Origin of the sequence: Pseudomonas gingeri (assembly GCF_013386115.1) — a bacterium.
GTDB lineage: Bacteria > Pseudomonadota > Gammaproteobacteria > Pseudomonadales > Pseudomonadaceae > Aquipseudomonas > Aquipseudomonas gingeri.
Window position 1 is genome coordinate 340037 of record NZ_JACAOR010000011.1, and the last position, 115343, is coordinate 455379.

The following is a 115343-nucleotide window of genomic DNA, read 5'->3' on the forward strand; positions in this document are numbered from 1 at the left end:
CGGCTGACCCGTTCGGCCTCGTCGCCCAACCCCATGCCATCGAAACCTTCATCGATGACCACCCGCTCGAAAAAACGCATGGAATTCTGCTCGATGGGCGGCAGGCGCGAGTCCGCCAGGCAGGCCAGGGTCGTTGCGTATTTCGAGTGGACATGCAGGATGCAGCGGGCCTGGGGCTGGTTGCGATGCAGCGCGCCGTGCAGGGCCGAAGCGGTGATATCCGGGGCATCCGGGCGGTCGAGGGTGCTGGGGTCATCGGCCTTGACCAGCAGCAGGTCACTGGCACGGATTCGTGAAAAATGCCGGCCATAGGGATTGATCAGGAAGTCCCGGCCATCGTCGGAGACGGCCACGCTGAAGTGATTGGCGATGGATTCGTGCAGGCCCAGGCGTGCGGCCCAGCGAAAGGCGCAGGCCAGTTGGCTGCGCAGCGACGGGTGATCGAGGGGCGAAGGCATGGCGGGCTCCTGGGCAATCGGCGGATGCTGCAGAGTCTAGGGCGGCTGGGGATCAGGGCTTGATGGGAAGCGACTTTTGTTGACGTGATTGTTTCCGATGGGGGGTAAAGGCTGCCGGCCCCTTCGCGGGCAAGCCCGCTCCCACAAGTTTCGGGTCGTGCACAAACCCTCGCCTCGACTCGAACACTGTGGGAGCGGGCTCGCCCGCGAAGAGGACCTCCAGAACGCCACAAGCCCATGGTAGTCATACTGACTCCCATGGTCGATATGACCGCATTTTTCATCGAGTCATAACGACTCCAGGCCTCTCACAGGCCTTGATTTTAAAGGCCCCGGCAACTGGCACGGATCATGAGTGGCAAGATGGCATCAGCCTCAGCTACGGACCTCCCCATGATATTTGTACGTGCCAGCCACCATCGCGCCCTGCTGCAGGACAATGCCCGCCTCAATGGCGAACTGGACCAGGCCCGGCAACGCATCGCCGAGCTGGAGTCCGGTCGCGATTGTCGGGAACAGCAGGCCGCGCCGACGGCCGAACTGGCGTTCTACCAGGGATTGGCGGGTAACCTGCTGCAATTCGGCCGCTCCATTTCCCATGTCGGCGAGTCCTTCGATTACCTCAACCTGCGCCTGGTGGATAACAACCACAGGGCCAAGAGCGTGGCCGTGGCGGCGATCCAGAACAAGCAGAAGTTCGGTGTCCTGCAAGAGCAGACCCATGTCATGCAGGACGGACTGGCGGACCTCGACGAGCAGATCTCGCGACTGGTGATCCGCGCCAGCGAGATCGACCGGATCGTCGGTCTGATCAGCGCCATTGCCAACATGACCAACCTGCTGGCGCTCAATGCGGCTATCGAGGCGGCACGGGCCGGTGAGTCGGGTCGTGGTTTCGCGGTGGTCGCCAGCGAGATCCGCGACCTGGCGGAAAAGACCGCCAGCGCCACCCAGGACATCATTCGCGAAACCGCCGATATCAAGGCGATGATCGGTGTCGCCCAGAGCAGCATCCAGCAACAGGCCAGCACCGCCAGCGTGTTTCATGGCCTGACCAACGAGGCCGGCGGGGCGATGTTCGAGGTCTATACCCTGGCCCAGCGCATGCAGCAGGAGATGAGCCAGTCATGCTTCCGGGCGGGTATCGAGCAGGCCAACCTGGCCGAGCTGTCGCTGAAGGTCTCGGTCTACGAAGGCATACTCGGGGAGGCTGTGGAGGCGCCGTTGATCAGCGACCATGACTGCCCGTTCGGTCGCTGGTACTACGGCGAAGGCAACCAGCAGCTGAAAAGCTACAAGGCCTTCAACCGCATCGAGCGTCCCCATGGTCTGGTGCATTCGGCCGGTGCCGAGGCCCTGGCCGCCCACCGCCAGGGCCGGCTCGACGAGACCCTGGTGCAACTGGCGGTGATGGAGCGCTCGAACGTGGAAGTGATGGACATCATCCAGAGTGTGCTCGCCGAGCATGAACGGCGGGCGCAAACCAGCCCGGTCTGAGACTCAGATCATCGGGTCCCAGCGCTGGGACCAGTCGCTGTCGGCCTTGACGATCTCGCGCAGCAGCTCGAAGGCCCTCTGCAGGGTGGCCGAGTCCCGCTCGCGGGCATACACCAGATAGGTCGGGTAACTGAACTCCGGCGCCTTGGGCACCCGCTCCAGGACGCCGCTGTCCAGATAGCTCTGCACCACCCGGGTACGGAAATACCCGGCGCCGCCGTTGCCGAGGATGAATTGCAGGGCCACCGGCCCCAGGTTGAAGCTGGCGGCGGCCCGCGCCTTGTCTGGCAGGGCGGCGTCGTGCTGGCGGCGGAAGTCTTCGCCCCAGTCGATGTACACATAGGGCTCGGGCTTTTCCGCCAGGCGCACCAGGATCAGCTTTTCCTCCAGCAACTGCTCCACCTGCAACCCCGGCCAGTACGCCGGCTGATAGACCAGGGCGGCATCCAGCACACCCAGTTCGAGCTGGCGCAGCAACTGCTCGCCGTCGCGGATTTCGGTGCGCAGGGCATGGGTCGGGATCTGCTCGCGCAAGGCCTTGGCCCAGCTGAGGATCAACGGATTGCACAGGCTGACCTCGCCGCCGATATGCAGCACGTTGTTGAACCCGTCCGGCAGCGGCAGGTCGCGGCGGGCGGCTTCCCAGGTCTGCACCAGCTGGTTGGCATAGACCACGAAGGCCTCGCCATCTGCCGTCAGCCTGGCGCCGGCACGATTGCGCACAAAGAGCGTGGCATCGAGCTGGCTTTCGAGTTTCTGCACCCGGGCGGTGATCGCGGTCTGGGTCACATGCAGTTTCTCGGCGGCGGCCACCAGGCTGCCGTAGCGGGCGATTTCGAGAAAGGTGCGGGCGAGGTCGATATCCATGGGGCGTCCGTGGCGCGAAGGAAAGACAGTGTAATCGCTAACGAGCCGATCTGGTCTACGCTGCCAGTGTCCCGCAGCCAACAGGAAAAGGAGAGCGCCATGGGCAGTCCCCAGGTGTGCAGCGGCGCCACCCTGCAATGCAGCTTCGGCGCCGCGCCGGGCATGCTCAACGTCTTGCCGATCAACCGGGCCCTGACCAGCAGCATGCCCGCCGCGAATATCATGGACTACATTCCGCTGGTGAACATCGGCACCTTCGCCATGTGCCAGAGCATCGCCAATCCGATGGTGGCCGCCGCGACCGCCGCCGCCCTCGGCGTGCTGACCCCCATGCCGTGCATCCCGGCCACCGCCGCTCCCTGGATTCCCGGTGGCCCGCCGACCCTGCTGCTGGGCAGCATGCCGGCGCTGGATGCCAACAGTTGCGTGATGTGCACATGGGGCGGGGTGATCAAGATCGTCGTGCCGGGGCAGGTGCAGATGCTGATTCCCTGAAACTCAGGCTTCTTCCGGACCTTCACGGCGCAACCACCACCAGCGCCAGCGCGAGATCGGCTTGCCCTCTGCGTCCAGCGGACGACCGTCCTCGGCATAGGGCTGTCCGGCATCGAGCAACTGGCCGTTGCGATAACGGCTGCTCAGGGCGAGCTGGCCGTTCTGATGGAAGCGCTGGTACAGGCCGTCGCGCACGCCATCGCGATTGTGCTCGACTTCCGCGACGCTGCCATCGGCGAAGTAGTTGGTCGCCTCGCCATGCAGCAGGCCGTGACGATAACCGGCCTTGCGCTGCAGGACGCCTTCCGGGCTGAAGAAACTGGCGATGCCGTGGGTTTTCCCGGCCTGGTAGGGCACCTGGGCCGAGACCTTGCCGTTGGGGTGATAGAGCGTCGACAGCCCCTGCAACTCGCCCTGGCTGTAACTCAGGCTGGCCTGGGGACGCCCGGCTTCCTCGATCTTCAGCGGTCCTTCCAGCTGGTCGTCCAGCAGGCGGCCGGTGAGATGGCTGTCGCCGCGTATCAGGTCGAGCTTGGTCGACTCACTCATGTGCGTTCCTCAATTGACCTTCACCAGGCCACCCTTGATGGTCAGCATGCCGCCGCCGTCGACGGTCTGCTCGGCACCGCCCTTGTTCATCAGGCTGACGCCCGCATCGTTGGTCATGGTGGTGCCGGCCTTGTTCTCCAGCGAGGTGCCGGCCTGGTTGCTCAGCGAGGTTCCGGCCTTCTGGCTGATGGAAGTCGCGGCCTGGGCCGCCAGGTCGGCATCGCTCTTGATGGCGAAACTGCCGCCGCTTTGCAGGGTCAGGGTGCCGGTCACCTTGATCGTCAGGTTGCCGTCGACGGTGAGGTTGTAGTTGCCGGTGACCTTGTGCTCGTAATTGCCGCCGGTGCTGTGGGTCTGGTCGGCACCGACCTTCACCGTACGGCTGTCCTTCACATCGAGGGTATCGCTGCCGGTCTGGATGGTGACGCTGCGCTTGCCCTTTTCCAGGGTCACGGTTTCGTCGCCTTCTTTCACCGTGCGGGTGCGGGCGTTCTGCACCGTGAGGGTTTCATCGTGGCCGACGGTGGCGGAGGTGTCGTTGAGCACATTGATCTTGAAGTCCTTCTGGGCCTGGAGAAACACTTCCTCGGCATCCTTCTTGTCCTCGAAGCGCAGCTCGTTGAACCCGCCGCCGCCCTTGGACGAGTTGGTCTTGATCCCGGACTGGGTCTGGTTCGCCGGCAGCGCATAGGGCAGGGCGTTGTCGCCGTTGTAGACGCAGCCGGTGACCAGCGGCCGGTCCGGGTCGCCGTCGATGAAGGTGACAATCACCTCCTGGCCGATCCGCGGCACGAACTGCATGCCGAAGCCCTTGCCGCTCCAGGGCAGGACCACGCGGACCCAGCAGGAGCTGGTTTCATCGTTCTTGCCGTCGCGGTCCCAGGGAAACTGCAGCTTGATCCGGCCATATTCATCGGTCCAGATTTCTTCGCCGGACTTGCCCACCACCAGGGCGGTCTGCGTGTGCATGCGTGGTTTGGGCGTACTGCGTGTCGGGCGAAAGGCGGTCGCCTTGGGAATCGCCTCGAAGCGATTGCGGTAGTTTTCGTGATCGACTTCGTGGGTCACCGACGTCACGACCCAGTCGATATTCAGGCTGGCGTCATCATGACCGGTGAGGGTGAACCAGTGCCCCGGCACCAGCCAGCGGCAATCGCTTTCGCCGACAAAGCGTTTTTCCTGGCTGCGCAGGGCATCCACCCGCTGTTTGGTCAATGTATCGCCGCGGGCCTTGGCGGTGTAGCCGCCGGGATGCTCGTAGATCGAGCGCGGTCCGGCAACCGCTTCGGCCTGGCCGTAGAGCGAAGTAGTGGGGGTGGTGAATTCGTAGTCGGTGGTCTTGTAGGTCCCGGCGACGGCCTGCAGGCACTGTTGGCCCGAGCGGATGCCGTGCAGTTCGCGCACGCCGATTTCCTGGCCCAGGTACGGCACTTTCGGTCCGTTGGGGATCGGCGGGAACGCGTCATTGCTGTCCGCCAGCACCAGGGTGTGCTTGCCGTCCTCATGGGTGAAGAACCAGAAGATGCCTTCTTCCTCCAGCAGCCGCGAGACAAAGGCGAAATCCGTCTCGCCGTACTGGATGCAGTATTCGCGCGGGGTGTAGCTGCCGGTGAGCGAGAGTTTGAAATCGGTGAAGGCATGGGCCTTGAAGATCGTGGTGACGATATCCGAGGTACTGAGGTTCTGGAACACGCGGTTGTTGCTGGCCAGGGTCAGCCACCAGAGCCATGGCCTCAGCACCAACTGATAGCGCTCGGCCGTGGCATCGGCGGGTAACTGGCGGATTTCGGCGACCAGGGCGTCCAGCGGACGAAGCAGGGCGTCGTTGTGCAAGGTGGCGGTGACATGGGTGGCGATGGCGGTGGACAGGGTGAGAGTGGTGCCGTCGTTGAGGCCGTTGAGAATGTACTGGCCAAGGTGGTTCAAGGACTCGTCACCGGAGACGGATTCAGGATACAGCGCCGCGAGTGATGAGGCGGTCAAGGATAAGCTGGTGTTGGCATCGGTGGTGCGTGACATCGAGTGATCTCAATTGAATGACTAAACGGTGTTCCGGACCATCATCATCTTTAAGAGTAGGGTAGAGAATTGGGGGGCAATAACCCGGGGCTGTGACCGGCCCGTTGTTGTAGCCCGAGTTCTCGTCGAAGGTTGTTTTCGTTGAGATGTGCATCTTGTGGGCTGGTCCGTGGGCGTTTCCCTTCAGGAACCCCTTCGAGACCAATAGTGAAAATTTCCTCTGTCGGCAGAATGAAACCTCCCGTGTTTATACTTCCTTTGATGATACGCAGGCTGTGTCGGAGTTCGTGAAACAATTCCACGTAGCTTGGACGCGAGAGCCGGTATGTTTCTAACTCGGCGGCATAATCGGGAGCGTACAGAGGCTCTGAAGGGGTCGAGTGAATAGCAATTTGCAATGCCAGGTTCGTATCATCTGGATCCCAGATGCACCAAGCCCAGCAAGGTATGTTGCCTGGTCCATGCCCTTCAACTCCTGCCTCTGCATGATTGCTCATTAGCGCGGGCCGTCCAACGGCATCGTTTTCTTCTTCAGGCAATATAACAATGACCGTATGGGTGTTCAGTATCGGAACCCCGGTCTGTGGCGTCGCCTGAATTGTGAACTTATCAATCAGCCTTTGTCCGATGACAGTGTTCGTGTGCAAGTGCGTCAATGCAGCATTGACCTTTTGTGCATAAACTGGGAGCAGCGCCGCCTCAGGCCCGGTAACACCTATGCAGATTCCTGGATACAGAGAGGGGCTGGCAACGTAATTCTCGATGGATGGCATGATGTTTCTCCAACCCATTAATGGGGCTACGACGGTCGGCTGTTTTTTTTATCCGTTTTTTGTTTTGAACAGACGGATATTTTCCCAAGGCCAAGGTTCGCTTGCCTTGGTCCAGATACGTGCGGTAAACCAGTTTCCAAGGATTCGCTGGGACTTCAGGTAGACATAGGTGGGGGAGTTTTCCTTGAGTTTTCCTCTATAGTATTCGCAGTTATTCAGCAAAGCCTGCTCGATATTCATGCTTTCCACGTCTTCTGCGTGAAAGATGGCGGCGTTGGGGAAGTGCTCGTGTAATGTCTTCCCTGCCTCGGAGAACTTCTCCTCCATGAAATGTGTCATGTATTCTTTTTTGTATTGATCTGTGTCCCACAGGATGTTTGTCTGGCGGGTGGTTTCGTCCGATATCTTTTTTCCTGTGACCAGAGTGGGGCAGGGTTTTCTGAAAATTATCACGAACAGTTCGGTGTTACTTGAGACCAGGCGAACACTGCAGTTTTTGTTATTTGGGAAAAATTTTACCCACTGATCCCAATCACCGCTGGATGGGCCTACAGCCGCCAGTGATGCATATTTTTCTCGATAGGGGTGATTGTGAAAATTTCCAATGTAGTGGTCTGTTGTATATAGTTTCTCGCTATTTAGTTTAACGCTGTCGTGCTGTCCGGTGTACACAGTGACTTGAGTTGGAGATGTGTGTTCAAGCGTTATTTGGTCGTTCTGCCAAAGCAGGTTGGTGCCCTTTTCTTTAACTTCATTTTCTGAGGCGCTTATGATTTTCATGAGCTCTGCGGTCAGGGTGATCGGTATTTCCAGCCATGAAGGTGTGTATGTGTTGGGCTCGTCACTAAGCAAGTTGCCTACGTGGGTGTTTATGTTCATTTTTTTGCAAACTCTCAATATGCCCGAGTAAAGGTTTCCAGTCTTGGAAATCCCCCTCCTTGCTTTACTCCAACACCCACTCCGCCAGTTTCCCCGTCACCTGGGTCATCAACACATTCTCGACATCCCTGGCACCCGCGGCGCTGCACTTGGCGAGTACGGCTTTCACAATCCCGGCATCAAACTCGAACTGCTTGCCGGTCGCGGCCTTGTAGCGCTCGCGCAGTTTCTCCAGTTTCGCCAGCACAATGCCTTCAAGGGTCGTCTCGTCCAGTGGCCGATAAGGCACGATCGTCATGCGCGCCAGGAACGCCGGGCGGAAGGCTTGCAGCAATACCTGGCGCAGATGCTCGTTGAAGGCATCGGTGCCCAGTTGCGCAATGGGGGTATCCAGGATCAACTCCGCGCCGACATTGCTGGTGGCCAGCATCACGGTGTTCTTGAAGTCCACCACCAGCCCGGTACCGTCTTCCATCACGCCCTTGTCGAAGACGTTGTAGAAGGCTTCCAGTACATCCGGATGGGCTTTTTCGATTTCGTCCAGCAGCACCACCGAATAGGGTTTGCGCCGCACGGCTTCGGTCAGTACGCCCCCGCTCCCATAGCCGACATAACCGGGCGGGGCGCCTTTCAACTGGCTGACGGTGTGGGCTTCCTGGTATTCGGAGAGGTTGATGCTGATCAGGTTGCGTTCGCCGCCATACAGGGCATCCGCCAGGGCGTAGGCGGTTTCGGTCTTGCCCACGCCGGTGGGGCCGAGCAGCAGGAATACCCCTACCGGCTTCTGTGGGTCGGTCAGCCCGGCGCGATAAGCCTGCAGGCGCTGGGCGATGGTTCCCAGCGCGGTGGTCTGGCCCATCACCCGCTGGCCCATGCGCTGGCCGAGGGTGCGTACGGCGTGGGCTTCGTCGGCGAGCATCTTGCCCACGGGAATTCCGGTCCAGCCGGCAATCACCGCCGCCACGGTTTTCGAGTCGACCTGTTCCGGCACCAGCGGATCGTCCTGGCGGATGGCATCGAGCCCGGCTTCCAGGCGCACCAGTTCGGCAGCCAGGGTATCGATGCGGCCATCGGTTTCCTGGTCGGATTTACCGTTGTCCAGGCTGTCGCTCAGGGCCAGCAATTCACGGCGTTTTTCCAACAGCTCGCGTACTGCCTCGCGCTCTTCACCCCAACGGGTTTCCAGCTCGCGGATGGCTTGCAGATTGCCCGTGGACTCGCTTTCCAGCACGGTGATACGTTCGCGGTGGTCCAGTCCCGTCGCCTGTTCGCGGCGCAGACGGTCGACTTCCTCCTTCAGGCTCTGCTGGCGATGGCGCAGGCTTTCCAGCGGAGGCGGCACGTCATGTTGACCGAGGGCGACCCGGGCGCAGGCCGTGTCGAGAATGCTGATGGCCTTGTCCGGCAACTGGCGCCCGGAGATGTAGCGATGGGACAACTTCACCGCGTCGTGAATCGCGGCATCCAGCACTTGCACACCGTGGTGCTGTTCCAGCTTGGCCGCCACCCCGCGCAGCATCTCCACGGCGGTGGTTTCGTCCGGTTCTTCCACTTGCACCAGCTGGAAACGCCGGGCCAGGGCGGGGTCTTTCTCGAAGTATTTCTTGTATTCCATCCAGGTGGTGGCGGCCAGGGTGCGCAACTCGCCCCGGGCCAGCGCCGGCTTGAGCAGGTTGGCCGCGTCGCTGCCGCCTTCGGCGCCGCCCGCGCCGATCAGGGTATGGGCTTCATCGATAAACAGGATGATCGGCTTGTCGGCACTGCGCACCGCATCGATCACCCCCTTGAGGCGTTGCTCGAACTCGCCCTTGACCCCGGCCCCGGCCTGCAACAGGCCCAGGTCCAGGACCCGCAGGCTGACTTCCTGCAACGAGGGGGGGACATCGCCGGCGGCAATGCGCAGGGCCAGGCCCTCGACCACCGCGGTCTTGCCGACCCCCGGGGCGCCCACCAGGATCGGGTTGTTCTGCCGGCGGCGCAGGAGGATATCGATGCACTGGCGGATCTCGCCGTCGCGGCCGACGATGGGGTCGATTCGCCCGGCGTGGGCATCGGCGGTCAGGTCCTGGGTGTACTGGTCCAGCACCGAGTCCTGCGCCGAGTTGCGGTGGGCGGGCTTTTCCGTGGCCGCGGCAGCCGAACGTTTCGGCCCGGTATGTTCGCGGGAGTTCTCGGTCCATTCCAGCAGGTTGCTGCGCAGGGCATCCCGGGGGATTTTCAGCAATGACGAGGCGCTGTTGAGCAGCAGGCTGCGCCGCTCGTCGCGGTCGAGCAGGGCCAGCAGCAACAGCCCCGAGCGAATGCTGTCGAGGCCGAGCACGCTGGCCTGGACTACCGCGTCTTCGAGCAGGCCGATGGTCTGTGCCGACAGCGCCGGGGTCCGGGTGCTGCCGGACTTGAACAGTTCCAGGGCCTTGTTGATCTCCGCCGACAAGGCATCGCGCTCCAGGCCGAAGCGCGGCAGCAGCCAGGCAAAGTCGCCGCCTTCGATCTCCAGCAGTTCCAGCAGCAGGTGCTCGATTTCCACATAGTGATGACCCCGTTGCAGGCAGCGCTGGGCGGCCTTTTCCAGGGCGCGACGGTTGTCGGCGTTGAGGCGTCCGATCAGGCTGCCCAGTTCCATGCTCAAGCGATCTCCAGTTGGCGCAAGCGGGTTTCGATCCGTTGCACATGCTCAGTGGGTTGCGCTTGCAGGCCGCCATTCCAGCTCAGTTGCGGCGGTGCGACGCTGTCGAGGGTCATCGGTCCGGCGCCGCGGATCAGCAGGGTCAGGCTGCAATCCAGGTCGGGGCCGAAGTACAGGCCGGCGAGGGCGGCCAGGGCCGGATGCGCTTCGCCGTCGGGGAGAAAGCGCACGGCCTGGTGATTGGGCAGCGGGCCGAGGGTCAGGCGGATTCCGGCATGTTCATCCCAGACCCGCGTGCCGGCGACGGCATCGCGGCCCAGGGTCAGGTTGCGGCCGCCGGGCTGCATGCGACTGCGGCTGGCCGGGGGGATTTCCCGCCAGGCGCCGATATAGGCCTCGGCTGCCACCGCGACGTTGAAATGCTGGCGTACCACCGCCGCGAACCCCGCCAATGAGCGTCGCCCACCGGCAAACAGCGCACTGCGCGCCAGTACCGCCGCGTCGGGCAGGGCACCGCGGTCATGCAGGGCCTTGGGCAGCAGGCCACTGAGGGCGCGCAACTGGCGGTGTACCGGTGTCGCGGCGGGCAAGGCAAAGCCCACGGCGACCCGATGCTTGCGCATCACCCGATACAGCAGGCTGATCAGTCGATGCTGGAACAGATCGAGGAATTCGGCGGGGGCGTGGTCCTTCTGCCGGGCCCGTTGTTGCAGCCATTCCTGGTCGGCATAGGGCAGTGGCCCATCAGGGCCGCCGAGACCGAATACCGGCGTGGTCAGCACCGGCTGCCGACCCTCGGTTTCCTTCAGACTTTCCACTTCACTGCTGGGAAACAACGGCGTCAGCGGGCCACGTAGACGCACGGCTTCGGCATCGGGAGCGGTGCCGGTGCCCAGCGGCACGGCCTGCGGACGTTCGCATTCGAGCAACAACAGAGCCTGCAGCAGCTCGAAGGCCTGCGGGTCGTCACGCAGTTGCTGACTCAGAGGGACAGTGGCTGGCCGGGTTGGGGTTGCCATGTCTTGACCTCCTTGTCGGACTGGACCAGCACCGTGCGCACAAAGCGGTTGGCGGTGGCATAGAGTGAGAAGAACTGCGCCAGGACCGCGGAAAACAGCACCGCGCTATGGCCGACGAAAAGTTGCGGATCCAGTTGTACCCGCACTTCCAGGCCATTGCGCCAGCCACGCCAGGCATCCTCGCCGACATGGGCGACCACCCGTTCGCAGGCCAGGCCCAGCAGGCCTTCGATCTGCCGGCGGGCACTGGCCTCGTCGCGCAGGTTGTGCAATTCGAGGATTTCCTTGAGGGCATCGAGGGCCTGCGGGCCTTCCACCAGTGACAGGTGATTGAGGGTCAGTTGCGACACCAGCTTCCAGCGCGATTCACCGCCCAGGTGCGGCAGACTCTGCGGGCTGGGCGGATTGCGCAGGCGTGCCCAGGCCACCGGTCCCGGGCGCTCGAAACCCAGTGGCGTCCCGGCACCGAGGCTTTGTGCCAGGTGCCGGTTGGTGCACAGCAATTCGGCGGTGACGCTGTATTGCGGCGCGTCCTCGCGGGGTTTGAAGCGGGTGTCCACCAGGCTCAGCATCAGGTCGCTGCCCAACCGATTGGGCGTCAGCCCGGTGATGCGGCGGGCATGCCAGTACAGATGGCTTTCGCCCAGCGCATGCTGGCTGCCGTAATAGGCCGGGACCTTCTGCACGCCCTGCGGGGTCATGGCGCGCAGGCCGCGAATGCTGTGGATCTCGACGCTGTTTTCCCGATGGCTGTCGGCGATCAGCCGGTACTCGCTGCGGGTGCCGTCCGGGCGCAACGGTTCCGACGTACGCGGGAACAGGTTGAGTGCCGGGCTGCAGCCCAGCACGATATCGCTGGCCTGCAGGTGCAGGCGACTGCCGGGGGTGTGATCGAACACGAAGTACAGGTAGAGGCTTTCACTGTCGTCCCGGCCACCACCGAAGGGCACGTCGAAGAAGCTGAACTTGTCCGGAAAGGCGAAGTACTCGGCCAGCAGGCGCAGGCCCGGATGGACGCCGTCTTCTTCCGGCAACAAGGCCTCGTCGCCGGCGAAACCGACAATCCGTGGCAGGCCGCCGAGGGGCCGCGGCGGGCTGCCGGGCGGACCGGCGAGCACCTGGGTGGTATGGGCGCCGAGCAGGTCATAGAGCCTGGCGTTGACCACCGGCGAGGCGGCCAGGTGCAGGCGCAACTGTTGGGCTTCCAGCTCCGACCAGAGGGTCTTGCCCTGGCAACGAAAGCTCAGGCGCAGGGCCGAGCGGGCCTGGTTGGCCCCGGTCAGTGCCTGGGCCTCATCACTGTCGAGCAACAGCGCCTCGGTGATCTCCAGCGGCCACAGGTTGACCTCGGCGCTGGTGCGGAAATGGATGCTTTCGCCCTTGCGGGTGGTGACGAACAGCGGTGTGTCCCGGGGCATGCGATAACCGGCGGCCAGGTTGCCTTTGCTCGGGTCCGGCTGGAACTGGACGATGGCGCAGGAGGGCAGGGGGCGCACGGCCAGGGGATAGAGCTGTTCCAGCAGGGCGTCGCTGAACTCCGCGTAGTCATCGTCCAGCCGGCGTTGCAGGCGTGCGGCCAGCAGGGCGAAACCTTCCAGCAGGCGTTCGACATGGGGGTCGGGGCATTCGCCCGGCGACAGTTCCAGGCGGCGGGCGACCTTGGGGTATTGCTGGGCGAAAATGCCGCCGGCATGCCGCAGCCAGGTCAGTTCCCGTTGGTAATAGTCGAGCAGTTCGGCATCAATCGAGTCGCTCATGGCTGACCTCGAGACCCTGGTGGGTCTTCTCGATGACAAAGGCCACCGGCCAATGTCGATGACCGCTGCGCAGGGCGCCATGCAGGACGATGCTCAATTGCTGGGGCTGGCCTTCCACCGGTTGCACATCGACCTCGTCGAGGGCCAGGCGGGGTTCGAAGTGTTCCACGGCCTGGCGGATTTCCCGGGCCAGCTTGCGTCGGTCGTCGCTGCGCTGGCCTTGCAGTGCTGTCCAGTCGGCGACGCCATAATCGAGAATGCTGGGCGGCGAGGTCAGGGCCTCGCGCGCCCGGCGCGTGTTGAACAGGCGCAGCAGTTCGCCGCGCACCGAGTCGGCCAGTGCCTGGTGATCGAAGGCTTCCAGCGCCTGCGCTTGATCCTCGCCACCGGCGAGGCGCTCGAACAGCGGGGGAAGAATACCGGTCGCTGACATGGCCGCCCGGTTCCCTTACTTGACCAGCTTGTTGGCAGCCATGTCCCAGGTCGAAGCGGCCGTGCCTTCCTTGGTACCGTCGTCTTTCTGCGCGGTGAGTTCCCATTTGATCTTGGTGAAGTTCAGCGAGATGGTTTCCACCGGCTTGCCGCCGGCACCGCCGCTGACGCTGACGTTGGACAGCACCACGTTGGTCAGGGTGTAGATGATGAACGGCAGCAACTGCCCGCTGCCTTCGGCGGCGTTACGGCCGATGGTGATCTTCGCCTCCGGGATCGGTTTGCCGGCGCAGCAGTATTCATTGAGCGACGGGGTCGAGGTGTCGACGAACTTGGTCAGGGTGAATTCGCCGATATGCGGCTTGCCCGACGTCCGTTCCGAGTTGCTGACGTCGTTGGTCACTTGCATCGCCACGTTGTGGCTGTAGGACATGATCTCGATCTTGTCCTTGTAGCCCTCGAGCAGGCTGTCGCCTTTGATGTCGCCGCCGAGGTCGAGAATGATTGCATCCATCGCCTGAAACTCCTGAAAGGGTGGTCACTGCAAAGAAGGGGGAAACCCGCCGACCAGGTGGTCGGCGGGCACAGGCTCAGGCTGCGACCGGTGGTGGCAGGCTGGCGACCAGGCGGATCGAAGCGGTCAGCTCTTCCAGCTGGAAGTGCGGCCGCAGGAACACCGTGGCGCGGTAGGCACCGGGCTTGCCGGCGATTTCCGTGACATCGACGCGGGCTTCGCGCAACGGGTATTGCGCCTTGATTTCCTGGGGCGCGTTGTCGTTGATCAGCACGTAGTCGGCGATCCAGTTGTTGAGGTAGGTCTGCACGTTGTCGCGGGTCATGAAGCTGCCGACCTTGTCGCGCATGATCACTTTCAGATAGTGAGCGAAGCGCGACGCCGCCAGCACATAGGGCAGCATCGCCGAGATCCGCGCGTTGGCGTTGGCCTCGTTGGTGTTGTAGAGCTTGGACTTGTTGGTGGTCTGGCCGCCGAAGAAGACCGCGACGTCGCTGTTCTTCTTGTGGCACAGGGCGATGAAGCCGAGGTCGTTGAGCTCCTTCTCGCGGCGGTCGGTGATCGCCACTTCGGTCGGGCACTTGAGCGACAGGTCGCCGGAGCTGGTGCGGAAGGTATGGGCCGGCAGGCCTTCCACCGCGCCACCGCCTTCGGCACCCCGGATCGCCGCGCACCAGCCGTATTTGGCAAAGGCCTCGGTGATGCGCTGGGACAGGGCCCAGGCGGCATTGCCCCAGAGGTATTTGCTGTGGTCCGAGCCGTTCACGTCTTCGACGTAGTTGATGCCTTCCACCGGCTTCGTGTCGGGGCCGTAGGGCAGGCGCAGCAGGGTATGCGGCAGGACCAGGGAAACATAACGCGAGTCTTCGCTTTCACGGAAGGAACGCCACTTGATCAGTTCCTGGCTCTCGAAGATCTTCGACAGGTCGCGGGGCACGGCCAGTTCGGTGAAGCTGGTCATGTCGAACAGTTTCGGGCTGGCGGCGGCGATGAACGGGGCGTGGGCCGCGGCCGCGACATTCGACAGTTTCTCCAGCAGGCCGATGTCCTGGGGGTGGCGACCGAAGGTGTAGTCGCCCACCAGCAGGCTGTAGGGATGGCCGCCGAGGGTGCCGTATTCGTCTTCGTAGATCTTCTTGAACAGCGAGCTCTGGTCGAATTCGACGGCTTTTTCCAGGTCGTTCTGCAGCTCTTTCTGGCTGACATTGAGCAACCGCAGTTTCAGCCGCGAGCTGGTCTCGGTGTTCTGCACCAGCATGTGCAGGCCGCGCCAGGAGGCTTCAAGCTTCTGCATGTCCGGGTGGTGATAGATTTCGTTGAGCTGGGCGCTGATCAGCTTGTCGATCTGGCTGATGCGGTCGTTGATCATCGCCACGGTGTCTTTGTCGATCGCCATGCCTTCATCGAGGACCTGGGTGGCGAACTCCGCGAGCATGTCGCGGGCATATTCCTGCTGGCTGTCGTCGTGGGCCATGCGCCCGTCGGCAATGATCTGGTCCAACAGGGATAACGTCTGGGTACTGCCTTCGCTGCTGGTATTTTCGGCACTGGCTGAACTGGGCATGACAAATCCTCCGTGAGTGGGTGGGCGATCAGGCTTGTGGCTCTTCGGCAGGGGCGACGCCGTCTTCGTTGGCGGCCGGGGTGTCCTGCACGCGGGCGGACGACTTGATCTCCTGCAGGCCTTCGGTGTTGGCGATCACGTCGCGCAGCAGCTTGTCCAGGTCGTCGTTGCCGTCGAGCTTGGTCAGCAGGTCGCGCAGGCGCTGGCGGGCCTCGAACAGGCGGCGCAGCGGGGTGACCTGTTCCACCACCTTGACCGGGTCGAAGTCGTCGATATGGCCGAACTTCAGTTCGATATTGAGCTTGCTGTCGTCATTGGCCAGGGTGTTCCTGACCTGCAGCACCGAGCGCGGGGCGATGGACGTGAGGACTTCGTTGAAGTTGTCGCGGTCGATCTCGACGAAGCGTCGTTCGCTGAGTTTCGCCGGTGGATTGACGGGCTTGCCCGACAGGTCGGCGAGGATGCCGACCACCAGGGGCAGTTCCTTTTTCTCGATGGCGCCGCCGGTCTCCACGTCGTAGGTGATCTGGACGCGCGGCGGACGAATCCGGTCGAGCTTGTGCTGGGTACTTTCGGCCATTTGGGCTGACTCCGATGCGTTGAGCGGGCGCAATGCATCGGTTGCCCGTGATCGCATCCCTTGCCGAACCGCGAAAGCCAGACAGGGGGTGGAGAATGCGATCCTGCCAATCCTTCGACGGTCCCTCCGATTCGTCGCGATGACGAACTACCCAAGAAGCTAGAACAGGTCTATAAAAAAGCAAGGCAAAACGCCATATGACCTACACAAGAAAGGGAAAATTCAACTTTGTGTCAGAAAATTCTTATATTTGTAGCCGCGCTGATACTTTCCGGCTGCTCGTTTTTCGGACCCAAGGTCGGTGTGGCGAGCCTCACGCTGGACGTGGCGCCCCTGGCCAACGACAACACGCCGATTGCCGTGGACTTCGTTGCGGTGAAGGACCCCGACCTGCTCAAGCAACTGGCAGGGATGAGCGCCAAGCAGTGGTTCGGCGAGCGTGAGCAGTTCCAGCGTGATTATCGCCAGCAGTTGAGCGTGTGGGGACTGGAGCTGGTTCCCGGGCAGTTTGTCGCCGAGCAGGACTTCCCGTTGAAGGGCGAGAAGGCGGCTGGACTTTTGGTGTTCGCCAGCTATAACACTCCCGGTGCGCACCGGCTCAGGCTAGACGACCAGCGGGAGGCCTGGCTGAAGTTCAACAGCCGGGAAATGAGTCTGTTGAATCCGGCCGATCGCTGATCCGCGCCGCTCAGGAGCACTATCGGATGTCGAAGGGAGACGTATGAGTCTGTTACCTGATGCGGTCTGCTGGTACGAGGGGATGCAGTTGCTGCCCCAGCACTTCCAGTTGCAGGGCCTGCGGGCCGAAGTCCTGGCCGCGCACCTGGCCAAGGCGGGCAACCCGTGGTTCTGGGGGGTCGAGCAACTGGAGATCGATCCTTCCGCGCTGTGCGCCGGGCAGGTGCGGATCCTGTCCCTGGAGGCCACCTTTCCCGACGGCTTGCCGGTGACCCTCGACGCCGCCGATGGCGCGCGCCTCGAGCTGGACGTCGGCGATGCCATCGATAACTCGATTCACTCGATGGTCACGGTGTACCTGGCGGTCACTCCGCTCTGGCGGGCGGGGCAGTTGCGCGAGCTCAAGGGCCGCCTGCAATCGTTGACCAGCGAGTCGCTGCAGGACCTCACCAGCGGCCAGAATCCGCAGCCGGTCACGGTCTGGCGACCCAATCCGCACCTGTGCACCGACACCAACAAGGCCGATTCGGTGTGCCTGCCTCTGCTGCGTATCCGCAAGGAGGGCGGCGGCTTTGTCCAGGTGCCCTATGTGCCGCCGACTGCGCGGTTGCTGCCGGAGTCGCCATTGGGACGGCGAGTCGCGGCTCTGTGCGCGCGGAGCCGGGAAAAATGCCTGTTTCTCGCCGGTCGCCTGCGCCAGGCGCAACAGGCGGGCAGCCAGGAAGATGCCGCTGAAATCCGCCGCCAGCTCGGCGCGCTCTGGGCCCGCCTGCCGGAGGTCGAAGGCCTGTTGAACAGTCGCGTCGCCAGTCCCCGGGACCTGCATGGGCTGCTGCTGGGAATGGCCGGGGGCTGGTCGGTCCTCGACCCGCTGGCCGGTGTGCCGGCGTTCATGCCGCTGGATTATCTGGAACTGCAGCGCGGCTACGAAGAAGTGCTGAACTGGCTCGAGCTCGGCCTGGAACTGATCCGTGTCGGTTATCGCTGCCTGCCGTTCGAGCAGTCCGGCGAGCTGTTCTCCCTGCAATTGCCCGAGCGCCAGCCCGAGCAGCGCCTGGTGATCGGCCTGCGGATGCCCGCCGGGGCCGGCGAAAGCGCGGCGATCGAATGGCTGGAGCGCACCATCATCGCCTCCGACAGCAACCTGACCGTGCTGGCCCGGCAACGCATGCCCGGGCTGCGGCACCAGGTCATGAGTCGCCAGGAGCAGGTGGCCTACAGCGTCGGCAGCGACACCCGGCTGTTTGTCGTCGAGGCCCGCGGCGAGTGGTTCGACCCCGAGCAACCGCTGCACATCATCGCCCCGGCCTCGAAGCTGGCGGTCAACCCATGGCAGATCGTCCTGTTCGTCGAGCAGGCCAGCGAAGCACCGTAGTCAAGGAAGGGGAAGGCAATGCCAGATGGGAGCGTCGGAACGGGGTTGCAGCAGTCACCCTTGAGCAGCGCCTTTCGCCAGGCCTGGTTGGAGTGGCTGGAGGCCTGGAACGGCTTGAACAAGGACGACGAGGACGTGCCACGGCAGGTCGGCACGGTGGCGGAGTTTTCCACGAAGATCAGTCGCAAGCTCTGGCGCAGCGCGTTTGCCAGCGTCGGTGACTCGGCCGAGCATCAGGTCAAGGCCACGGTGTATGCCTTTGTCGCGCTGGTTGATGAAACCCTGTTGTACGCTACCTGGCCGGGACAGCCGACCTGGCAGAGCGACCCCCTGGAGTCGCTGCTGTATGCCTCGCGTCATGCCGGCGAGCAGATCCCCCTGGCCATCGAGAAACTCCTGGCCGACGAGATTCCCGCCAGTCGTGACCTTGCCAATGTCTACCTGCAATGCCTGATCCTCGGCTTCCATGGGCGCCTGCGCGGGGAAAGCGGGCTGGCCCTGCATGAGAAATGGCGCCATGCGCTGTTTGCCTTCGCCTGGCAGCGCGAGGCGGATTATGTCGATGTCAGCGATTGCCTCGAACGACCGAGCAACGTGCCGGCGCGGCGTCTGCCGATTCGCCAGTCGCTGCCGGACGGCCTGCGCCTGGGCCTGGTGATTCTCGCGGGGACGCTGCTGCTGATCGGTCTCAGCCACTACTTCTGGTACGACATCAACGCGCAGGTGCAATCGGCGATCCAGCAGGACGGCCCTGATGCTTCGGTGGAGCAGAATCCATGAGCCCGCTGGCGATTGTCGCGTGGGTGGTCGGCGTGCTGCTGGTACTGGCCTTGCTGGCCGTGGCGATCTGGTGGTTGCGCACCCAGAGCGGCGCGGCGATTCGCAGTTTCTACGGTGCCGTGCGGCACATGGAGCAGGAACAGGGAGTACAGGACCGCTACCAGTCGCCCTGGCTGTTGATGCTCGGCAACGATGCCCAGGGTGCGCAGCTGTGTTCCAGCTGGCACCTGCTGCCCACGGACAAGCCGGCCTGGTTCGGGCGCTGGTGGTCCGATCCCGACGGCGCGGTGCTGGTGGTGCCGGAGTCGTTGTTCCTGCCGGATGAAGGACTCAAGCTCAAGCGTGGCAGCTGGTGGCGCCTGCTCGGCCTGATCCTGCGCCTGCGTGCCCGGCGACCGCTGGACGGGGTGATCTGGACCGTCTCGGCCAGTCGCCTGTGGGATGACGAACAGGCGGCGGCCCTGGGCATCGCTGCCCGCCGGCGTTTCATCGACCTGTTGCAGCGCCTGGGCCTGAGCCTGCCGGTGTATGTGGTGGTCACCGAGATGGAGCAGATTCCCGGCTTCCAGGAACTGATCGCCGCGTTGCCCAAGGAGTCCCGCGAACGGACCCTCGGTTGGACCTCGCCGTTCGCCCCGGAAACCCTCTGGCAATCGGAGTGGAGCGACCAGGCGCTGGACCAGGTGACACGAGTGCTGGTGGAGGCGATCACCGAAGTCGGCGCGTTGTCCGGGCACCTGGGCGAAGACCTGTACGGCCTGCCGGAGCGTTTCGAGGCCCTGCGCCGCAACCTGCAGACCCTGCTCGATCCGGTTTTCCAGGGCAATGCACAGAACGAGGCACCGCGCTTTCGCGGGATATATTTCACCGCCAGTGAGGCGCCGGGCTCGGCTCCGGTGTTTTCCGCCAGCGATATCCCGCTGCTGCAAAGCACCTTCTCGCGGCAGCTCTGGCAACGGCGGATCGTCGCCGAGCAGGGGTTGGCCCAGGTGGTGCCACGGCTGTTGCGGTTGCGGCAGCGCTGGCAGCGGGTGGTCGGTGTGACGGCGGCGCTTGTCGGGCTGGTCTGGGCGGTGGCGATGGTGTGGGTCTGGCAGGACTCGCTCAAGGATGCCCGGGAACTGGCGCGCCTGCTGGAGGGGGCACAGAAGGGCTATGTCACGGTCGTTGATGATAATCACCGGCTGGGGCCGACCCGGCGCAATGTGCAGGCGTTCTGGCAACTGATGGAGCAGTCGCCGCGCTGGCACTTCACCTCGCTGGTATTGCCGACCTCGTGGTTTTCCTATCTCGACCAGGAGCGTGACCAGATACTGCGGGAAGTGGCCATGAAGCATATGGTGCTGCCGCTGCGTGATCTGTTGCAGATGAACCTGACGCAACTCAGGGCGATCCAGAACACCGACCGGCGTCCCAATCTGGAAAGCGAGGATCCGGCGCAATGGCAGACCTACGTCAAGTCCAGGGACCTGGTGGAGCGGGCCACGGCGCTGGAACAGCAATACCTGTTGTTCACCAAGGCCGGGAACAACCGCAAGACGCCGCTGGATGACCTGGCGTCCCTGGGCAACCTGGCCCTGGGCCTCAACCTCAACGCCGCGACGCTGCACCGGGCGGCGTTCTACAACCAGCACCTGGCGAAGATGGAGCTGTCGAACCTGATCCACCTGGACTTGCCCACCGAACGCCTGACCATCGGCGGCAACTTCAAGGAACTGATGGGACGCTGGCTGGACCAGTATTACCTGGCCGAGAACTTCGTCCGCCAGGCCGGCTACCTCAAGCTGCACCTGGACCAGCTGGAGTCCGGTGCCGTGAATTCCCTGACGGAGCTGGAAGACCTCAAGGCGATGATCGACGACCTGCAGGCGGTCGTCAGCCTGACCAACTCGGCATGGAGCCGGGGCAAGGGCCAGGATCTGGTCCCCGGCTACAGTGCGCTGATGGACAAGGTGCGCCAGAGCGCGCTGCTCGGCGCACCACTGGAGCAGAGCCTGGAGGACCAGGCGTCCAGGCTGCAGCAGAGTTTCCGCGACCAGTGGATCGCCAAGGCCGGTTCCCGGGGCAACCTGCTGATCCAGCAGGGCAGCGGACAACTGGTGTTGCAGGAGCATGTCCTGCAGTTGAACAACGCCATCGCGGCGCTGTTTCGTCGCGACTTCGTCGCCATGGCCATGCGCGCCGACGACAGCACCGGGGGCAGTTATCAGAGCCTCGACAGCGACGGCCTGAACAATGCCCTGACGTATTTTGCCAGCTACAAGAATTACGCCAGCGAGGAAATGCCGCGTATCCCGCCGGCCTATCGCGGGCCGATGCTGCGTGCCGCCGAGAATGCCGCGGCCAAGGCCATGTGGCTGAGCCTGGAAAGCAGTCGTGGCCAGGTTCCGGGGACGGCGTCGTTCAATATCAAGACCGATCAGGCCCTGGCGGTGCAAAGCGCGTTCATCGAACTCAAGCGGGCGGACCTGGCGAGCAACCTGCAGAACTCCCTCAATCGCCGGGCACTGGCCGAGGTCGGCAGCGGCCTGGAGCAGATCAATGCGCAGGCGGTGTTCCATGAACGGGTCGATATCGACAGTTGGGACGGGTCGAAGAACCTCGGCCTGCAGTTGTTCCGGGCCAACGACGTACCGGACCTGAAGCTCGATCTCAAGCAGCAGTTCAGCAGCATGCAGAGCATTGCCGAGGCGCGGGCACCGGCGCTGGAGTGGCTCCGGGCCCAGCAGCAGAACCTGGGGGCGGGGGATTATGAGCGGTTCACGCGCCTGAACTCCCTGCACGATGAGTTGCTCAAGTACAAGGAACAGAACCCGGCCAGCTCGCCGGCGTTGATCGAGCAACTGGTCAGTCGCGACTTTATCGACATGGATGCCAGCAGTTGTGGACAGATCCTCTCGTCGGCCAACCTGCCGGCCGGCCAGGGTGAATTGGCGTTGCGGGCAGTGGCCTTGCAGCAGGGCGCGATGCGCCGTTGCCAGGCGTTGCAGCAGGCACAGGCGGTCAGTGCCTGGAACGAGCTGGCGGGCTACTTCAACCAGTACCTGTCCGAGCGTTTTCCGTTTTCCCACGGTATCCAGGCGACTGACGCCGAGCCGGCGCGGGTCCAGCACCTGCTGGAGCTGATCGATACACGCCTGCCCAAGGCCCAGGCCGGACTGGTGTTGAGCCAGTCACCCGAGCGGTTGGCGGCGGCGGATTTCCTCGAACGCCTGAAACAGGCGCGGGTCTGGCTCGGGCCCTTGTTCCAGCGTGACCCGAGCGGGATGATCGGCTTCGACATGGACGTGCGCTGGCGTACCGACCGCGAGGAAGAACGGGGTGCCGACCAGGTGATCGCCTGGGGCCTGAATGCCGGCAGCCAGCAGATCAACTACCCGGGAGACGCCCAGCAGCGCTTGCGCTGGATGGTCGGGCAACCGATCCGCCTGACCCTGCGCTGGGCCCGCAACGGACCCGAGCGGCCGGTCAGCGATCCGTTGCAGCCGAGCCTGGCGGTGGCCGACCTGGAAGCCGGCTGGGAGTATGGCGGGCCCTGGTCGTTGTTGCGGATGATGCGTTCACACCTGTCGGTGATACGCCAGCCGAGCATGGACTACACCGATTTTCCGCTGACCCTGCGCCTGCCGGTGCGCGGTTCTGTCAATGGTGACAGCCAGACCACCATGTTTATCCGCCTGTCGTTGATGACCCAGGGCGGCAAGCTGCCGTTGTCGCTGGCCCCGCTGCCGGTGCGGGCACCGTCGTCGCCTTTTTCGAGTTTTGGCACGGCCAGCACCGTGACCGGTAATCAGGGGGCGTTATGAGTCAGCCAGACGGAGGATTGTCGCTGTTGGTGGAGCCGCTGCTCGAAGCGATTTCCGTGGACGCGCCCTGCGGGCAGAACCTGCGCTACGAGGCCGATTACGATCGCCTGCGCGAGCTGCGGCGCGAGGATGACACCAGCCTGCCCAAAGGGGTCTGGGAAAAGGAGATCAAGCGGGCCGAGTGGGCCGGCGTCGAACAGTTGGCCAGCGACATCCTGGTGGGGCGCAGCAAGGACCTGATGGTCGCCGCCTGGCTCGGCGAGGCCTGGCTTCATCGTCACGGGCTCGAAGGCCTGCAGGCGGGCCTGGCGTTGTTGCTGGGGTTGTGCGAGCGCTATCCCGAGCAGGTGCATCCGCAGGCCGAGGACGGCGACCAGTCCTGGCGGGTGACGCCGGTGGACTGGCTGGTGCGGCGCTATGCCGAGGTGCTGCATACGCGGGTGCCGTTGTTCGCCCCCGGTGGCAGCAACGGATTGGCCGGATTGAGCCTGTATGGCTGGCAGCAGTTGCAGGGCCGGCAAGTGCTCACCGGCGACAACAAGAACGCCAAGGCCATCGTCGAGACGGCGCGGCTGGAACAGCAGAAGGTCAATGAACTGATCCGCGCCACGCCGCTGTCCTGGTGGCTGCACAGCCAGAACCTGTTGCTGGCGTCGTTGCGCCAGTTGGAGGCGCTGGAGCAGTGGACCGACCGTTACCTGGGGGAACTGGCCCCGACCTGCAGGCCCTTGCGTGAGATCATGCAGGCCTTGAGCACACTGACCCGGGAGTTCATCGCCATGCACCCGCAGCAGCCGGAGCCGCCCGTGGCGCCGATCGAGAACACTGTCGAGGAGGACCGGGCGGTTGCGCCGGCACCCGCTGCCGAGGCCACGGAGCAGGCAAGCCGCCCGGCCGCGCCGCGCAATCGCGAGGAGGCTTACCGGCAACTGCTGCTGATCGCCGACTACCTGGCGAAGACCGAGCCCCACAGCCCGGTGCCCTATGTGGTGAAGAAGGCCGTGGAGTGGGGCAACAAACCGTTGAACGAGCTGCTGTCGGAGCTGATCTCCTCCGATGCCGAGGCGCGGCGGGTGTGGACCTTGCTGGGCGTGTTGTGACAATTCTCGGGCAAGGTCGCTGGCCTGGCGATTTTACGTCTAGACTGTCGTGAGTATTGCAGCCAGAGCAGTGCAACAGGCCTTACTGTCCAGGGTACTGGTCGGGGCCGGATGTCTGTTTCACCTGGGAAAGGCAGTAGGCGCAGTGATCAAGTCAGTTCCCCGTCGTGTTGAAACGGCTTTCGAATGCCGGCGAGCAGGCGTTTGAGTCGTAGGGTGCGTGCCCACGTACCCATCAGTTGTAGCGCGTAGTCGATCGTCACCAGCACCCCCACGAAAACACCAATGTGCGAACTGCCAAGGCAGCGCTTTGTCCGTTCGAATGGGAGGGTGTCATGACTTGTCACTTGTCGGGTGTGCGATCCGGCTCATGGAAACGCGACGGCTTGTTCGCGTGGATTCTCTTCATGCTGACCGTTGCCCCGGCCTCATGGGCGGCAGACAGCCTCTTTACGATCGAACCCGCGCAATCGCCCCAGCAGATGCGGCAAACCACTGACCCGGCGTTGGTGTCGATCTTGGACGTGCAGGCGTTTACTTCGGTGCATCGGGTGCAGGCGCATGCGGATCTGCTGTCCGATCAACTCGATGTGCTGCAGATACCGCTGGGGGATGGTCGGATTGTCAGTGCGCACAAGCTGTTCTATCGCACCACTGCCACCGGGGCTGTCTGGCGCGGCGAGATCGCCGTGCCGGGAGCGGCCAGCCAGGCTAGTGCCGGGGATGAGAGGCTGATCGATCAACTGAATTCGGTGGTGCTGGTGCGCAACGCCGACCAGATCACCGGGATCGTCCGGGTGGGCGGCGAGGTCTACCGGATCCTGCCGCTCAATCAGGGCGGGCAGGTCCTGGTAAAGGTCGACCAGAGCAAGAAGCGCCACTTCGACGAGGAACACGATCAGGATCGGCATGTCATTCGCAAGGATTCGTCCGCGGCAACGCTGGAATCGGCAAGCGGGTCGCCCCCGCGTGACGGCATCAGCACGATCCGGGTGATGATCGTCGCCACGCCACTGGCGGTGGAAAAGCTCGGCGGCAGTGCGGGCTTTCAGGCCCAGTCCGCCCTGGTGATTGAGGAGTCGAACCAGTCCTTCGTCAACAGTGATATTCCCGCACGGTTCGAGAGTGCCGGCACCTATATCGCGAACTATGCCCAGCAGGCCCAGGCGGATGGCGATCGGTTGCTGGACAAGATCGAGAGCCGCACCGACCGCGATCTCGGTGCGCCGACCTGGGCACTGCGCGATGAGCAGCGCGCCGACCTGGTGGTGCTGGTGGCCGATATCCGTTCCTACTGTGGCTTGGCCAATCTGAACTCGACCAAGGCAACGGCCTATGGGGCGATCGACTGGACGTGTTTCTCCGACGGCACCACGGTGCAGCACGAAATCGGCCACAATATCGGTGCCGACCATACGCCGGAAGAAGCCCAGGGCAATGTGTTTCCCTACGGTTCCGGCCATCAGAAAACCTCGGGCGACATTCGTTGGTCCACGATCATGGCGCCTTACTGTTCCCGTTGCAGCGTGATCAATTACTGGTCGAACCCCTATCGCACCTACAAGGAGGCGCCCCTGGGGGTTGTGAACGTCAGCGATAACGCCAGGGTCTGGGTATTGCGCGCGCCGGTGGTGGCGAATTTCTACCCTGACCCGGTGGAGGCCAATCCGCCCTATGCGGTTGCCCGGGCGGAGCCTTCCGCCGTTACCGGGCCAACGGTGGTCCGGCTCGACGGTTCGCAGTCTTCCGACCCGGCGGGCGGGGCGTTGCGCTATCGCTGGGAGCAGACGGACGGGACTCCGGACGTGAGCATCACCGGCAGTTCATCCAGGGAGGCGCGGGCGAATATTCCTCCGGTGAATCGCAGCGGCCATTTCATCTTCCGCCTGACGGTAACCAATAGCGACGACCTGAGCGACAGCCAGGCCGTGACGGTCAGCGCCGAGCCGTCCAGCCCCGAGCCCATGGCCGTGATCACGGCCGACGGACAGGTCGAAACCGGCAAGTCCCTGGAGTTTTCGGCGGCGTCCTCCACGGGCAACCAGCTGGCTTATGCCTGGAGCCTACCCGGCTTCACCCCCGCCAGCTCCAGCCTCCAGCGCGTGAGCGCGACCGCTCCGGCCACCGCGGGCAACCGTACCGTGCAACTCACCGTGCGCGACGCGCAGGGGCGCGAGAGCAGGAAAACCCAGGTTGTCCGGGTGGTCGCCGGATCCGGCGGCGGGGATGGCTGCATGCCGACTGACCCGAACGCCGGGCAATACCCGCAATGGGATACGCTCAAGACTTATGTCGGCGGCGATACCGTGCAGTACAACGGGGTGGTCTGGCGCGCCGGCTGGTCGAACCGTGGTGTCTCGCCGGACAAGACCGACGCCTTCAGCCTGGTCAGCCCGCTGCCGGTGCCCTGGCAGGCCGGGCGGCCCTATGTCGCCGGCAACCAGGTGATTCACCAGGGCAAGTTGTATTCGGCCAAGTACTGGATAAACACCGCACCGCCGGGGGCTGCCTGGACATTGCTCGGTGACCATGCCTGTCCGTGAGCCATTGATGAAGCAGCACCCCGAGCCGGCTCGGGGCGCTGCTGGATCACTCGCTGAACACCTGCGCGATCAGCCAGAGATTCGCCCCGCTGATCACCACGAACAGCCCCCAGGCGAGGCCCTTGGTGTACCAGCGGTTGACGAACTCGCCCATCAGGCGTTCATCGCTGGTCATGCGGATCAGCGGGTACAGGGCGAACGGCAGCTGCAGGCTGAGCACCACCTGGCTCAGGACCAGCAGCTTGCCCACGGCCCCTTCGCCCATCAGCCAGACGCCGATAAAGGCCGGGATCAGGGCCAGTCCACGGGTGATCAGGCGGCGCTGCCAGCAGGGGATCTTCAGGTTCAGATAACCTTCCATGATGACCTGTCCGGCGATGGTTCCGGTGAAGGTCGAACTCTGTCCCGAAGCCAGTAGCGCGATGCCGAACAGGGTGCTGGCGAAGGCTCCGCCCACCAGTGGATCGAGCAGGTGGTAGGCGTCCTGGATCTCCACCACGTCGGTGTGCCCGGACTGGTGAAAGGCCGCCGCCGCGAGGATCAGGATCGCCGCGTTGACCAGCAGCGCCAGGGCCAGCGAACCGATGGTATCGACCCGCGCCAGGCGTACCGCGTCCTGGCGGCTGGCGCGGTCCCTGGCGACCAGCCGGGTCTGGACGATCGAGGTATGCAGGTAGAGGTTGTGGGGCATCACCGTCGCCCCGAGGATGCCGATCGCCAGGTACAGCGGTGCGGCTTCGCTCAGCGCCGACATCGATGGCTTGAAGCCGTTGAACACGTCCGGCCAGTAGGGCTTGATCAGCACCAGCTCGATGAAGAAACACACGCCGATGGTTGCCACCAGCACCAGCATGATCGCTTCCAGGCGACGGAACCCGCGGTTCTGCAAAGCCAGGATCAGCAGGGTATCGAAGGCGGTCAAGACAATCCCGAAGGTCAGCGAGCAGCCCAGCAGCAGGTGGAAGGCGAGGGCGCAACCGAGCACCTCGGCCAGGTCCGTGGCGATGATCGAGACCTCCGCCAGCAGCCACTGGGTGCGCGCCGAACGAGGGCTGTAGCGCTCGCGGCAGAGCTGCGCCAGGTCGCGACCGGTGGCGATCCCCAGGCGCGAGCACAGGCATTGCACGGCCATGCCCGCGAGGCTGGCCAGCAGCACCACGAACAGCAGGTTGTAGCCATAGCGCGAGCCGGCCTCGATTGCCGTGGCCCAGTTGCCCGGGTCCATGTAGCCGATGGACACCAGCAGGCCGGGCCCGGCGAAGCGCAAGGCACGCTTGAAGAACGGCGCCCCGCTGTCGACTGCTATCGAGCCGTTCACCTCAGAGGGACAGAAGGGGGCGGTGGCAACTTTCGGCAGGCTGAATTTCACACGGCGATCCAAGGCTGAAGAGATGGGCATCCCAGCTTAGACGCTTGCAGGCTCCGGCCCAAGCCCTGTTGGTTGACCTTGGCATTGCGCGGGGACTCCCGGTTGGCGGCGAAACATGTATTTGCGAATCTATATGATAAGTATTCGCATAATCAAATAAATGTTTGAGCTGCAACTGCACAAGGGCATGGAAGGGCGGAAAGAAGATTATTTTCGCGTCGTGTGTGACGGGTGTGGGCTTGTCGGGGCGGCATTGCGATGAAGGCGCCCTCGAGGGCGCCAGGAGCTTCGCGGGCAAGCCCGCTCCCACACCTGCCCGCTGCCGGGGGATCAGGCCTTGGTGTCGATGGACATGCTCGCGCCGGAATTGGCGAACTGTTGCAGGTTCTGCAATACGTTGATCGCCCGCTTGTACTCGGGAATCATGTAGTTGGCGAACTGCTCGTTCTTGGTCGGGCTGTTCTGCAGGCCGCTGATCTGGTTGGCGAAATAGTCCAGCGCGTTGAACTTCTCATTCGGTTTTTTCTGCGAGCCGGCGGTGGACAGCAGGTTGGCCGTGGTGGAACTGATCAGGCCCTGTTCCTTGAGGATATCGCTGTACTTGGCCAACTGTTCCGGGGTGACCGATTTCGGATCGAATCCCTGGAACTTCGACTGCAGGTGGTCCTTGGCCATCTTGTCCGTGTCGAGGGCCTTGGGATCGGGCTTGATGTCCTTGAGGACCTTGTCGGCGTTGGCCTTCTCGGTGTTGTTCTTCTTGGCCGCCGCGACATCCTGTTGCACCACCCGCGAACGCACGGCCGTGGCCCAGGCAGAGATCGAACCCAGGCTCATACCCGACCCCCAACGACTGCGTGGCCGTGGGTTTCAGCTTCGTGCCGGGGTCTTTGCGAGAAAACCATTGGGAATGTCCTGTCGAAAATAGGCGTGATAAACGAGTCTGAACAAGTGTATCGGCAGGACAGAGAATATATTCAGAAGTGTTACAAACTTTATACAAAACCCCGGATAGGTATCGGCGCGGTGTTTTTCAGGGCTGCCATGGCGTGACATCGCCGCTCAGCTTGCGGTCGAGGAAACACGCGGCGCTGATCAGCGCCAGGTGGGTCAGGGCCTGCGGGGTGTTGCCCAGGTGCCGGGCCTGGGGATCGAACTCTTCGGCATACAACCCCAATGGATTGGCATAGCGCAGCAGCTGTTCGAATTCCAGGTGTGCCTGTTCCACGCGGCCGGCGCGGGCCAGGCATTCGACGTACCAGAACGAGCAGGCGGCAAAGGCGCCTTCGGTGCCCGGCAGGCCGTCGATGGGATGGTCGTCGTTGCGATAGCGGTAGACCATGCCGTCGCGCACCAGGCTTTTCTCGATCGCCTCCAGAGTGGCCAGCCAGCGCGGGTCGGTTGCTCCGACAAAACGCACCAGCGGCATCAGCAGCATCGAGCCGTCGAGGCCGGTGCCGCCGATATGCTGGACGAAATGCCCGCGTTCCGCGTTCCAGAAGTTGTTCCAGATATCGCTGTGGATCGCCTGGCGGGTCTGGTCCCAACGGGCGAACGGCGCCGGCAGCGAGCGCTTGGAGGCCAGGCGGATGGCGCGGTCGAGGGCAACCCAGCACATCAGCCGCGAGTGCAGGAAATGGTGTTTCTCGCCGCGCATCTCCCAGATCCCGACATCGGCCTGGTCCCAGGTTTCGCAGACCTGGTCGACGATCTGGCCGACATGCAGCCAGCCCTGATGGGAGATCGCTTCGCCGTATTTGTTGGTCAGGTACACCGCGTCCAGCAACTCGCCGAAGATGTCCAGCTGGATCTGGTCGTAGGCCTGGTTGCCGATGCGCACGGGGCGGGCATTGCCGTGGCCGGACAGGTGTTGCAGTTCGGTCTCGGGGAGTTCCTGGGTGCCGTCGATGGCATAGAGGATATTCAGCTTCAAGGGCTGGTCGCTGCAATCGCCGACGCGCCCGCGCAGCCAGCGCATGAAACCGTTGGCTTCCTCGACATAGCCCAGGCGCATGAAGGCGTAGATGGTGAACGAGGCGTCCCGGATCCAGGTGTAGCGATAGTCCCAGTTGCGTTGGCCGCCGGGGCTTTCCGGCAGGCCGAAGGTGGCCGCGGCGAGGATCGCGCCATGCTTGCGCGAGGTCAGCAGCTTGAGGGTCAGGGCCGAGCGATTGACCGCTTCGCGCCAGCGGCCGCGATAGTTGGAGCGGCCGATCCAGTGTCGCCAGAAGGTCAGGGTGCGTTGCAGGGCGAGGTCGCTGCTGCCGACCTTGAGCCGCGGATCGTCGGCGGCGCCCAGGAGGAACTCGGCGCACTGGCCCTGTTCCAGCGCGAAGGTGGCGACGGCGGCATCGCGCTGCAGTTGCAGCGGTTGATCGGCACACAGGCGCAGGCTTGGCTGGCCGGGTGCGTCGAAGCGCACATCCTGCTCCTCGAGGCGGGCGCGGGTCGCGGCGCGTGCGTAGTCATGGCGCACGGCGCAACGCAGGTGGAACGTGGCGCGGCCGCTGACCACTCGTACCCGGCGGATCAGCATGGGCAGGTCGTCTTCGTTGTCGCTGACCGGGAGCAGGTCGGTGATTTCCACCACGGCCCCCGCGCTCAGCCAGCGGGTCTGCAGGACATTGGTATCCGGCAGGTAGATCTGTTCGCGGCGAGCGTCGGGCAGGTCCGGAGCCAGCTGGAAAATCCCCGCTTCCGGGGTGTCGAGCAGGGCGCAGAAGATCGACGGGCTGTCGAATGCCGGCCAGCAGAAGAAATCGACGCTGCCACGGTCGTTGATCAGTGCGGCGCTGCTCATGTCGCCGATGACGCCGTGGGCCTCGATCGCGCTCTGGAGCTCTTTGGAAAGAGGTTCGTTGGAAAGATCGACCATGGACGCGAAACTCCGAATAGAGGGGATGCCGCTGTCAGTGCGTGCGTTCGAAGGCACTCACAAAGCTGACTAACATTCCCCGGCGGAGTTCAGGCGGGTTGCCGTTCACTGCTCCGGCGTGTCGGCAGGCTCAGGGTCGCCGCCGTAGTGCTGGCCCAGTTCGACGCGGTTTTCCTCGACCCAGCCGCTGAAGTCCTCGCCGCCGTTGGCGATGTACATGACCTGGGCCCAGCCGTCTTCGGTGCTGGCGTACACCGTCAGAATGTCGCCGGGAACGACAAACACCTTTTTGCTGATACAGGCGCTGCTGGGGGCACTGTGAAAGTACGCCCGGCCCTTGCCGATCACTTTGCCTTCGACGGGCGGGCGATAGCTGCCGGCTTCGGCATTGGCCTTTTCATTCAGGGCGTCGCAATCGACCGGGGCTTCGGCCGCCCCGGCCAGGGGCGAGAGGCCCAGCAGCAGGCAGGCAAGGGGCAGCAGGCGGGTGGGGCGTTCCATGCAGGCGATGTCCATCGGCGGGTGGGTGAAGGGGGGATCATAGCGCAAGGCGGATTGCCGATCAGCCGGGAAGGGCAACGGGCGTGAGTACCGGCTTGCCGGAAAAATACGCCAGCAGATTCTCCGCCACCAGGCTGACCGTGGCTTCCGAGGCCTCCGGCGAAAGGCCGGCGACATGGGGGGTGAGTACCACGTTGGGCAAGTCCTTGAGCACTTGCGGCACATTCGGCTCGTCATCGAAGACGTCCAGCGCGGCTCCGGCAATCCGGCCCTGTTCCAGCGCGGCCACGAGGTCGTCGGTCAGCACTACGCTGGCCCGGGCGATATTGACGATAAAACCGTCCGGACCGAGGGCTTCAAGGGCTTGCCGGCCGATCAGGCCGTTGGTGCCGGCACCGCCCGGTGTGGCGACGATCAGGAAGTCCGAGGCCTGGGCCAGTTCGACCGGGGTTGCGCAATAGTCATAGCCGATGTCCTCGCGCCGGCGGCGATTGTGGTAGCTCACGGACATGCCAAAACCGAGGGCCGCACGCTGGGCAATCGCCATGCCGACCGCGCCCATGCCGAGGATGCCCAGGCGCTTGCCGCCCAGTGACGGGCGCATCAGCTTGCGCCATTCGCCACGGCGTACCGACGCATCGGCCCGGGGAATATCGCGCACCAGCGACAGCAGCAGGGCCATGGCATGATCGGCTACCGACGAGGCGTTGGCACCGGCACCGTTGGTCACGACGATGCCGCGTCGTGCGGCGGCATGCAGGTCGACCTTTTCGTAGCCGGCGCCGATCACGCAGATGATTTCCAGCAGGGGCAGGGCGGCGATTTCCTCGGCGAACAGGCCCAGCGGGCCACGGGTCAGGACTGCATTGATACGCTTGCCGTGGGCGGCGATGGCTTCGGCTCGCAGCGCGGTCGTCGGGGCGAGGATCAGCTCGAAACCCTGGCGTTCGATGATCGGCAGGTATTCGTTGACGGTTTCCGTCAACACCAGAACTACGTGGGACATGCGGCGCTCCGCCAATCGGTCAGTGGATGCCGGCAAACTACTCCTGAGTGACCTCGGCGGGCAAGCGTGGGAACAGGCTTGTGCGGAAGCGAGCCCCTGTGGAAGCGGGCTTGTATGGGAGTGGACCTGTGTGGGAGCAAGCTTGTGTGGGAGCGGGCTTGCCCGCGAAGAGGCCAGAGCTGTCGCCAGAAGCTTCGCGGGCAAGCCCGCTCCCACAGGAGACACCCTCCTGCTACCCGGTGTGTCGCCGAGACGCCGCTTTTCAGAGGCCAGCCGTCGACCCCAGACCCAGCAACGATTTCGGTTCGAGAAAGGCTTCGAGTCCGTAGGTGCCGTACTCGCGACCGATCCCCGATTGCTTGAAACCACCGAACGGTGCCTGCGGCTCATGGGCCAGGGTATTGATCAGCACACGCCCGGCCTCGATGTGCGCGGCGACGCGGCGGGCCCGTTCGATATCGCGGGACATCACATAGGCCTGCAGGCCGTAGGGCGTGTCATTGGCGATACGCAGGGCCTCTTCCTGGTCACGGTAGGTGATGATCGACAACACCGGGCCGAAGATTTCCTCGCGGGCGATGGTCATGTCGTTGGTCACGCCGCTGAATACCGTCGGGCGTACGAACCAGCCGGCCTGCAGACCTTCGGGCAGGCCTTCGCCACCGGTCAGCAGGCGGGCGCCGCTGTCGATACCCACACGGATGTAACGCTGGACGCGTTGCCATTGTTTCTCGCTGACCATCGGTCCGATGCTGGTGTCCTGTGCCCTCGGGTCGCCGGAGCGGATGGCGCCGATGGCCTTGAGGACGGCGGCCTCGACCTCGGCCAGGCGCTGTTCCGGCACCAGGATCCGGGTGCCGGCGACACAGGCCTGGCCGTTGTTCATGAAACCGGCCTGCAGTGCCATGGGAATGGCCTGGTCGAGGTCGGCGTCGTCGAGAATGACCACCGGGGATTTTCCGCCCAGTTCGAGGGTGACCCGTTTCAGCGTCTCGGCGGCGGCGCGCAGGATGGTCTTGCCGACCAGGGTCGAGCCGGTGAAGGAAATCTTCGCCACGTCCGGGTGGCTGCTGATCCGGGCGCCCACCGTTTCGCCGCGGCCGGTGACGATATTGAACACACCGGGCGGCAGGTCGGCCTCGTGCAGGGCCTCGGTGACGATGCGGGTCTGGATCGCGCTCATTTCACTGGGCTTGATCACCGCGGTGCAACCGGCGGCGAGGGCCGAGGCGAGCTTGCCGCAGATAAAGCCGGCATTGCTGTTCCACGGGGTGATCAGGCCGGCCACGCCCAGTGGCTGCATGCTCACTTCGGCGGTCCCGGCCTGGCGGATGAAGTCATAGTTTTCCAGGACCCGGGCCGCCTCCAGCAGTACATTCGCCGCGTGCTGGGCCATCCAGCGCGAGCGCGAAGCCGGTGCGCCATATTCCTCGATCAAGGCATCGTTGAGCTGGTCCTCGCGGGCGGCAATGGCGGCGTGCATGCGTTGCAGCATCGCCAGGCGCTCGGCCTTGGCGGTGCGCGAAAAGGCCGGGAAGGCCGCCTTGGCGGCGGCAATGGCGGCATCGGCGTCCTGCTCGTCGCCCAGGCGGACCTGGCCGATGACCTGGCCGGTGGCCGGGTTGTACAGATCGAACAGTTCCTGGCCGTGGGGGGTGACAAAAGTACCGTTGATATAGATGTGATCGATGCGTTGCATGGCAGCTCCAGAGCGTGCACGGGTGGTGTCGAACACGGTATGGGACTAGGATTGATCTGATAAGCCGGACAGACCGGCATGACTTGATGAGTGATTTGGGATAATGCGCACTTCAGGCCTGACAGAGCTGGAAGCGGTGCTGGCGGTGGCCCGGCATCGGAGTTTTCGCGCGGCGGCGGCCGAGCTGGAGGTCTCGACCTCGGCCTTGAGCCATGCGGTATCGGCGCTGGAGAGTCGGATCGGTGCCCGCCTGTTCAACCGCACGACCCGCAGCGTGGCCTTGTCCGAGGCGGGCGCGCAGTTTGTCGAGAGTATTTCGCCGGCCATGTCGACCATTCGCGAGGCGATGGAGCAGGCCGGCAGTCATGCCGGCATACCCACCGGGACCTTGCGGATCAACACCGCCGCGGGCGCGGCGAAGCAGGCGATGCCGTTGTTCATCGAATACATGCGGCGCTATCCGCAGATGAACGTGGATATCGTCACCGAGGGCAAGCTGATCGATATCGTGGTCGAGGGCTTCGATGCCGGGATTCGCCTGCACGACAGCGTGCCCCAGGACATGATCGCCATTCCCCTGGGCTTGCCGTTGCGTCTGCTGGTGCTGGGCAGCCCGGAGTACTTCTCGCGAAATCCGGTGCCGCAGACGCCGACCGACCTGCTCAAGCACCGTTGCATTCGCCTGCGCCTGCCGAGTGGGCGGATCTACCACTGGGAGTTCGAGCGCCATGGCGAAACCCAGGCGGTGGATGTCCAGGGCGTGCTGACCCTGGATGAGTCGACCCTGGTGCTGGAGGCAGCGCGGGCGGGACTGGGGCTGGTGTATGCGACGCAGTGGAATGCCGCCGCCGACCTGGCGGCGGGGACACTGGTGTCGGTCCTGGAAGACTGGACGCCACCGTTTGACGGGCTGTCGCTGTACTACCCCGGTCGCCGCCATGTACCGGCGGGGCTGCGGGCGTTGATCGAATTGATCAGGGAGCGCAGCGGCCAGCCTCTGTAGTCATGGAGTGCCTGGTCTGGCCTCTTCGTGGGCAAGCCGGTGAGGTCAATGCGCCTCTCCAGCCTTGATCCCCGCCGGTAGCGCCTTGGTCAGCAGCACCGCCAGCATGCTGATGCCCAGGGCAATCCCGACAAAATGGAAGGCGTCGTTGTAGGCCATGATCAGCGCCTGCTGGTGGGTGATTTCACTGAGCTTGCCGAGGGCCGCGCTATCGCTGCCGAGCTTGTCCGCCAGCAGCGCCAGGCGCTCGGCCACTTGCGGGTTGCTCGGGACGATGGACTCGCGCAGGTAGTCGAAATAGACCTTGGTCCGCGCATCCAGCAGGGTCGCGAGCAGGGCAATGCCGATGGCGCCGCCGAGGTTGCGCAGGATGTTGAACAGGCTCGAGGCCGAGCCGGCGTCCTGCGGCAGGATGTAGGCGGTGGCGATCAGCGAGATGGTGACCATGATCAGCGGTTGCCCGAGGGCGCGGATGATCTGGATCTGGTTGAACTGCGGGCCGGCGAAGTCGGGATTGAGCACGCCCGAGGAAAAGCTCGCCAGCCCGAAAAGGCCGAAGCCCAGGGCGCAGAGCATTTTCGGCGAGACGAACTTCATCAGCTTGGGCACCAGCGGAATCAGGAACAGCTGCGGCACGCCCATCCACATGATCACCTCGCCGATCTGCAGGGCGTTGTAGTTCTGGATCTGCGCCAGGTACAGCGGCAGCAGGTAGATCGATCCGTACAGGCCGACCCCCATGCCCAGGCTGGAAATGCTCGACAGACCGAAGTTGCGGTTGCGCAGGATGCGCAGGTTGATCAGCGGGTTGGGCTTGGACAACTGCAGGATCACGAAGGTGATCAGGCCCAGCAGGGCGATGCTGCCCAGGGTCACGATCAGTTGCGATTCCAGCCAGTCCTTGCGGTGGCCTTCCTCGAGGAACACCTGCAGGCAACCGAGGCCGATGCCGAGGCTGATGATCCCGGCGTAGTCGGTGCTCTTGAGCAGTTCCCAGTGCGAGTCCTTTTTCTCCAGGCCGTAGAGCAGGCCGCCGATCATGATCAGGCCCGGCGGGATATTGATATAGAAGATGTACTCCCACCCCCAGTTTTCCGTGAGCCAGCCGCCCAGTGTCGGGCCGATGGACGGCGCGAAGGTGGCGGTCATGGCGAACATCGCCATGCCCTTGGCTCGGTGGTGTTCCGGCAGCTTGATCAGGGTCAGGGTAAAGGCCAGCGGAATCAGCGCGCCACCGGTAAAGCCCTGCATGGCACGGAACACGATCATGCTTTCCAGGCTCCAGGCCATCGAGCACAGCAGCGACGAGACGAGAAACCCGAGGGATACCCAGACCGCCAGCCGCCGCGCCGAGAGCAACTGCACCAGCCAGGCCGTCAGCGGGATCATGATGATTTCCGCCACCAGGTAGGACGTGGAGATCCATGAACCTTCCTCCAGGGTGGCCGACAGGGCGCCCTGGATATCCTTGAGCGAGGAGTTCGTGATCTGGATGTCGAGCACCGCCATGAAGGCGCCGAGCATGACGCTCATGACCGCGATCCAGTCCCGCCGGGTCGGCTCGCCGACCGGGCGGATCAGTTCATCACCGGCCATGGTCAGGGTCGCGGATATCGACCTTGACGGTGACCGACATGCCCGGACGGATGCGGCCCCGCAGCGGGTTGTCGGCGGCAAAGGTCAGCTTGACCGGAATCCGCTGCACCACCTTGGTGAAGTTGCCCGTGGCATTGTCCGGCGGCAACAGGCTGAACTGCGCGCCGGAGGCTGCGAACAGGCTCTCGACGCGGCCCTGGATCGGCGTGTCTTCATAGGCGTCGAAGGTCAGCTTCGCGCTCTGGCCGGGCTGCATATGGCCGATCTGGGTTTCCTTGAAGTTGGCCTGGATCCAGATGTCCTGGTCCGGCACGATCGACAGCAGATAGGCGCCGGCCTGCACGTACTGGCCGTTGCGTGCCGCCCGCTGGCCGACCATGCCGCTGATCGGTGCATGGATTTCGCTGCGGGTCAGGTTCAGCTCGGCCTGGGCCAGGTCGACACGGGCGTTGGCGATCTGGCCGTCGAGGCGCTTGAGTTCGGCGGCGAGGGCGTTGACCTGCTGGCGCTGGCTTTGCAGGTCGGCCTGGGCCTTGGCCACCTGGGAACGGGCGATATGGTTGTCGGCGGACAGGGTGGTGACCCGCTCTTCCGAGACATAACCGGGCTTGCGCAGGGTCTGCGCCCGCGACAGGTCCAACTGCGAGCGGCCGAGGCTGGCCTGGCTGGATGCCACCTGGGCATCGGCGGCGGCGATCAGGCTGGCCTGCTGGGTCAGCTTGCTCTGGGCCTGCAGGCGTTCGGCCTCGCGGGTGGCCAGGGTGGCATTGGCGCGGTCGACCGCCAGATGAAAATCGTCGCCTTCGAGCCTGACCAGCAACTGGCCTTTTTCGACATGCTGGTTGTCGGCCACCAGCACCTGATCGATACGTGCGCCGAGCTGGCTGGAAACCCGGGTGATTTCTCCCTGGACATAGGCGTTATCGGTGCTTTCATAAAACCGCCCGCGCCAGAACCACTCGGCAAAGAAACCGAGGGCGATCAACAGGACGATCAACAGGAAAACCGACAGGCGACGCTTGAGTTGGGCAGGCATGGGCAGGCAACAATCAGGATAATTAGTGAACTTGGCAGTAGATGAATCTGGCACAGGCCGATTGATGGGTAAATGCCATCCGCGGAGAAAGCCCGGTTTTAGCGGTCTGGCGCCATTTTTAGACCGAAGCTTGGCTTATATGCCCTCTGTCGGACGCCCCATGCTGGAGACGAGGCCTGTCCGCCTGTTACCATTCGCCCTTTGTTTTATCTCTATTTCGAGACCGCCCATGACCACCGTTCGCACTCGCATCGCGCCATCGCCTACTGGGGATCCCCACGTTGGTACCGCCTACATCGCCTTGTTCAACTACTGCTTCGCCAAGCAGCATGGCGGTGAGTTCATCCTGCGGATCGAAGACACCGATCAGTTGCGCTCGACCCGTGAGTCCGAACAGCAGATTTTCGATGCGCTGAACTGGCTGGGCATCACCTGGGCCGAAGGCCCGGACGTCGGCGGTCCGCACGGTCCGTACCGGCAGAGCGAACGTAGCGAGATCTACAAGAAGTACACCCAGCAACTGGTCGACATGGGCCATGCCTTCCCGTGCTTCTGCACCGCCGAAGAGCTGGACCAGATGCGTGCCGAGCAAATGGCCCGTGGCGAGACCCCGCGCTACGACGGCCGCGCGTTGCTGCTGTCGAAGGAAGAAGTGGCCCGTCGCCTGGCCGCTGGCGAGCCCCATGTGATCCGCATGAAGGTGCCGACCGAAGGCGTCTGCGTGGTGCCGGACATGTTGCGCGGCGAAGTCGAGATCCCGTGGGATCGCATGGACATGCAAGTGTTGATGAAGACCGACGGCCTGCCGACCTACTTCCTGGCCAACGTGGTCGACGACCACCTGATGGGCATCACCCACGTGTTGCGCGGCGAGGAATGGCTGCCGTCGGCGCCGAAACTGATCCTGCTCTACGAATACTTCGGCTGGGAACAGCCACAGCTGTGCTACATGCCGCTGCTGCGCAATCCGGACAAGAGCAAGCTGTCCAAGCGCAAGAACCCCACCTCGGTGACGTTCTACGAGCGCATGGGCTTCATGCCCGAAGCGATGCTCAACTACCTGGGGCGCATGGGCTGGTCGATGCCGGACGAGCGCGAGAAGTTCTCGCTGCAGGAAATGGTCGACAACTTCGACCTGTCCCGCGTTTCCCTCGGCGGACCGATCTTCGATATCGAGAAGCTGTCCTGGCTCAACGGCCAGTGGCTGCGCGACCTGCCGGTGGAAGAGTTCGCCAGCCGCGTGCAGAACTGGGCATTGAATCCTGAATATCTGATGAAGATCGCGCCGCTGGTCCAGGGCCGGGTCGAGACCTTCAGCCAGGTCGCGCCACTGGCGAATTTCTTCTTCGCCGGCAGCCTGCCACTGGACGCCAAGCTGTTCGAGCACAAGAAACTCGCGCCGGACGATGTGCGCAAGCTCATGCAACTGATCCTGTGGAAGCTGGAAAGCCTGCGCCAGTGGGAGAAGGACAGCATCACCGCGACGATCCAGGCGGTGGTCGATGCCCTGGAACTGAAGCTGCGCGACGCCATGCCGCTGATGTTCGCCTCGATTACCGGGCAGGCGAGTTCGGTGTCGGTGCTCGACGCGATGGAAATCCTCGGCCCGGACCTGACGCGCTTCCGCCTGCGCCAGGCGCTGGACCTGCTGGGTGGCGTATCGAAGAAAGAAAACAAGGAATGGGAAAAGCTGTTGGGCACGATTGCCTGAGTCAGTGTCGGCCGCGCCGCCTCCGTTTCAGGGGCCGGAGGCGTGGCCGACAAGCCCCGGTTTTTCGGGGGGAGGGCGGTAAGTGATTGTTATCCCGGAAAATTCTTTTGAAAAATGTTTAAAAAAAATTTGACAGGGAAGTGGGTCGCACTTAATATGCGCCCCGTCCACAAGACAACACGGAAACACGGCGGCAACGACGGTGTGAAGTGAAGTCGAATGTGGGGCTATAGCTCAGCTGGGAGAGCGCTTGCATGGCATGCAAGAGGTCGACGGTTCGATCCCGTCTAGCTCCACCAATTTAGAAGCTGCAGGGTAGGCTACACTGCCCTGGAGTTTGTACCGGAAGGTCGGAACCAGCACCGATCAGGTACGCAAGGGTTATGTCCCCTTCGTCTAGTGGCCTAGGACACCGCCCTTTCACGGCGGTAACAGGGGTTCGAGTCCCCTAGGGGACGCCAGTTTCACAGAAGTGACGTTGCAGGTTGATGTCACTCCGCCGCGAGGCGAAAAACCTGGGGCTATAGCTCAGCTGGGAGAGCGCTTGCATGGCATGCAAGAGGTCGACGGTTCGATCCCGTCTAGCTCCACCAATTTACACCTCAAGGTCTGGCCACACCGATCTGGAGGTTTGCAGGAGCCGGCTTGCCGGCGATGGTATCGACGCAGTGTTCTGTTGACATGCGTTGCTTGAATCGCCGGGCAGTTGATCCTGCAGTTGTATAGAAGGGTTTGTGTCCCCTTCGTCTAGTGGCCTAGGACACCGCCCTTTCACGGCGGTAACAGGGGTTCGAGTCCCCTAGGGGACGCCACGATTGCCCGCTCTGCGGGATTTTATAAGGGTCATTCAATCATTGAATGGCCCTTTTGTTTGTCTGGCGTTTGGCCTTTTCGCCCTGAATCCCGTTTTCGCAATCTTTTGTCGGACCAGCGGTCATACTTAAGCCTTGCGAAAAAATATTATGCGAATAATATTTCCATTGTAATATTTGGAGGTGGCAATGAACGACAAGAAAGCTCAGACCCGCGAGCGAATCCTGCAGGCCGCCAGCGCCGCCCTGATCCAGCGTGGCCCGGCCGAGCCGAGCGTCAGCGAAGTGATGGCCGCCGCCGGGTTGACCGTGGGTGGCTTCTACGCGCATTTCGACAGCAAGGATGCGCTGATGCTCGAGGCCTTCAAGCAACTGCTGTCGCAGCGTCGGGCGAAAATGGACGATGTCGACAGCGAGCTGGCAGGTGAAGAGCGCCGTGCCTTGTTTGCCGCCTTCTATCTGTCGCGCAAGCACCGCGATGCCGTCGATCATGCTTGCCCGATTCCCGCCGTGGTCGGCGAGATCGGCAGCCTGCCGGCATGCTTTCGCGAAGCGCTCAACGAACATGTGGAACTGATGGTCGCGCAACTCGCGTCCAGCCCCGAGGACACCGACAAGGCCCTGGCCGACATCGCCCTGATGATCGGCGGCCTGGCCGTCGCACGGGCGCTGGGGCCTGGCGAGTTGTCCGACAGATTGCTGCGCGCCGCCAAGTCGGCGGTGCTCTGACAGGTTTCATCCCTGGCCTGAGGTAACACGCGATGAGCACTTTGAGTTGGATTCGTGGCATCAATGGAACCTTGGGTCGAGTGGCACCACGGGTGGTCGCCAGCCGCATGCGCCAGATGTTCATGACCCCTCGCGCGCGTTTGCCACGGGACTGGGAGTTGCCGCTGCTGGCAACCGCGGAGCGCATCACCCTGCGCTTCGGTCTTTCCGCCCTGCGCTGGGGGAAAGGTCCGACAGTGCTACTGATGCATGGCTGGGAAGGGCGGCCGACACAGTTCGCCAACCTGATCAATGCGCTGGTAGCGGCCGGATACACCGCCGTGGCGCTCGACGGTCCGGCCCATGGCCGCTCGCCGGGACGCGAGGCGAATGTGGTGGTGTTTGCCCGGGCCCTGCTCGAAGCCGCCGCCGAACTGCCGCCGCTCAAGGCGGTGGTCGGTCACTCCATGGGCGGCGCCAGCGCGATGCTCGCCACCCAGCTCGGGCTGCGCACCGAAGCCCTGGTCAGTATCGCCGCTCCGGCCCGGGTGCTGGGGGTGCTGCGTGGCTTCGCGCGTTATGTCGGCTTGCCGCCGCGGGCGCGTTCGGCGTTTATCCGTGAAGTCGAGCGGGATGTCGGGATGCGTGCGGCGCACCTGGATATCGAGCACTACCAGATGGACATGCCGGGGTTGATCGTCCATGCCGAGGATGACCGAATGGTCCGCGTGGATGAATCACGACGTATTCACGAAGCCTGGTTCGACAGCCGCCTGCTGCGCCTGGAAAGCGGCGGCCACCTGCAGGTGCTGGCCGATCAGCGGCTGATCGACGGGGTGCTCGCACTGCTGGCGGGCCGCAGCCTCGCGCAGCGTCAATCGGCCTGATCCGTTACACTGCCCCGGTCTTTGAATTGACCGGGAGCGGTACATGAGCTGGGATCTGGCGACACCCTTCACCCTCGACCTGCAGGTGGCCGCCGAGGACATCGACGGCCTCGGGCACGCCAATAACGCGGCGTATGTCACCTGGCTGGAGCGTTGCGCCTGGCGTCATTCCCAGCGCCTGGGCCTGGATCTTGTCGAGTACCGCCGGCTGGACCGGGCGATGGCCGTGGTACGCCACGAAATCGATTACCTGGCGGCCGCCTATGAAGGCGACGAACTGCAACTGGCGACCTGGATCGTCGACTGGGACCAGCGCCTGAAGATGACCCGGCGGTTCCAGCTGGTCCGTCCCAGCGATAACCTGACGCTGCTGCGCGCGCAAACCACCTTTGTCTGCATCGAGCTGTCCAGCGGCCGGCCCAAGCGCATGCCGGCGGAGTTTCTCGACGGTTATGGCCCGGCGGTGCAGTCGGTCTGAGGAAGTACCGGTTTACGGAAGAAACCCGTAAACTGCCGCACTTTTTCGCGGGCCGCTTTTTTCCATGGCCACTTTTCGCTGACTGCTTTTTTCTATGAGAGTCCCCATGCAAATTGCCCTGGCGCCCATGGAGGGGTTGGTCGACAACATCCTGCGGGATGTCCTGACCCGTGTTGGCGGCATCGACTGGTGCGTCACCGAGTTTATCCGGATCAATGACTCGTTGTTGACGCCGGCCTACTTCTACAAGTTCGCCCCCGAACTGCTGACCGGGGCCCGCACCGCTGCCGGCGTGCCGCTGCGCGTGCAACTGCTGGGTTCTGATCCGGTGTGCCTGGCGGAAAACGCGGCACTGGCCTGTGAACTGGGTTCGCAGGTCATCGACCTGAACTTCGGTTGCCCGGCCAAGACCGTGAACAAATCCCGCGGCGGGGCGGTGCTGCTCAAGGAGCCGGAACTGCTCAACAGCATCGTCGAGCAGGTGCGCCGCGCGGTGCCGGCGCATATCCCGGTGACGGCGAAGATGCGCCTGGGCTTCGACAGCCCGGATGGCGCGCTGGTCTGCGGCACGGCCCTGGCCGAAGGCGGCGCGTCGCAGATTGTCGTGCACGCGCGGACCAAGGTCGACGGCTACAAGCCGCCGGCTCACTGGGAGTGGGTGGCGCGGGTCCAGGAAGTGGTCAAGGTGCCGGTGTTCGCCAATGGCGATATCTGGTCGGTGGAAGACTGGCGGCGTTGCCGTGAAGTCAGCGGTGCCGAGGATTTCATGCTCGGTCGCGGCCTGGTATCGCGTCCGGACCTGGCCCGACAGATCGCCGCTGCACGGGCTGGCGAAGAAGTGGTCGAGATGAGCTGGGCCGACCTGCAACCGCTGATCCGCGACTTCTGGGCGCAGGTGGTCACGCAACTGACGCCACGCCAGGCGCCGGGTCGCCTCAAGCAATGGCTGGCGATGCTGACACGTAATTATCCCGAGGCCGTCGAGCTGTTCAATACCGTGCGCCGGGAGACCGATTGCGACGCGGTCGGGCGCCTGGTGAATGCACCGCTGCCCGAGATGGCGTGAAAATTTTTCAGATGATTCTCTTGAAATGTGTTTGGGCGTTCCTATCTAAGGGGTACGCGATGCCGAATTCGGGTCGCGGATAAAACCACTCGCTGAATTTCAGGAGATTGACATGACTACTGCATTTTCCCTGGCTCCACTGTTCCGTTCTTCCGTCGGCTTCGACCGTTTCAACGACCTGTTCGAAACCGCGTTGCGCAATGAGCCCGGCAGCAGCTACCCCCCTTACAACGTCGAAAAACACGGTGAAGACCAGTACCGTATCGTCGTCGCGGCAGCCGGTTTCCAGGAAGAAGACCTGGAACTGCAAGTCGAGAAGGGCGTGCTGACCGTCAGTGGCGGCAAGCGTGAAGCCAAGGCCGAAAGCGTCAGCTACCTGCACCAGGGCATTGCCCAGCGTGCCTTCAAGTTGTCCTTCCGTCTGGCCGACCACATCGAGGTCAAGGCCGCCGGCCTGAGTAACGGCCTGCTGAACATCGACCTGCTGCGGGTCGTGCCGGAAGAGGCGAAAGCCAAGCGCATCCCGATCAACGGCGCGCAGCAACCGGCCTTGCAGCACTAAGCGCAAGCCCGCAAGACAGAACCCCGCCTCGGCGGGGTTCTTTGTTTCAGGGCAGGCCGGTCAGCAATTTCTTGAATTCCTCCATGGGCAATGGCCGGCTGTGCAGGTAGCCCTGGTACAGGTGGCAGCCCAGGCCCTCGAGGAACACCAGTTGCTCCGGCAGTTCCACACCTTCGGCGATCACCGTCAGGCCGAGGCTGCGGGCCATGGCGACAATCGCGCGGATGATCTCGGCGTCGTTGGGATCGTGGGTCGCGTCGCGGACAAACGACTGGTCGATCTTCAGCGCGTCCACCGGCAGGCGCTTGAGGTAGGTCAGCGACGAATAGCCGGTGCCGAAATCGTCCATGGCAAAACTGACGCCGAGCTTGTTCAGGCGGCGCATCTTGCTGATGGTGTCCTCCATGTTCTGGATCACGATGCCTTCGGTGATTTCCAGCTTGAGCATCGATGAAGGCACGTTGTGCTGCAGCAGCGTGCGTTCCACCCGTTCGACGAAGTCGGCCTGGCGGAACTGGCGCGGGCTGATGTTCACGCACAGGCTGAAGGAGTGCAGGATCAGCCCGTCGCGCAGCAGTATGCCGAACGCCTCGCAGGCATGATCGAGGATCCAGGTGCCCACCTCGAGGATCAACCCGCTGTCTTCCAGCACCTTGATGAATTCGGTGGGCGATTGCGCACCGAGTTCCGGGTGATGCCAGCGCACCAGCGCTTCGGCACCGACGATGCTGTTGTCGCGGGCGTCGACCTGGGGCTGGAAATGCACGCTGAACTCGCCACGGGAAAGTGCCTGGCGCAGATCGTTTTCCATGCGCAGGCGTTCGCTGGCGGCCTTCTGCATGGTGCTGTGGAACATCTGGGTGATATTGCGCCCCGAGTCCTTGGCCCGATACAACGCGATATCGGCCCGCTTGAGCAGGTCGGCGGGGGTCGAGCCGTGGTCCGGGATAAGGGCCACGCCGATGCTCGGGGTCACCTGCAGGCGCTGGCCGTCGAGGAACATCGGCTCGGCCAGCAGCTCACGGATCGTGTCGGCCAGGTCGCGGACCTTTTGCGTGACTTCGCTGCGCGAGCCGTCGAGGCCGCTGAGCAGCACCACGAACTCGTCACCGCCGAGACGCGCCACGGTGTCTTCGGTGCGCACACTGGCTTCCAGGCGCGCGGTGACCACCTTGAGCACGGTGTCGCCCACCGGGTGGCCGAGGGAGTCGTTGATGTGCTTGAAGTGGTCGAGGTCGAGGAACAGCAAGGCACCGCGCAGGTTGTGGCGCTTGAGCAGGGCGATCTGCTGGCTCAGACGGTCCATCAGCAGGGCGCGGTTGGGCAGGTTGGTCAACGGGTCGTGGTAGGCCAGGTGGCGGATCTGCGCCTGGGCATTCTTCAGCAGGCTGATGTCCCGGGCGGTCAACAGCAGGCAGGCGGTTTCGTTGAGCGTGATGGGTTCGACCGATACCTCTACCGTCAGCACGTCGCCGCGCTTGTTGCGCCCGAGCATGTCGCGATGGGGCACATGGCCCTTTTCCTTGAGCTCGTTGAGCAGGGCAGTGCGCTGCTTGTGGTCGGCCCAGATGCCCAGCTCATACACCGTGCGACCGATCACCTCGCTGCTGGTGTAGCCGGTCAGCCGGCAGAAGCCGTCATTGACCTCCAGGTAGCGCCCGCTTTCACGTTCGGTGATGGTGATGGCGTCGGGGCTGGAGTGGAACGCCTTGGCGAATTTTTCCTCGCTGGCCTTGAGCGCGGCCTCGGCCCGTTGCTGCTGGGTGATATCGCGCAGGGTGGTGACGATGCAGGGCTGTTCCTCGACCACGATCTGCCGGCTGGTGATCACGCAGGTCAGGGCCTGGCCGCTCTTGTGGTGGACGATCACCGCGACATTGTTCAGCGCCTGGTCGCGAATCACCTGCTGGATGCGTTGCAGGCGCTTGGCCGAGTCGTCCCAGAGGCCGATCTGTTCGGCGCTGCGGTGGCGGATTTCGTCGATGGTCCAGCCAAAGGTCTGGGTGAAGGCCGAGTTGATCTCGATAAACTGCCCGCTGTCCTGCAAGGTCACGCAGATCGGATCGGGGCTGGCCTGGAACAGGCTGGCGAACTTCTCTTCCGAGGCTTGCAGGCGCTGTTCGCGTTCGACCTGTTCGGTGATATCGAGCAGGGTGCCGGCCATGCGCAGGGGATTGCCCTCGCTGTCGCGGTAGAGCCGGGCGCGGCTTTCCAGGTAGCGCGAGGTGCCGTTTTCCAGCTGCACCCGATAGGTCAGCTGGTAGTTGCCCGCGGGGCCTTCGCGCAGGCTGCGATAGGCCTGGCGCATATTCTCGCGTTCCTCGGTGGGCACGCCGTCGAAGAACGCGTCGAAGGATTCATGGAACGGCTGGGGCTCCAGGCCGTGCAATTGCGCCGCCCGCGCCGAGCCGTAGAGCATGCCGCTGGGGATATGCCAGTCCCAGGTGCCCAGTTGGGCCGAATCCAGGGCCAAGTCGAGGCGTTCCTGGCTGTCCTTGAGGGCCTGCTCGGCGTTTTTCTGCTCCGTGGTGTCGAGAAAGGTGCTGAGCAGGTAGGCCTGGCCTTCCAGTTCGACCCGCTGGGCGCTGAGGATGCCATCGTGAATGCGCCCGTTGCTGCCCCGGAACTGCACTTCCTGGCTGACCGATTCGCCCTTGGCCCGCAGCGACTTGACCAGCCGCTCGCGCTCCTCGGGATGCACCCACAGGCCCAGTTCCACGGTGGTCAGGCCAATCACCTGGAGCGCCGGCCAGCCGAACAGGCTTTCGAAATACTGGTTGGCTTCGCTGATCAGGCCATCTTCCTCACGGGTCAGCAACACCATGTTCGGGGACAGGTGGAACAGCGTGGCAAAGCGCTTTTCCGAACTGCTGAGGGCATGTTCGCGCTGGCGCTGGTGAGTGATTTCGCGGATCACCCCGATCATCCGGGGCTTGCCGCTCTTGTCCGGGATCAGGCTGCCGTTGATCTCCAGCCAGTGCAGGCTGCCGTCCGGCCAGCGGATGCGGTGATGCATCGCCTGTTCCAGCGGCTCTCCGGCCAGCACGGCATGGAAGGCCCGCACCGTGCGGGCGCGGTCTTCGGCGGGCAGCAGCTCCAGGTAGTCGAGGTCCTTGGGCAGTGGCTGGTGCGGGTCGAAGCCGAACAGCGCCTGGGTGCCGCGGGACCAGCTGACCAGGCCGCTTTCGATGTCCCAATACCAGGCCCCGAGGCGCGCACCGTTGAGTGCGGCCAATAACTGCGGCGCGTTTTGCCAGCTTTTTTCCGACTCGTGAGGGTCGAGGGCATGGATGCGTGGCAACGGCGGAATACGGTTAGCATGCTTGGGCATCAACAGCAGTCCTTGGGGTGAAAGGAACGTTTTTGCTGCAAAAGACCTGATGGGTTGGGCCAGCCCCGGCTTATGCCGACAAGGCCGGCAAATCCGTCTGCCCATCCAGTAAAGCCATAAAGGCCCGCGCGGCGTTCGACAGCGTCCGTTCGGTATGCAGGATATAGCCTAGCTGGCGACTCAGTTGTATGCCCGGTAAAGGTATGCGTGCCACCTGATCGTCGAGCATGGTGCGCGGCAGCACGCTCCAGGCCAGGCCGATGGACACCATCATCTTGATGGTTTCCAGGTAGTTGGTGCTCATGGCGATGTTCGGTGTCAGGCCCTGGGCCTCGAACAGGCGCTGGACGATATGGTGGGTAAAGGTGTTGCCGCCGGGGAAAACCGCCGGACGGTGGGCGATATCGCCGAGGCTGACCGTGCCGCTGCTGGCCAGGGGATGCTCGGGGGCGACGACAAAATCCAGCGGATCGTCCCACACCGGCACGGCGCGGACCAGGTGATGCGGTTCCGGCGCCAGGGTGATGACCGCCAGCTCGGCGCGGCCGTGGAGGATTTCCTCGTAGGCGACCTCCGAATCGAGGAACTGGATATCCAGCGCCACCTGCGGATACTGCCGGGTGAAGGCCCGTAGCAGGGGCGGCAGGCGGTGCAGGCCGATATGATGGCTGGTAGCCAGGGTCAGGCGCCCGCTGACTTCGCCGGTGAGGTTGGTCAGGGCCCGGCGCGTGTCATCCAGCACATTGAGGATCTGGTAGGCCCGGGGCAGAAGGGCCCGGCCGGCCTCGGTCAGGCCGACCTCGCGCCCCAGGCGGTCGAACAGGCGCACGTTGAGTTGCTGCTCCAGCCCGGCGATCCGTTTGCTGATGGCGGGCTGGGTCAGGTGCAGGCGTTCGCCCGCGCCGGAGAAGCTGCCCGTCTCGGCAATGGCGATAAAGGCATTGAGATTGGCCAGGTCCATTATTTGTATTCCATCTGGTTATCCAAAGCATAAAAATTATGAATTTGAGTTATTCACTCTAACCCCCTAGGATCGACCTCACAAGCCAAAGGGTTATTGAGAATAGTCATCAATAAGCCGGGGCATAGAAACAAGCTGATGAGGAAACGTCTGATGGCCGGCAAAACGCTTTACGACAAGCTTTGGGATTCCCATGAAGTGAAACGGCGCGACGATGGGTCGTCGCTGATCTATATCGACCGTCACATCATCCACGAAGTGACCTCGCCGCAAGCGTTCGAAGGCCTCAAGCTGGCCGGGCGCAAGCCTTGGCGGGTCGACTCGATCATCGCCACGCCCGACCACAACGTGCCGACCACCCCGGAGCGCAAGGGCGGGATCACGGCGATTGCCGACCAGGTGTCGCGCCTGCAGGTGCAGACCCTCGACGACTACTGCGATGAATATGGCATCACCGAATTCAAGATGAATGACGTGCGTCAAGGCATCGTGCATGTGATCGGCCCGGAGCAGGGTGCGACCTTGCCGGGCATGACCGTGGTCTGCGGTGACTCCCATACCTCGACCCACGGCGCCTTCGGGGCCCTGGCCCACGGTATCGGCACGTCCGAGGTCGAGCACGTGTTCGCCACCCAGTGCCTGGTGGCGAAGAAAATGAAGAACATGCTGGTGCGCGTCGAAGGCCAGTTGCCGTTCGGCGTGACCGCCAAGGACATCGTCCTCGCCGTGATCGGCAAGATCGGTACCGCGGGCGGCAACGGCCATGCCATCGAGTTCGCCGGCAGCGCGATCCGCGACCTGTCCATCGAAGGCCGCATGACCATCTGCAACATGTCCATCGAAGCCGGTGCCCGCGTGGGCCTGGTGGCCGCCGATGAAAAGACCGTGGCCTACGTCAAGGACCGTCCGTTCGCCCCGAAAGGCGCCGAGTGGGACCTGGCTGTCGAAGCCTGGAAAGACCTGGTGTCCGACGCCGACGCGGTGTTCGACACCGTGGTCGAGCTGGACGCGACGCAGATCAAGCCGCAGGTCAGCTGGGGCACCTCGCCGGAAATGGTTCTGGCGGTTGACCAGAACGTGCCGGATCCGGCCAAGGAGACCGACCTGGTCAAGCGCGGTTCCATCGAGCGCGCGCTCAAGTACATGGGCCTGCGGGCCAACCAGGCGATCACCGATATCCAGCTCGATCGCGTGTTCATCGGCTCCTGCACCAACTCGCGGATCGAAGACCTGCGTGCGGCGGCGGTGATTGCCAAGGGTCGCAAGGTGGCTTCGACCATCAAGCAGGCCATCGTGGTGCCGGGTTCGGGCCTGGTGAAGGCCCAGGCGGAAGCGGAAGGCCTGGACAAGATTTTCCTCGAGGCCGGTTTCGAATGGCGCGAGCCGGGTTGCTCCATGTGCCTGGCGATGAACCCGGACCGCCTGGAAAGCGGCGAGCACTGCGCGTCGACGTCCAACCGCAACTTCGAAGGGCGCCAGGGCGCCGGCGGGCGTACCCACCTCGTCAGCCCGGCCATGGCCGCCGCGGCTGCCGTCAACGGTCGTTTCATCGACGTTCGCGAATTGATCTGAGGACCACTACATGAAAGCCTTTACCCAGCACACCGGTCTTGTCGCGCCGTTGGATCGTGCCAACGTCGATACCGATCAGATCATTCCCAAGCAGTTCCTCAAGTCGATCAAGCGCACCGGCTTCGGCCCGAACCTGTTCGACGAGTGGCGCTACCTGGATGTCGGCTACGCCTACCAGGACAACTCCAAGCGCCCGTTGAACAAGGATTTTGTACTCAACGCCGAGCGTTACCAGGGCGCCAGTGTCCTGTTGGCGCGGGAAAACTTCGGTTGCGGCTCCAGTCGCGAGCATGCGCCGTGGGCCCTGGACGAGTACGGTTTCCGCAGCATCATCGCGCCGAGCTACGCCGATATCTTCTTCAACAACAGCTTCAAGAACGGCCTGTTGCCGATCATTCTCGACGAGAGTGAAGTCGACGAGCTGTTCCAGCAGGTCGAGGCGACCCCTGGCTACCAGTTGACGGTCGATCTCGCGGCCCAGACCGTGACCCGTCCGGATGGCAAGGTCTACCACTTCGAAGTCGATGCGTTCCGCAAGCATTGCCTGCTCAACGGCCTGGACGATATCGGCCTGACCTTGACCGACGGTGATGCGATCGCGGCCTTTGAAGCCAGGCACCGGGCGAGCCAGCCCTGGTTGTTTCGCGACGCCTGATTCGAGGCTGACGCGTCCTGTGTAGGAGCCGGCTTGCTGGCGATGAGGCCCTTGAGCCCTGCATTGATCTCAGGGGCGCCATCGCCGGCAAGCCGGCTCCTACAGGGTTGTGGTGTTTTTGATTTTCCCGCTCCGCGTTGATATCCAGAGGATGGTTCCATGACCAGCAACGCCCATACCGCAGTGGTGCAAAAGCAATTCGGCGAACAGGCCGCCGCCTACCTGAGCAGCGCCGTGCATGCCCAGGGCAGCGAGTTCGCGCTGCTTCAGGCGGAGCTGGCCGGGCGTGCCGATGCGCGGGTCCTGGACCTGGGCTGTGGTGCCGGCCATGTGAGTTTTCATGTGGCGCCGCTGGTCGGCAAGGTGGCCGCCTACGACCTGTCGCAGCAGATGCTCGATGTGGTTGCCGCCGCCGCCGCCGAGCGCGGCCTGGGCAATATCGCCACCGTGTGTGGCGCGGCGGAGAGCCTGCCGTTCGCCGATGGCGAGTTCGATTTCGTCTTCAGCCGCTACTCGGCGCACCACTGGAGCGATCTCGGCCTGGCCCTGCGGGAAGTGCGGCGGGTGCTGAAACCGGGTGGCGTCGCGGCCTTTATCGACGTAATGTCCCCCGGCAGTCCGTTGTTCGACACCTATCTGCAGAGTGTCGAGGTACTGCGCGACACCAGTCATGTCCGCGATTACTCGGCGGGCGAGTGGTTGCGCCAGGTCAGCGAAGCCGGCCTGCACGTGCGCAGTACCAGCCGCCAGCGCCTGCGCCTGGAGTACAGCTCCTGGGTCGAACGCATGCGTACGCCGCCGGCGTTGCGCGTGGCGATTCGCGACCTGCAGCAGGCGATGGGCGCCGAAGTGCGGGAATATTTTGAGATTGAGGCCGATGGTTCGTTCAGTACAGATGTACTGGTGCTGTGGGCCGAGCGATAGACTTTTTTCCGGCTGCCCCGTGACCACGGGTGCACCGACAGATGACACGAGGAAAGCATGAGCAAGCAGATTCTGATTCTCCCAGGCGACGGTATCGGTCCGGAAATCATGGCCGAAGCGGTCAAGGTGCTGGAACTGGCCAACGAGAAGTACAGCCTGGGTTTCGAGTTGAGCCACGACGTGATCGGCGGCGCCGCCATCGACAAGCATGGCGTGCCCCTAGCCGATGAAACCCTGGACCGTGCCCGTGCCGCCGACGCGGTGCTGCTTGGCGCCGTCGGCGGTCCGAAGTGGGACAAGATCGAACGGGATATCCGTCCCGAGCGCGGCCTGCTGAAGATCCGTGCACAACTGGGCCTGTTCGGCAACCTGCGTCCGGCGATCCTCTATCCGCAACTGGCCGATGCCTCGAGCCTGAAGCCGGAAATCGTCTCGGGCCTGGATATCCTGATCGTCCGCGAACTGACCGGCGGTATCTACTTCGGTGCCCCACGCGGCACCCGCGAACTGGAAAACGGCGAACGCCAGTCCTACGACACCCTGCCGTACAGCGAGAGCGAAATCCGCCGTATCGCCCGTGTCGGTTTCGACATGGCCCGCGTGCGCGGCAAGAAACTCTGCTCGGTGGACAAGGCCAACGTCCTGGCGTCCAGCCAGCTGTGGCGTGAAGTGGTCGAGGAAGTCGCCAAGGACTATCCGGACATCGAGCTGAGCCACATGTACGTCGACAACGCCGCGATGCAACTGGTGCGCGCGCCCAAGCAGTTCGACGTGATCGTCACCGACAACATGTTCGGCGATATTCTTTCCGACGAAGCGTCGATGCTCACCGGTTCCATCGGCATGCTGCCGTCGGCGTCGCTGGATGCCAACAACAAGGGCATGTACGAGCCTTGTCACGGTTCGGCGCCGGACATCGCCGGGCAGGGCATTGCCAACCCGCTGGCGACCATCCTTTCGGTATCGATGATGCTGCGCTACAGCTTCAATCTGCACGACGCCGCGACCGCCATCGAGAAGGCCGTGAGCCTGGTGCTGGACCAGGGCCTGCGGACCGGTGACATCTGGTCGGCCGGTTGCAGCAAAGTCGGAACGCAGGAAATGGGCGACGCAGTAGTCGCCGCGCTGCGGAATCTGTAATCTCTCGGGCCCACCGTTTCTTTCATCCCTGGAAACGGTGACCCACTTTTGTAAAAGGTGTAGTTGCGATGAAACGTGTAGGTCTGATCGGTTGGCGCGGTATGGTCGGTTCCGTGCTCATGCAGCGGATGCTGGAAGAGCAGGACTTCGATCTTATTGAGCCGGTGTTTTTCACCACTTCCAATGTCGGTGGCCAAGGTCCATCCGTGGGCAAGGATATTGCCCCGCTGAAGGATGCCTACAGCATTGAAGAGCTGAAAACCCTCGACGTGATTCTGACCTGCCAGGGTGGCGACTACACCAGCGAGGTTTTCCCCAAGCTGCGCGAAGCCGGCTGGCAGGGTTACTGGATCGATGCCGCCTCCAGCCTGCGCATGCAGGATGACGCGGTGATCATCCTCGATCCGGTGAACCGCAAGGTCATCGACCAGCAGCTGGATGCCGGGACCAAGAACTACATCGGTGGCAATTGCACCGTCAGCCTGATGCTGATGGGTCTGGGCGGCCTGTTCGAGGCCGGCCTGGTGGAGTGGATGAGCGCCATGACCTATCAGGCGGCCTCCGGTGCCGGTGCGCAGAACATGCGCGAGCTGATCAAGCAGATGGGCGCGACCCATGCGGCCGTCGCCGATCAACTGGCCGACCCCGCCAGCGCGATCCTCGACATCGATCGCCGTGTCGCCGAAGCCATGCGCAGCGATGCCTACCCGACCGAAAACTTCGGCGTGCCATTGGCCGGCAGCCTGATCCCTTGGATCGACAAGGAACTGCCGAACGGCCAGAGCCGCGAAGAGTGGAAGGCCCAGGCCGAAACCAACAAGATCCTCGGTCGCTTCAAGAGCCCGATCCCTGTGGACGGTATCTGCGTGCGCATCGGTGCCATGCGTTGCCACAGCCAGGCACTGACCATCAAGCTGAACAAGGATGTGCCGATCGCCGATATCGAAGGGCTGATCAGCCAGCACAACCCCTGGGTCAAGCTGGTGCCGAACCAGCGTGAGATCAGCATGCAGGAGTTGAGTCCGACCAAGGTCACCGGCACCCTGAACATCCCGGTAGGGCGTCTGCGCAAGCTGAACATGGGCTCGCAGTTCCTCGGCGCGTTCACCGTGGGTGACCAGCTGTTGTGGGGCGCGGCCGAGCCGCTGCGGCGCATGTTGCGGATCCTGCTGGAGCGTTGATTCGCTGCCGCATCGAGCCGATGTATTGAAAAGCCCGCGTCTCGCCAGAGTCGCGGGTTTTTTATTGTCGGGCGTCAACCTGGCGGCACAAGGTGTTGATCGCTCCCACGCGCTGCGTGGGAATGCAGTCCCCGACGCTCCGCGTCGAAAGGTGGACGCCGGGTATCCAGAGAGACATTCCCACGCAGGGCGTGGGAACGATCATGTCATATAGGGTAAAGTGCCCCCCCGTTTTGCCTGAGGTCAAACCCATGAGCCAGTCCTTTGATATTGCCGTGATCGGCGCCACCGGCACTGTCGGCGAGACCCTGGTGCAGGTTCTCGAAGAGCGTGACTTTCCGGTGGCCGACCTGCATTTGCTGGCCAGCAGCGAGTCCGCCGGTCACTCGGTGCCATTTCGGGGCAAGAACGTCCGTGTGCGTGAAGTCGACGAGTTCGATTTCGCCAAGGTCCAATTGGTGTTTTTCGCTGCCGGCCCGGCGGTCACCCTGAGTTTTGCCCCGCGTGCCGCGGCGGCCGGCTGCACGGTCATCGATCTGTCTGGCGCCTTGCCCGTGCCCCAGGTGGTGCCGGAAGCCAATGCCCAGGTGCTGGCGACCCTGGACAAGCCGGTCCAGGTGGGCAGCCCGAGCGCCGCGGCCACCGCGCTGGCCGTGGTGCTGGCGCCGCTCAAGGGGCTGCTGGAACTGCGGCGCGTGACCGTGACCGCCTGCCTGGCCGTGTCCAGCCAGGGTCGTGAGGCCGTCAGTGAGCTGGCCCGGCAGACCGCCGAACTGTTGAATGTCCGCCCGCTGGAGCCGCGTTTCTTCGATCGGCAGATCGCCTTCAACCTGCTGGCCCAGGTCGGCAAGCCGGATGCCGAGGGGCATGTTTCCCTGGAAAAGCGCCTGGTCAGCGAGTTGCGTGAACTGCTTGCAGCACCTTTACTAAAAATTTCAGTCACTTGCGTTCAAGCCCCGGTGTTTTTTGGCGATAGCTATAGTGTGTCCCTGGAGGCGGCTGCCGAGGTCGATCTGCCCGCGGTGAACGCGGCGCTGGAAGCGGCGGACGGCATCGAGCTGGTGGACGCCGGTGATTATCCGACCGCCGTCGGTGACGCCGTGGGCCAGGATGTGGTCTATGTCGGACGGGTTCGTCACGGTGTTGATGATCTGTCGGAACTGAATCTGTGGCTGACGTCGGACAATGTCCGCAAGGGTGCCGCGCTAAACGCTGTGCAACTGGCTGAATTGTTGATAAAAGACCCGCTGTAAAAGATACTTGGCGACAATTTGCAGAATGATTCTAGCCTGACGCTATGCTCAGGCTGGTTGCTGAAGGTGAGCTGCCCCTCGGGCACTTGCAGGGGCATCGGCTAAAACAGGGTGTTGCGGTGGTTTTCCCGGGCCGCGCGCCATGCCGCAAGGCAGCTACACCACCTTCTCGCTGGCCGAGGAACGCACTAACAAAGGAAGAGGCTATGGTTCAAGTTCGCAAACTGGTGTTAGCAATAGCGGCCGCTTCGGCGCTGTCTTCCGGTATGGCGCATGCGCTTGGGCTGGGGGAAATGACCCTCAAGTCGACCCTGAACCAGCCATTGCTGGTGGAAATCGAATTGCAGGATGTCGGTGGCCTCAGCGCTTCCGATATCGTTCCGAGCCTGGCTTCTCCCCAGGCGTTCAGCGATGCCGGCGTCAGCCGCCAGGACTTCCTGAACGACCTGACCTTCACGCCGGTGCTCAATCCCAACGGGCGCAGCGTGGTGCGCGTCACCTCGAGCAAGCCGTTATCCGAAGCCTATGTGCGCTTCCTGGTCCAGGTGCAGTGGCCCAATGGGCGGCTGATGCGTGACTACAGCGTGCTGCTCGATCCGTCGAAGTATGCGCCTGCGGGCGATGCCGCCAAGCCGGCTCCGGTTGTCGCACCGAGTGCGCCGGTAACCGCGCCGACCAAGGCCAAGCAGTACACCACCGGTCCCAAGGATACCCTCTGGGAAATCGCCGCCCGGGAGCGCAATAGCGGCTCCGTGCAGCAGACCATGCTGGCCATCCAGGCGTTGAACCCGGATGCGTTTATCGATGGCAACATCAACCGCATGAAGACCGGCCAGGTGTTGCGCCTGCCGGATCCGGTGCAAAGCACCAGCCTGCCGCAGTCCAAGGCGATCGCCGAGGTGGCCGCGCAGAATGCCGCGTGGCGCCAGGGGCGTCGTTCGGCCCATGCCGGCAAGCAGCAGGTGGATGCCACCCGGCACAAGGGGGGCGAAGCCGCGCCATCCCGTGGCGCCGGCAAGGACAACCTGAGCCTGGTCTCCGCCGAAAGCGGCAAGAAGGGCGGCAAGGGTGCGGCTGGCGACAGCAAGGCCCTGAGCAACAAGCTGGCTGTCACCCAGGAGAGCCTCGACTCTACCCGTCGCGACAATGCCGAGCTGAAAAGCCGCATGGAGGACCTGCAGAGCCAGTTGGATAAACTGCAGCGCCTGATCCAGCTGAAGAACGATCAACTGGCCAAGTTGCAGGCGGAAGGGGCGGGCACTGCGCCTGCTACCAGCCAGCCGGCCATGCCGGCCGAACTGGTGGCCAAGCCGGAAGTGGCCCCGACTCCGGCGCCGATCGTCGCGACGCCTGCCCCCGCTGAAGCGGCCAAGCCGGTCGAGCCGCCGATCCAGGCCGAAGTGGCGCCAGGCGAAGAGCGCAAGCTCGACGACCTGCTGTCCAGCCCGATTCTCCTGGGCCTGATCGCCGGTTCCGTGGTGCTGGTGCTGTTGTTGCTCATGCTGCTCCTGGTGCGTCGCCGCAAGGCCCAGCAGGAAGCCGAGAAGCACCAGCGCATGGCGCGGGCGCTGTCTGAAGAAACCGACTTCGCAGCAGACCTGGATATGCCGGAAAGCAGCTTCGAAGGCCTGGAGGTGCCTCCTCCGAGCGTAAAGCTGGCGCCGGCCCAGGCGCCGGCTCCCGTCGCTGAACGTCCAACCGATGTGTTGGGCCAGGCTGAACTGCATATTGAACGTGGTCATCTGAACCAGGCTGCCGATGTGCTGGAAGAGGCGATCAAGTTCGAGCCGCAGCGCAGCGATCTGCGCCTGAAGCTGATGGAAGTCTACGGTCGCCAGGGCGATCGCGACGGCTTTGTCGTCCAGGAGCGCCAGCTGGTCGCCAACGGCGAGAACCATGCCCAGGTCGAGCAGCTCAAGAGTCGCTTTCCCGGCATGATCGCCGTGGCGGCGGTGGCGGGCCTTGGTGCGGCAGCAGTCGCCGCCGAGCTCGACGAGCAGTTTGTCCAGGAGTTGTTGCAGGAGGAGCCGCCGGCCCCGGTTGCCGCGCCTGAGCCCGTGGTTGCCGCGGCGCCGGCGCCGGTGGTGGATGAGTTCGACAACGATTTCGACCTCAGCCTCGATGACCTGGAGGCGGTTTCGCCTTCGGTCGTTCCAGCTCCGGTGGCGGACCTGGATCTGGATGACCTGCAGCTCGACGACGACCTGAGCTTCGAGTCGGTGCTGGCACAGCAGACTGAAGCCAAGGCGAGCGCGGACGACCTGTCGGATTTCGATCTGGACCTGGGCGCTGACGAGCCGGCCGCGATCCAGGCGGACGACGACTTCCTGCTGGGCCTGACCGACGATCCGGCGGTGCCCCAGGGCGAAGTGCCGACCCTCGATGCGCTGGATGACCTGGGGCTGTCGGAAGACTTCGACCTGTCGCTGGCCGACGAACTGGCGGTCGACACCGGGCCGAATGCCTTTACCGATGAGCTCGATGACGTCAACGCCGAGCTGGACCGTCTGTCCCAGAGCCTGGAGCAGCCCCCGCTGGCGGCCCCGACTTTCACCGCTGACGACGCGGCCCTGGGTGATGACGAGCCGGAGTTCGACTTCCTCTCGGGAACCGACGAGGCGGCGACCAAGCTCGACCTGGCCCAGGCCTATATCGACATGGACGACAAGGATGGCGCGCGGGATATTCTCGCCGAAGTCCTGAGCGAAGGCAGCGAAGTGCAAAAGAACGAAGCCAAGGAAATGCTCAAGCGTCTGGCATGAGTCGATCCGCTGGCACTAACGACAACGGCAGCCCTCGGGCTGCCGTTGTCGTTTTACCGATTCCACGTTCTGCATCAGGCCAGCAGGTCCTCGTAGAACGCGCCGAACGGCCGGGTCGGGTGGGCGATCTGGATTTCCAGGATCCACAAGCCGACATCCGGGCAGGCCTCGAAGTCCCCCAGGTCCCCGGCACGGTAGATGGCATGGGGGAAATCACTGACCCGGTGACCCTTGATTTCCAGGTTCAGCACCCAGCCCATGGCATTGGCCTGTTCCTCGGCATAACGATACAGCTCCGGGCCGCTGACCTGCTGTTGCTTCCAGTAGTCGTGGACCTGGTCGAACAGGGTCTTGGCCGCTGCCGCGCAGGCAATCATCTCGGGGTCGTTGCCGGTGGTGAAAGTGCCGCCCGAGTCGCCTTCATGGCGATCCCAGACCACCCCCAGGTCGATAAAGAAGATGTCGTTCTCGCCCAGTGCCGGATCACCTTCGGAACGCTGCTTGAAGGTCTTCAGGGTATTGGCGCCGAAGCGGATCAGCAGCGGGTGCCAGATGCGATCCATGCCCAGTTCCTTGAGAATCTCCAGGCCCAGGGCGCGTGCTTCGGATTCCAGCATGCCGGGCTTGAAGCGCCGGGCCATTTCCTCGATGGCCTGCCAGGTCATGCGCTTGGCGTGGAGCATGCCGTCCAAACTGTAGGCCTGGCCGACGGCTTGTTTATTCAGTGCGTTCATTCATCGGGTCTCGGTCGAGGGGCTTTATCGTTATGTATTTTGATATATAGCGAGATTGCCCCGGACAAGGCAATCCTCATGCACAGGCGTCGGCCGGCTTTCTGGCGCAAACTAAAAGCGCCCCGCGCATGGCGTCCGCGGCCGGTCGCCTTATAATGCACGCCTTTGCGCAAATCATCAGGCTGTAAGTTCTTGGCAAATATAGATAACCCGGCGGCCGAAATGGCCGCCGAAGGCTTTTCCCGGATCGCCCTGGGCGTCGAATACAAGGGCTCGCGTTATCGCGGCTGGCAGCGCCAGGCCTCCGGTGTGCTCACGGTGCAGGAAACCCTGGAAGACGCCTTGTCGAAAGTGGCGGATTCGCCGGTTTCACTGATGTGTGCCGGGCGCACCGATGCCGGGGTGCACGCCTGCGGGCAGGTGGTGCATTTCGACACCCAGGCCGAGCGCTCGCTGAAGGCCTGGGTCATGGGTGCCAATATCAACCTGCCCCATGACATCAGCGTCAGCTGGGCCAAGGTCATGCCGGCGCATTTTCATGCGCGTTTCAAGGCCATCGCCCGGCGTTATCGCTATGTGATCTACAACGACCAGATCCGTCCGGCGCACCTCAATGAGGAAATCACCTGGAATCACCGGCCGCTGGATGAGCAGCGCATGGCCGAGGCGGCCCGCCATCTGGTGGGTACCCATGATTTCAGCGCCTTCCGTGCCGGGCAGTGCCAGGCCAAGTCGCCGATCAAGGAAGTCCACCACCTGCGGGTGACCCGGCACGGCAAGATGATTGTCATCGATATCCGCGCCGGTGCCTTCCTGCATCATATGGTGCGCAATATCGCCGGGGTGCTGATGACCATTGGTGCCGGCGAGCGGCCGGTGGAGTGGGCGCGTGAAGTGCTGGAGAGCCGTATCCGCCGCACCGGCGGGGTAACGGCCCATCCGTTCGGCCTGTATCTGGTGCAGGTGGAGTACCGCGACGAGTTCGAGCTGCCGGAACGTTATGTCGGGCCACATTTCTTGACGGGTTTCTCGGAACTTGCCGGCTGACGCCTGGAAAAGCATTTGCTACCATCCGGGACTTTACTCGGAAAAACCCTGGGGTTCTGACGATATGTCCGCCGTTCGCAGCAAAATCTGCGGGATCACCCGTATTGAAGATGCGTTGGCCGCGGTCGAGGCCGGGGCCGATGCCATCGGTTTTGTGTTCTATGCCAAAAGCCCGCGGGCGGTGACCTTCCAGCAGGCGCGGGCGATCATCGCCGCCTTGCCGCCGTTCGTGACCACCGTGGGCCTGTTCGTCAATGCCAGCCGTTGCGAGCTGGGCGAGATCCTCGACGCGGTGCCGCTGGACCTGCTGCAGTTCCATGGCGACGAAACCAGCGAACAGTGCGAGGGCTTTCACCGGCCGTACATCAAGGCCCTGCGGGTCAAGGCCGGCGACGATATCGCCGCGGCGTGCCGGGCCTATCCCGGTGCCAGTGGCATCCTGCTCGATACCTATGTCGAAGGTGTGCACGGTGGGACCGGCGAGGCTTTCGACTGGTCCCTCGTGCCGCAGGGCCTGAGCAAGCCGATCATCCTGGCCGGCGGCCTGACCGTGGAAAACGTCGGGGACGCCATTGCCCGGGTCAGGCCATATGCCGTGGATACCAGTGGCGGGGTGGAACGGAGCAAGGGCATCAAGGACCCCGCGAAGATCAAGGCGTTCATCCAGGCGGTTCGCGCCAGCTGATCGCCGATGTGACGGACGGCAGCCTGCCACCGTCCATGCTTACCGCCGCTAGAAAACAGGCGGGCCCGGTTGTCCGACGGGCCGAAAACGAATTGGAGAAAGAAAGCATGAGCAACTGGTTAGTAGACAAACTGATCCCTTCGATCATGCGTTCCGAGGTGAAGAAAAGCTCGGTGCCTGAAGGTCTGTGGCACAAGTGCCCATCGTGCGACGCGGTGCTCTATCGTCCGGAGCTGGAAAAGACCCTGGACGTCTGCCCCAAGTGCAACCACCACATGCGCATTGGTGCCCGTGCCCGCATCGACATCTTCCTGGACGCCGAAGGTCGCGCCGAACTGGGTGCCGACCTGGAGCCGGTGGACCGTCTGAAATTCCGTGACGGCAAGAAGTACAAGGATCGCCTGACCGCAGCCCAGAAGCAGACCGGCGAAAAAGACGCGCTGATCTCCATGAGCGGTACGCTGCTGGGGATGCCGATCGTCGTCTCGGCATTCGAGTTCTCGTTCATGGGCGGCTCCATGGGCGCCATCGTCGGCGAGCGCTTCGTTCGTGCCGCCAACTACGCCCTGGAAAACCGTTGCCCGATGGTCTGTTTCTCGGCCTCCGGTGGTGCGCGGATGCAGGAAGCGCTGATCTCGCTGATGCAGATGGCGAAGACCTCGGCCGTGCTGGCGCGCCTGCGTGAAGAGGGCCTGCCGTTCATCTCCGTCCTGACCGACCCGGTCTACGGCGGCGTTTCCGCCAGCCTGGCGATGCTCGGCGACGTGATCGTCGGCGAACCCAAGGCACTGATCGGCTTCGCCGGTCCGCGCGTGATCGAGCAGACCGTTCGCGAAAAACTGCCGGAAGGCTTCCAGCGCAGCGAATTCCTGCTGGAGCACGGCGCCATCGACATGATCATCCCGCGCCAGGAACTGCGTCCACGCCTGGGCAGCCTGCTGGCCCAGATGATGGGGCTGCCGACGCCTGTGTACGTCGCCGCACCTGTCGAATCCATCGTTATCCCACCGGTGCCGGCAAACGTATGATCCAACGTACCCTGGGCGACTGGCTCGCCTACCTGGAGCAACTGCATCCATCGGCCATCGACATGGGGCTGGAGCGCTCGCAAGAGGTAGCGAACCGCATGGGGCTGGGCAGGCCGGCGCCTCGGGTAGTGACCGTGACCGGTACCAACGGCAAGGGCTCGACCTGCGCCTTTGTCGCCGCCTTGCTGCAAGCTCAGGGCCTCAAGGTCGGGGTCTACAGTTCGCCCCACCTGCTGCGCTACAACGAGCGCGTGCAGATCAATGGCGTGGAAGCGACCGATGCCCAGTTGTGCGAAGCATTCGCCGCGCTGGATGCCGGTCGTGGCGAGACTTCCCTGACCTACTTCGAAATGGGCACCCTGGCGGCCTTCTGGCTGTTCGAGCGTGAGCAACTGGATGCCGTGGTCCTGGAAGTCGGCCTGGGCGGGCGCCTGGACACGGTCAATGTGGTGGATGCCGACCTGGCGCTGGTGACCAGTATCGGTGTCGACCATGCCGAGTACCTGGGCAATACCCGCGAATCGGTGGCCTATGAAAAGGCCGGGATCTTCCGTCAGGGCCGGCCGGCGCTGTGTGGCGACCTGAACCCGCCGCAACCCTTGCTGGACAAGGCGCACGAGCTGGCTTGCCCGTTTTTCCTGCGCGGCCGCGATTTCGATCTCGGCATCACCGACCAGCACTGGCAGTGGCGTGGCCTCGACGGCCAGGGCCAGGTGCTGGAGCTGCATGACCTGCCGCTGCTCGACCTGCCGATGGAAAACGCCGCGCTGGCGCTCCAGGCTTATGCCCTGATGGACCTGCCATGGCAGCCGGAGCGGATCGTTGCCGCCCTGCAGGCAACCCGTATCGTCGGTCGCCTGGATCGCCGTACCGTCAACTGGCAGGGCAAGTCGCTGCAACTGATGCTGGATGTCGGGCATAACCCCCATGCGGCGCAATACCTGGCCCAGCGCCTGGCGCGGCGTGTCCCGGCAGGACGGCGCCTGGCGGTGTTCGGCCTGCTGTCGGACAAGGACCTTGACGGCGTGGTGTCGCAGCTCGATGCTCATGTGCAACAGTGGGCGGTGACGCCACTGCAATCGCCGCGCAGCCGGCCGGCGACCGATCTGCAGGCAGCCCTGCAGGCTCGCGGAGCTTCGGTGACGGCCTACGAGAGTGTCGCGGCGGCGCTGGAAGGGCAGTGTGCCCAGGCGACGGCGGACGATGAAATCCTGTTGTTCGGATCGTTTTTTTGTGTAGCCGAGGCGCTGGAATGGCTCGCCCGGCGCGCCACGGAGGAAGCTGCAAATGGCATTGCTGGATAAAGCGTACAAGCAGCGGATGGTCGGTGCCCTGGTTCTGGTGGCGCTGGCCGTGATCTTTCTGCCGATGCTGTTTTCCCGTCAGGACGAACAGCGTCAGGTGCGTGTCGATCCGCCGGCGGCGCCACAGGCTCCGGCCGTGCCCCAGGTACAGGTCGAGCCGGTAGCGGTGCCCGAGCCGCAAAGCCTGCCCCAGGAGCCTGTGCCGGAAGAGGAGGACGAGGTGGCGGCCAAGCCGGTACCGGCGCCTTCGATGCCGATTGCTCCGGCTCCGGCCGCCAAGCCGGCGGCCCCGGTTGTCGCGACCAGGCCTGTCGCTCCAGCACCCGCACCCAAGCCCGCTGCTGCGCCTGCGCAGACGCCGGCACAAGCGGTGGCGGTAGCGCCGGCGAAGCTCGATACCACCCAGAACCGGGTGGACCCCAACGGCTTGCCGATCAGTTGGTCGGTGCAACTGGCCAGTCTGTCGAGCCGTGAAAGTGCCGAAAGCCTGCAGAAAAACCTGCGTAGCCAGGGCTACAACGCCTATATCCGTTCCTCCGACGGGAAGAACCGGGTGTTTGTCGGGCCGCTGATCGAGCGCGCGGAGGCCGATCGCCTGCGTGATCTGCTCGGCCGCCAGCAAAAGCTGAATGGGTTTGTTGTCCGATTCCAACCCGAGCGCGGCTGAAAACTACTGCGCTTGGCAATACTGCGTTAAAAACAGGCTCGGAATGCTCATTTACAGCCAGTAAACTCCGCTTCCTCGCCTGTTTTTGCCTTGTCTTGCCTTCGCTCGCTACGTTTTCAGAAGGCTTCGGCGGGTTGTATCGAAATGCACTGACAATCGCCTTACCAGCAAGGCGGCGCTCTGCTAAAATGCGCCGCCTTATCCGTCTGTAGGCTGCACTGTGCCATTTACCTGGGTTGACTGGGCGATTATCGCGGTAATCGTCGTTTCTGCTTTGATCAGCTTGAGCCGCGGCTTTGTCAAAGAAGCCTTGTCCCTGCTCACCTGGATCATCGCCGGCGTCATCGCCTGGATGTTCGGTGGCTCGTTGTCCGTGTACCTCGCCGACTATATTCAGACACCTTCGGCTCGCGTGATCGCGGGCTGTGCAATCATGTTCGTCGCGACCCTGTTGGTCGGGGCCATGGTCAATTACCTTATCGGCGAGTTGATTCGCGTCACCGGCCTGTCCGGGACCGATCGATTTCTCGGCATGGCCTTCGGTGCCGCGCGTGGCGCGTTGCTGGTGGTCGTGGCGGTCGGGCTGCTCAGCCTGGGGCCGGTACAGCAGGATACGTGGTGGCAGGAGTCCCGGCTCGTGCCACAATTTCTATTGGTTGCAGACTGGTCCAAGAACCTCATCCTGGGGTGGAGCAGTCAGTGGCTGGCCAGCGGGATCAGCGTACCCGCTGACCTTCCGTTCAAGGAACATCTCTTACCGGCCAAAACGCCTCAGTAAGTGCTGTTCAGTTCAGATTCATTAAGTAGGGGTTGCGTCGCATGTGTGGCATCGTCGGTATCGTCGGTAAGTCGAACGTCAATCAGGCGCTGTATGACGCGCTAACCGTGCTCCAGCACCGCGGCCAGGACGCTGCCGGTATCGTGACCAGCCATGACGGCCGGTTATTCCTGCGCAAGGACAACGGCCTGGTCCGTGATGTGTTTCATCAGCGCCATATGCAACGCCTGGTCGGCCACATGGGTATCGGCCACGTGCGTTACCCGACCGCCGGCAGCTCGACCTCGGCCGAAGCCCAGCCGTTCTATGTCAACTCGCCGTACGGCATCACCCTGGCGCACAACGGCAACCTGACCAACGTCGAACAGCTGGCCAAGGAGATCTACGAGTCCGACCTGCGCCACGTCAACACCAGCTCCGACTCGGAAGTGCTGCTCAACGTGTTCGCCCACGAGCTGGCCCAGCGCGGCAAGCTGCAACCGACCGAGGAAGACGTGTTTGCCGCGGTGACCGACGTGCACAACCGTTGCGTCGGCGGCTACGCGGTGGTGGCGATGATCACCGGCTACGGCATCGTCGGCTTCCGCGACCCCCATGGCATTCGCCCGATCGTTTTCGGCCAGCGCCACACCGACGAGGGCGTCGAGTACATGATCGCCTCCGAAAGCGTGTCCCTGGACGTGCTCGGCTTCACCCTGATCCGCGATCTGGCGCCGGGCGAAGCGGTCTACATCACTGAAGACGGCAAGCTGCACACCCGCCAGTGCGCGACCAACCCGACCCTGACCCCGTGCATCTTCGAACACGTCTACCTGGCGCGTCCGGACTCGATCATCGACGGTGTGTCGGTGTACAAGGCGCGTCTGCGCATGGGCGAGAAGTTGGCGGAGAAGATCCTGCGCGAGCGTCCGGAGCATGACATCGACGTGGTCATCCCGATTCCGGATACCAGCCGTACCGCGGCCCTGGAACTGGCAAACCACCTGGGCGTGAAGTTCCGCGAAGGCTTCGTGAAGAACCGCTACATCGGCCGGACCTTCATCATGCCGGGCCAGGCGGCGCGCAAGAAGTCCGTACGGCAGAAACTCAACGCCATCGAGCTGGAGTTCCGCGGCAAGAACGTGATGCTGGTGGACGACTCGATCGTGCGCGGCACCACCTGCAAGCAGATCATCCAGATGGCCCGTGAAGCCGGCGCGAAGAACGTCTACTTCTGCTCGGCGGCTCCGGCCGTGCGCTACCCCAACGTCTACGGCATCGATATGCCGAGTGCCCACGAACTGATCGCCCACAACCGTTCCACCCAGGACGTTGCGGACCTGATCGGTGCCGACTGGTTGATCTATCAGGACCTGCCGGACCTGATCGAAGCCGTCGGCGGTGGCAAGATCAAGATCGAACAGTTCGACTGCGCGGTGTTCGACGGCAAGTACGTCACCGGCGATATCGACGAGCACTACCTGAACAAGATCGAGCAGGCGCGCAACGATGCGTCCAAGGTCAAGACCCAGGCGGTCAGTGCGATCATCGATCTGTACAACAATTGACGAGAAACCGGCCCCGAAGCGCGGTGTTGAATACACCGCGATCCCTGTAGGAGTCGGGCTTGCCCGCGAAGAGGCCCTTGAGGCCGCCAAAGGCTTCGCGGGCAAGCCCGGCTCCTGCAGGTTGTGCTTTCCAGGGGCCGGTTTTGTATCTTCCAAAGATCAGAGCAAGGAGTGGCAGCATGAGTCAGGAATGGGATGCCGGTCGGTTGGACAGCGATCTCGACGGCGTAGCCTTCGACACCCTGGCTGTCCGTGCCGGTCAGCACCGTACGCCGGAAGGCGAGCACAGCGACCCGATGTTCTTCACTTCCAGCTACGTTTTCCGTACCGCCGCCGATGCGGCTGCACGGTTTGCCGGGGAAGTGCCGGGCAACGTCTATTCGCGCTACACCAACCCGACCGTGCGTTCGTTCGAGGAGCGCATCGCCGCCCTGGAAGGCGCCGAGCAGGCCGTTGCGACCTCGACCGGCATGGCCGCGATCATGGCCGTGGTGATGAGCCTGTGCAGCGCCGGCGACCATGTGCTGGTGTCGCGCAGCGTATTCGGTTCGACCATCAGCCTGTTCGAGAAGTACTTCAAGCGCTTCGGCGTCGAGGTCGACTACGTGCCCCTGGCGGAACTGTCCGGCTGGGACGCGGCGATCAAGGCCAATACCAAGCTGCTGTTCGTCGAATCGCCGTCGAACCCCTTGGCCGAGCTGGTGGATATCGCCGCGCTGGCGGAAATCGCCCATGCCAAGGGCGCGCTGCTGGTGGTCGACAACTGCTTCTGCACGCCTGCCGTCCAGCAGCCGCTGACGCTCGGTGCGGACATCGTGGTGCATTCGGCGACCAAGTACATCGACGGCCAGGGTCGTTGCATGGGCGGCGTGGTCTGCGGTCGCGGCGAGCAGATGAAGGAAGTCGTCGGCTTCCTGCGTACTGCCGGGCCGAGCCTCAGCCCGTTCAACGCGTGGATCTTCCTCAAGAGCCTGGAAACCCTGAACCTGCGCATGCGTGCGCACTGCGCCAATGCCCTGGCCCTGGCCGAGTGGCTGGAGCAGCAGGACGGCATCGAGAAGGTGCACTACGCCGGCCTCAAGAGCCATCCGCAACACGAACTGGCCCAGCGCCAGCAGCGTGGCTTCGGTGGCGTGGTGAGCTTCGAGGTCAAGGGCGGCAAAGAGGGCGCCTGGCGCTTTATCGACGCAACCCGGTTGATCTCGATCACCGCCAACCTGGGCGACAGCAAGACCACCATCACTCACCCGAGCACCACTTCCCACGGCCGCCTGTCGCCGCAGGAACGTGAAGCGGCGGGGATTCGCGACAGCCTGATCCGCGTTGCGGTCGGCCTGGAAGACGTGGCGGACCTGCAAGCCGACCTGGCGCGCGGTCTGGCTGCGCTGTGATCGAGTTGTCCCTTGGTGCGGCCGTTGGCAACAACGGTCGCGTAGCGCTGGTTACCGGCGCGGCACGGGGCATCGGGCTGGGCATCGCCGCCTGGTTGATCAGCGAAGGCTGGCAGGTGGTGCTGACCGACCTCGACAAGGTGCGTGGGGGCAAGGTTGCCGATGTCCTTGGCGAGAATGCCTGTTTTATCGCCATGGATGTCTCCGACGAGGCGCAGGTGGCCCAGGGCGTGGCCGATGTGCTGGGGCAGTTCGGTCGGCTCGATGCGCTGGTGTGCAATGCGGCGATTGCCGATCCGCACAACATCACCCTCGAAAGCCTCGATCTGTCGCACTGGAACCGTGTGCTGGCAGTCAATCTCAGCGGGCCGATGCTGCTGGCCAAGCACTGCGCACCGTACCTGCGCGCCCATTGCGGGGCCATCGTCAACCTGGCCTCGACCCGGGCGGCGCAGTCGGAGCCCGACACCGAGGCCTATGCGGCGAGCAAGGGCGGGCTGCTGGCCTTGACCCACGCCCTGGCGATCAGCCTCGGTCCGGAGATCCGCGTCAATGCGGTCAGTCCGGGCTGGATCGATACCCGTGATCCTTCGGTACGCCGTGCCGAGCCGCTGAGCGAGCTCGATCATGCCCAGCATCCGGCGGGCCGGGTCGGGACGGTCGAGGATGTGGCGGCGATCGTGGCGTGGTTGCTGTCGAAAAGCGCGGGCTTTGTCACCGGCCAGGAGTTCGTGGTCGATGGTGGCATGAGCAAGAAAATGATTTATTGCGACTAGAGACCGGCAGCGGGGCCGTGGACCGCGTGGCAAGAGGTTTTCCGTCCCGGTAGGGTGGTGATGGCGCTGACACGGATTTGTCTTTTTCAGAAAAACTTCAAGCAGGCTATTGACTTAGATCCGCTACCTGCGTAAATTTCGCGGCCTCGACGAAGCAAAGGGTGATTAGCTCAGCCGGGAGAGCATCTGCCTTACAAGCAGAGGGTCGGCGGTTCGATCCCGTCATCACCCACCACTTCCAGAGTCTTTCGCAAGAAAGAATCTCGCAAGAGAAAAGCTTCAAATCGGAAATTCCGCAAGGAATCTCCAACCGACGCGCAGCGGTAGTTCAGTCGGTTAGAATACCGGCCTGTCACGCCGGGGGTCGCGGGTTCGAGTCCCGTCCGCTGCGCCATATTTGTACAGATCGATTGCTTGGTAAACGAGTGAGCGGTCTGCGATTGAAAGCCACCGAAGGCTCTCGATCACGGGTTCAAAGGTTTCAAACGGACGCAAGTCCGAGCGATACGCAGCGGTAGTTCAGTCGGTTAGAATACCGGCCTGTCACGCCGGGGGTCGCGGGTTCGAGTCCCGTCCGCTGCGCCATACAAGGCTTCGAGGCCCTTGAACTCCTCGAAGCAACGAAAAATGCCCCGGCTTGCCGGGGCTTTTTTTTGCCGATGAAAAAGTGCTGTCGCCGGTCGACGATCCGCTGGGCAGTGGAACTTCTGCCAGTCATGGCCGTCCAGTCCTCATGCCCCTGCAAAACTGCGGGTACTGATCGAACCTCCGGGCGAAGGTCTTTTTCCTGAAAAATCGCTGTCGTAGAGTAGTTAAGACACTAAAGCGTGCGCTCTGGCGTGGCGATCTGATGCACAATACGCCCCGGACCGTTTTACTCAGGATTATCAATGTCGACATCATTCCACTTGCGTGCCGTGGTATTGGCCCTGGTGCTGGCGGGCGCCGCAGGCTGCTCCTCGCCCAAGACCGCCGTTTATGAACACGAAAATTTCGACGACTCCGGAACCTTCTCGCGCAATTACGCGGTGAGCGACACGGCGTCCTGTGAAGCGGCCCGCCGTGCCTTGCTCAGCCAGGGCTACATCATCACCAGTAGCGATCCGAAGCTGGTGGCCGGCAACAAGAGCTTCCAGCAGACCGGCGATACCCACCTGCAGATCAGCTTCAGTGTCGTCTGTGCGGCCGATGGCAGCGCCGATCATCGCTCGACGATGTTCGCCAACGCCCTGCAGGACCGTTACGCACTGAAGAAGGTCAACAACTCCGCCAGCCTGGGGGTGGGGGTGTTGGGTTCGGTGTCGATGCCGATCGGCTCGACCGATGATTCGATGGTCAAGGTAGCCAGTGAAACGGTGTCCTCGGCCAAGTTCTACGACCGTTTCTTTACCCTGGTGGAGTTGTTCCTGCCGCCTGAAGTGAAGAAGGAAAAGCACACCGACGAGAAGCCCAAGGCCGATCTCGGCGTGCCTGAAACCGCTCCGGCGGCGATCAAGCCGGAAGCCGCCGCGGAGCCGGCAAAAGCCGCCGAGCCAAGCCATGTCGAGCCTGCGCATGTCGCTCCGGCCCTGACGGCTCCGGCTATTCCCGAGCCGGTAAAACCATTGCCGGAAGTCGCTCCGGCGACCCCGGCCGAAACGGCACCGGCGACGCCGGCCGCCAGTGACAAACCGGCCGAGCCGACACCGGCGCCGACCCCTGCCGAGCCGGCCACGCCGGCTCAGTAAACGCTCCCTTCAGATCGCCGCGGGATCGGGTTTGTCGACCTCGATACCGTAGCGGCTGATAGCCTGGACCACGCTGCTGCGCGGGACCTGTCCATCATCGGCCAAGGCCTTGAGCGCGGCCAGGACGATAAAGTAGCGATCCACTTCGAAGAACTGCCGCAGGGTTTCACGGGTATCGGATTGGCCGAAACCGTCGGTGCCCAGGGCCACGAAACGCCTGCCGCTGACGAAAGGGCGAATCTGGTCGGCGAAGATCTTCATGTAGTCCGTGGCGACCACCAGCGGCCCAGCCCGGTCCTTCAGACAGCTTTCCACATAGCTGATCCGCGGTTCCTCCTGGGGATGCAGCAGGTTCCAGCGCTCCACCGTGTGCCCCTCGCGACGCAACTCGGTGAGGCTGGTGGCACTCCAGACATCACTGGCCACGGCGAAGTCATCCCGCAGCAGTTGGGCCGCCGCCATCACCTCGCGCAGGATCGAACCGCAACCCATCAATTGCACGCGAGGTCGCTCCCCGGCCTGCGTGTCGTCGTTCCCGAGCAGGTAGAGCCCCTTGAGAATGCCTTCCTCTACACCGTCGGGCATGGCCGGGTGCGGGTAGTTCTCGTTGAGCAGGGTGATGTAGTAATAGATATCCTCCTGTTCGACATACATGCGGCGCATGCCTTCGCGGATGATCACCGCCAGTTCGTAGGCGAAGGTCGGGTCATACGACACGCAGCAGGGGATTACCGACGACAGCACATGGCTGTGGCCGTCGTCATGCTGCAGGCCTTCGCCCATCAGCGTGGTGCGGCCCGAGGTGGCGCCCAGCAGGAAGCCCCGGGCCCGTGCGTCGCCGGCCGCCCAGGCGAGGTCGCCGACCCGCTGGAAACCGAACATCGAGTAGTAGATATAGAACGGCACGGTCATCAGGCCGTGATTGCTGTAGGAGGTGCTGGCGGCGATCCAGGAAGAAATGCCGCCCGATTCGTTCAGGCCTTCCTGGAGAATCTGGCCGTCGCGGCTTTCCTTGTAGTAGCTCAGTTGCCCGGCGTCCTGCGGGGTGTAGAGCTGGCCCACCGCCGAGTGGATGCCGATCTGGCGAAACAGGCTTTCCATGCCGAAGGTCCGTGATTCGTCGGGCACGATGGGAACCACCCGCTTGCCGATATGCGGATCCTTCAACAGTGTGCCGAGGATGCGCACGAAGGCCATGGTGGTGGAAATCGAGCGTTCACCGGTGTCCTTGAGCTGTGCGGCGAAGGTTTCCAGCGGTGGGATCCGCAAGCTCTCGCAGGCCGTGTTGCGCGCCGGCACATGGCCGCCGAGCTGTTGTCGGCGCGCGGCGAAGTAGTGCGCTTCGGGGCTGTCGGCGGTGGGCTTGAGGTAGGGGATTTCCTTGGCCAACTGCTCGTCCGAGACCTCCAGGCCGAAACGATCGCGGAAGGCCTTGACCGCGTCCAGATCCATTTTCTTCAACTGGTGGTTGATATTCTGGCCTTCGCCGGCCTCGCCCATGCCGAAGCCCTTGACGGTCTTGGCGAGAATCACCGTCGGCTGCCCGCTGTGGCGCATGGCGGCGGCGTAGGCGTTGTAGACCTTGTCCGGGTCGTGGCCACCGCGGGACAGCTTCCAGATATCGTCGTCCGTCATGTCGGCCACCAGCTCCAGCAGGGCCGGGTACTTGCCGAAGAAATGCTCGCGCACATAGGCGCCGTTCTGCGACTTGTAGTTCTGATACTCGCCATCCACGCATTCCATCATGCGTTGGCGCAGCAGGCCGCTGCGATCCTTCTCCAGCAAGGCATCCCAGCCGCCCCCCCAGATCACCTTGATCACGTTCCAGCCGGCGGCTCGGTACAGGCTTTCGAACTCCTGGATCACCTTGGCGTTGCCGCGTACCGGGCCGTCCAGGCGCTGCAGGTTGCAGTTGACGACGAAGATCAGGTTATCGAGCTTTTCCCGTCCGGCCAGGGAGATCGCCGCCAGGGACTCGGGTTGGTCCATCTCGCCGTCGCCGAGAAAGGCCCAGACCTTGCGGCCCTGGTGCGGCTTGAGGTCGCGATATTCCAGGTAGCGCATGAAGCGCGCCTGGTAGGCGGCGGTGATCGGCCCCAGGCCCATGGACACCGTGGGGAACTGCCAGAAGTCCGGCATCAGCCGCGGATGCGGGTAGCTCGACAGGCCGTCGCCGCCGGCTTCGCGGCGGAAATTGTCGAGCTGGGCTTCGCTGACGCGTCCTTCGAGATAGGCGCGACCATAGATACCCGGCGAGGAATGGCCCTGGATATACACCATGTCGCCCTCGAAGTTGTCGGTGCGACCGCGGAAAAAGTGATCGAAGCCAACGTCATACAGCACCGCCGCCGAAGCATAGGTGGCGATATGACCGCCGACTCCCGAATGCTTGCCGGCCCGCAGCACCATGGCCATGGCGTTCCAGCGGATATAGGCGTTCAGCCGGCGTTCGATGGCCAGGTTGCCGGGGTAGGGCTGCTGGCGGTCGACGGCAATGGTGTTGACGTAGGGCGTGGTGACCCGACCGTGGAAATCGCCATGGCGGGCGACATCGAAGTCCAGTAGCTGGTCGATCAGATAGTGCGCGCGCGGGCGTCCTTCGGTGGACAGAACGGATTCGATCGATTCGAGCCACTCGCGGGTTTCCTGCGGATCATCGTCGAGAATCAGGGCGTTGGGGTGAGTCATGCCGGGCTCCTGGGGCTGCCGATGGGCAGCGTGATGGCGGGACGGATGCGACGCGCAAACCTTGTGGGTGGGCGTCGGCAGCACGTTGAAAATATAGTTGCAATTGCAACTACAAGATCGAATCTATCCCGCCATGGGTTACCATTGCAACCCTCTTGATTTTTCTGCGGATGGTTTTCATGGCTGCCAACGAGCCCGATGTATGGTTCCGCTTCGTCAGGGCTCACCGTAGCGTTATCCGCGAGATAGAGCGGCGCCTGGCAACCGCGGGGCTACCACCCTATGCCTGGTACGATGCCCTGTGGGGATTGGAAAGCGGGCCGGACGGTACTCGGCGGATGCATGAGCTGGCGGATGTGCTGGCGATCGAGCGCTACAACCTCACCCGGCTGGTCGACCGGCTGGAGAAGGACGGCCTGGTGGTGCGCTCGCGTGCCGAGGGCGATGGGCGCGGGGCATTTGCCTCGATCACCGAGGCCGGCCGGGGCTTGCGCAAGAGGATGTGGGCAATCTACGAAGAGGCGGTCGCCGAGCTGTTTCTGTCGCAACTCGACGACAGCCAGCGGCGCAGTTTCGCCGACGCCCTGGAGCGTACCGCCGATCTGGCGCGCAATGCCGGTAGCGAGTCGCGGGGGCGTGGCAAGGCCTGACAGGGCGATAGCCGCGCGACGATCAACATAGCCCATAACGCGCAAGCGCCTGCCTGGCGAGCCCTGATGCGATCTGTTGTTCATCCGCCAGGGCACCAAGGGCCAGCGCGGCGATCCAGTGGCGATCAGGCGCCCCCGGCCCCATCGAGCCGGCTCCCAGCCCGACAAATCGTGCCGCGACATACCCGCCCAGGGGATCGACCACGGCCTGCGGGTAGCCGGTCACCGCGACGATCGGGGCGTTGCTGTCGCCCAGGCACTTCTCCAGATGCGAGCGGCGTTTCGTTGCGCCCGGGTGCAGGCGGTTCCAGCGTGCTGTACTCGCGGCGTTCCGCGCCAGTCGGGTATAGCTGGGACAACTCCAGACCTGTGCAGTGATTCCCCAGTCCTGCTCCAGCAAACCGGCAGCCGCCTGCACTTCCTCGAGTGCCTGGCCGGCCCCCAGCAGACGGATGATCGCCGAGCGTTCCGGCGAGAGGCGGTACATGCCGTCGAGGGCGTCCTGCGTCTGCTCGGCAGTCAACGCCGGACCTTGCTCCCGATCGTGCAGGGCCAGGTAGTAGAACCCCGGATCGCCTTCGACATACAGCCGCTGCAAGGCGGCCAGGACAATCGCCCGGGCTTCGGCGCCCGAGGCGGGGTCGAACGGCTGGCAGCGCGGATTGCTCGCCAGCCACAAGGGCAATGAAGGCTGCGCCCCCTTGGGCCAGCGCGAGGGCAGGGTCTCGATATCGTTGCACAGGATACCGCGTTGCAGGGTTTCGTCGGCCACTGCACAGAGTCCGGCGGAATGGGCGGCGCTGAGCAGGTACAGCAAGGGTCTTTGCGCACGATGACGGGAGAAACGCATCGACCAGGCACTGATCCGGGTCGAACGCGGCGCATCGGGATGCCGATGATTGCGGATGACCCAGGCCCCATGGTTCGCGGCCATGCCGTGCTCCAGCCGCTCGGCGATCTCCAGCACACTGGACAGCGGTGATCCCGCTGTCGCGGGGGCGGCCTGCAGGGCCTTGATGCAGGCAAGGGCGGTGGCCCGGCTTGAGGGGCGGGGGGAGAGTGCGGTCATGGTCGGGTTCGCCTGGACGGGGTTTTCAACCCTAGATCAGTCGGGCATATGATTGCAAATGCAATTACATTTCAAGTGAATAAAAAATGACTGGAAAAAAACCTGACCCATCTGCTAGTTTTTCTACTCAGGAGAACGTCTGGTAAGAGGGCGCTTCATTTTTCCTTAACACGGGCAACTTAAGCTGGCCCTGCAGGTCAGTTGCACAAGCGCTTTTACCCACGAGCAAAAGGAGTTTCACAATGGACGATTATCAAGAAGAGCTGCTGGAGTTCCACGCTTTCGAGCTGGATCCGGTCGAACCGGCTGATGACGCTACCGAGCTGTAAACGGTGGCGTTTTTTTTGCTCAGGCGGAATGTCGCTGACTGCGGCGGAACTCGCCCGGGGTCTGGCCGTTCCAGCGCTTGAAGGCCCGTTGAAAGGCCTCGGCTGAAGCAAAGCCGAGCAGGTAGGCGATTTCGCCAAACGCCAGCTCAGTATCCCGAATGTAGGTCATCGCCAGGTCGCGGCGGGTGTCGTTGAGAATCGCGCGAAATTGCGTGCCTTCCTCGGCGAGTTTGCGACGCAAGGTCCAGGTCGGCAGTTTCAGGCGTGCCGCCACTTCTTCCAGGTCGGGTTCCCGGCCACCATTGAGCAAAGGCCCCAGCAACTGAGTGATGCGCTCACGCAGGCTGCGGGTGCGGGTCAATTGTTCCAGTTCCCGTTCACAGAGTTGCAGCAGGTGCCGCCAGGTACTCGGACAGTGTTCCGGGTTGCGCAGGCCGAGGCTGGCCTGGTCCAGGCGCAATTGATTGATCTCGGCACCGAAGTGCACCGGGCCGTCGCCGAGCAGCCGGTAGTCGGCGGCATAATCCGGCTCGCTGAACTCGATATCGATTCGTTCGGCCCGCAGGGCTTGGCCGGCGACGCTCGATAACTGCCTGAGCCAGCCGGCAATGATCGAGTCGACCACAAAACGGTTGTAGGCGTTGTACGGGCTGATGGAATAGAAGCGCAGCCAGGCTCCGCCGGCATCTTCGTGGAAGCTCGATTGACCACGGTAGTTGGAACCGTAGAGGGCTTCGAAGCGGGTCAGGGTCCGTGCCGCCTCGCGCACGGTCGGCGCCTGGGCCGCGGTGATGCCGGCCAGTCCGGCCTGGCTCAGGCGGCTGAGGCGACCCATGTGCAGGCCCAGCGCCGGGTTTCCGGTAAGCTGGATCGCGGCGTGGCCCAGGCGCATGTAGCGCGGAATCGACAACCGCGCCCCGGGCTCGGCCAGGCGCGCCGGGTCCAACCCGTACTGTTCCAGCAGTGCCTGGGGATCGGCGCCCGATTCACGCACCGCGTCGGCCAGGCTGTGGACGAAGCCGACGGACAAGTCGCCGAGGCGCATCGGCAGCGGCTTCATGGCAACCACAGGTTCAGCAGGCGGGCGCCACGCCCACCGGCGTCGTCCTGGGTGAGGGTCTGCCCGTTGTAGCTGATGAAACTCTGCCCCGAGCTGCGCTGGTCCCAGAGTTGACCACGCAGGAACACGCTGATCCCGGCGATGGACTGGCTGCCCGGAGCGCGACTGATCAGGGTCAGGCGGTGCCAGGCCTCGCCTTCGCTGAGTTCGCCGGGGCGCAGGCTGACATCAGGCGGGGTGACCGCGTTTTTGAAGCCGCGCCAGGGTTTGTCCCAACTGCCCTTGCCGGCGACAAAGGCCGGCACGGCAACCAGCTTCACCCCCAGGGCGTCGAGTTGGCCGTAGGCGCTCGGATACCAGCTGTCGCTGCCGATCAGGATGCCCAGGCGACCGGCCGGCGTGTCGACGACATTCAGTGGCTGGTCTGAGGCGCCTAGGACATAGCCGCGTTGTTCGAAGGTCGGGTACAGCTGGCGTTGCGGCTGGCCCATGGGGCGACCGTCGGCACCGAAGGCCAGGCTGGCGTTGTACAGCGAGCCACGGCCGACTTTCAGCGTGCCCTGTTCGACGATCGGCGTCGGCAGCAGGATCGAGCCCGCCACCAGGGTGATGCCGAACTCTTTCGCCAGGCCGCCGAAGAGCGCCTGGTAATCGCTGGCCATGGTCCGCGCCTTCATGCGCAGCCGGGCGTCGTCCAGACGGCTGCGGCCCTTGGCCTTGAACACCGCGCCGGTGAATTTCAGCGGGTTGCTGACCATCAGCCAGTTCATCGCTTCCTGCTGGTTGATGGCCTGGTAGAGGTCGTCCTTTTCACCGCGCAGCACCAGCCAGGTGCCGACATGCTCGGGCAGGACCGCCACTGTCCTGGCGTTGAGCAGCCCCAGGTTGCGTGCCTGTTGCAGGTAGGCCGCGAGCTTGCGGTGCAGGCGCGGCAGGCTCTGGTAGTCGCTGGGGAACAGCTCCGGCTGGATGCCGAGCAGGTTGCCATGCTCGCCGGGAACCCCCTGGTTCACCGCGAGTTTGATGCGCAGGTCCGACAGGTAGTGGCCGGTCGTGCGCTGCTGGGTCCAGACGCCGTAGCTGGTGAGCGCGGCGATCAGGGCGATGAGAAAGGTGCCGACAAGAAGTTTGCGCATGGAAGGTAAAACGAACGGCCATTGGCGGGATTCGCCGACTAGGGTAGGGCGCACGGCGGCGCTTGCCAAGGGGCGCTGCACATTTGGATCAATAAGTTGTCAGTTTCAGTCATTGAGCAGGGGTCGGCGGCTCTTTAATGTGCCAGTCATACAACTGACGGGAGCCGCAGAGCTTCCCGCATTCCGTGATCTAGCCTGTCCTGGAGTTACCATGACCGCCACTTCTTATCCGCACCTGCTGGCCCCGCTCGACCTGGGTTTCACCACGCTGCGCAACCGCACCCTGATGGGCTCGATGCACACTGGCCTGGAGGAAAAGCCCGGCGGTTTCGAGCGCATGGCGGCCTATTTCGCCGAGCGTGCCCGGGGCGGTGTCGGCCTGATGGTCACCGGTGGCATCGGCCCGAACGACGAAGGCGGGGTGTACTCCGGCGCCGCCAAGCTGACCACCCGCGAGGAAGCGGACCAGCACCGTATCGTGACCCACGCGGTGCATGAGGCGGGCGGCAAGATCTGCATGCAGATCCTCCATGCCGGGCGTTATGCCTACAGCCCGAAACAGGTGGCCCCGAGCGCGATCCAGGCACCGATCAATCCGTTCAAGCCCCGGGAGCTGGACGAGGAAGGGATCGAGAAACAGATCGCCGATTTCGTCACCTGTTCGACCCTGGCCCAGTACGCCGAGTACGACGGCGTCGAGATCATGGGTTCGGAAGGCTACTTCATCAACCAGTTCCTCGTGGCCCACACCAATCAGCGTACCGACCGCTGGGGCGGCAGCTACGAAAACCGCATGCGCCTGCCGGTGGAAATCGTCCGCCGGGTGCGTGAAGCGGTCGGGCCGCATTTCATCATCATCTTCCGCCTGTCGATGCTCGACCTGGTGGAAGGCGGCAGCACCTGGGAAGAAGTGGTGCAACTGGCCAAGGCCATCGAGCAGGCCGGCGCGACCATCATCAATACCGGCATCGGCTGGCATGAGGCGCGGATCCCGACCATCGCCACCAAGGTCCCGCGGGCGGCCTTCAGCAAGGTCACGGCCAAGCTGCGCGGCGCGGTCTCGATCCCGCTGATCACCACCAACCGCATCAACACCCCGGAAGTCGCCGAGCAGATCCTGGCCGAGGGTGATGCCGACATGGTGTCCATGGCGCGCCCGTTCCTGGCCGATCCGGACTTCGTCAACAAGGCTGCCGAAGGTCGTGCCGACGAGATCAATACCTGCATCGGCTGCAACCAGGCCTGCCTCGACCACACGTTCGGCGGCAAGCTGACCTCCTGCCTGGTCAACCCGCGGGCCTGCCACGAGACCGAGCTCAACTACCTGCCGGTCAAGCAGATCAAGAAGATTGCCGTGGTCGGCGCGGGGCCGGCGGGTCTGGCCGCAGCGACCGTGGCGGCCGAGCGCGGGCACCAGGTGACGCTGTTCGATTCGGCCAGCGAGATCGGCGGCCAGTTCAACGTGGCCAAGCGGGTCCCGGGCAAGGAAGAGTTCTTTGAAACCCTGCGCTACTTCAAGCGCAAGCTGCAGACCAGCCATGTCGAGTTGTGCCTGGATACCCGCGTGGATGTCGCGCAACTGGTGGCCGGCGGTTACGACGAGATCATTCTCGCCACCGGTATCGCGCCACGCCTGCCGGCGATTCCCGGAATCGACAATGCCAAGGTACTGAGCTACCTGGACGTGCTCCTGGAGCGCAAGCCGGTCGGGACCCGGGTCGCGGTGATCGGTGCCGGCGGGATCGGTTTCGACGTCTCCGAGTTCCTCGTGCACCAGGGCGTTGCCACCAGTCAGGATCGCGAAGCGTTCTGGCGCGAGTGGGGCATCGACACCCGGCTCGAGGCGCGTGGCGGCGTGGCGGGGATCAAGCCCGAGCCCCATGCACCGGCACGCCAGGTGTTCCTGTTGCAGCGCAAGGCCTCCAAGGTCGGCGATGGCCTGGGCAAGACCACCGGCTGGATTCACCGTACCGGCTTGAAGAACAAGCGTGTGCAGATGCTCAACAGCGTCGAATACCTGAAGATCGACGACGAGGGGCTGCATATCCGCATCGGCGAGGGCGAGCCGCAGGTGCTGCCGGTGGACAACGTGATCATCTGTGCCGGCCAGGACCCGCTGCGAGAGCTGCAGGACGGCCTGGTGGCCGCCGGGCAGAACGTGCACCTGATCGGTGGGGCCGATGTCGCGGCCGAGCTGGATGCCAAGCGTGCGATCAATCAGGGTTCGCGGTTGGCCGCCGAGCTTTGATGGCTGCCGATCGCCCCGGCGCGGAGCGTGGGGGCGATCGATGGCTGGTAGACTGGCGAATTCTCTCGATGGATTCCTGCGCCGATGCTGGCCCCGCTCGACTGGCGTCCCCACGCGCCCCTTGAACCCCTCCATTTCGACTGGCTGGCCCGGGCCGGCATCGAAGTGGCGATCCTGCGCCTCGACCGGATCGACCCGCTGATCTGCGGCAACAAGTGGTTCAAGCTCACCGAGCACCTCAGTGCCGCCCGGCAAGCCGGGGCGCAGGGCCTGATCAGCCTGGGCGGTGCCTACTCCAACCATCTTCACGCCCTGGCCGCCGCCGGCAAGCGTTTCGGCTTCGCCACCGTCGGCCTACTGCGCGGTCATTGCATCGAAACCCCGACCGTCGACGATCTCCGGGCTTTCGGCATGGAATTGCACTGGCTCGGCTACGAGGGCTATCGCCAACGCCATGCGCCGGGCTTCTGGACGTCGTGGCAGGCGCGTTATCCGGGTTTCCACCCGGTACCCGAGGGTGGTGGTGGCCTGGCGGGGGCCCAGGGTTGCGGGATCTTGGTCGATCGGGTCGGCGAGCAGCTCGCGGCTATCGGCTGGACGGACTATCACGGTTGGTGGCTGGCCGCGGGTACCGGCACCACCGCCGCCGGGCTGGTGCTGGCCGAAGCCGGCCGGCGGCCGGTGTATGCCGCCCTGGCGGTGCCGGGCGATCATGGCGTGGCGCCATTGATGGCGAGGATTCTCGCCGAGGCCGGGGCCGCGGACGGTGGCTATGAGCTGATCGATGCCTGCCGGGGTGGTTTTGCCAGGGTCGATCCGGCATTGCTGGCGTTTATCGCCGAAAGCGAGCGGCAAAGCGCGGTGCCACTGGAACCGCTATATACCGGCAAGGCCCTGCTGGCGCTGCGGGAACAGGTGAGGGCGGGACGCTTCGCGGCAGGGACGCGACTGGTATTCGTGCATACCGGCGGCTTGCAGGGCCGCCGGGGATTCAGCGGTTGAGTCTGGGCATGATCCGCGCCAGGGTGTTGTCCCGCACGAAGTAGTGATGATACAGCCCGGCCAGCGCATGCAGCCCGATCAGCCAGTAGCCGGTGGTGCCGGCCAGTTCGTGCCATGCCTTGATTTCCTTGGCCAGGGGCTTGTTCTCGGCGATCAGGAGTGGCAGGTCGATCCCGTAGAACATCACCGAGTGGCCCATGCCGCTGACCACCAGCCAGCCGAGCAGCGGGGTGCCGATCATGAACAGGTACAAGGCCCCGTGCATCAGCGTCGACAGCAGCCTCTGCCAACCTGGCGGCGTCGGCACGATCTTCGGCGCCACGCCGATGGCCCGGGCCAGCAGCCGGAGCCAGACCAGCACGAACACGGTGAGCCCAAGCATGTAGTGGGATTCCACGATCAGGGTGCGACCGCCGCTGCCCTTGGGAAACTGGCCGCGAAATTCGATGCAGCAGTAGACGAGGATCAATAGCACCAGCATCAACCAGTGCAAGGCGATCGACATGCTGCTGTAGCGGCTGTCGGTGTTCTTCCAGGGCATGGGCCGTTCCTCACTCATCAGGGCGTGAAGCTCCGTTCTTGAGCGACGGAGTCATTCCTACACTCTAATACGCTTTTGAACCCTCTGCCCGGGAGAGGGCTGTCGACAGGGATTAGTGCGTGCCGAGAGTGGTTGCTGATATATATGGAAATACGTATATTCGACTTTCCGTATGTAAAGGCTTTTTATCATGTCCCATGCGATCTCTCCCGTGGAGCTCTTCAAATGCCTGGCCGACGACACCCGCAGCCGGATTGCCCTGCTGGTGCTGCGCGAGGGCGAGTTGTGCGTGTGCGAGCTGACGGCCGCCCTCGAACTGAGCCAACCGAAAATTTCCCGCCACCTGGCGCAATTGCGCAGTTGCGGCCTGCTGGCCGACCGGCGCCAGGGGCAGTGGGTGTTTTATCGCCTGCATCCGGAATTATTGCCCTGGGTCAGCACTCTGTTGCAGGGCACTCTCGTGGCCAACGAGGCCTGGCTGGCGGCGGATATCCAACGTCTGCAGGGCATGGGCGAGCGCCCGGCACGTTGCTGCTGATGACTTTCCAGAACCTTTCCGTCGAGCTGACAGGGTATTGTCCATGTTGATTGCTGCACTGATTTTCCTCCTGACCATCACCCTGGTGATCTGGCAGCCCAAGGGCCTGGGGGTTGGCTGGAGTGCCGTGCTGGGGGCTGTGCTGGCCCTGTTGAGCGGAGTGGTACAGCTCAGCGATATCCCGCTGGTGTGGCAGATCATCTGGAACGCCACCGGGACTTTCATCGCCCTGATCATCATCAGCCTGCTGCTCGACGAGGCCGGTTTCTTTGCCTGGGCCGCGCTGCATGTGGCACGCTGGGGGCAGGGCAGCGGACGTAAGCTGTTCGCCGCCTTCGTGCTGCTGGGGGCGCTGGTTTCGGCGCTGTTCGCCAACGATGGCGCAGCGCTGATCCTCACGCCGATCGTGATCGCCATGCTGCTGGCCCTGCGCTTTTCCAAGGCGGCGACCCTGGCCTTCGTCATGGCCGCCGGCTTTATCGCCGATACCGCGAGCCTGCCGCTGGTGGTCTCGAACCTGGTGAATATCGTCTCGGCGGACTATTTCGGCATCGGCTTCAACGCCTACGCGGCAGTCATGGTTCCGGTGAACCTGGTCAGCGTGGCGGCGACCCTGGGCATCCTGATGTGGTTTTTCCGTCGCGACATCCCGGTGCAATACGACCCGGGACACCTGGATGTGCCGGCCAGCGCGATCCATGACAGGGCGACCTTTATCGCCGGTTGGTGGGTGCTGGGCATTCTCCTGGTCGGGTGTTTCGCCCTCGAGCCGCTGGGCATTCCCATCAGCGCCATTTCGGCGGTCTGCGCCGCGCTGCTGCTGGGGATCGCCGCCCGCGGCCATCGGATTTCCACGCGCAAGGTGTTGCGCGAGGCGCCCTGGCAGATCGTGATTTTTTCCCTGGGCATGTACCTGGTGGTCTACGGCCTGCGCAACGCCGGGCTGACCACCTGGCTGGCCGGCTGGCTGGACTGGTTCGCCGGCTATGGCATCTGGGGCGCGGCCATGGGGACCGGGCTGCTGACGGCGTTTCTGTCGTCGATCATGAACAACCTGCCGACGGTACTGATCGGCGCCTTGTCCATCGATGCCAGCCATGCCAGCGGCGTGGTCAAGGACGCGATGATCTATGCCAACGTCATCGGCAGCGACCTGGGGCCGAAGATCACGCCGATCGGCAGCCTGGCGACCCTGCTCTGGCTGCATGTGCTGGAACGCAAGGATATCCGCATCGGCTGGGGCTACTACTTCAAGGTCGGGATCGTCCTGACCCTGCCGGTGCTGCTGGTGACCCTGGCGGCGCTGGCGTTGCGCCTGTCCGTGGGCTGATGGCGACCCGGTCGAGGGTGCCCGGCACATTCGGCCAGAGGTCGGCCACCAGGAACAACCGCTCGGCTTCCTCCCAGTCGCCCTCGCTGTTTTTGCTCAGGCGTACCAGCAACTGGGCCGGGGCCAGGGGATCGAGCTGGTCCAGCCAGTCGTCCAGTCGTTCCTCGGTCCAGGCCTGGTCCTCGCTGTAGTGCGCCGGCGCCAGCCAGGCATGGCGGGGCAGGGGCTGCCAGCGTCCCGGCGGGCTCTGGGTGCGAAAGTCGGCCCAGTCGCGCTGATGCAGCCAGCGCCCGTGCAGATGCTGCGGGTGGGCGCCGCGCGGCGCACGCGAGGTGCCGGGCCAGGGATAGAGCAGGTAGCCGCCGAGCCACAATTGCGCGCTGAAGGCCTGGATGCCCAGGGCCGCCAGGGCTTCGCGGCTTTCCGGACGGGCGGAAATCGGCAACTGGTGCTGGCTCAGATGGGCCAGCTTGCGGTCCAGTCGATCATGGCAACCGGGGCCGAGCCAGTGCGCGGCGTCCTCTCCCTGGCCCTGCTGTGGCCCCAGGTAGAGTTTGATCGCCAGTTCCAGGTGATGCACGCCATCACGGTCGCGCAGCAGCATGTCGAGTTCGCCCAGGGTATGGCCTTCGCGCCGGATCGGCAGGTTGGCGCCGATCAGTTCGATCCCCGGGGCCTGCTGCACCGCGAATTGCCAGAGCCGTTCGTAATACAGCCCGAGCCGGCGCGTGGCCCCCAGGGCCAGCCAGTGCTGCAGGGCGCTGCTGTCGCGGTCCAGCTGCCGCAGCCAGTGTTCCAGCTGTTGCGGCGCCTCGACCCAGTCGCTGCCGGCCAGCGGATGGCGCTGCGGCCAGGGCGTATCGAGCAGCATCGGCGGCGCGAGGATGACCCAGGCCAGGTCGCGCACTTCGGGGTGGCGCAACTGTCGGGGAAGGTTGAGCAAGCCGGGGAACAGGATCATCCTGCGAGCATAGCCGTTTGGCTCGTGGCTGAAAGGATTTTGTCTCGGGCCGGCTTTCGCCCATAATCGTTCTTTTGCCTGCAGCAGAACCTTTTCAGGAGCCCCATGGAGCAATTTCGCAATATCGGCATCATTGGCCGACTGGGCAGTTCGCAGGTGCTGGATACCGTTCGCCGCCTCAAGCGCTTTCTGCTTGAACGGCACATGCACGTGATCCTCGAAGACACCATCGCCGAAGTCCTGCCGGGCCACGGCCTGCAGACCTCGTCACGCAAGATGCTCGGTGAAGTCTGCGACATGGTCATCGTCGTCGGCGGCGATGGCAGCCTGCTGGGCGCCGCCCGTGCGCTGGCGCGGCACAACGTGCCGGTGCTGGGGATCAACCGCGGCAACCTGGGCTTTCTCACCGACATCCGTCCGGACGACCTGGAAGTCGAAGTGGCCAAGGTCCTCGACGGGCACTACCTGGTGGAGAACCGCTTCCTGCTGCAAGCCGAGGTGCGCCGCCACGCGGAAGCCATCGGCCAGGGCGATGCGCTGAACGACGTGGTGCTGCACCCCGGCAAGTCGACCCGGATGATCGAGTTCGAGCTGTATATCGACGGCCAGTTCGTCTGCAGCCAGAAGGCCGACGGCCTGATCGTCGCCACCCCCACCGGTTCCACCGCCTATGCGCTGTCCGCCGGCGGCCCGATCATGCATCCCAAGCTCGATGCCATTGTGATTGTGCCGATGTACCCCCATACCTTGTCCAGCCGCCCCATTGTGGTGGATGGTAACAGTGAGCTGAAAATCGTGGTGTCCAAGGACATGCAGATCTACCCCCAAGTCTCCTGCGACGGGCAGAACCATTTCACCTGCGCGCCGGGCGATACGGTGACCATCAGCAAGAAATCGCAGAAGCTGCGGCTGATCCACCCGCTGGATCACAACTACTACGAAGTCTGCCGGACCAAGCTCGGCTGGGGTAGCCGGTTGGGTGGTGGAGGCGACTGATGCTCGATCCCGCGCGTGGCTACGATCTGATCGGTGATGTGCACGGTTGCGCTCATACCCTCGAACATCTGCTGGACATGCTCGGCTATCACAAGCTGGGCGGCGTCTGGCGCCACCCGTCGCGCATGGCGGTGTTCCTCGGCGATATCATCGACCGTGGCCCGCGCATCCGCGAGGCGCTGCATATCGTCCACGACATGGTCGAGGCCGGGCAGGCGCTGTGCATCATGGGCAACCATGAGTTCAACGCCCTGGGCTGGACCACCGCGGCACCGCCGGGCAGCGGCAAGCAGTTCGTGCGCGAACACACGCCGCGCCATGCGCGCCTGCTGCAGGAAACCCTGACCCAGTTCGAACGGCATCCGGGTGACTGGCATGATTTCCTGCAGTGGTTCTACGAACTGCCGCTGTTCCTCGATGCCGGGCGTTTTCGCGTGGTGCATGCCTGTTGGGATGCCGGCCTGATCGAGCCGCTGCGCCCGCAATATCCGGACGGGCGTATCGACGAACATTTCCTCCAGGCCTCGGCGGTGCACGGCAGCTTTGCCAGCACCGTGTTCAACCGCCTGTTGCGCGGTACCGACATGCGCCTGCCGGACGGGCTGACCCTGACCGGTGGCGACGGCCTGACCCGTGCCTTCTTCCGCACCAAGTTCTGGGAAGACGACCCGCAGACCTATGGCGATATCGTGTTCCAGCCGGATGCGCTGCCCGAGCGGGTGGCGAGCAAGCCGTTGTCCTCCACCGAAAAGAACGCCTTGCTGCGTTACGGACTGGATGAGCCGATGCTGTTTGTCGGCCACTACTGGCGCAGTGGCAAGCCGGCACCGATTCGCCCCAACCTGGCCTGCCTGGATTACAGCGCGGTGCTCTACGGCAAGCTGGCGGCCTACCGGCTGGACCAGGAGACCCGTCTCGACCCGAACAAATTCGTCTGGGTCGACGTCGAACGCCCCGAGGTCCTGAAATGAGTGCCACCGCTGTCCTGCGCCTGCCGTTGACCACCGACCTGAGTGGTTTCGTCCAGTTGCTGCAACGCCTGCAGGTTCCCCACCGGGTCAGCGAGGAGGGCGGCGAGCAGGTGCTGTGGGTACCGGAGGCGGTCGGCACCGATGTGCTGTCGCTGTACCAGCAGTTTCCCCAGGGCGACCCGCACAACCAGCTGGAAGTGCCGCCCAGGGCGCTGGCGGTGAAACGCCCGAGCTTTATCCAGCAGGTGCGCCAGAGTCCGGTGACGGCGTTGCTCCTGCTGCTGAGCCTGGTCGTTGCAGCGCTCACCTTGCTCGGCGACAACCTGGAGACGCTGCACTGGTTCACCTTCCTCGATTTCCAGGTGCGCGGCGACTACATCCAGTTCACGCCCCTGGCCGACGGCCTGGCGGCGGGGCAGTGGTGGCGCCTGGTGACACCGATGCTGATCCACTTCGGCTTCCTGCATATCGCCATGAACGGCATGTGGTACTGGGAACTGGGCAAGCGCATCGAGTTGCGCCAGGGCGGGATCAACCTGCTGGGGCTGACGCTGCTGTTCAGCCTGGTGTCGAACTTCACGCAATATTACGTCAGCGGCCCGACCCTGTTCGGCGGCCTGTCCGGCGTGCTCTACGGCCTGCTCGGACACTGCTGGATCTACCAGGTGCTGTCGCCGAGCCCGGTCTATCGCCTGCCGCGTGGCGTGCTGGCGATGATGCTGATCTGGTTGCTGGTGTGCCTCTCGGGGCTGATCTCGCTGATCGGCTTCGGCGAAATCGCCAACGGTGCCCATGTCGGCGGACTGCTCATCGGATGTTTCACCGGTTTGTTGGGCGGGCTGTGGTCCCGACGTAAACTGGCCGCCTGATTCGAATGTCTTGAAAAATCTGGAGACTTTAATGTCCTCTTTCATCGAAATGATTGAAAACATCACCCCCGACATCTACGAGAGCCTGAAACTGGCGGTGGAAATCGGCAAGTGGTCCGATGGCCGCAAGTTGACCGCCGAGCAGCGCGAACTGTCGCTGCAGGCGATGATCGCCTGGGAAACCCAGAACCTGCCCGAAGACGAGCGGACCGGCTACATGGGCCCGCAGGAGTGCGCCTCGAAGTCGGCACCGGTGCCGAATATCCTGTTCAAGTCGGATGCCATCCATTGATCGAGATTGGCCGTGGTGCAGTCAGCAAGATGTCGGTCCGCCTGGACGAACCGACCGCGCAATACACGTTTCGCCTGGGGGACAGCGAGGTGCCGGTCAATCCGCTGATCGGTCACAAGCTGCGCCTGGAATTTCTCGGTGCCATCCATTGCACGCACTGCGGGCGCAAGACCAAGACCAGCTTCAGCCAGGGCTATTGCTACCCATGCATGACCAAGCTGGCGCAGTGCGACACCTGCATCATGAGCCCGGAGCGTTGCCACTACGACGCCGGGACCTGTCGTGATCCGGCCTGGGGCGAGCAGTTCTGCATGACCGACCATGTGGTCTACCTGGCCAATTCGTCGGGGATCAAGGTCGGTATCACCCGGGCCACCCAGTTGCCGACCCGCTGGCTCGACCAGGGCGCCAGCCAGGCCCTGCCGATCGTGCGCGTGGCGACCCGCCAGCAGTCCGGTTTCGTCGAGGACCTGTTCCGCAGCCAGGTGGCCGACAAGACCAACTGGCGCGCCTTGCTCAAGGGCGATGCGCCGGCGGTTGACCTCAAGCAGGTCCGCGACCAGTTGTTCGAGTCCTGCGCCGAAGGCCTGCTAGCCTTGCAGGAGCGTTTCGGCTTGCAGGCGATCCAGCCGGTCCGGGATATCGAGCCGCTGGAAATCCGTTATCCGATCGAGTCCTACCCGACCAAGATCGTCAGTTTCAATCTGGACAAGAACCCGATTGCCGAAGGCACGCTGATGGGGATCAAGGGCCAATACCTGATCTTCGACACCGGCGTGATCAATATCCGTAAGTACACGGCCTACCAGCTCGCCGTGCATCAGTAGAAGGACGCACCCATGCGCACCGAACAACCGAAGATGATCTATCTGAAGGACTATCAGGCCCCCGAGTACCTGATCGATGAGACGCACCTGACCTTCGAGTTGTTCGAGGACCACACGCTGGTCCATGCGCAACTGCTGATGCGCCGCAATCCCGTGTACGGTGAGGAGAACGCAGGCGGCCTGCCGCCACTGGTGCTCGACGGCCAGCAACTGGAACTGCTGTCGGTGAGCCTGTCGGACCGCGAACTGGCCGCCGCCGACTATCAGTTGAGCGAGAGCCACCTGACCCTGCAGCCGACCAGCGCCAGCTTCACGGTCGATACCAGCGTGCGTATCCACCCGGAAAGCAACACCGCCCTGGAAGGCCTGTACAAGTCCAGTGGCATGTTCTGCACCCAGTGCGAGGCCGAAGGCTTCCGCAAGATCACCTATTACCTCGACCGCCCGGACGTGATGAGCCGGTTCACCACCACGGTGATCGCCGAGCAGCACCGCTACCCGGTCCTGCTGTCCAACGGCAACCCGGTGGGCAACGGCCCGCAGGAAGATGGGCGGCACTGGGCGACCTGGGAAGACCCGTTCATGAAGCCGGCCTACCTGTTCGCCCTGGTGGCCGGCGACCTGTGGTGCGTCGAAGACAGTTTCACCACCATGACCGGACGCAGCGTGGCGCTGCGGATCTATGTCGAGCCGGAAAACATCGACAAGTGCCAGCACGCCATGAACAGCCTGAAGAAGTCCATGCGCTGGGACGAAGAAACCTATGGTCGCGAGTACGACCTGGACATCTTCATGATCGTCGCCGTCAACGACTTCAACATGGGCGCGATGGAGAATAAGGGCCTCAACATCTTCAACTCCAGCGCCGTGCTGGCCCGCGCCGAAACGGCCACCGACGCCGCCCACCAGCGGGTCGAGGCCATCGTCGCCCACGAATACTTCCATAACTGGTCGGGCAACCGCGTGACCTGCCGCGACTGGTTCCAGCTGTCGCTCAAGGAAGGCTTCACCGTGTTCCGCGACGCCGGGTTCTCCTCGGACATGAACTCGCGCACCGTCAAGCGCATCCAGGACGTGGCCTACCTGCGTACCCACCAGTTCGCCGAAGACGCCGGCCCCATGGCCCACGCGGTACGTCCGGACAGCTTTATCGAGATCTCCAACTTCTACACCCTGACCGTCTACGAGAAGGGTTCGGAAGTGGTTGGCATGATCCATACCCTGCTCGGCGCCGAAGGTTTCCGCAAAGGCAGCGACCTGTACTTCGAACGCCATGACGGCCAGGCCGTGACCTGCGACGACTTCGTCAAGGCCATGGAGGACGCCAATGGTATCGACCTGACCCAGTTCAAGCGCTGGTACAGCCAGGCCGGCACCCCACGCCTGGCGGTCAGCGAAAGCTACGACGCGGCGGCGAAGACCTACAGCCTGACCTTCCGCCAGAGCTGCCCGCAGACCCCGGACAAGCAGGAAAAACTGCCATTCGTGATCCCGGTGGAACTCGGCCTGCTGGATGCCCGGGGCGCCGAAATCGCCCTGCAACTGGCGGGCGAGGCGGCCCCCGGCGCGACCAGCCGCGTGCTGTCGGTGACCGAGGCCGAGCAGACCTTCACCTTTGTCGGCCTGGCCGCCAAGCCGTTGCCGTCGCTGCTGCGCGGCTTCTCCGCACCGGTGAAGCTGAGCTTCCCGTACGACCGCGACCAGTTGATGTTCCTGATGCAGCATGACACCGACGGCTTCAACCGTTGGGATGCCGGCCAGCAACTGTCGGTGCAGGTGCTGCAGGATCTGATCGGCCAGCACCAGAAGGGTCAGGCCCTGGTGCTTGACCAGCGTCTGGTCGAAGCCTTGCGCAGTGTGCTGGGTAACGACCAGTTGGATCAGGCCATGGTTGCCGAAATGCTCTCCCTGCCGAGCGAGGCCTACCTCACCGAAATCAGTGAAGTGGCGGATGTCGATGCGATCCATGACGCCCGCGAATTCGCCCGCAAGCAACTGGCCGAGCAGCTGTTCGACGGCCTGTGGCAGCGTTACCAGGTCAATCGCGAGCTGTCGAAGAAGACCGCCTATATCGCCGAGAACGAGCATTTTGCCCGGCGCGCGCTGCAGAACATCGCCTTGTCCTACCTGATGCTCAGCGGCAAGCCTGAAGTCCTGGCCGCGACCCTGGAGCAGTTCGAGAGCGCCGACAACATGACCGAGCGCCTGACCGCGCTGGCGGTGCTGGTGAACTCGCCGTTCGATGCGCAAAAGGCCCTGGCCCTGGCGAGCTTCGCCGAGCACTTCAAGGACAACCCGCTGGTCATGGACCAGTGGTTCAGCGTCCAGGCCGGCAGTGTCCTGCCCGGCGGCCTGCAGCGGGTCAAGGCATTGATGGAGCATCCGGCGTTCACCCTGAAGAACCCGAACAAGGTGCGTGCGCTGATCGGGGCGTTTGCCGGCCAGAACCTGGTCAACTTCCATGCGGCGGACGGTTCCGGCTACCGCTTCCTGGCCGACCTGGTGATCCAGCTCAACGCCCTCAACCCGCAGATCGCCTCGCGCCAACTGGCCCCGCTGACCCGCTGGCGCAAGTACGACAAGGCCCGCCAGGCGCTGATGAAGGCCGAGCTGGAGCGTATCCGCGGTTCGGGCGAGCTGTCGGCGGACGTCTACGAGGTGGTCAGCAAAAGCCTGGCCTGATACACCGGTCTCTGTAGGCGTCGGGCTTGCCCGCGAAGCTTTTGGCGCCCTCAAGGCCATCTTCGCGGGCAAACCGGGGCGCCGGGCCGTCGGCTCCTGCAGTAGAGCGCATTCAGCCAGCAGGAACGCCGCTGCTCCGTAGACTTTCACCAAAGGCCACGCTCGTGGCCTTTGTTCATCATCCCTCCTGATGCCCCATCATTCATGCCACCCCTCGATACCCCCGGGTTAACAAAAGATAACGTGGCGTCGATTGTCAGACGATTCCAAAGCCCGATAGGATAGCTCCAGCTTTAGAAGGGGCTCTAGATTGCCGGTTTCAGACGAACCGACAACAATGAAAACGCCCTCGAAGGCGCCCTGAAAGGTTGGATGACCTAACAATAATAATGGGGGAAAGGTCTATGAGTGAGCCTGTGAGGGGTACGGGTTCTTGCCGTCCGCCGGTATGGCGTCGTGTGGTATTGCTGACCTCGCTGTTGTCACTGTCCGGGCTGGCGGCGGTGTCCGTACCGGCCTGCGCCGCCGGGGCAGGCGCTACCGACAGCGTCTATTCCATCGAATCATCCAAATCCGTGAAGGGCCTCCTGCTCGATGTGGTCCATGCCGGTGCCCGCCTGGTCGCCGTGGGGGATCGCGGGCACATTCTCTATTCCGATGACCAGGGCAATTCCTGGACCCAGGCCAAGGTGCCGACCCGGCAGATGCTCACGGCGGTCTATTTTGTCGACGACAAGCACGGCTGGGCCGTCGGCCATGACGCGCAGATCCTCGCCAGCAGCGATGGCGGCGCCACCTGGAGCAAGCAGTTCGAAGACCTCAAGCGCGAAGCGCCGTTGCTGGACGTCTGGTTCAAGGACCTCGACACCGGTTTTGCCGTGGGTGCCTACGGGGCGTTGCTGGAAACCACCGACGGTGGCCAGCACTGGGAAGATGTCAGCGACCGTCTCGATAACGAGGACCAGTACCATCTCAACGCGATTGCCGCGGTCAAGGATTCCGGGCTCTTTGTCGTGGGCGAGCAGGGCAGCATGTTCCGCTCGGGCGACTGGGGCCAGACCTGGGAACGCCTCGACGGTCCCTACCAGGGCTCGCTGTTCGGTGTGATCGGCACCGCCAAGCCGGCAACCCTCCTGGCCTACGGCTTGCGCGGCAACCTCTACCGCTCCAGCGATTTCGGCACGAGCTGGGAGCCGGTCGAACTGAAGGCTGCCCGTGGTGCGCTGGAGTTCGGCCTGTCCGGCGGCTCGCTGCAGGCCGACGGTTCGCTGGTGATCGTCGGCAACGGCGGCAGCGTGATTCGCAGCACTGATGACGGTGTGACATTCAGCGTCTTCAATCGTCCCGACCGTATTTCCTTATCGGCGGTCACCGCAGCCGGCAACGGCAACCTGATCCTGGTCGGCCAGGGGGGCGCTCACGTCACCTCGGCAACGGGCGGCGAGCAGGCCAAGTGAGCTGGGCAAAATAACAAGAAGGCGGGGAGTTTCACATGAGCAGTCATCATCAGGACAAGGCGACGTTTCTCGAGCGCCTGATTTTCAACAACCGCCCGGCAGTGATCGTGATCTGCCTGCTGGTCAGCGCTTTCCTGTTCTGGCAGGCGACGCTGATCCGGCCTTCCACCAGCTTCGAGAAAATGATCCCGCTCAAGCATCCTTTCATTGAAAAGATGATGGAGCACCGCAACGACCTCGCCAACCTCGGCAACACCGTGCGGATCTCGGTGGAGGCCAAGGATGGCGATATCTTCACCAAGGAATACATGGAGACCCTGAGACAGGTCAACGACGAGGTGTTCTACATCTCCGGCGTCGACCGCTCCGGCCTCAAGTCGCTGTGGAGCCCCAGCGTGCGCTGGACCGAAGTGACGGAGGAGGGCTTCGCCGGTGGTGAAGTGATCCCGCAGAGCTACAATGGTTCGGCCGACAGCCTCGAACAACTGCGCAACAACGTGCTCAAGTCCGGCCAGGTCGGGCGCCTGGTGGCCAACGACTTCAAGTCGAGCATCGTCGATATCCCGTTGCTGGAGTCCTACCCGGACCCGCAGGACCAGGGCAAGTTGCTGGCCCTCGATTACCAGAAGTTCTCCCACCAGCTTGAAGAGAAGATCCGCAACAAGTTCGAAGCGCAGAACCCCAATGTGAAGATCCATATCGTCGGTTTCGCCAAGAAAGTCGGTGATCTGATCGACGGCCTGATCATGGTGGTGCTGTTCTTCGGCGTGGCCTTTGTCATCACCCTGGTGCTGTTGTACTGGTTCACCTGGTGTATCCGCAGCACCATCGCGGTGTTGATCACCACGCTGGTGGCGGTGGTCTGGCAACTGGGGCTGATGCACGCCGCCGGCTTCGGCCTGGACCCGTATTCGATGCTGGTGCCGTTCCTGATCTTCGCCATCGGCATTTCCCATGGCGTGCAGAAAATCAACGGCATCGCCCTGCAATCCAGTGACGCCGACAACGCCCTGACAGCGGCGCGGCGGACTTTCCGGCAGTTGTTCCTGCCAGGAATGATCGCGATCCTGGCCGATGCCGTGGGTTTCATCACCCTGTTGATCATCGATATCGGCGTGATCCGCGAGTTGGCCATCGGTGCCTCCATCGGTGTGGCGGTGATCGTGTTCACCAACCTGATCCTGCTGCCGGTGGCGATCTCCTATGTCGGCATCAGCAAGAAGGCCGTCGAACGCAGCAAGAAGGACGCGACCCGCGAACACTCGTTCTGGCGCCTGCTGTCGAACTTCGCCAGCCCGAAGGTTGCACCGGTGTCCATCGTCCTGGCCCTGCTGGCCTTCGGTGGCGGCCTCTGGTACAGCCAGAACCTGAAGATCGGCGACCTCGACCAGGGTGCGCCGGAGCTGCGTCCCGACTCGCGCTACAACAAGGACAACAGCTTTATCATCAACAACTACTCCACCAGTTCCGATGTGCTGGTGGTCATGGTCAAGACCGCGGCCGAAGGCTGCTCGCGTTATGCGGCCATGGCACCGATCGACGAACTGATGTGGAAGATGCAGAACACCGAGGGCGTGCAGTCGGCGATCTCCCTGGTGACCGTGTCCAAGCAGATGATCAAGGGCATGAACGAGGGCAACCTGAAATGGGAAACCCTGTCGCGCAACCCCGATGTGCTGAACAACTCCATCGCCCGGGCCGACGGCCTGTACAACAACAATTGCTCGCTGGCGCCGGTGCTGGTGTTCCTCAACGACCACAAGGCCGCGACCCTTGACCGGGCGGTGCATGCGGTGCAGGACTTCGCCAGGGAGAACAACAAGGACGGCCTGGAATTCCTTCTCGCCGCCGGTAACGCCGGGATCGAGGCGGCGACCAACGAAGTGATCAAGGAGTCGGAGCTGACCATCCTGATCCTGGTGTATATCTGCGTCGCGACCATGTGCATGATCACCTTCCGTTCCTGGGCGGCGACCCTCTGCATCGTCCTGCCGCTGGTGCTGACCTCGGTACTCGGCAACGCCCTGATGGCCTTCATGGGCATCGGCGTGAAAGTCGCGACCCTGCCGGTGGTGGCGCTCGGCGTGGGGATCGGCGTGGACTACGGGATCTATATCTACAGTCGCCTGGAAAGCTTCCTGCGCGCCGGGCTGCCCTTGCAGGAAGCCTACTACCAGACCCTGAAATCCACCGGCAAGGCGGTACTGTTCACCGGCCTGTGCCTGGCGATCGGTGTCTGCACCTGGATCTTCTCGGCCATCAAGTTCCAGGCCGACATGGGCCTGATGCTGACCTTCATGCTGTTGTGGAACATGTTTGGTGCCCTGTGGCTGCTGCCGGCCCTGGCGCGGTTCCTGATCAAGCCGGAGAAACTGGCCGGCAAGGTGGGCGGCTCGTTGTTTTCCCACTGAGTGATCGACCTGTGGGAGCGGGCCTGTCGGGATGCCGCTCCGCCGCGAAGGCGCCCTCAAGGGCGCCAGAAGCTTCGCGGGCAAGCCCGCTCCCACATCGCTCCCACACAACCCCGCTCGCCAGAGGTATTGGGCGTTCACTGCCCGGCGATATCGCCTATCATTAGCCCTTTCCCAAATACGATAGAACGTTATGACCGTCGCCACCGACACCCTGCTCAATGCCCTCGCCACCTGTGACATGCTCGAAGTCGACGGCCTGCACGCCTTCGACTTCACCCTCGATGACAACCGCCTGCTGATCGAATGCATGGATGGCCGCGCCGAGAAGCGCTGGAGCTTCACCCAGGCCCAGCTCAAGGCCGCGACCTTCGACGAGACCCGGCAGCTCTGGACGGTGAGTGACGATTCCAGCGAGTACCGGCTGGCCTGCCTGAGCGCCTTCAGCGCCAGGGAACAAGAGGACGAAGAACATGATGATGCGTAAATTCTGGCCGTTGCTGATGGCCGGGAGTGTCGGGGCCATGCCGGTCCTGTCGGCAGCCGCCGACACCGAACAGTTGCTGGTGGGGTCCTACACCCAGGGCAAGAGCGAAGGCATCTACCGCCTGCAGTTCGACAGCCGCACCGGCAAGCTCGACGCCAGGCCGCTGCAGGTGGTCAAGGCCGGGAACCCGTCCTGGCTGACGTTGTCTGCCGACCAGCGCCGGTTGTATGTGGTCAATGAGAACGGTCCGGGCCAGAAAGACCCGGTCGGCCGCGTCAGCAGCTATTCCATCGATCCCAAGAACCATCAGCTCAAGCTGATCAACCAGGTCCAGAGCCTGGGCAACGAACCGACCCATTCCAGCCTCAGCGGCGACCAGCGTTATCTGTTCGTCGCCAACTATTCGGTGCTGGAAGATCCGGGCGGCAGCCTGGCGGTGTTGCCGGTGGATGCCAAGGGCAAGCTGTCGCCGCCGGTCCAGCTCAGCAGCCATCCGGCCAGCCTGGTCAACCTGGAGCGCCAGGCCTCGGCCCACGTGCACTCGGTGGTGTCGTCGCCGGACGGACGCTTTGTCTTCGCCAACGACCTGGGGGCGGACAAGATCTTTGTCTACCGCTATGACCCCAAGGCCAACCCGGAAATGCCGCTGACACCGGCCGAGCCGGCCTTCGTCCAGCTGCCGCCGGGCAGTGGACCGCGCCACCTGCTGTTCAGCGCCGATGGCAAGCACGCCTGGCTGACCACGGAAATGAGCGCGCAGATCACCGTGTTCGATTACCAGGACGGCAAGCTGACCCAGAAACAGCGGGTCGAGCTGGCAGACCAGCAGCCGCTTTCGGACAAGGCCGCCGCGGCGCTGCACGCCTCGAAGGACGGCAAGTTTCTCTATGTCAGCAATCGCGGTACCGCCAACCAGTTGCTGGTGTTCGCCATCGACCCGGCCAGCGGCGAGTTGAAGGAAGTACAGCGGCGTTCGGTGGAAGGCGATCATCCGCGGGAGTTCACCCTGGATCCGAGCGGAAAATTCCTGCTGGTGGCCAACCAGAAGAGCAACGAGATCGTGGTGATCGAGCGTGACAGCAACACCGGCCTGCTCGGCAAGACCGTGCAGAACCTGCCGTTCGATGCCCCGAGCTACCTCGGTTTCCTGCTGCGACAATAGACCGCGGTCCCTGTGTTATCAGGGACTTGCACTTCTATTAATGACGCTGATATCCGCTACTGCTGCAATGAATTTCAACGAGGTCACCCTCGGATGTACTTTTGACTCACGGCCTGAAAGGGCAAGCAAGCCAACTGACATTCGAGGATTTACCCATGAACTTCAATCTCTTCTCCATCATCGCCGCTTCCGCTATCTCGGCTACCGTTGCCCTGCCAGCCAGTGCCAACAGCGAAATCACCGACAAAAAAGCCCACACCCAGAGCTACACCCCGAAATACCTGCAACAGAGCGCCAACTTCTACGCCGCCCTGGATCACAAAGTTCAACACTGAGCGCTGAACCACACTGCAACGCCGGATCGAATGCACTCATTCGGTTGGATGGTTTTATAACTGTCCGGTCAAAAGAGTGAATTCGCTCCGGCGTTGCCGTGTGCGTCATTGCGTTTGACGTGATGGATGGAATTTCTATCGTCATGTCATATGGCCATATGTTTAAATTTGACGCTGATTTATTGACTCCCACCCCACACAGGGATCAACACCATGGTTATGCGTCTGGCCGTCGTGCTGCTGTTTCTCTATTCCACGCCTATCCTGTCCGCCGCCATTGCCGAAACGGGCGAAAGCCTGCACGGACCTGCGCCTGTGCTATTGGACGACTGATCGTCACGCGCGACGATTAATATTGCTGATAGCGACTATTTAGATAGTTGGCTACTTATTTCAGCGGTTATGATCGACTCTACAGGCCTGCCATCCGCCTGTGGAGAAAACCATGGCCAGCACTCTTTTGACTTCCGCCAGACACGGCGCCTACCTCGCTATCGGCTTGTATGTCGCGATGGTCGTGATCGTCAGCCTGTCGTCCCTGACCCATGGCGCGGGCGAGACCTCGCTGCAGGTAGCGGCACCGGCCCTTCAATCCGAACACAAGGCCCAGTCCGTCGGCGCGCTTCAGCACAACGCCGAGTCCGGGGTATAGGGCGTCCGCCACCCTCAGTGATCGGCCGACGGCTTTACCATCACCGCGTTGAACAACTCCGAGGCGAGAAAGCGTTCCAGCCACGCTTGTAGATGGGGGTAGGGGGCTTGTGCAAACCACGCCGCGTCGACATGGGCGAACTGTCGGACGAAGGGCGCCAGGGCGATATCCGCCAGGCTCGGGTGAGCGCTTACCAGGTAGCCATTGCGCTGTAGCAGTCCTTCCAGCTTATCCAGGAACAGCGCCCCCGCGGCCCGGTAATGTTCCATGGAAAACTCCGGATAACGCACCGCGTACTTGTAGCGGTCCAGGCTCTGCTTGAATGTCCGGTCATTCTCATCGATCAGCGCGGCAGCGGTTTCGGCCGCCGCCGGATCGTGGCTGAGCAACCAGTCTTCGGGATCATGCTGCGCCAGGGCCCAGTGCATGATCTCCAGGCTTTCCTCGATCACCCGACCCTCCGCGCAGGCCAGCACCGGTACCGTGCCCTTGCCCGACAGCGCGAGCATCGCCGCCGGCTTGGCCTTGAGGCTGACTTCCTCGATGGTCACCGCCACCCCCGAGTAGCGCAGCGCCATGCGGGCGCGCATGGCGTAGGGGCAGCGCCGGAAGGAATAGAGGGTCGGCTTCATTTCACCTCCAGGGTGCTCAGCCCGTTGCCCTGGCGCCGTACCTGGATCTGCACCGGGATCCGTTCGTGCATTTCCTGTACGTGGGAAATCACCGCGACCTTGCGTCCCTGTGCCTGCAGGCCGTCGAGGGCATCCATCGCCAGTTGCAGGGATTCCGGGTCGAGGCTGCCAAAGCCTTCATCGATAAACAGCGATTCGATCTTCAGCGTGCTCGATGCCATGGACGCCAGCCCCAGGGCCAGGGCCAGCGAGACCAGGAAGGTCTCGCCGCCGGACAATGAATGCACCGAGCGCAGTTCGTCGCCCATTTCGGTGTCCATCACCAGCAGCCCGAGCATGCTGCCACCGCGCTTGAGGCGATAGCGACGTACCAGTTGCCGCAACTGGGCGTTGGCGTGATGGACCAGCAGGTCGAGGTTATAAGCCTGGGCCAGCTTGCGGAAGCGGTCGCCGGTGGCCGAGCCGATCAGGGCATCCAGGCGCGCCCAGCGCTGATACTCGGCATAGGCCTCGGCGATCTGCCGGGCGAGGGCCTGGTTGGCGTTCTGCCGGCGCTGATCGTCGGCCTGCTCGGCGCGCAATTCGGCGCAGTGCTGTTCGGTCACGCCGAACTGTGCCTGCAACTCGGCGAGCGCCGCGACCAGTTGCCCGGCGTCGAGGTTACCGTTGTGTTGCGCCTGATGGTCGAGCAGGCGCTGGTCGCGTTCCTGCAGCACGACCTTGGCCTGTTCGATGGTTTTTTCATTGTGCTGCAAGCGCTGGCGCAGTTCGCCGACCTGGCCGTCATCAAGACCGAGCAGGGCTTCAAGTCCCCCATCGTCCAGCTCGGGATGGCGGGTGCGCCAGTCGGCAATCCTGCCGGCCAGTTCACGGGCCTCATGCTCCAGCGCCTCCAGGCGCTCCTGTTGCGCCTTGAGTTCGGCGGTGATTTGCACAAGCTGCGTGCGAACCTCCTGCAGTGCCTGGGCGGTAGCGGTTTCGGCCAGACGGGCCCGTTCCACGGCCTGTTCCAGTTGCTGCTGCCAGTGCTCGGCGCTGGTGTGCTCGCCGAGCAACTGGCCGAGCTGGTGCTGGCTGGCCTGCTGTTGCCCGGCCAGGGTGTTGAAGTGCTGCCGGGCGGTCTCCAGTTGCTGTGTGCGGGTCTGCTGGCGGTCCTGTTCCTTTTCCAGGGTCTGCTGGCGCTGTTGCTGCTCGGCGAGCTCGTCGCGCTGTTGCTCAAGCTGTTGCAGGCGCTCGGCAACCTGCCGGTCGAGCTGGATAAAGGTCGCCGCCGGTTCGTTGCGCAGGGCTTCCAGGATCGGTGCCGGCAGCAGCGAAGCGAAGGCCTGCAACTCTTCGTCCAGACGCTGGCGGTCGCTGGTCAGTTCCCGCTGCTGGTTGCTCAACTGCTGGGCGGCCTGCTGATGTGCGGCTTCCGTCTGGCGCAGTTGCTGGGTCAGGCGGGCGGCGTCCTGTTGCAGGGTGAGCAGGGCATTCTGGCGTTGTTCGTCCTGGGTCAGGCTGTGGTTCAACTGGCTGGCCTGCCGGGCGAGCCAGGCGTCGCGCTGGTCGGCTTGCAGGTCCAGCAGTTGCGTGGCCAGCGGATGGGCTTCGAGGCTGGGTGCCAGGGCCTGCTGCCGGATCGCCAGTTGCTCCTGTTGCTGCAGCAGTTCCTTTTGCCGGGCGATCAGTCCGCCGACTTCGGTGCGCAGCTCGGTGAGCTTTTCCTTGAGGATGTCCACCGCAGCCTGGGCATTGGCCTGTTCGCTTTCGTCATGACGACCGAGGCTCTGCAGCAGCGCTTCGGGTTGATGATAAGGATGTTCATGACTGCCGCAGACCGGGCACGGCTGGTCATCCTGCAGCTGCGCGCGCAGTTCTTCGACACTGGCACTGCGCGCCAGGCGCTGACGCTCCAGCAGCTCGCGGGTGACGGTGAAGGTCTGTTCGGCCACTGCCAGTTCGGCCTTGGCCTTGACCCCGTCCTGGGTCAGGCGCTCGCGCTCCTGCTGGGCCTGGAGCTGGCGTTGCTGTAGCTCGGTGGCGCGTTTATCCAGTTCCTGCTGGTCGGACCAGAGTCGTGTCAGGTCTTCGATGGCGCGCAGTTGCTTGCGGTTGTCCTGCAGCAGACCGCCAAGGATACCGATCTGTTCGGCGACGGCGTCCGGCTCGGCACTGGCTTCCTGGTACAGGACTTCCAACTGCTGTTTCTGTTCGGCCAGGGCCTGCGTGGCCTGCCGGGCCGTGTGTTCGAGGTTGGCCAGTTCCGCCTGGCCCTGGTTCAACCGGTTGCCGATCAGCATCAGCTGTTGCAGGCGATCGCGATAGGCGTTCCAGGCGTCGCTCAAGGGGGCCAGGTGGACGCTTTGCTCCAGCTCGCCGGCGATACGCTGCAAGCGCCCGGCAACTTGCTGTTGCTGGTCGAGCAGGGTTTGAATCGCCTTCTGGCCCTCGATGCAGGCCTGTTCGGCGGCTTCTTGTGCTTGCGCACCCAGCAGTGCTTCCCTCGCCAGGCGCGTGAGGCTGTTCTGTTCATCGAAGGCCTGGCGCAGTAACGGCGCCGCGGCGCTTTGCTGCTGTTGCGCGGTGCTCAAGGCCTCTTGCTCAGCCGCGAGAGTCTGTTCCAGCTGGGTCTGGCGCTGGTTCAGTTCGCCGCGTTGCTGGGCGTGGCTGGCGATCTGCGCCGCCAGGGGTGTCAGCAGTGCATCGACTTCAATCTTGCGGGTGAATTGATGCCGTTGCGGAGCGAGTTGCTCCAGGCGTGTCAGTTTCAGGCGTTCGTCGGCCAGGCCCTGCCACTGCTGTCGGGCGCTGTCCAGTTGCTCCGCGGCGGCCTGTTGCGTGTCCTGCAACTGGCGCAGTTCCTTGAGCCAGGCATCCTGCTGTTCAAGTTGGCGCAGTTGCGCCTTCTGCAGTTCCAGCTGTTGCTGCGCGGCGTTGAAGCGCTCATCGAGTTCGGCGCGGGCCTCGGGGGCCAATGGCGTGACGCCGCTGGCCTGATCCTGCAGCTGCTTGTGGGCTTCGCGGGCTTCCTTGCTCTTGTCGAAGGCGCGGCGACCAAGGCGGGTATACAGCGCCGTATCGGTGAGCTTTTCCAGCAGTTCGCTGCGTTCGTTGTCGTCGGCCTTGAGAAAGGCGCTGAACTCGCTCTGGGCCAGCAGCACGGCGCGGGTGAACTGTTCGAAGTTCAGCCCCAGGCAGGTTTCCAGCTGGGCCTTGTATTCGCCTTTCTGGCTGGCCAGCAACTGGTCGCTGTCGAGGTCGCGCAGGCTCTGGCGGCTGGCCTGCAGCTTGCCGTTGGCCTTGTCCCGGGCGCGGTTGGCTTCCCAGCGGGCACGGTAGCGGCGACCGTCGATACCGACAAAATCCACTTCGGCGAAGCCGGCACCGGTGCCACGACGGAGCAGGGTGCGTGGGTCGCCGGTCGCGATCTCACCGTCGGCGTCCGGCACCTTGGCGTCCCGCGAGGCGTTGTTCAGGCGTGGCACGGCGCCGAACAGCGCCAGGCAGAGGGCGTCGAGCAAGGTGCTCTTGCCGGCGCCGGTCGGCCCGGTAATGGCAAACAGGCCGGCGCTGGCCAGCGGCTCGGCGGTGAAGTCCAGCTCGAACGGGCCGGCCAGGGAAGCGAGGTTCTTCAGGCGAATGGCGAGGATCTTCATGGTTGTTCGCCTTCCAGCTGGACTTCCTGCAAGAGCACGGAAAAGTCGTTGAGGGTCTGCTCGTCGACGGCATTGCCATAGCTGTCCTGCCAGGCGCGGCTGAACAGCTCCTGGGGACTGAGCTGGTCGAGGTCGATCAACCGCCCGTCTTCGTCCTCGCCGTCGCGCGCACTGCCTGCGGCGTATTCGGCGGCGATACGCACCAGGCGCACCGCCTTGCCCTGCAGGGCGGTTTCCACCTGCTGGCGCAGGTCCGGTTGCGGCTCGTCGAGGCGCACCCGTACTTCCAGCCACGGCTGACGTTGCAGGTCGGCCAGCAGGTCGACGTTCGGCAGCTCGGCGAGCTTTTCCAGCATTTCGGCGAACGGCAACGGGCCCAGGCGTTGCAGATTCACGGCGCGCGGGATCAACCGCGGTTCGACGCTGACCAGGGTCTCGCCGTCGAGGACGATATCGAGGATCTGGTGCTGATAGCCGATTTCCGAGAACGACAGCGGGATCGGCGAGCCGCAGTAGCGAATGCGCTCCTCACCGTTGACCTTCTGCGGCTTGTGCAGGTGGCCGAGGGCAACATAGCTGACACTGGCATCGAACAGGCTGGCGGGCAGGGCTTCGGCGGTGCCGATGATCAGGCTGCGCTCGGAGTCTTCCGAGACCGAGCCGCCGGCCATGTGCGCGTGGCTGATGGCGACCAGGGCCTGTCCCGGCTGGCGTCTGGCATTGGCCGCCGCGATCAGCCAGCGGTGGACCTGGCCGATGCCGCGCAGGTAGTCGTCGCCCAGTTGCGTACCGGTGACTTCGGCCGGGCGCAGGAAAGGCAGGGCCAGGCACCAGGCAGCGATGTCGCCGCTGGCGTCGGGCAACGGGATCAGCAGGCGTTCGCTGTCGAGCTGGCCGTCATCGAGCCACAGTACCCGGCCCAGGGCGTGGGTGCGCAGGCGCCGCATCAGCGGTGCGGGCAGTTCGATCCGCGAGCCGGAGTCGTGGTTGCCGGCGATCATCACGATGGTCAGCAGCGGCTGTTGTTCGTGGGCGCCGACGATAAAGTCGTAGAGGCGTTCCTGGGCTTTGACCGGCGGGTTGACGGTATCGAAGATATCGCCGGCGATCAGCAGCACATCCGGTTGCTGGCTGGCGAGCTGGGCGAGCAGCCAGGTCAGGAAGCAGGCGTGTTCGAAATCCCGCTCCTGGCCATGAAGATTCTGGCCGAGGTGCCAGTCGGAGGTATGAAACAGGCGCAAGGCAAACTCCGCGAAGACGGTGGCGACCGCTCAAGACAAGGTGGCGGCGCGAAAGACCGTCAAGTCTACTGGTAAATACCGGAAGTTGCTGGATGGGCTTGGCACCGCCATCGCCGGCAAGCCCGCTCCTGCAACAGCCCGTTCGGCGGGCTATTTCGGGTAGAGCGGCGGCAGTCCGCTGTCACCCACCGGGTCCTGCACCCGTTCGGCCGCCGGGATGGCGCGGATCACCCGCCACAACTCCTCGCCCTGCCAGTGCAGGCCGGTTTCGCTGTACAGCGCACCGTTCAAGCCATCCAGCGCATCGGACAGCGGCACGAAGCGCGCGGCCATCTCGGCCAGGGTTTCCGGCTGCTGGCGGGCCCAGGCGTCGAGGGCCTGGCGTGTGGCCTGGGGGTCGTTGGCCAGGCATGTGCGCTTGAGATCATCGAGCAGGGTGCGCGGGCTCGGACCGGTTTGCGCGGCGCGGTGTACCGCCGGCTGCGAGCGTGCCCGCCACCAGAGGCCGAAGCCGAGCAGGGTGGTGCAGGCCAGCAGCACGGTGCTGAGCTTCCAGATCCACAGGCTCGCCGCATCCGCCGCGATGTTACCTGGCACGCTGCTCACCGGTGTGTCCACCGCCAGGCTCGGGTTGTTGACCACCTGCAGGGTCCGCGCCGGCAGGCTGCTGCGTTCCATATGGTCTTCGTGGGTGTTCCACCAGACCACCGTCACCGCGGGCAATTCGAAGCTGCCGCTGTGGGTCGGTACCAGCGCCTCGCGCTCTTCACGGCTGCCGATCAGTCCGCGTTCGCTGTTCTGGTTGCTCAATTGCGGCTGGTCCGGGTAGCGCCGCAAGCCATTGACGGTGGTCGCCGGCAGCGGTGGCAACTGGGCGCTGGACAGGCCTTCGGCCTTGACGGTGAGGCTGCGGGTCAGGGAATCGCCGACCTGGCTGTGCTCGGGCTCCGGGCTCCAGCTTTCACTCAGGCTCAGGCTGCGGGCCGGTAGCCAGGGAATATCGGCAGGCCAGGTCGAGGGCTGCGGCTTGACGTCGAGGGTCATCTGCGCCGAGCTGACATGAATCAGCTTGCCGGGCTTCGGGGCGGTCGCGACCTGGCCCTGGTTCTGGCCGACGTCCACCAGCGTCGCGCTGAACACCTGCGCGGGGATGGTCAGTCTGCCGCTGTGCTGCGGGTAGAGCGCATAGCGCAACTCGATGACGCCATGGCGTACGCCATTGATCAGCTTTTCGTAGGTGCGCGATTCACCCAGTTGCTCGATGCGCACATCGCTGACCTGCAAGGGGCTCAGGCTGCTGTCGTCATACAGCGACACCGAATGGTAGATGCGCAGGGTCAGCACCGACTGGGCCTGGACGTAGACGCTGTCCTGGTCGAGGCTGGCCTCGATGTACACCGGCGCCAGGCTGTTGGCCGCGTCCTGTTCCTCGCTCTGTACCACTTGCAGGGTGATGGGCTGGCTTTTCAGTTCGCCCAGTTGCAATGGCGGGATCACCACGCTGCCGTTCAGTTTCGGGGTCAGGGTGATGATCCAGCGCGTGGTCGCCTGCTTGTCGCCGCCCAGGGTCGTCAGCTGGTTGACCTGGCGCGTACCGCGCACCTCGAACTGGCTGGTCAGCGGCTCCAGGTCCGGCTTGCCGAACTGGGTGACATCGCTGGATTCCAGGGTCAGTTCCACCGACTCGCCGGAATTCAGGCGCGTGCGGTCGACGCTGGCGACCAGGCCATCGGCGTAGGCCGGCAAAATCCCGCACAGCAGCCACAGCAATAAAACGGAAAAGCGGGTGGTCATCGGGTCTTGTCCTGATGGAGCTGTTGTTCGTACCAGAATTTGCGCCGCAGCAGTTCGCCCGGATCATCGGGGATCTGCCGCAGCCATTGTTCGAGGGCCTGGCGCTGCTCGCCGTCGATATTCTGCGAGGCATTGCGCAGAGGTGGCCGGGTGGTCTGCTCGTCGCCCAGCTCGCTGCCCGGCACGTCATTATCACCTGTCGGCGAGGTCGTGGTCTCGGCTGATTCCGTGCCCGAGGGCGAGGTGTGGTCCTGGGGCGTCGCGGTGCTGTTGCTCTGCTGGCCGGGAGGCGCGTCGCCGGCCTGCGCATCGTGGGCGCTGGCAGGCGGTTCGCCGCCGGTTTCCGTGGTGTCGGCGGGCTTGTCCGCTTCCGTCGCTGCCCGGGCGCGTTTTTCCTCGAGCATCTGCTCCACCAGGGCCTTGTTCCTCAGCGCCGGGCGCAAGTCCGGCTGACGCTCCAGGGCCTGTTCGTAGGCGTCCAGGGCGGCATCCAGCTCGCCGCTGCGGGCCAGGGCATTGCCGCGATTGTAATGGGCATTGGCATCGTCGCCCTCGGCGAACTTGCGCGCGGCGGCCACGTAGTCGCCGGCTTCGTAGAGGGCCAGGCCCTGCCACTGTGGGTCGTCGAAGTGCCTGACCGCCTCCAGCGGGCGCTGCTGTTCCAGCAAGCGGAGGCCCTGCTGGTCCGGGCGCAGCCATAGGTCGCTGAACTCGAAGGCCTGGCTCGGCTGCGGGAACAGGAAGAACAGCGGCAGGCAGAACAGCCAGCCGCGCCGACCGGCACAGGCGGCCAGCAACAGCAGGGGCAGTAGCAGCCAGTAGCCCTGGTCGGCCCAGCTGTCGAGCTGCACGACCTGGCCGTCGTCGCGCAAATGCCGCGGGCCGTCGAGCAGGCCCAGGCCGCGCAGGTCGCTCTCGTCCAGGCGTGCCTGGCGATAACGTCCACCGACGTCGCCGGCAAAGGCCTTGAGGCTCTGGCCGTCGAGGCGCGGGACATGGATCGCACCCTGGGCATCCTTGAGGAAACCACCGTTTTCCTGGACGACCGGTGCCCCGTCACGGGTGCCGATGCCGAGGATCAGCAGGCTGTGACGCTGGCCGTCCAGTGCCTGGCGAATGCCTTCGCGTTCCTGTTCGCTGAGGGAGGAGCCGATCAGCAGGAGGCGTCCCTGGCCCAGCGCGCCGCGTTCGAGCAGGGTCAGCGCCTTGACCACGGCCAGATCGGCACGATGGCCCTGCTGGGGCATGATCGACGGCTTCAGGGCGTCCAGCAGGTTGCGGCTGGTGGCCATGTCATCGGACAGCGGCACCAGCGTGTGGGCACTGCCGGCATAGACGATGATCGCCGTCTGCGCATCGCTGCGGGCCCGCAGCAGGTCGAACAGCTTGCGCCGGGCCTGCTCCAGGCGATTGGGCAGGACATCGGTGGCGAGCATGTCCGGGGTCAGTTCCAGCAGCACCACCAGCGGGTCCGAGGGTTTCTGGGTCGATTGTTCGACCCGCTGCCAGCCGGGCCCGAGCAGCGCCAGCAAGGCCAACGCCCAGCCCAGCCCGAGGGCGATCCACGGCAGTTTGCTCTCGCGCCCGCTGCCACCACCGAGCAACACGCGGTGAAAGGCCGGCGGCAGGATCATCTGCCAGCGTCCGGCACGTTTCTGCCGATGCCAGAGTTGCCACAGCAACCAGCCGAGCAAGGGCAGGAGCAACAGCCACCAGGGGCGGAACCAGTGTGGCCAGAGTGCTGACCAGAATTCGGCGGTCATCGACGCCTCCGCAAGCGCAGGCGTTTGAGACGCTGGCGCCATTCCGGGTGCTGCGGCAGAAAGCGGCGGCGCGCCAGCCAACGCTGGAGCGGATTGTCCGGCCAGTGCTCGCGGATCACCAGCAGCACGCTCAACGCCAGGGCCATGGCCAGCGGCCAGTGATACAGGGCGCGGGCGGGGCGGGCCTGGGTCGGTTGCTGGGCCACCGGTTCGAGTTTGTCGAGGGTGCTGCGGATCACCAGCAGCTCATTGCCGTCGCGGGCGCGGAAATACTGGCCGCCGGTGATCTGGGCGATTTCCTTGAGGGCCGGCTCGTCCAGGTCCATGCTCGGGTTCAGTCCCAGCATGGACAGGCTGCCGCTCTGTTCCGGATCGGCGCCGATGCCGATCGGGTAGATCTTCACCTGTTCTTCGGCTGCCAGGCGGGCGGCGGTGATCGGGTCGATCTCGCCGCCGTTGTTGGCACCGTCGGTGACGAGGATCAGTACCCGGCTCTGTGCCGGTCGCTGGCGCAGGCGCTTGAGGGCCAGGCCGATGGCATCGCCGATGGCGGTGTTTTTCCCGGCGATGCCGATCTTCGCTTCGTCCAGCCAGATCCGCACGGTGCGTCGGTCGAAGGTCAGGGGCGCCTGGACATAGGCCTTGCTGCCGAACAGGATCAGGCCGACGCGATCGCCTTCGCGGCCTTCGAGAAAGTCGCCGAGCAGGTGCTGGACCAGGCTCAGGCGGCTGACTTCCTCGTCCTGCCAGTGCATGTCGGGAAACTCCATGGAGCCGGAGACATCCACCGCCACCAGCAGGTCGCGACCACTGGCAGCGATCGGCAGCGGTTCGCCGAGCCATTGCGGGCGTGCAGCGGCCACCAGCAGCAACAGCCAGAGCAGCAGGAAGGGCGCCTGCTGGCGCCAGCCCGGCAGGTTGATCCGGGCGCGACGGCGGGCAAGGGTTTCGAGATCGGCGAGAAAGCTGATCTTCAGTGCCGCTTCGCCGCTGTCGGCCACCGGCAGTAGCAGGCGCAGCAGCCAGGGCAGCGGCAACACGGCGAAGACCCACGGCCAGGCGAACTCAAACATGTTTGCGAATCCACGTGTCGATGGACTGGCTCAGGCCGGCGATGGCCTTGTCGTCGAGTTTGCATTCGGGCTTGTAGGCGCCTTCCACCAGCACCATCCAGCGCGTCAGTCCGGCGGCCGGGCAGCGGTTGTCGAGAAACGCCAGCCATTGGCGACCGTTGAGGGTATGGCTCTGGCTGTAGGGGTAATCGTTGCGGCACAGGCGCTTGAGCAGGGCGTTGAGCTGTTGCAGCCAGGCGCCGGCCGGCGCGCCGTCATAGGGCTTGGGCAGGCGCGCGAGTTCTTCCAGTGCGGCCAGCCGCAGCGGGTCCAGTGGCTGTTCGGCGCGTGGCAACGGGCGCTTTCCCGGCAACCAGCGCCGCAGGTACCAGAGGCCGACGCCCAGCAGCGGGAGCAGCAGCGCCAGCAGCCACCAGCCCGGCGCCGGTGGCCAGAACCCCTGGACCGGCGGGCTGATCAGCGGCTGCAACTGGTCCAGGCCGCTCATGGCTGTTTCCCCGGGCGCTGCGGGTTGAGGTATTCGCGTAACTGTTCGACCATTTCGCTCTGGGTGCTCAAGGGCATCAGCAGCACCCGCAGTTTCTGCGCCAGCAACTCCCAGCGGGCCACCCGCGCCTCGCCCTGGGCACGATAGGCCTGGCGCAGCTCGGGGTTCAGGGTGTCGAGTTCCAATTGCGCGCCGCGCTCGGAAAAGCGCAGCAGGCCGGCGGCGGGCAAGGCGTGATCGAGCGGATCGGACACCGGCAGCATGAGCAGGTCGCAATGACGTGAGAGCAGGCTCAGCTGTTGTTCGGCGGCATCGGTCAGCGCCCGTTCGTCACAGATCACGATCACCAGGCTGCCCGGACGCAGTACTTCGCGCGCCCGGATCAGCGCCAGACCGAGGGCATCGCGGTCCGCCGCGGTTTCGGTATGCAGCGACTGGTTGACCCGCACCAGTCGGTTGAGCAACTGCAGCAGGCTCTGCTTGCTGCGCCGGGGCTTGATCTCGTAGTGCTCGTTGTCACCATAGACCAGCCCGCCGACCCGGTCGTTGTGGCCCAGGGCGGCCCAGCCGATCAGGCTCGCGGCCTGGGCGGCGAGCACCGACTTGAAGGTCTGTCCGGAGCCGAAGAACAGTTGCCGGCTCTGCTCCACGAGAATGAAGATCGGCCGCTCGCGTTCTTCGTGGAACAGCTTGGTATGGGGTTCCTGGGTGCGCGCGGTGACGCGCCAGTCGATGGTGCGCACATCGTCACCGGCCTGGTAGACCCGCACCTGGTCGAAGTCCACCCCGCGCCCACGCAGTTTCGAGTGGTGCAGGCCGATCAGCGGGCTGCGCTGGCTCGGCGTCGAGAACAGTTGCACTTCGCGCACGCGATGGCGCATCTCGATCAACTCGGCGAGTGTGGTGCGGATGCCGGGCTCGGCGGGTAGGGGGGTGATCATTGTCGGGGTCAGGCGACGGCGACGACGTCGAGAATCCGCTGGACGACCCGGTCCTGGTCGATCCCCGCCGCTTCGGCTTCGAACGACAGGATGATGCGGTGGCGCAGCACGTCGAACAGCACTGCCTGGATATCTTCCGGGCTGACGAAGTCGCGTCCGGCCAGCCAGGCGTGGGCGCGGGCACAACGATCGAGGGCGATCGAGCCGCGCGGGCTGGCGCCATAGGCGATCCATTCGGCCATTTCCGGGTCGAACTTGGCCGGCGTACGGGTCGCCATCACCAGTTGCACCAGGTATTCCTCCACGGCATCGGCCATGTACAAGCCGAGGATTTCCTTGCGGGCGGCGAAGATCGCCTGCTGGCTGACCCGGCGCTCGGGCTTGGTTTCGCCGTTCAGTGCTTCGCCACGGGCCTGTTGCAGGATCCGCCGTTCGACGGCGGCATCCGGGAAGCCGATCTTGACGTGCATCAGGAAGCGGTCGAGCTGGGCTTCGGGCAGCGGGTAGGTGCCTTCCTGCTCGATCGGGTTCTGGGTCGCCATCACCAGGAACAGCGGGGACAGTTCGTAGGTGCTGCGCCCGACGCTGACCTGGCGCTCGGCCATGGCCTCGAGCAGGGCCGACTGGACCTTGGCCGGGGCGCGGTTGATTTCGTCCGCCAGGACCAGGTTGTGGAAGATCGGGCCTTGCTGGAACACGAAGCTGCCGGTTTCCGGGCGATAGATCTCGGTGCCGGTGATATCGGCGGGCAGCAGGTCGGGGGTGAACTGGATGCGATGGAACTGCGCTTCGATACCTTCGGCCAGCTCCTTGATGGCCTTGGTCTTGGCCAGGCCGGGGGCGCCTTCGACCAGCATGTGACCGTCGGCCAGCAATGCGATCAGCAGGCGCTCGATCAGCTTTTCCTGGCCGAGAATCTGCGCTGAGAGAAAGGTTCGCAGCGCCAGCAGCGCTTCACGATGTTCCATCGATGAGTGTTCCTGGAGAGGGTGGCCGACGGCATTCGAATAATGTCGTGGCTGGGGGCGTTACTTTAATCCATCGGGGGTGGTGGCGACTAACGGCTATGGGGATTTTTATGGATTTTGAAGAAAAGTCCTACGTTGTTGAGAAACATATCCTGTAAAAGGCCCCGCCCTGTCACTTTCGGCAGGGGCGGGACCCTGCCGCTCTCCGGTTTATCGGGCCAGGGCGCAGCCATAGTCCTGGATCTCGCCGGCGGAGCCCAGGTTGAAATCGCCGAGGCTCAGGCGGTTCGCCAGCAACAGCAGGTCACCGCCGGGCGCGACCACCAGGGCCAGGCCGTAGCGGGACATGCTGTCATCCTGCTGGCGGACATAGTCGCCCAATACCTTGAACGGGTTTTCCCGAGCCAGGTCCTGGCCGTCGAGGCGTTTCGCCAGGTATTCATGTCCATTCAGCCTGGCGCCCAGCGGCTGCCAGTCGCCGGTGACCTGTGCGCCATGCTGGTCCAGCAGCGTGCGAACCTCGGGACGCAGGCAGGCCAGGTGGATATGCAACTGGCCCTGGGAACGGCCATACCGGGAGTTGACGGCCAGCGACAGGAACTCGTCCTTGATCGGCTTGCCCGCTTCGGCGGCCAGGCGCCCACGTTGTTGCCAGGCATTGGCGAAAAACGCGTAGGCGTTGTCTTCGAGCAGCAGCGGGCTTTCGATACCGGTGATCCGGTCCGTGGGAATGGTCAGGTCATGCAGGGGCCCCAGGCGATCCTTGAACAGGACATAGTGCTGTTCAAGGTCCACCACCAGGCAAGGCGCGGGATTCTGCGTGTTGCGCTGATCGGGCACGCATTGCTGGCTGACAATCCGCCACAGGGCGTTGCCGTTGCCGTGCCCCCAGATCAGCCATGGCACCACCACCAGTACCGCTGCGATCACCAACAGCGCCAAGACTTTAAGCCACTTGCTCATTCAGGGTTCCTGATCAGAAATAAAAACCGGAGCACTCTAAACCAGTAACACTCCATTTTTATGTCTGTGCCGATCAGGGATGTTTCAGGCCAGCGGGGAATGCTCAGCCCAGTTCGCTGATATAGGTGCCGGTGCCGTCGAGGATGTTTTTCAGCGTCAGCTCGACTTCCGCGAGGTCGGAAGCGGCGGTCGCGTGCAGGATCTCGAGGTGATCGTCGCCATTCAAGGCATCGGCATCGCCGGGGGCGATTTCGATCAGCAGGCGCGTGGCACTCAAGGTGACCTTGACGCCGTCGAGGGTGGAAGGCTCGCCATCGAGGGTGATCTCCAATTCATCCTCGTCGGGATAGCGGGTCATCAGGAACATCTCCCCCTTGTCGCTATGGCAGCAAAGCATGGCCATGTCGTCTTCTTCATCGTCGCAAGGGTTGGCGATGAGATGGGCGGTACTGAGCTGCATGGCGGAGTGTCCTGTCTGGGCGGGGAAGTGGCGGTATTTTGCCTGCATTCGGGATATTTTTCAGGAACAGGTGATTGCAAGGCTTGAATCGGGCCCTGGCCTGGCTTCGACGGATGATCGGGCCATGTAGGATATTTCCTGGCGCAAACTTTATTGATTCCATATTGGCTTCGGATTTCTCGTATATACCTGTCATTTCTGACAGTAGACGATGTCATCCGAAGTCTTGATAATCGTCGCCAAGCCGAGTTCCAGCGTTGTCCGGTTCAAGATTTTTCATAAATCTTATGGCGGAGGAATAAGGCCTTGAAAGTCTCGATCCTGATGTGCACCTACAATGGCCAACGTTTTCTGGCCGAACAGATCAATTCCTTTGAGCGTCAAAGTCACTCCAACTGGAGTCTGGCTGTTTCTGACGACGGTTCCCATGATGCGACGCTGGCGATAATCCAGGATTGTGCCAGTAGTTGGCCAGTAGAACGCCTTAAAGTATTTTCCGGTCCGAGACAGGGTTTTGTCGCCAACTTCCTGTCATTGACCTTTCGTCCTGAAGTTCAGGCGGATTTTTATGCCTGGTCGGATCAGGACGATATCTGGAATGAAGACAAGCTCGAAACGGCACTGATGTGGCTGCAAGATGTTCCTTCTCACGTACCGGCGCTTTATTGCGGGCGCACCCAGTTGATCAGTGAGTTGGGAATAGGCGCCGGCCAGTCCCCCAGGTTTTGTCGGCCGCCAAAGTTCGCCAATGCGTTGGTACAGAGTATTGGTGGTGGCAATACAATGGTATTTAACCATGCTGCCCGAGAACTTCTACGGGAGGCGGGTTCCCATATATCCATCCCTTCCCATGACTGGTGGGCCTATCAACTGGTATCCGGTGCCGAGGGCGGCGTGGTCTTCTACGACCCGCAACCCAAGACCCTCTACCGTCAGCACAAGGCCAATCTGGTCGGCAGCAATGCCGGTTGGTGGGCTCGTCTTTATCGCGTGCGCATGCTGGTGCACGGCCGTTTTCATGAATGGAACAGACAGAATATCCGTGCGCTGGAGCTGATGAGTCATCGCTTGAACAAAGAAAGTGTCGAAGTGCTTTCGAGTTTCAAAAGTGCCAGGGAACAACCTCTTTTTCATCGGCTTGCCGGTATCAGGCGCTCCGGTGTGTACCGACAGACGCTCGGTGGCAATCTCGGATTGATGTTCGCGACCTTGATCAGAAAAGTCTGATCACTCGTTACAGGCGCGTTGTTTTTGGCTGTTTTCTTAAGGCCGGTTTCTTGCTTTTTCATATCAGGAGTGTCGATTGAATGTATGAGATCACGGACGACGATAGGCGTATGCCGGGAACCAGGTTGGGTGGCCGCGCATTGCAAGGTCTCGCTGGAGGGCTGTTCTGATGTCCTCTGATGTTGCGATTTGTGCCGAGGGCCTCAGTCATTGTTATACGATCTACAACAAACCCAGTGATCGGCTGTTGCAAATGTTGCCGTTGGGAAAAAATTGTCGCCATAGAGAATTCTGGGCACTGAAGAATCTCTCTTTCGAGATAAAAAAGGGCGAAGCCGTTGGTGTTATCGGTAAAAAAGGGGCCGGCAAGTCAACTTTGTTGCAACTGATTTATGGGACCTTGAGCCCGACCTCCGGAGTTCTCCGTGTGCAGGGACGTGTTGCGGTATTACTGGAGTTGGGGGCCGGTTTCAATGCCGAGTGCAGTGGGCGTGAAAATATCTATATGGCGGCTTCGCTGTATGGATTGAGTCTTGAGGAAATCAATCTGCGCTTTTCCGCGATAGCCGCGTTTGCCGATATTGGTGGGCTTATGGAACAGCCCCTCATGACCTACACGAGCGAGATGTGCGTGCGCCTGGCTTTTGCGGTGAGTGCTCACGTGGATGCCGATATTTTGCTGGTCGACGAAACACTGTCCCTGGGCAATGCCGGTTTTTTGCAGAAGTGCATGCATTTCATGCATAGGTTCAAGCAAGACCATTCGCTTGTTTTTGTCAGTCACGATATGGATGCGGTCATCAGTCTGTGTGATCGGGTGATCTGGCTGGAGGGTGGGCAGGAAAAGCAGGTGGGTCCATCCAGGGCGGTCTGTGAGTCTTACCTGGACGATGTATCTGGCTCGATGAAAACCGAACAGGGGTCGTCTTCGGACGTTCATGGCGATGGGCGCGATACTCCGCAGTGGCGTGACCTGCACGCCGGCACGATCAAGTCGCATGATCTGGAAGTCTCCCGGTTCGACCCGCAGGCTCCTGGCGCGCAAGCATTTGGTGGGGACGAGGCAAGGATCGTCGACGTCAGACTCAACGATGCTTCGGGTGTCGGCGTGACCTGGATGCTGGCTGGCGAGCGTGTGACGCTCGAAGTCAACGCACAGACGTCCATTGTTCTGCAAAGCCCCATTATCGGTTTTTTTCTCAAGGATCACTTGGGGCAGACCCTGTTCGGCGACAACACCTATGGCTATCAGGTCGGTCGGGAGCGTGCAGTGCCTGCAGGTTCGACGTTGTTGGCCAGGTTCGAATTCTCCATGCCATGGCTGGCCAAGGGAGACTATGTCATCCAGGTCGCCATCGCCGACGGCGAGCAACATGATCACAAGCAACTTCACTGGTGCCACGAAGCACTGTTGATCAGGTCGAATCACGATCCTGTCGCGAGCGCAATCAATGGCATTCCTCTTATCGATAAAAGTCTCGATGTGACGGGCCGGTAAGCGGCCCTATGCACCGAGTCCCGGGGTTTCCAGGCAGGAGTCTTTATGAAAGTGTTGGTTGATGCAATCAATCCCCATGCCAGACGCCCGGCAAGTCTGCGAGAGCTGATTGCCAGCGTATTGCGCAATAAACAACTGATCTGGCAGATGACGAAGAGAGAGGTGGTCGGGCGCTATAAAGGTTCCACGATGGGCTTGGCGTGGTCGTTTTTCAATCCCGTTGTCATGCTGCTGATCTACACGTTCGTTTTCTCCGAAATATTCAAGGTTCGCTGGGGCGGCACGGGTACCGAGGACAGCAAGACCCAGTTTGCAGTCATATTGTTCGTCGGAATGATTGTTCAAGGGATCTTTGCTGAAGTTTTCACCCGGTCACCGGGATTGATTGTCGCCAATGTGAACTATGTCAAAAAAGTGGTTTTTCCCTTGGAAATACTTTCCGTCATAGCGATGGGCACTGCATTGTTTCACGGAGTTGTAAGCCTTCTTGTGCTGTTGATTGCGTTCTTCGTGTTCAATGGTTTTGTTCATTGGACGGTTGTATTTATGCCGATCGTTATTTTTCCCTTGATTGTCCTGATACTGGGATTTTCTTGGTTTCTGGCTTCATTGGGTGTGTTTGCGCGGGACACGGGACAGCTTGCGGTGATCATTACCACGGTCCTGACATTTTTATCCCCGATATTTTATCCGATCTCCGCGGTGCCCGAAGGGTTCAGGCCATGGATGATGGCCACGCCCCTGACTTTCATCATCGAGCAGTCCAGGGCGGTGCTCATATGGGGGCGAATGCCTGACTGGTCTGGCCTGGCCCTCTATATGTCGGTGGCAACGGCTTTCGCCTGGGCGGGTTTTGCCTGGTTTCAGAAAACGAGAAAAGGTTTCGCCGATGTCCTATGAGCAGATTGCCATACGGGTCTTGAATGTCAGCAAGCGCTATGAAGTCTATAGGGCACCCCTGGATCGCTTGAAGCAGTTTGTCCTGCCCCGTATCGGATTTCGCAAACAGGAGGGCGCTCCTCATAATTATTTCAATGAGTTCTGGGCGCTGCGCAATGTTTCCTTTGAAATCAAGCGTGGCGAAACCATTGGCGTGATCGGTCGTAATGGCAGCGGGAAGTCCACATTGTTGCAAATGATCTGTGGGACGCTCAGTCCCACCGGTGGAGAGATAGAGACACGTGGTCGGGTTGCCGCTTTGCTGGAACTGGGGTCCGGTTTCAATCCCGAGTTTACCGGGCGCGAAAACGTCTATTTGAATGCCGCAATCCTGGGTTTGACCAAGGGAGAAATAGAAAGCCGCTTTTCGGATATCGAGTCATTTGCCGACATCGGGGATTTTCTGGATCAGCCGGTAAGGACCTATTCCAGCGGCATGCTGGCGAGGCTGGCTTTCTCGGTCGCAGTCCAGGTTGATCCCGATATTCTGGTTGTCGACGAAGCGCTCAGTGTCGGCGACATGGCTTTCCAGGAGAAGTCCTTCACGCGGATGAAAAAAATCCGTGAAGGCGGTACCTCTATCCTGTTTGTCTCGCATTCCACGCCGGCGGTTCGCAATTTCTGCGACAGAGCCATCTGGCTGGACAGGGGAAGTGTCCGGGCAATCGGTGAGCGTCAGGGCGTATGTGATAGCTATCAGGCGGAGATGGAACAGGCGATTCGCCAGGGCAATGCGCCCTTGCAAGCCCCGGAAAGTGGAAAACCGCCGGTTTCAATCTTCAAACCGAAAGCCAGGACAATCGCGATCGAGTCGGTTGTCGCTGATAGACAAGTTTACAAAATGGGCGATGAAATACGTGTTGAAATAAAATTGCGGTTTGCCGGTGTACCGCCTGTATATGGTATCGGCCTGATCATTTATGACGCTGACGAGAAAGTTGTGACAATTTTCAGCACCCTGAGAGACGATATATTTTTCTCTCAAGCCAATGAGAGCGTTTCTCTGGTTGTCAGGAATAATAATTTTGTTCCTGGATCTTATCGTGGCGTGCTCTCTGTTTCGGATGAGCATGGGATGTTCTCATACGACAAACTGGAATCGTGCTTTAAGTTTGATATCAAGATGGAAAGAAGCACGCGAGGCTTGGCAAAAGTCGACGGTGTGTTGAGGTCCGATCATGAGTGGACCAACAGTGCCTGTTGGGAGCTCAATAGCAGCGAACGCTTGTGGATACGGCCCGGGCTGCCGGCGAAAGCTGATTGTCGAGTACCGCTGCTGGTACTGCTCCGGGTGCGCAATGAAGAGCTTGTTCTCCCGGATACGCTCGATCACCTCTCGACGTTCGCTGATTATATCTGTGTCTATGAAGATGCCAGCAATGATGGCACCCGTGAGTTGTTGAAAACGTGCGAGAAGGTTGTATTGATCGTGGAGAACGATCAGTGGCAGTCCGGCGCCGATAATCGACTGTTGTCTGAAACCCGACATCGGGGATTATTGCTGGAAATGGCACGACGGCATTTCGAGTTTTGCTGGTGCATGTGCTGTGACGCGGATGAACGATATATCGGGCGCATCCGGGAGTACGTGACATCATCATTGGATTGCAAGCCCGAGGCAGTCAGGGTCCAGCTGTTTGACGCCTATATGAGTCGAGGAGATGACGCTCCGTATATGCCGGAAACACCACTCTTGAATTTCAGACGCCTGTTTGGCGTGGAGCGGCGGGACATACTCATGCTCTGGCAGAATCGTGAAACGGTGAAGTTTGTCGGGTTGGATGCCAGGGAGCCCGTGGTCACTGGTCGTATCGATGTCAATTTTTTCTGCCAGCATTACGGTAAAAGTCTTTCGTATGAGCACTGGGATGCCACCTGCGACTACTACAGTACTCACTTTCCTTGGGTGCCCTATGGGGAAAAATGGTCAAAGCGCAAAGGGCGGG

Annotated in this window: 94 protein-coding genes, 7 tRNA genes and 2 pseudogenes (2 of these 103 running past the window's edge); 62 read left to right on the top strand and 41 right to left on the bottom strand. The window is 63.2% G+C overall.

Features of this window, described 5'->3' with window-relative positions:
- Positions 1-458, bottom strand: partial view of a class II aldolase and adducin N-terminal domain-containing protein gene (locus HX881_RS22655; protein WP_177086697.1) — the 5' portion only. It extends 277 nt beyond the left edge of the window; the window shows 458 of its 735 coding nt (coding positions 1-458); it begins with the start codon at positions 456-458; the stop codon falls past the left edge of the window.
- Positions 459-1184: 726 nt separating this feature from the next.
- On the opposite strand from HX881_RS22655, the pseudogene HX881_RS33300 reads away from it, so the two are divergent.
- Together HX881_RS33300 and HX881_RS33305 are read left to right on the top strand one after the other, a co-directional pair.
- Positions 1185-1523, top strand: a pseudogene (locus HX881_RS33300) (methyl-accepting chemotaxis protein); the annotation flags it as partial.
- Between the two features lie 51 nt (positions 1524-1574).
- On the top strand, positions 1575-1955 hold the full coding sequence (locus HX881_RS33305; RefSeq protein WP_244861912.1) for a CZB domain-containing protein: 381 nt from the start codon (positions 1575-1577) through the stop codon (positions 1953-1955).
- 3 nt (positions 1956-1958) lie between these two features.
- Here HX881_RS33305 and HX881_RS22665 read toward each other — a convergent pair whose 3' ends face one another.
- Positions 1959-2822, bottom strand: coding sequence for a LysR family transcriptional regulator (locus HX881_RS22665; protein ID WP_017129432.1), 864 nt, complete (start codon positions 2820-2822; stop codon positions 1959-1961).
- A 99-nt stretch (positions 2823-2921) separates the two neighbouring features.
- On the opposite strand from HX881_RS22665, the gene HX881_RS22670 reads away from it, so the two are divergent.
- Positions 2922-3317: a DUF4280 domain-containing protein gene (locus HX881_RS22670; RefSeq protein ID WP_017129431.1), complete on the top strand. Its 396-nt coding sequence runs from the start codon at positions 2922-2924 to the stop codon at positions 3315-3317.
- A 3-nt stretch (positions 3318-3320) separates the two neighbouring features.
- On the opposite strand, the gene HX881_RS22675 is transcribed toward HX881_RS22670, so the two are convergent.
- The 11 genes from HX881_RS22675 to tssB all read right to left on the bottom strand — a co-directional run bounded on the left by HX881_RS22675 (position 3321) and on the right by tssB (position 16029).
- Positions 3321-3866 carry a toxin-antitoxin system YwqK family antitoxin gene (locus HX881_RS22675; RefSeq protein WP_177086701.1) on the bottom strand — a complete coding sequence of 182 codons (546 nt, stop codon included), beginning with the start codon at positions 3864-3866 and terminating at the stop codon, positions 3321-3323.
- 9 nt (positions 3867-3875) lie between these two features.
- On the bottom strand, positions 3876-5885 hold the full coding sequence (locus tag HX881_RS22680; protein ID WP_177086703.1) for a type VI secretion system Vgr family protein: 2010 nt from the start codon (positions 5883-5885) through the stop codon (positions 3876-3878).
- Positions 5886-5935: 50 nt separating this feature from the next.
- Complete coding sequence (locus tag HX881_RS22685) at positions 5936-6658, bottom strand: M91 family zinc metallopeptidase (protein WP_177086705.1); 723 nt, start codon at positions 6656-6658, stop codon at positions 5936-5938.
- A 48-nt stretch (positions 6659-6706) separates the two neighbouring features.
- The gene (locus HX881_RS22690; protein WP_177086706.1) at positions 6707-7537 is read right to left on the bottom strand and encodes a hypothetical protein; all 831 of its coding nucleotides are present in this window, start codon (positions 7535-7537) and stop codon (positions 6707-6709) included.
- Between the two features lie 64 nt (positions 7538-7601).
- Positions 7602-10160 (bottom strand): type VI secretion system ATPase TssH, encoded by a 2559-nt coding sequence (tssH, locus tag HX881_RS22695; RefSeq protein ID WP_177086886.1) that lies wholly within the window; start codon positions 10158-10160, stop codon positions 7602-7604.
- Positions 10161-10162: 2 nt separating this feature from the next.
- Positions 10163-11182 carry a type VI secretion system baseplate subunit TssG gene (tssG, locus tag HX881_RS22700; protein WP_177086708.1) on the bottom strand — a complete coding sequence of 340 codons (1020 nt, stop codon included), beginning with the start codon at positions 11180-11182 and terminating at the stop codon, positions 10163-10165.
- The gene (gene tssF, locus HX881_RS22705; protein WP_177086710.1) at positions 11146-12939 is read right to left on the bottom strand and encodes a type VI secretion system baseplate subunit TssF; all 1794 of its coding nucleotides are present in this window, start codon (positions 12937-12939) and stop codon (positions 11146-11148) included. The genes tssG and tssF overlap by 37 nt, the downstream gene beginning before the upstream one ends.
- Positions 12923-13372: a type VI secretion system baseplate subunit TssE gene (tssE, locus tag HX881_RS22710; protein ID WP_177086712.1), complete on the bottom strand. Its 450-nt coding sequence runs from the start codon at positions 13370-13372 to the stop codon at positions 12923-12925. The genes tssF and tssE overlap by 17 nt, the downstream gene beginning before the upstream one ends.
- Before the next feature lie 15 nt (positions 13373-13387).
- Positions 13388-13885: an Hcp family type VI secretion system effector gene (locus HX881_RS22715; RefSeq protein WP_103033076.1), complete on the bottom strand. Its 498-nt coding sequence runs from the start codon at positions 13883-13885 to the stop codon at positions 13388-13390.
- 76 nt (positions 13886-13961) lie between these two features.
- Positions 13962-15449: a type VI secretion system contractile sheath large subunit gene (gene tssC, locus HX881_RS22720; RefSeq protein ID WP_017129424.1), complete on the bottom strand. Its 1488-nt coding sequence runs from the start codon at positions 15447-15449 to the stop codon at positions 13962-13964.
- A 28-nt stretch (positions 15450-15477) separates the two neighbouring features.
- Positions 15478-16029, bottom strand: a complete 552-nt coding sequence (gene tssB, locus HX881_RS22725) for a type VI secretion system contractile sheath small subunit (protein ID WP_017129423.1) — start codon at positions 16027-16029, stop codon at positions 15478-15480.
- A 246-nt stretch (positions 16030-16275) separates the two neighbouring features.
- Between tssB and HX881_RS22730 the strand changes: the two genes are divergently transcribed.
- The 6 genes from HX881_RS22730 to HX881_RS22755 all read left to right on the top strand — a co-directional run bounded on the left by HX881_RS22730 (position 16276) and on the right by HX881_RS22755 (position 26311).
- A complete protein-coding gene (locus HX881_RS22730; protein WP_425503536.1) occupies positions 16276-16707 on the top strand; it encodes a type VI secretion protein in 432 nt (143 codons plus the stop codon).
- Positions 16708-16750: 43 nt separating this feature from the next.
- Positions 16751-18082: a type VI secretion system baseplate subunit TssK gene (gene tssK, locus HX881_RS22735; protein ID WP_042937092.1), complete on the top strand. Its 1332-nt coding sequence runs from the start codon at positions 16751-16753 to the stop codon at positions 18080-18082.
- An 18-nt stretch (positions 18083-18100) separates the two neighbouring features.
- Complete coding sequence (locus HX881_RS22740; protein ID WP_177086716.1) at positions 18101-18862, top strand: DotU family type IV/VI secretion system protein; 762 nt, start codon at positions 18101-18103, stop codon at positions 18860-18862.
- The gene (locus tag HX881_RS22745; RefSeq protein WP_177086718.1) at positions 18859-22668 is read left to right on the top strand and encodes a type VI secretion system protein; all 3810 of its coding nucleotides are present in this window, start codon (positions 18859-18861) and stop codon (positions 22666-22668) included. Before HX881_RS22740 ends, HX881_RS22745 begins: the two co-directional genes overlap by 4 nt.
- Complete coding sequence (gene tssA / locus HX881_RS22750) at positions 22665-23768, top strand: type VI secretion system protein TssA (RefSeq protein WP_177086720.1); 1104 nt, start codon at positions 22665-22667, stop codon at positions 23766-23768. The genes HX881_RS22745 and tssA overlap by 4 nt, the downstream gene beginning before the upstream one ends.
- 407 nt (positions 23769-24175) lie before the next feature.
- The gene (locus HX881_RS22755; protein ID WP_246356555.1) at positions 24176-26311 is read left to right on the top strand and encodes a PKD domain-containing protein; all 2136 of its coding nucleotides are present in this window, start codon (positions 24176-24178) and stop codon (positions 26309-26311) included.
- A 46-nt stretch (positions 26312-26357) separates the two neighbouring features.
- Here the strand turns inward: HX881_RS22755 and HX881_RS22760 are convergent, their stop codons facing one another.
- From HX881_RS22760 to HX881_RS22785, 6 genes are all read right to left on the bottom strand, one after another.
- A complete protein-coding gene (locus HX881_RS22760; protein WP_017129416.1) occupies positions 26358-27680 on the bottom strand; it encodes an Nramp family divalent metal transporter in 1323 nt (440 codons plus the stop codon).
- A gap of 330 nt (positions 27681-28010) precedes the next feature.
- The gene (locus HX881_RS22765) at positions 28011-28514 is read right to left on the bottom strand and encodes a hypothetical protein (protein WP_017129415.1); all 504 of its coding nucleotides are present in this window, start codon (positions 28512-28514) and stop codon (positions 28011-28013) included.
- A gap of 196 nt (positions 28515-28710) precedes the next feature.
- Positions 28711-30552 (bottom strand): glycoside hydrolase family 15 protein, encoded by a 1842-nt coding sequence (locus tag HX881_RS22770; RefSeq protein ID WP_177086723.1) that lies wholly within the window; start codon positions 30550-30552, stop codon positions 28711-28713.
- A 105-nt stretch (positions 30553-30657) separates the two neighbouring features.
- Positions 30658-31053 (bottom strand): SH3 domain-containing protein, encoded by a 396-nt coding sequence (locus tag HX881_RS22775; RefSeq protein WP_177086725.1) that lies wholly within the window; start codon positions 31051-31053, stop codon positions 30658-30660.
- Between the two features lie 61 nt (positions 31054-31114).
- The gene (locus tag HX881_RS22780; RefSeq protein ID WP_017129405.1) at positions 31115-32059 is read right to left on the bottom strand and encodes a 2-hydroxyacid dehydrogenase; all 945 of its coding nucleotides are present in this window, start codon (positions 32057-32059) and stop codon (positions 31115-31117) included.
- Between the two features lie 262 nt (positions 32060-32321).
- Positions 32322-33758 carry an aldehyde dehydrogenase family protein gene (locus HX881_RS22785; protein WP_017129404.1) on the bottom strand — a complete coding sequence of 479 codons (1437 nt, stop codon included), beginning with the start codon at positions 33756-33758 and terminating at the stop codon, positions 32322-32324.
- A gap of 103 nt (positions 33759-33861) precedes the next feature.
- Between HX881_RS22785 and HX881_RS22790 the strand changes: the two genes are divergently transcribed.
- Positions 33862-34761 (top strand): LysR family transcriptional regulator, encoded by a 900-nt coding sequence (locus HX881_RS22790; protein WP_177086727.1) that lies wholly within the window; start codon positions 33862-33864, stop codon positions 34759-34761.
- 45 nt (positions 34762-34806) lie between these two features.
- On the opposite strand, the gene HX881_RS22795 is transcribed toward HX881_RS22790, so the two are convergent.
- Together HX881_RS22795 and HX881_RS22800 are read right to left on the bottom strand one after the other, a co-directional pair.
- Entirely contained in the window at positions 34807-36357 is a 1551-nt protein-coding gene (locus tag HX881_RS22795; RefSeq protein WP_177086729.1) for an MDR family MFS transporter, read from the bottom strand.
- Positions 36347-37393 (bottom strand): HlyD family secretion protein, encoded by a 1047-nt coding sequence (locus tag HX881_RS22800; protein WP_017129401.1) that lies wholly within the window; start codon positions 37391-37393, stop codon positions 36347-36349. Before HX881_RS22800 ends, HX881_RS22795 begins: the two co-directional genes overlap by 11 nt.
- Before the next feature lie 229 nt (positions 37394-37622).
- On the opposite strand from HX881_RS22800, the gene gltX reads away from it, so the two are divergent.
- The 10 genes from gltX (at position 37623) to HX881_RS22850 (ending at position 43617) form a co-directional block, all read left to right on the top strand.
- Positions 37623-39104, top strand: coding sequence for a glutamate--tRNA ligase (gltX, locus tag HX881_RS22805; RefSeq protein WP_103033075.1), 1482 nt, complete (start codon positions 37623-37625; stop codon positions 39102-39104).
- A 223-nt stretch (positions 39105-39327) separates the two neighbouring features.
- Positions 39328-39403 (top strand) — tRNA-Ala (locus HX881_RS22810).
- An 86-nt stretch (positions 39404-39489) separates the two neighbouring features.
- Positions 39490-39565 (top strand) — tRNA-Glu (locus HX881_RS22815).
- 56 nt (positions 39566-39621) lie between these two features.
- Positions 39622-39697: transfer RNA gene (locus tag HX881_RS22820), tRNA-Ala, on the top strand.
- Positions 39698-39840: 143 nt separating this feature from the next.
- A tRNA-Glu gene (locus HX881_RS22825) sits at positions 39841-39916 on the top strand.
- A gap of 189 nt (positions 39917-40105) precedes the next feature.
- Positions 40106-40645 (top strand): TetR/AcrR family transcriptional regulator, encoded by a 540-nt coding sequence (locus tag HX881_RS22830; RefSeq protein ID WP_017129400.1) that lies wholly within the window; start codon positions 40106-40108, stop codon positions 40643-40645.
- A gap of 32 nt (positions 40646-40677) precedes the next feature.
- On the top strand, positions 40678-41511 hold the full coding sequence (locus HX881_RS22835; protein WP_042937080.1) for an alpha/beta fold hydrolase: 834 nt from the start codon (positions 40678-40680) through the stop codon (positions 41509-41511).
- Positions 41512-41554: 43 nt separating this feature from the next.
- Positions 41555-41989, top strand: coding sequence for an acyl-CoA thioesterase (locus tag HX881_RS22840; protein ID WP_177086731.1), 435 nt, complete (start codon positions 41555-41557; stop codon positions 41987-41989).
- Positions 41990-42095: 106 nt separating this feature from the next.
- The gene (locus tag HX881_RS22845) at positions 42096-43055 is read left to right on the top strand and encodes a tRNA dihydrouridine synthase (protein WP_177086732.1); all 960 of its coding nucleotides are present in this window, start codon (positions 42096-42098) and stop codon (positions 43053-43055) included.
- A gap of 112 nt (positions 43056-43167) precedes the next feature.
- A complete protein-coding gene (locus HX881_RS22850; protein ID WP_017129396.1) occupies positions 43168-43617 on the top strand; it encodes an Hsp20 family protein in 450 nt (149 codons plus the stop codon).
- A gap of 46 nt (positions 43618-43663) precedes the next feature.
- Here HX881_RS22850 and HX881_RS22855 read toward each other — a convergent pair whose 3' ends face one another.
- Both HX881_RS22855 and HX881_RS22860 read right to left on the bottom strand, forming a co-directional pair.
- Positions 43664-46948, bottom strand: a complete 3285-nt coding sequence (locus HX881_RS22855; RefSeq protein WP_177086734.1) for a PAS domain S-box protein — start codon at positions 46946-46948, stop codon at positions 43664-43666.
- 70 nt (positions 46949-47018) lie between these two features.
- Positions 47019-47909, bottom strand: coding sequence for a LysR family transcriptional regulator (locus HX881_RS22860; RefSeq protein ID WP_103033074.1), 891 nt, complete (start codon positions 47907-47909; stop codon positions 47019-47021).
- Between the two features lie 153 nt (positions 47910-48062).
- Between HX881_RS22860 and leuC the strand changes: the two genes are divergently transcribed.
- From leuC to HX881_RS22895, 7 genes are all read left to right on the top strand, one after another.
- Complete coding sequence (gene leuC / locus HX881_RS22865; protein WP_177086736.1) at positions 48063-49481, top strand: 3-isopropylmalate dehydratase large subunit; 1419 nt, start codon at positions 48063-48065, stop codon at positions 49479-49481.
- 10 nt (positions 49482-49491) lie between these two features.
- Positions 49492-50136 (top strand): 3-isopropylmalate dehydratase small subunit, encoded by a 645-nt coding sequence (leuD, locus tag HX881_RS22870; protein ID WP_017129393.1) that lies wholly within the window; start codon positions 49492-49494, stop codon positions 50134-50136.
- Positions 50137-50295: 159 nt separating this feature from the next.
- Entirely contained in the window at positions 50296-51060 is a 765-nt protein-coding gene (locus tag HX881_RS22875; protein ID WP_017129392.1) for a class I SAM-dependent methyltransferase, read from the top strand.
- A gap of 57 nt (positions 51061-51117) precedes the next feature.
- Positions 51118-52200, top strand: coding sequence for a 3-isopropylmalate dehydrogenase (gene leuB / locus HX881_RS22880; RefSeq protein ID WP_017129391.1), 1083 nt, complete (start codon positions 51118-51120; stop codon positions 52198-52200).
- A gap of 68 nt (positions 52201-52268) precedes the next feature.
- Positions 52269-53381 (top strand): aspartate-semialdehyde dehydrogenase, encoded by a 1113-nt coding sequence (gene asd / locus HX881_RS22885; protein ID WP_017129390.1) that lies wholly within the window; start codon positions 52269-52271, stop codon positions 53379-53381.
- Between the two features lie 251 nt (positions 53382-53632).
- Positions 53633-54634 (top strand): aspartate-semialdehyde dehydrogenase, encoded by a 1002-nt coding sequence (locus tag HX881_RS22890; RefSeq protein WP_177086738.1) that lies wholly within the window; start codon positions 53633-53635, stop codon positions 54632-54634.
- A 206-nt stretch (positions 54635-54840) separates the two neighbouring features.
- A complete protein-coding gene (locus tag HX881_RS22895; protein ID WP_042937078.1) occupies positions 54841-57396 on the top strand; it encodes a motility hub landmark protein FimV in 2556 nt (851 codons plus the stop codon).
- Between the two features lie 74 nt (positions 57397-57470).
- Here HX881_RS22895 and HX881_RS22900 read toward each other — a convergent pair whose 3' ends face one another.
- Positions 57471-58130 (bottom strand): M24 family metallopeptidase, encoded by a 660-nt coding sequence (locus HX881_RS22900; protein ID WP_017129387.1) that lies wholly within the window; start codon positions 58128-58130, stop codon positions 57471-57473.
- A 222-nt stretch (positions 58131-58352) separates the two neighbouring features.
- Between HX881_RS22900 and truA the strand changes: the two genes are divergently transcribed.
- From truA to HX881_RS22965, 13 genes are all read left to right on the top strand, one after another.
- Entirely contained in the window at positions 58353-59177 is an 825-nt protein-coding gene (truA, locus tag HX881_RS22905) for a tRNA pseudouridine(38-40) synthase TruA (protein ID WP_177086888.1), read from the top strand.
- Between the two features lie 64 nt (positions 59178-59241).
- Entirely contained in the window at positions 59242-59862 is a 621-nt protein-coding gene (locus HX881_RS22910) for a phosphoribosylanthranilate isomerase (RefSeq protein ID WP_017129385.1), read from the top strand.
- Between the two features lie 107 nt (positions 59863-59969).
- Positions 59970-60890, top strand: coding sequence for an acetyl-CoA carboxylase, carboxyltransferase subunit beta (accD, locus tag HX881_RS22915; RefSeq protein ID WP_017129384.1), 921 nt, complete (start codon positions 59970-59972; stop codon positions 60888-60890).
- Positions 60887-62194, top strand: coding sequence for a bifunctional tetrahydrofolate synthase/dihydrofolate synthase (gene folC, locus HX881_RS22920; protein WP_177086740.1), 1308 nt, complete (start codon positions 60887-60889; stop codon positions 62192-62194). The genes accD and folC overlap by 4 nt, the downstream gene beginning before the upstream one ends.
- Positions 62178-62861, top strand: a complete 684-nt coding sequence (locus HX881_RS22925; RefSeq protein ID WP_103033021.1) for an SPOR domain-containing protein — start codon at positions 62178-62180, stop codon at positions 62859-62861. Before folC ends, HX881_RS22925 begins: the two co-directional genes overlap by 17 nt.
- Positions 62862-63081: 220 nt before the next feature.
- On the top strand, positions 63082-63639 hold the full coding sequence (locus HX881_RS22930) for a CvpA family protein (RefSeq protein ID WP_177086742.1): 558 nt from the start codon (positions 63082-63084) through the stop codon (positions 63637-63639).
- Positions 63640-63680: 41 nt separating this feature from the next.
- Positions 63681-65186, top strand: coding sequence for an amidophosphoribosyltransferase (gene purF / locus HX881_RS22935; protein WP_017123224.1), 1506 nt, complete (start codon positions 63681-63683; stop codon positions 65184-65186).
- Positions 65187-65365: 179 nt separating this feature from the next.
- The gene (locus HX881_RS22940; protein ID WP_177086743.1) at positions 65366-66577 is read left to right on the top strand and encodes an O-succinylhomoserine sulfhydrylase; all 1212 of its coding nucleotides are present in this window, start codon (positions 65366-65368) and stop codon (positions 66575-66577) included.
- Positions 66574-67353 (top strand): SDR family oxidoreductase, encoded by a 780-nt coding sequence (locus HX881_RS22945; protein WP_017123222.1) that lies wholly within the window; start codon positions 66574-66576, stop codon positions 67351-67353. Before HX881_RS22940 ends, HX881_RS22945 begins: the two co-directional genes overlap by 4 nt.
- Positions 67354-67512: 159 nt before the next feature.
- Positions 67513-67588 (top strand) — tRNA-Val (locus tag HX881_RS22950).
- An 82-nt stretch (positions 67589-67670) separates the two neighbouring features.
- A tRNA-Asp gene (locus HX881_RS22955) sits at positions 67671-67747 on the top strand.
- A 114-nt stretch (positions 67748-67861) separates the two neighbouring features.
- A tRNA-Asp gene (locus tag HX881_RS22960) sits at positions 67862-67938 on the top strand.
- 305 nt (positions 67939-68243) lie between these two features.
- Positions 68244-69080 carry a DUF2242 domain-containing protein gene (locus HX881_RS22965; RefSeq protein ID WP_103033022.1) on the top strand — a complete coding sequence of 279 codons (837 nt, stop codon included), beginning with the start codon at positions 68244-68246 and terminating at the stop codon, positions 69078-69080.
- Positions 69081-69089: 9 nt separating this feature from the next.
- Here the strand turns inward: HX881_RS22965 and aceE are convergent, their stop codons facing one another.
- Positions 69090-71768, bottom strand: coding sequence for a pyruvate dehydrogenase (acetyl-transferring), homodimeric type (gene aceE / locus HX881_RS22970; protein WP_177086745.1), 2679 nt, complete (start codon positions 71766-71768; stop codon positions 69090-69092).
- Between the two features lie 179 nt (positions 71769-71947).
- Here aceE and HX881_RS22975 point away from each other — a divergent pair, with 179 nt between their 5' ends.
- Positions 71948-72418 carry a MarR family winged helix-turn-helix transcriptional regulator gene (locus tag HX881_RS22975; protein ID WP_042936253.1) on the top strand — a complete coding sequence of 157 codons (471 nt, stop codon included), beginning with the start codon at positions 71948-71950 and terminating at the stop codon, positions 72416-72418.
- Positions 72419-72440: 22 nt separating this feature from the next.
- Here the strand turns inward: HX881_RS22975 and HX881_RS22980 are convergent, their stop codons facing one another.
- The 3 genes from HX881_RS22980 to HX881_RS22990 all read right to left on the bottom strand — a co-directional run bounded on the left by HX881_RS22980 (position 72441) and on the right by HX881_RS22990 (position 76012).
- The gene (locus HX881_RS22980) at positions 72441-73487 is read right to left on the bottom strand and encodes a transketolase-like TK C-terminal-containing protein (RefSeq protein ID WP_177086747.1); all 1047 of its coding nucleotides are present in this window, start codon (positions 73485-73487) and stop codon (positions 72441-72443) included.
- A 348-nt stretch (positions 73488-73835) separates the two neighbouring features.
- Positions 73836-74876 carry an AraC family transcriptional regulator gene (locus tag HX881_RS22985; RefSeq protein ID WP_177086748.1) on the bottom strand — a complete coding sequence of 347 codons (1041 nt, stop codon included), beginning with the start codon at positions 74874-74876 and terminating at the stop codon, positions 73836-73838.
- Complete coding sequence (locus tag HX881_RS22990; protein ID WP_177086750.1) at positions 74873-76012, bottom strand: nitrilase-related carbon-nitrogen hydrolase; 1140 nt, start codon at positions 76010-76012, stop codon at positions 74873-74875. Before HX881_RS22990 ends, HX881_RS22985 begins: the two co-directional genes overlap by 4 nt.
- Before the next feature lie 211 nt (positions 76013-76223).
- Between HX881_RS22990 and HX881_RS22995 the strand changes: the two genes are divergently transcribed.
- Together HX881_RS22995 and HX881_RS23000 are read left to right on the top strand one after the other, a co-directional pair.
- A complete protein-coding gene (locus HX881_RS22995) occupies positions 76224-78260 on the top strand; it encodes an NADPH-dependent 2,4-dienoyl-CoA reductase (protein ID WP_177086752.1) in 2037 nt (678 codons plus the stop codon).
- A gap of 84 nt (positions 78261-78344) precedes the next feature.
- Positions 78345-79262: a 1-aminocyclopropane-1-carboxylate deaminase/D-cysteine desulfhydrase gene (locus tag HX881_RS23000; protein WP_177086754.1), complete on the top strand. Its 918-nt coding sequence runs from the start codon at positions 78345-78347 to the stop codon at positions 79260-79262.
- On the opposite strand, the gene HX881_RS23005 is transcribed toward HX881_RS23000, so the two are convergent.
- Positions 79252-79803: a cytochrome b gene (locus HX881_RS23005; RefSeq protein WP_177086755.1), complete on the bottom strand. Its 552-nt coding sequence runs from the start codon at positions 79801-79803 to the stop codon at positions 79252-79254. The genes HX881_RS23000 and HX881_RS23005 overlap by 11 nt on opposite strands.
- Before the next feature lie 190 nt (positions 79804-79993).
- Here HX881_RS23005 and HX881_RS23010 point away from each other — a divergent pair, with 190 nt between their 5' ends.
- Both HX881_RS23010 and HX881_RS23015 read left to right on the top strand, forming a co-directional pair.
- The gene (locus tag HX881_RS23010) at positions 79994-80341 is read left to right on the top strand and encodes an ArsR/SmtB family transcription factor (protein WP_017127841.1); all 348 of its coding nucleotides are present in this window, start codon (positions 79994-79996) and stop codon (positions 80339-80341) included.
- 43 nt (positions 80342-80384) lie between these two features.
- A complete protein-coding gene (locus HX881_RS23015; RefSeq protein WP_177086757.1) occupies positions 80385-81671 on the top strand; it encodes an arsenic transporter in 1287 nt (428 codons plus the stop codon).
- Here HX881_RS23015 and HX881_RS23020 read toward each other — a convergent pair.
- Complete coding sequence (locus HX881_RS23020) at positions 81592-82632, bottom strand: DUF1853 family protein (protein ID WP_017127843.1); 1041 nt, start codon at positions 82630-82632, stop codon at positions 81592-81594. The genes HX881_RS23015 and HX881_RS23020 overlap by 80 nt on opposite strands.
- A gap of 105 nt (positions 82633-82737) precedes the next feature.
- Between HX881_RS23020 and HX881_RS23025 the strand changes: the two genes are divergently transcribed.
- The 12 genes from HX881_RS23025 (at position 82738) to HX881_RS23080 (ending at position 95773) form a co-directional block, all read left to right on the top strand.
- Entirely contained in the window at positions 82738-83628 is an 891-nt protein-coding gene (locus HX881_RS23025) for an NAD(+) kinase (protein WP_177062447.1), read from the top strand.
- Complete coding sequence (locus tag HX881_RS23030) at positions 83625-84599, top strand: metallophosphoesterase (protein ID WP_177086890.1); 975 nt, start codon at positions 83625-83627, stop codon at positions 84597-84599. Before HX881_RS23025 ends, HX881_RS23030 begins: the two co-directional genes overlap by 4 nt.
- Positions 84596-85468 carry a rhomboid family intramembrane serine protease gene (locus HX881_RS23035; RefSeq protein ID WP_177086759.1) on the top strand — a complete coding sequence of 291 codons (873 nt, stop codon included), beginning with the start codon at positions 84596-84598 and terminating at the stop codon, positions 85466-85468. The genes HX881_RS23030 and HX881_RS23035 overlap by 4 nt, the downstream gene beginning before the upstream one ends.
- A 31-nt stretch (positions 85469-85499) precedes the next feature.
- Entirely contained in the window at positions 85500-85760 is a 261-nt protein-coding gene (locus HX881_RS23040) for a YeaC family protein (protein WP_017127847.1), read from the top strand.
- Positions 85757-86587 (top strand): DUF2797 domain-containing protein, encoded by an 831-nt coding sequence (locus HX881_RS23045; protein WP_177086761.1) that lies wholly within the window; start codon positions 85757-85759, stop codon positions 86585-86587. Before HX881_RS23040 ends, HX881_RS23045 begins: the two co-directional genes overlap by 4 nt.
- Positions 86588-86599: 12 nt before the next feature.
- The gene (gene pepN, locus HX881_RS23050) at positions 86600-89269 is read left to right on the top strand and encodes an aminopeptidase N (protein WP_017127849.1); all 2670 of its coding nucleotides are present in this window, start codon (positions 86600-86602) and stop codon (positions 89267-89269) included.
- A gap of 404 nt (positions 89270-89673) precedes the next feature.
- Entirely contained in the window at positions 89674-90726 is a 1053-nt protein-coding gene (locus HX881_RS23055) for a YCF48-related protein (protein ID WP_177086763.1), read from the top strand.
- A 35-nt stretch (positions 90727-90761) separates the two neighbouring features.
- Positions 90762-93137, top strand: coding sequence for an efflux RND transporter permease subunit (locus tag HX881_RS23060; RefSeq protein ID WP_017127851.1), 2376 nt, complete (start codon positions 90762-90764; stop codon positions 93135-93137).
- A gap of 193 nt (positions 93138-93330) precedes the next feature.
- Entirely contained in the window at positions 93331-93624 is a 294-nt protein-coding gene (locus tag HX881_RS23065) for a DUF5629 family protein (RefSeq protein WP_017127852.1), read from the top strand.
- Positions 93611-94786: a lactonase family protein gene (locus HX881_RS23070; RefSeq protein ID WP_177086765.1), complete on the top strand. Its 1176-nt coding sequence runs from the start codon at positions 93611-93613 to the stop codon at positions 94784-94786. The genes HX881_RS23065 and HX881_RS23070 overlap by 14 nt, the downstream gene beginning before the upstream one ends.
- Positions 94787-94941: 155 nt before the next feature.
- On the top strand, positions 94942-95121 hold the full coding sequence (locus HX881_RS23075) for a hypothetical protein (RefSeq protein WP_177086766.1): 180 nt from the start codon (positions 94942-94944) through the stop codon (positions 95119-95121).
- 445 nt (positions 95122-95566) lie between these two features.
- A complete protein-coding gene (locus HX881_RS23080) occupies positions 95567-95773 on the top strand; it encodes a hypothetical protein (protein WP_017127856.1) in 207 nt (68 codons plus the stop codon).
- A 14-nt stretch (positions 95774-95787) separates the two neighbouring features.
- Here the strand turns inward: HX881_RS23080 and HX881_RS23085 are convergent, their stop codons facing one another.
- From HX881_RS23085 to HX881_RS23135, 11 genes are all read right to left on the bottom strand, one after another.
- Positions 95788-96405 carry a glutathione S-transferase gene (locus tag HX881_RS23085; protein ID WP_177086768.1) on the bottom strand — a complete coding sequence of 206 codons (618 nt, stop codon included), beginning with the start codon at positions 96403-96405 and terminating at the stop codon, positions 95788-95790.
- Positions 96402-100043, bottom strand: a complete 3642-nt coding sequence (locus HX881_RS23090; protein ID WP_177086770.1) for an AAA family ATPase — start codon at positions 100041-100043, stop codon at positions 96402-96404. Before HX881_RS23090 ends, HX881_RS23085 begins: the two co-directional genes overlap by 4 nt.
- Positions 100040-101284: an exonuclease SbcCD subunit D C-terminal domain-containing protein gene (locus HX881_RS23095; RefSeq protein ID WP_177086772.1), complete on the bottom strand. Its 1245-nt coding sequence runs from the start codon at positions 101282-101284 to the stop codon at positions 100040-100042. Before HX881_RS23095 ends, HX881_RS23090 begins: the two co-directional genes overlap by 4 nt.
- Positions 101285-101434: 150 nt before the next feature.
- Positions 101435-103078, bottom strand: a complete 1644-nt coding sequence (locus HX881_RS23100) for a BatD family protein (protein WP_177086774.1) — start codon at positions 103076-103078, stop codon at positions 101435-101437.
- The gene (locus tag HX881_RS23105; protein WP_177086776.1) at positions 103075-104841 is read right to left on the bottom strand and encodes a tetratricopeptide repeat protein; all 1767 of its coding nucleotides are present in this window, start codon (positions 104839-104841) and stop codon (positions 103075-103077) included. Before HX881_RS23105 ends, HX881_RS23100 begins: the two co-directional genes overlap by 4 nt.
- Positions 104838-105914: a vWA domain-containing protein gene (locus HX881_RS23110; RefSeq protein ID WP_177086778.1), complete on the bottom strand. Its 1077-nt coding sequence runs from the start codon at positions 105912-105914 to the stop codon at positions 104838-104840. The genes HX881_RS23105 and HX881_RS23110 overlap by 4 nt, the downstream gene beginning before the upstream one ends.
- A complete protein-coding gene (locus HX881_RS23115; protein WP_017127863.1) occupies positions 105907-106401 on the bottom strand; it encodes a DUF4381 domain-containing protein in 495 nt (164 codons plus the stop codon). Before HX881_RS23115 ends, HX881_RS23110 begins: the two co-directional genes overlap by 8 nt.
- Positions 106398-107342: a DUF58 domain-containing protein gene (locus HX881_RS23120; RefSeq protein WP_017127864.1), complete on the bottom strand. Its 945-nt coding sequence runs from the start codon at positions 107340-107342 to the stop codon at positions 106398-106400. The genes HX881_RS23115 and HX881_RS23120 overlap by 4 nt, the downstream gene beginning before the upstream one ends.
- An 8-nt stretch (positions 107343-107350) precedes the next feature.
- Entirely contained in the window at positions 107351-108310 is a 960-nt protein-coding gene (locus HX881_RS23125; protein ID WP_017127865.1) for an AAA family ATPase, read from the bottom strand.
- Positions 108311-108520: 210 nt separating this feature from the next.
- Positions 108521-109273 (bottom strand): CDP-diacylglycerol diphosphatase, encoded by a 753-nt coding sequence (locus HX881_RS23130; RefSeq protein WP_177086780.1) that lies wholly within the window; start codon positions 109271-109273, stop codon positions 108521-108523.
- Positions 109274-109376: 103 nt separating this feature from the next.
- A complete protein-coding gene (locus HX881_RS23135; protein WP_177086782.1) occupies positions 109377-109733 on the bottom strand; it encodes a hypothetical protein in 357 nt (118 codons plus the stop codon).
- Between the two features lie 306 nt (positions 109734-110039).
- Between HX881_RS23135 and HX881_RS23140 the strand changes: the two genes are divergently transcribed.
- The 5 genes and pseudogenes from HX881_RS23140 to HX881_RS32850 all read left to right on the top strand — a co-directional run.
- On the top strand, positions 110040-110960 hold the full coding sequence (locus HX881_RS23140; protein ID WP_281367731.1) for a glycosyltransferase family 2 protein: 921 nt from the start codon (positions 110040-110042) through the stop codon (positions 110958-110960).
- A gap of 169 nt (positions 110961-111129) precedes the next feature.
- Positions 111130-112458, top strand: a complete 1329-nt coding sequence (locus HX881_RS23145) for an ABC transporter ATP-binding protein (RefSeq protein ID WP_177086783.1) — start codon at positions 111130-111132, stop codon at positions 112456-112458.
- 45 nt (positions 112459-112503) lie between these two features.
- Positions 112504-113358, top strand: coding sequence for an ABC transporter permease (locus HX881_RS23150; protein WP_017127871.1), 855 nt, complete (start codon positions 112504-112506; stop codon positions 113356-113358).
- Positions 113348-114094 (top strand): annotated as a pseudogene (locus HX881_RS32845) (ABC transporter ATP-binding protein); the annotation flags it as partial. The gene HX881_RS23150 and the pseudogene HX881_RS32845, both read left to right, overlap by 11 nt.
- A 426-nt stretch (positions 114095-114520) precedes the next feature.
- Positions 114521-115343, top strand: the 5' portion of a protein-coding gene (locus tag HX881_RS32850) for a glycosyltransferase family 2 protein (protein ID WP_246356566.1). 83 nt of this gene lie beyond the right edge of the window; 823 of the gene's 906 nt are visible here — the first part of the coding sequence; the start codon lies at positions 114521-114523; its stop codon lies off the right edge, out of view.

Bases quoted from the DNA above. Each gene is read 5' to 3' on its own strand.
- HX881_RS33305 (WP_244861912.1), top strand. From the start codon at position 1,575: ATGAGCCAGTCATGCTTCCGGGCGGGTATCGAGCAGGCCAACCTGGCC.
- HX881_RS22665 (WP_017129432.1), bottom strand. From the start codon at position 2,822: ATGGATATCGACCTCGCCCGCACCTTTCTCGAAATCGCCCGCTACGGC.
- HX881_RS22670 (WP_017129431.1), top strand. From the start codon at position 2,922: ATGGGCAGTCCCCAGGTGTGCAGCGGCGCCACCCTGCAATGCAGCTTC.
- HX881_RS22675 (WP_177086701.1), bottom strand. From the start codon at position 3,866: ATGAGTGAGTCGACCAAGCTCGACCTGATACGCGGCGACAGCCATCTC.
- HX881_RS22680 (WP_177086703.1), bottom strand. From the start codon at position 5,885: ATGTCACGCACCACCGATGCCAACACCAGCTTATCCTTGACCGCCTCA.
- HX881_RS22685 (WP_177086705.1), bottom strand. From the start codon at position 6,658: ATGCCATCCATCGAGAATTACGTTGCCAGCCCCTCTCTGTATCCAGGA.
- HX881_RS22690 (WP_177086706.1), bottom strand. From the start codon at position 7,537: ATGAACATAAACACCCACGTAGGCAACTTGCTTAGTGACGAGCCCAAC.
- tssH (WP_177086886.1), bottom strand. From the start codon at position 10,160: ATGGAACTGGGCAGCCTGATCGGACGCCTCAACGCCGACAACCGTCGC.
- tssG (WP_177086708.1), bottom strand. From the start codon at position 11,182: ATGGCAACCCCAACCCGGCCAGCCACTGTCCCTCTGAGTCAGCAACTG.
- tssF (WP_177086710.1), bottom strand. From the start codon at position 12,939: ATGAGCGACTCGATTGATGCCGAACTGCTCGACTATTACCAACGGGAA.
- tssE (WP_177086712.1), bottom strand. From the start codon at position 13,372: ATGTCAGCGACCGGTATTCTTCCCCCGCTGTTCGAGCGCCTCGCCGGT.
- HX881_RS22715 (WP_103033076.1), bottom strand. From the start codon at position 13,885: ATGGATGCAATCATTCTCGACCTCGGCGGCGACATCAAAGGCGACAGC.
- tssC (WP_017129424.1), bottom strand. From the start codon at position 15,449: ATGCCCAGTTCAGCCAGTGCCGAAAATACCAGCAGCGAAGGCAGTACC.
- tssB (WP_017129423.1), bottom strand. From the start codon at position 16,029: ATGGCCGAAAGTACCCAGCACAAGCTCGACCGGATTCGTCCGCCGCGC.
- tssK (WP_042937092.1), top strand. From the start codon at position 16,751: ATGAGTCTGTTACCTGATGCGGTCTGCTGGTACGAGGGGATGCAGTTG.
- HX881_RS22740 (WP_177086716.1), top strand. From the start codon at position 18,101: ATGCCAGATGGGAGCGTCGGAACGGGGTTGCAGCAGTCACCCTTGAGC.
- HX881_RS22745 (WP_177086718.1), top strand. From the start codon at position 18,859: ATGAGCCCGCTGGCGATTGTCGCGTGGGTGGTCGGCGTGCTGCTGGTA.
- tssA (WP_177086720.1), top strand. From the start codon at position 22,665: ATGAGTCAGCCAGACGGAGGATTGTCGCTGTTGGTGGAGCCGCTGCTC.
- HX881_RS22755 (WP_246356555.1), top strand. From the start codon at position 24,176: ATGCTGACCGTTGCCCCGGCCTCATGGGCGGCAGACAGCCTCTTTACG.
- HX881_RS22765 (WP_017129415.1), bottom strand. From the start codon at position 28,514: ATGAGCCTGGGTTCGATCTCTGCCTGGGCCACGGCCGTGCGTTCGCGG.
- HX881_RS22770 (WP_177086723.1), bottom strand. From the start codon at position 30,552: ATGGTCGATCTTTCCAACGAACCTCTTTCCAAAGAGCTCCAGAGCGCG.
- HX881_RS22775 (WP_177086725.1), bottom strand. From the start codon at position 31,053: ATGGAACGCCCCACCCGCCTGCTGCCCCTTGCCTGCCTGCTGCTGGGC.
- HX881_RS22780 (WP_017129405.1), bottom strand. From the start codon at position 32,059: ATGTCCCACGTAGTTCTGGTGTTGACGGAAACCGTCAACGAATACCTG.
- HX881_RS22785 (WP_017129404.1), bottom strand. From the start codon at position 33,758: ATGCAACGCATCGATCACATCTATATCAACGGTACTTTTGTCACCCCC.
- HX881_RS22790 (WP_177086727.1), top strand. From the start codon at position 33,862: ATGCGCACTTCAGGCCTGACAGAGCTGGAAGCGGTGCTGGCGGTGGCC.
- HX881_RS22795 (WP_177086729.1), bottom strand. From the start codon at position 36,357: ATGGCCGGTGATGAACTGATCCGCCCGGTCGGCGAGCCGACCCGGCGG.
- HX881_RS22800 (WP_017129401.1), bottom strand. From the start codon at position 37,393: ATGCCTGCCCAACTCAAGCGTCGCCTGTCGGTTTTCCTGTTGATCGTC.
- gltX (WP_103033075.1), top strand. From the start codon at position 37,623: ATGACCACCGTTCGCACTCGCATCGCGCCATCGCCTACTGGGGATCCC.
- HX881_RS22830 (WP_017129400.1), top strand. From the start codon at position 40,106: ATGAACGACAAGAAAGCTCAGACCCGCGAGCGAATCCTGCAGGCCGCC.
- HX881_RS22835 (WP_042937080.1), top strand. From the start codon at position 40,678: ATGAGCACTTTGAGTTGGATTCGTGGCATCAATGGAACCTTGGGTCGA.
- HX881_RS22840 (WP_177086731.1), top strand. From the start codon at position 41,555: ATGAGCTGGGATCTGGCGACACCCTTCACCCTCGACCTGCAGGTGGCC.
- HX881_RS22845 (WP_177086732.1), top strand. From the start codon at position 42,096: ATGCAAATTGCCCTGGCGCCCATGGAGGGGTTGGTCGACAACATCCTG.
- HX881_RS22850 (WP_017129396.1), top strand. From the start codon at position 43,168: ATGACTACTGCATTTTCCCTGGCTCCACTGTTCCGTTCTTCCGTCGGC.
- HX881_RS22855 (WP_177086734.1), bottom strand. From the start codon at position 46,948: ATGCCCAAGCATGCTAACCGTATTCCGCCGTTGCCACGCATCCATGCC.
- HX881_RS22860 (WP_103033074.1), bottom strand. From the start codon at position 47,909: ATGGACCTGGCCAATCTCAATGCCTTTATCGCCATTGCCGAGACGGGC.
- leuC (WP_177086736.1), top strand. From the start codon at position 48,063: ATGGCCGGCAAAACGCTTTACGACAAGCTTTGGGATTCCCATGAAGTG.
- leuD (WP_017129393.1), top strand. From the start codon at position 49,492: ATGAAAGCCTTTACCCAGCACACCGGTCTTGTCGCGCCGTTGGATCGT.
- HX881_RS22875 (WP_017129392.1), top strand. From the start codon at position 50,296: ATGACCAGCAACGCCCATACCGCAGTGGTGCAAAAGCAATTCGGCGAA.
- leuB (WP_017129391.1), top strand. From the start codon at position 51,118: ATGAGCAAGCAGATTCTGATTCTCCCAGGCGACGGTATCGGTCCGGAA.
- asd (WP_017129390.1), top strand. From the start codon at position 52,269: ATGAAACGTGTAGGTCTGATCGGTTGGCGCGGTATGGTCGGTTCCGTG.
- HX881_RS22890 (WP_177086738.1), top strand. From the start codon at position 53,633: ATGAGCCAGTCCTTTGATATTGCCGTGATCGGCGCCACCGGCACTGTC.
- HX881_RS22895 (WP_042937078.1), top strand. From the start codon at position 54,841: ATGGTTCAAGTTCGCAAACTGGTGTTAGCAATAGCGGCCGCTTCGGCG.
- HX881_RS22900 (WP_017129387.1), bottom strand. From the start codon at position 58,130: ATGAACGCACTGAATAAACAAGCCGTCGGCCAGGCCTACAGTTTGGAC.
- truA (WP_177086888.1), top strand. From the start codon at position 58,353: ATGGCCGCCGAAGGCTTTTCCCGGATCGCCCTGGGCGTCGAATACAAG.
- HX881_RS22910 (WP_017129385.1), top strand. From the start codon at position 59,242: ATGTCCGCCGTTCGCAGCAAAATCTGCGGGATCACCCGTATTGAAGAT.
- accD (WP_017129384.1), top strand. From the start codon at position 59,970: ATGAGCAACTGGTTAGTAGACAAACTGATCCCTTCGATCATGCGTTCC.
- folC (WP_177086740.1), top strand. From the start codon at position 60,887: ATGATCCAACGTACCCTGGGCGACTGGCTCGCCTACCTGGAGCAACTG.
- HX881_RS22925 (WP_103033021.1), top strand. From the start codon at position 62,178: ATGGCATTGCTGGATAAAGCGTACAAGCAGCGGATGGTCGGTGCCCTG.
- purF (WP_017123224.1), top strand. From the start codon at position 63,681: ATGTGTGGCATCGTCGGTATCGTCGGTAAGTCGAACGTCAATCAGGCG.
- HX881_RS22940 (WP_177086743.1), top strand. From the start codon at position 65,366: ATGAGTCAGGAATGGGATGCCGGTCGGTTGGACAGCGATCTCGACGGC.
- HX881_RS22965 (WP_103033022.1), top strand. From the start codon at position 68,244: ATGTCGACATCATTCCACTTGCGTGCCGTGGTATTGGCCCTGGTGCTG.
- aceE (WP_177086745.1), bottom strand. From the start codon at position 71,768: ATGACTCACCCCAACGCCCTGATTCTCGACGATGATCCGCAGGAAACC.
- HX881_RS22975 (WP_042936253.1), top strand. From the start codon at position 71,948: ATGGCTGCCAACGAGCCCGATGTATGGTTCCGCTTCGTCAGGGCTCAC.
- HX881_RS22980 (WP_177086747.1), bottom strand. From the start codon at position 73,487: ATGACCGCACTCTCCCCCCGCCCCTCAAGCCGGGCCACCGCCCTTGCC.
- HX881_RS22985 (WP_177086748.1), bottom strand. From the start codon at position 74,876: ATGAAGCCGCTGCCGATGCGCCTCGGCGACTTGTCCGTCGGCTTCGTC.
- HX881_RS22990 (WP_177086750.1), bottom strand. From the start codon at position 76,012: ATGCGCAAACTTCTTGTCGGCACCTTTCTCATCGCCCTGATCGCCGCG.
- HX881_RS22995 (WP_177086752.1), top strand. From the start codon at position 76,224: ATGACCGCCACTTCTTATCCGCACCTGCTGGCCCCGCTCGACCTGGGT.
- HX881_RS23000 (WP_177086754.1), top strand. From the start codon at position 78,345: ATGCTGGCCCCGCTCGACTGGCGTCCCCACGCGCCCCTTGAACCCCTC.
- HX881_RS23005 (WP_177086755.1), bottom strand. From the start codon at position 79,803: ATGCCCTGGAAGAACACCGACAGCCGCTACAGCAGCATGTCGATCGCC.
- HX881_RS23010 (WP_017127841.1), top strand. From the start codon at position 79,994: ATGTCCCATGCGATCTCTCCCGTGGAGCTCTTCAAATGCCTGGCCGAC.
- HX881_RS23015 (WP_177086757.1), top strand. From the start codon at position 80,385: ATGTTGATTGCTGCACTGATTTTCCTCCTGACCATCACCCTGGTGATC.
- HX881_RS23020 (WP_017127843.1), bottom strand. From the start codon at position 82,632: ATGATCCTGTTCCCCGGCTTGCTCAACCTTCCCCGACAGTTGCGCCAC.
- HX881_RS23025 (WP_177062447.1), top strand. From the start codon at position 82,738: ATGGAGCAATTTCGCAATATCGGCATCATTGGCCGACTGGGCAGTTCG.
- HX881_RS23035 (WP_177086759.1), top strand. From the start codon at position 84,596: ATGAGTGCCACCGCTGTCCTGCGCCTGCCGTTGACCACCGACCTGAGT.
- HX881_RS23040 (WP_017127847.1), top strand. From the start codon at position 85,500: ATGTCCTCTTTCATCGAAATGATTGAAAACATCACCCCCGACATCTAC.
- pepN (WP_017127849.1), top strand. From the start codon at position 86,600: ATGCGCACCGAACAACCGAAGATGATCTATCTGAAGGACTATCAGGCC.
- HX881_RS23055 (WP_177086763.1), top strand. From the start codon at position 89,674: ATGAGTGAGCCTGTGAGGGGTACGGGTTCTTGCCGTCCGCCGGTATGG.
- HX881_RS23060 (WP_017127851.1), top strand. From the start codon at position 90,762: ATGAGCAGTCATCATCAGGACAAGGCGACGTTTCTCGAGCGCCTGATT.
- HX881_RS23065 (WP_017127852.1), top strand. From the start codon at position 93,331: ATGACCGTCGCCACCGACACCCTGCTCAATGCCCTCGCCACCTGTGAC.
- HX881_RS23070 (WP_177086765.1), top strand. From the start codon at position 93,611: ATGATGATGCGTAAATTCTGGCCGTTGCTGATGGCCGGGAGTGTCGGG.
- HX881_RS23075 (WP_177086766.1), top strand. From the start codon at position 94,942: ATGAACTTCAATCTCTTCTCCATCATCGCCGCTTCCGCTATCTCGGCT.
- HX881_RS23080 (WP_017127856.1), top strand. From the start codon at position 95,567: ATGGCCAGCACTCTTTTGACTTCCGCCAGACACGGCGCCTACCTCGCT.
- HX881_RS23085 (WP_177086768.1), bottom strand. From the start codon at position 96,405: ATGAAGCCGACCCTCTATTCCTTCCGGCGCTGCCCCTACGCCATGCGC.
- HX881_RS23090 (WP_177086770.1), bottom strand. From the start codon at position 100,043: ATGAAGATCCTCGCCATTCGCCTGAAGAACCTCGCTTCCCTGGCCGGC.
- HX881_RS23100 (WP_177086774.1), bottom strand. From the start codon at position 103,078: ATGACCACCCGCTTTTCCGTTTTATTGCTGTGGCTGCTGTGCGGGATT.
- HX881_RS23105 (WP_177086776.1), bottom strand. From the start codon at position 104,841: ATGACCGCCGAATTCTGGTCAGCACTCTGGCCACACTGGTTCCGCCCC.
- HX881_RS23110 (WP_177086778.1), bottom strand. From the start codon at position 105,914: ATGTTTGAGTTCGCCTGGCCGTGGGTCTTCGCCGTGTTGCCGCTGCCC.
- HX881_RS23115 (WP_017127863.1), bottom strand. From the start codon at position 106,401: ATGAGCGGCCTGGACCAGTTGCAGCCGCTGATCAGCCCGCCGGTCCAG.
- HX881_RS23120 (WP_017127864.1), bottom strand. From the start codon at position 107,342: ATGATCACCCCCCTACCCGCCGAGCCCGGCATCCGCACCACACTCGCC.
- HX881_RS23125 (WP_017127865.1), bottom strand. From the start codon at position 108,310: ATGGAACATCGTGAAGCGCTGCTGGCGCTGCGAACCTTTCTCTCAGCG.
- HX881_RS23130 (WP_177086780.1), bottom strand. From the start codon at position 109,273: ATGAGCAAGTGGCTTAAAGTCTTGGCGCTGTTGGTGATCGCAGCGGTA.
- HX881_RS23135 (WP_177086782.1), bottom strand. From the start codon at position 109,733: ATGCAGCTCAGTACCGCCCATCTCATCGCCAACCCTTGCGACGATGAA.
- HX881_RS23145 (WP_177086783.1), top strand. From the start codon at position 111,130: ATGTCCTCTGATGTTGCGATTTGTGCCGAGGGCCTCAGTCATTGTTAT.
- HX881_RS23150 (WP_017127871.1), top strand. From the start codon at position 112,504: ATGAAAGTGTTGGTTGATGCAATCAATCCCCATGCCAGACGCCCGGCA.